Genomic DNA, 114,795 nt, shown 5'->3' with positions numbered 1-114,795 from the left:
CGCGCACCGAGGATCCGGCGGAGATCCGCGCCGAGGTGCTCGCCGGGGCGTACCGGGCCGGCACGGCCGCCCGGATCATCGAGGTGGCCGGTCGCCGGGCCGCGATCGACGAGGCCGTCCGGCTGGCCGCGCCGGGCGACGTGATCGCGCTGCTCGGCAAGGGTCACGAGCGAGGCCAGGAGGTGGCGGGCGAGGTGCTCCCGTTCGACGACAGCATCGAGTTGGCCGACGCGCTGCGGGCCCGCTTCGGGGACCTGGCGGGTCAGCGGTGATCGCACTGAGCCTGGCCGAGGTGGCCGCGGCGGTCGAGGGGCGGCTGGTCGCCGCCGACCCGGCCGCCACCGTCACCGGGCCGGTCGAGTTCGACTCGCGCAAGGTGGGGCCCGGGGCGCTCTTCGTGGCCTTCCCGGGTGAGAAGGTCGACGGGCACGACTACGCGGCCGGGGCGATCTCGGCCGGCGCGGTGGCCGTGCTCGGCACCCGCGAGGTGCCCGGTGTGCCGATGGTGCTGGTCGCCGACGCGTTGACCGCGATGGGCCGGCTGGCCCGCGCGGTGGTGGACCGGCTGCCCGGGCTGACCGTGATCGGCCTGACCGGCTCCTCCGGCAAGACCACCACCAAGGACCTGATCGGCCAGCTCACCGCCCGGCTCGGGGCCACGGTGGCGCCGCCCGGCTCGTTCAACAACGAGCTGGGGCACCCGCACACCGCGTTGCGCGCCGGGCCGGACACCCGCTACCTGGTGCTGGAGAAGGGCTCGCGCGGGGTGGGGCACGTGCGCTACCTGTGCGAGATCGTCCCGCCGCGGATCTCCGTGGTGCTCAACGTCGGGACGTCGCACATCGGTGAGTTCGGCTCGCAGGAGACCATCGCCGTGGCCAAGGGGGAGCTGGTCGAGGCGCTGCCGCCGGAAGGGCTGGCGGTGCTCAACGCCGACGACCCGCGGGTGGACGCGATGGCCAGCCGCACCCGGGCCCGGGTGGTCCGCTACGGGGAGGCCCCGGACGCCGACGTGCGGGCCGAGGACGTCACGCTGGACGACCGGGGGCGCGCGTCGTACACCCTGGTCGTCCCGGAGGGGAGCGCGCCGGTGCGCCTCGGGCTGACCGGCCGCCACCAGGTCTCCAACACCCTCGCCGCCGCGGCGGTCGCCCGGGAGCTGGGCATGCCGCTGGCCGAGCTGGCCACGGCGCTCGGCGAGTTGGGGTTGGTCTCCACCCGGCGGATGGACGTCTTCGACCGCCCCGACGGGGTGACCGTGATCGACGACTCGTACAACGCCAACCCGGCCTCGATGTCGGCGGCGCTGAAGGCGCTCGCCACGCTCGGCCGGGATCGGCGTACGGTCGCGGTGCTCGGCTACATGGCCGAGCTGGGGCCGTTCGAGCGGGACGGCCACGCCGAGCTCGGCCAACTCGCGGCCGAGCTGGGTGTCGACCGGCTGCTCGTGGTGGGCGAGCCGGCTGCGCCGATCCATGAGGGCGCGACAGCGGTAGGGAACTGGGGAGGAGAGTCGGTGCTGCTCACCGATCAGGCGGCGGCCGTCGAGGTGCTGCGGGGCGAGCTACGGCCGGGCGATGTCGTCCTGGTCAAGGGCTCCCGGTACCGGACGTGGGAGGTGGCCGACGCACTGCGCGCCGACGGCACCCCCGGAAACGGAGCTACCGCGTGAGGGCGGTCATCGTCGCCGTCGGGGTGGCCTTCATCGTCTCGCTCTTCTGCACCCCGATCGCGATCAAGGTGTTCGCCCGGCTCAAGGCCGGCCAGCCGATCCGGGCCGAGGGCCCGGCCATGCACCAGACCAAGAAGGGCACGCCGACGATGGGCGGCGTGGTCTTCATCCTGGCCACGGTGATCGCGTACGTGGCCGGGCACCTGGCCCTGACCACCCTGCCGGACGCGCAGATCGCCCAGGTCGAGCCGACCATCACCGCGCTGGTGCTGCTGGGACTGATGGTGTTCTCCGGCGCGGTGGGCTTCCTCGACGACTTCCTCAAGGTGCGCAAGCGCAACAGCGCCGGGCTGAACAAGCGTGGCAAACTGCTCGGCCAGATCCTGGTCGGCGCGGTCTTCGGCGTGGTGGCGCTTTACTTCCCGAGCACGATGACCGACGCGTCGGGCGCGGTGACGAACACCGAGACGGTGGGCAGCACCACGCTGAGCTTCATCCGGGACATCGACGCCCTGGAGGTCAGCAAGATCGGCGCGGTGATCATCTTCATCTTCGTGGTGATGGGCGCGACGAACGGGGTGAACCTCACCGACGGCCTGGACGGTCTGGCCACCGGCGCCTCGGTGATGGTGCTCGCCGCGTACGCGTTGATCGCGTTCTGGCAGTACCGGCACTGGTGCGCCGACCCGAGCTACACCCAGTCGTACTGCTACGCGGTCCGCGACCCGTTGGAGATCGCGCTGATAGCCGGCGCCGCCGCGGGGGCCTGTGTCGGCTTCCTCTGGTGGAACACGTCCCCGGCGCGGATCTTCATGGGTGACACCGGTGCACTGGGGCTGGGCGGCCTGATCGCCGGCATGGCGATGTCCACCCGGACGATCCTGCTGCTGCCGATCATCGGTGGGCTCTTCGTGATCATCACGATGTCCTTGGTGATCCAGATCATCTCCTTCCGGACCACCGGTAAGCGCGTCTTCCGGATGTCGCCGTTGCACCACCACTTCGAGCTGGCCGGCTGGAGCGAGGTCAACATCGTGGTCCGGTTCTGGATCATCGCCGGCATCGGGGTGGCCATCGCGCTGGGCCTGTTCTACAGCGAGTTCCTCGCCAACATGACCTGACCGGCGCGCGCCGGCCACCCCACCTCGGCCCCCGGTTCCGCCCACGGCGGACCGCCGGGGGCCGAGGCGTGTCCGCCCGACACGCCGGGGGCGCCGGTGTGGGCGTGCCCGGCGCACGAAGCGGTGATGATGTCCCGGTGGGGGAGGAACCAGGCACCGAGGACAGGACAGCCGGCCGGCCGCGGCGGTCACCGGGTGCGTCGCGTACCGCGGCGCCACGTGGCCCGGACGACAAGCGCGGCCCGGACGACAAGCGCGGCGCCGAGCCGGGCGGGGGGCCGCGCGCGCCGGACCCGGTCGCTGCCGCGCCGCTGCGCGGGCTGGACGCGGCCGATGGGCTCGCGGCGCTGCGAGGCCTGCTGGACCGGCCGCTGGCCTCCTACTACCTGCTGCTGTCCAGCGCCGGCCTGCTGCTGCTGATCGGGCTGACCATGGTCTTCTCGGCGACCAGCGTGAAGGACTACGCCGAGGACGGCAACGCCTCGGCCTCGGTGACCAAGCAGGCCATCTTCGCGGTGATCGGCATCGGGGTGTTCTGGGCCTGCCAACGGTTGCCCGCCAGCACCTACCGATCCCTGGGTCGGCCATTGCTGATCACCTCGGTCGCACTGCTGCTGGTGCTGAACCTGCTGGTCGCCTACGCCCGGCTCACCGGTCAGCGGTCGGCCGGGTTCGGGCCGGTCGAGGCGCGACTGAACTGGCTGTTCGTCGGCGGGATCCAGCTCCAGCCGTCCGAGCTGGCCAAGTTCGCGATGGTGCTCTGGGGTGCGTACCTGGTCGCCCGCAAGGGTGCCGCGCTGGGTTGGTGGCGCGAGCTGGCCACCCCGCTCTTCCCGGTGGTCGGCCTGCTCTTCGTCCTGGTCGGTTACAACGACACGGGCACCATGCTCTGTCTGCTGGCCCTGGTGGTGGGTCTGCTCTGGGCCGCCGGCGTCCGGATGCGGGTCTTCGGCGTGCTGACGGTGGTCGGTCTGCTCGGCGTCGGCCTGCTCATCGCGGTGGCATCGCTGGGCGCCGGCTCCGGCGAGCAGGGCGAGGAGAACTACCGCTTCGCCCGGCTGGCCATGTTCTTCAACCCGCCGGACCCGGAGAAGTGCAAGCTCGACGGCTGCCTCCAGTTCTACCAGGGTCGACTGGCCATCGAGCACGGCGGCTGGTTCGGCGTCGGGCTGGGCAAGAGCAGCCTCAAGTGGGACTGGCTGCCCGAGGCGCACAACGACTTCATCTTCGCGATCATCGCCGAGGAGTTGGGCGTGATCGGCTGCGTGGTGGTGCTCAGCCTGTTCGCGGTGCTCGCGTACACCGGGCTGCGGATCGCCCGGCGGGTCGACGACCCGTTCCGCCGGCTCGCCGCCGCCGCGGTGACCACCTGGCTGGTGAGCCAGGCCGTGATCAATATCGGTGGGGTGGTCGGGCTGCTGCCGATCACCGGCCTGCCGCTGCCGTTCATCTCCGACGGCGGAAGTGCCCTGGTCGTGACGTTGGCGGCGATCGGCATGCTGGCGTCCTTCGCGCGCGCCGAACCCGATGCGGCCAGAGCACTGCATGCCCGTCCGCCGGCCCGGTGGGTCCGACTACTCTGGGCCCCGTTGCCGCCGCTTCCCGGTCGGCGTCGCCGGCCGGCGACGCCGTCGGCTGGCCGAGGGTCCGTGCCCCGGTCCCGCGAACGGCGACAGGACGACCAGGCCGCACCGCGCGGGGTCCGGCAGGACCGGCGCCGCGGGGGTACGGCGAGCGAGAGGAGACGCTGATGGGTCCGCTGCGTTCGGTGGTGCTCGCGGGAGGTGGCACCGGGGGGCACGTCTACCCGCTGCTCGCCTTCGCCGACTGCCTGCGCCGACACGACCCGGGCGTCCGGATCACCTGCCTCGGCACACCACGCGGCATGGAGAACGAGCTGATCCCGCCGCACGGCTACGACCTGCGGCAGATCCCGGCGTACCAGCTGCCCCGGTCGGTCAACATGAACCTGGTCCGCACCCCGGGCCGGATGTGGACCGCGGCGCGCGCCGCGGGCAAGGTGATCGACGAGGTGCGCGCCGACGTGGTGGTCGGCTTCGGCGGGTACGTCTCGGTGCCGGCCTACCTCGCCGCCTGGCGCCGGGAGCTGCCCATGGTGATCCACGAGGTGAACGTGCCGGCGGGTGTGGCCAACCGGCTGGGCATGAAGTTCACCAAGAACGTCGCGGTCGGGTTCCCGCACCAACCGGTCCAGGCCGAGGCGCTGCGCGACGCCACCGTGGTCGGCGTGCCACTGCGCCGCAACATCGCCACACTGGACCGGTACGCGCTGCGCAACGCCGCCCGCGCGCACTTCGGGCTCCGCCCCGACCTGCCGGTGCTCTTCGTCGCCGGCGGTTCGTCGGGCGCCCGCTCGATCAACCTGGCGGTCTCCGGGGCGGCCAAGGAACTGGCCCGCAACGGCGTGCAGGTGCTGCACGTGATGGGCGCCCGCAACGAGCCGGTGCCGATCCCCACCGACCTGCCGGTGCCGTACGTGACGCTGCCGTACCTGTCGGAGATGGAGCTGGGCTACGCCGCCGCCGACCTGATGCTGGGCCGGGGCGGGGCGATGACCTGCGCCGAGGTGGCCGCGATCGGGTTGCCCACGATCTACGTGCCGTACCCGCACAGCAACCAGGAGCAGAAGCGCAACGCGCTGCCCGTGGTGGAGGCCGGCGGTGGGCTGCTGGTCGACGACACGGAGCTGACCCCGGCCTGGCTGGAGCGCACCGTCATCCCGCTGATCCGTGACCCGCAGCGGCTGTACGCGATGGGCGCCGCGGCGGCCGCCTACGGGCGGCGCGACGGTGACGAGGCGCTGCGTTCGTTCGTCATCCAGGCGGTGGCCCGATGACCGCGCAGTTCACCCCGGCCGGCACGCTGACCGCCGAGGACCTGGGCGCGGTTCACCTGATCGGAGTGGGTGGGGTGGGCATGCTCGGCGTGGCCCGGCTGCTGCTCACCCGGGGCATCCGGGTGTCCGGCAGCGACCTGCGTGAGTGGCCCTCGCTGGCGGGGCTGCGGGCGCTCGGCGGCACCATCTACCTCAGCCACGAGGCGACCAACCTCGATGGCGTGGACACCGTCGTCTACTCCTCGGCCATCTCGCAGGACCACCTGGAGCTGGTCGAGGCCCGCCGTCGCGGTCTGCGGGTGCTGCACCGCTCGGAGGCCCTCGCGGCGGCCATGACGGGCCGCCGCGCGATCGCGGTGGCCGGCACCCACGGCAAGACCACCACCACCTCGATGGTGACCATGGTGCTCCAGCAGGCCGGGGTGGACCCGTCGTTCGTGATCGGCGGGGAGATCTCCGAGGTCGGCTCGGGCGCCCACCACGGCACCGGTGAGCACTTCGTGGTCGAGGCCGACGAGAGCGACCGCTCGTTCCTCATCTACCGCCCGTACGTCTCGATCATCACCAACGTCGAGGCGGACCACCTGAACACCTACGGCGACTACGCGACGCTGGAGGCGGCGTTCGTCGAGTTCGCCCGGCTCACCGACCCGGACGGGTTCATCATCACCTGCGCCGACGACCCGGGCGGGCGGCGGCTGGCGGAGACCCTGCGCGCCGAGGGGCGGCGGGTGCACACGTACGGCGAGGCGGCCGACGCCGACCTGCGACTGACCGAGATCGTCTCGTCCGCGCGCGGGGTGCGCTACCTGGCCGCGATCGACGGCCGGTCGCTGGGCGAGTTCCGGTTGCCGGTGCCGGGGCGGCACATGGGGCTGAACAGCGCCTCCGCGGTGCTGGCCGCGTACCTGCTGGATCTGCCGCTGCCGGCGGCGGAGGCGGCGCTGGCGGTCTTCCCCGGCGTGCGGCGGCGCTTCGAGCGCAAGGGTGTCGCGGACGGCGTGCTGGTCTACGACGAGTACGCCTACCACCCGACCTCGATGACGCTGGCGTTGCAGACGCTGCGTGAGGTGGCCGGGGAGGGGCGGCTGATCGTGGTCTTCCAGCCGTACCGGCTGTACCGCACCCGCGACTCCCAGGCGGAGATCGCCGAGGCGCTGGCCATCGCCGACGAGGTGGTGCTGCTGGAGGTCTTCGGGCCGGGCGAGCTGCGCCAGCCCGGTGAGGGCTCGGCGGCGCTGATCGAGGCGGTGGCGCTGCCCGCCGACCGGAAGGTCTTCGTCGACTCCTGGGAGGAGGCGCCGGTCGAGGTGATCCGCCGGGCCCGCGAGGGCGACGTGGTGGTGACCATGGGCGCCCCGCCGATTTCGCTGATGGGTGACGAGCTGCTGGCCGGCCTGCTCGCGCGCGCCGGCTCCGCGCCGACCGCGACCGTCGACCCGGTGGCCCCCGCCCCCGCCCCCGCGGTCGGTGGTCCGGTGCCCGGCGGGGCGACCGCCGGTGGCGACGGAGCGGCCCTCGGTGGCACCGCCGCACCGGACGGCGCGGCGCCCACGGCCGGATGAGCCCCGGCCCGGCCCGAGGGCGGACAAGCGCCGCCGACGGCGGCGCTGCGCGACGCGGTCCGGTCCGGCGCTGGCAGCTGGTCCGGGCCGGCCGTGACGCGGTCCCACCGTCGACCCGCCGGTTCATGGCCCGGGCCCGCCAGCGCCGGATGCGCGCGGCGCTGCCGTGGGCGGTGGCCGCCGGGGTGCTCGCGCTGGCCGGGCTGGTCGCCTGGACGGTGCTCGGCACCGGGCTGTTCGGGGTCCGCGAGGTGAAGGTGGAGGGTGCCGGCCTGGTCACCCCGGTGCAGGTGCGCGATGCGGTCGGGGTGCCGGACGGGGTGCCGCTGGCCCGGGTGGACCTGGCCGCCGCCGCCCGGCGGGTCGGTGCGTTGGCGCCGGTGGAGCGGGCCACGGTGTCGCGGGACTGGCCGGGCGCGCTGGTGGTCCGGGTGACCGAGCGGACTCCGGTGGCGGCGGTGCCGCAGGGGGAGGCGTTCGCCCTGGTCGACGGGGCCGGGGTGGCGTTCCGGACGGTCGCCCGACGCCCCGCCGAGCTGCCGTTGGTGAAGGTGGCTCGACCGGCCGCCGACGATCCGGGCACCCGGGCCGCGCTCGAGGTGCTCGTCGCGCTGACCCCGCAGCTGCGTGGCGAGCTGGTGGACGTGACCGTGGAGGGGTTGGCTCGAATCAGCCTGCGGTTGCGCGGTGACCGGACGGTGGTGTGGGGCGACGCGACCCGGAGCACGGACAAGGCCCGGGTGGCCACCGCGCTGCTCGGCGAGGACACCGACCGGATCGACGTGAGCGCACCGGATGTGGTGACCTTCCGCTGACCGAGGGGCTTGCCGCGAGGTGCGGAAAGGTGACTCGTTGCGCTCCGGGCGGCGACACGCCGGTCGGGTCCTTGGCTCATCGCGCGGCGGCGCTTACGTTGCCCCGAAGAGGATCAGTGGTTGACATAACTGTAAGCCTCTAGTAGAGGGTGATGGTTCAGCTCTGATCCTCGCTGGTGACAGCTGTCGTCGGCCGCTGGTCTGGCCACGCCGTACCCGGTCGGCCGAAGCCAATCTCGAAGGAAAGGACCGGAGATGACACCTCCGCACAACTACCTGGCGGTCATCAAGGTCGTCGGCATCGGGGGCGGCGGCGTCAACGCCGTCAACCGGATGATCGAGGTTGGGCTCAAGGGCGTCGAGTTCATCGCGATCAACACGGATGCCCAGGCGCTGCTGATGAGTGACGCGGACGTCAAGCTGGACGTCGGCCGGGAGCTGACCCGGGGGCTGGGCGCCGGCGCCAACCCGGACGTCGGCAAGAACGCCGCCGAGGACCACCGGGACGAGATCGAGGAGGTGCTCAAGGGCGCCGACATGGTCTTCGTGACCTGCGGTGAGGGCGGCGGCACCGGCACCGGTGGCGCGCCCGTGGTGGCGAACATCGCCCGCAAGCTCGGCGCGCTGACCATCGGTGTGGTGACCCGGCCGTTCTCCTTCGAGGGTAAGCGCCGTCAGGTGCAGGCCGAGTCCGGAATAGACGAACTCCGCAACCAGTGCGACACCCTGATCGTCATCCCCAACGACCGCCTGCTGGCGCTGGGCGACCGCGGCATCAGCATGATGGACGCGTTCCGCACCGCCGACCAGGTGCTGCTTTCCGGTGTGCAGGGCATCACCGACCTGATCACCACCCCGGGTCTGATCAACCTGGACTTCGCCGACGTCAAGAGCGTGATGAGCGGTGCCGGCAGCGCGTTGATGGGCATCGGCAGCGCCCGCGGCGAGAACCGCGCGGTCGAGGCGGCCGAGGCGGCCATCTCCAGCCCGCTGCTCGAGCAGAGCATGGACGGCGCCCGCGGCGTGCTGCTCTCCATCGCCGGCGGCTCCGACCTGGGCCTGTTCGAGATCAACGACGCGGCCCAGCTGGTCACCGACGCGGCCCACCCGGACGCCAACATCATCTTCGGCGCCGTGATCGACGACGCGCTCGGTGACGAGGTGCGGGTGACGGTCATCGCGGCGGGCTTCGACGGGGGAGCGCCGGCGTACAAGGCGGCCGAGCCGGCCCGCAAGACCAACACCAACCAGCCGGCGGCGCAGAGCGCCCCGGTCCCGGCACCGGCCACCATGCCGGCGCCGACCCAGTCGCCGCGCCGGGTGCTCTTCGACGACGTGGACGTGCCCGACTTCCTCAAGAACGGGTCCTGAGCACCGCCGATGACCGACAGCTCAGCCACGGTACGACCGGACCGGCGCGCCGAACTCGCGGCCGGCCTGGCCCAGGTCCGGGCCCGCATCGCCGACGCCTGCGCCAGCGCCGGCCGGGATCGTGCCGACGTCACGATGATCGCGGTCACCAAGACCTACCCGGCCAGCGACGTGCTGGCGCTGGCCGGGCTCGGGGTGACCGACGTGGGAGAGAACCGCGACCAGGAGGCGGCCGGCAAGGCCGCCGAGGTCGCCGCGGCCGGGGTGAGCCCGCGCTGGCACTTCATCGGCCAGTTGCAGCGCAACAAGGCCCGCTCGGTGGTCCGGTACGCCGACGTGGTGCACTCCGTCGACAGTGTCCGGCTGGCCCGGGCGCTGGCCACCGCGGCGGCCGGGCGGGAGCGACCGCTGGCCGCCCTGATCCAGGTGAGCATCGACGGCGACCCGGCCCGGGGCGGCGCGTTGCCGGGCTCGGCCGACCCGGGCGTCGGGTTGGAGCCGGTGGCCGAGGCGGTCGTCGACTCGCCGACGATGCGGTTGGCCGGCCTGATGGCGGTGGCGCCACTGGGTTGGGCGCCGGAGCGGGCCTTCGCCCGGCTGGCCGAGGTGGCCGAGGCGTTTCGCTTGGTCCATCCGGGAGCGGTCGCGTTGTCCGCCGGAATGAGCGGCGACCTGGAAATCGCGATCCAATACGGCGCGACACATGTCCGCGTCGGTAGCGCGTTGCTCGGAATGCGCCCCACGCTGCGGTAGCCTGACCGCGAGAGAAGCAAATTACATCAGTGTTGTTTCAGGAACGGCGTCTCCCAGTCGGGGGTCGTGGCGCGCGACGCGAATCGCGCGCCAGGGGGATTGCCGTTCCGGTCCGATGGGCATGTTTGTCCACTCGCGACGGGCGACATGGCACGGGGGCGCGTGCCGCACGGCGGACGGAAGGGCGCGGGATGGGTGCACTGCGCAAGGCGGGGGTCTGGCTCGGTCTGGTCGAAGAGGACGATGAGCGGGCCTACGACGACGGTGGCTACGACAAGGGTGGCTACCGCGACTCGCGTTACCGGCAGAGCCGGTACGCCGAGGAGTTCGCCGACGAGGACGACGAGGACACCGAGGAGCCGCCGGCTCCCCGGCCGCGGGCCGGCGAGCGGAGTCGGCTCTCCGAGCGTTCGAACGGGCGGGTCGGTGACTCCGACCGGGGCGACGGCGAGCGTCCGGAGCGGGTCGAGCGGTCCAGCGTCCGGTCGATCACCAGGTCCTCGGCTGGCGAGACCTCCGGCGCGCTGACGTACCACACCCGGGACAACCTTGCCCTCGCGCCGCAGGTCACGGCACGGGAGCGGGCGCCCGAGGAGGAGCAGCGTTACCAGATCACCACGCTGCACCCGACCACGTACCGGGAGGCGCGCACCATCGGTGAGCACTTCCGCGACGGGGTTCCGGTGATCATCAACCTCACCGAGATGGATGAGGCCGATGCCCGCCGTCTGGTTGACTTCGCCGCCGGGCTGGCGTTCGGGCTGCGCGGTACGATCGAGCGCGTGACCAATCGGGTGTTCCTGCTCTCACCGGCCAATGTCCAGGTCACCGCGGAGGACAAGGCCAAGATCGCTGAGGGCGGCTTTTTCAGTCTGAGTTGATCGCCCGACCCGAGGGACGTCGCTGACCGTGTTGTCGATCTTGCTGCAAGTGTTGTACCTGATCCTTTATGTCTTCCTGCTCCTTCTTCTGTCCCGGTTTGTGCTGAGCGCCGTCCTGCAGTACGGCCGCCGGTGGCAGCCGGGGCGCAGAGCATCGGCGGGACTGGAATCCGTGTGGAGCGTCACTGATCCCCCTCTCAACGCGTTGAGGCGTGTGATCCCTCCGCTGCGAATTGGTACCGTGAGCATTGACCTGGCCTCCCTTGTGCTCCTGGTTATCCTGTTCGTGCTGATGGAGTTCGTGTTAGGGCCGTCGATCAGGGCATCTGCCTGATGACCGACGCGCTTTCGCGGCCGCAACTGACCCGAGGAGTTTCGATGCCGCTGACCCCGGCCGACGTACACAACGTCGCCTTCAAAAAGCCGCCGATCGGCAAGCGGGGGTATGACGAGGAGGAGGTCGACGCTTTCCTGGACGAGGTTGAGCGCGAGCTCGCCCGTCTCATCGAGGAGAACAACGAGCTGCGCGCCCAGGTGGAGCGCGGCGGCCGTGGCGGTGCCCCCGCCGGCCCCGGCGGCGACGCCCGACTCGCGGCGGAGCTCAACGACGTCAAGGCACAGCTGGACCGGGTGCAGCGCGACAAGGCAGCGGCCGAGCAGGCCGCCCGCGCCATGCAGTCCGAGCTGGAGCAGGTCCGCGCGACCGGCGGCCCGGGTGCGGTCACCGGTGACGGTGAGCAGCAGGCCCTGCGGGTGCTGATGATGGCCCAGCGCACCGCCGACGACCACGTGTCCGACGCGCGTCGCGAGGCCGACCAGCTCCTGTCCGAGGCCCGCGGCAAGGCCGAGGAGGTGACCCGCGAGGCTCGCGCGAAGGCCGACGCCCTGGAGCGGGACGCCCGCCAGCGGCACCAGGAGGCCATGGGCGGCCTGGACGCCAAGCGCACGGCGCTGCAGAAGCACATCGAGGAGCTCAAGCAGTTCGAGCGCGAGTACCGCACCCGGCTCAAGGCGTACCTGGAGAGCCAGCTGCGTGACCTCGACGGTCGCGGCCAGGGCCTCGAAGCCGAGATGACCCGCTCCGAGGCAGGCCGGGTCGCCGGCGGCAACGGGCTGGCCGCCGCGGGTCTCGCCGGTTCGTACGGCGGCGGGCGCTCCGGCGCCCTCGAAGCCGGACGCTGAGCACCGGCCGGCGATCGCTGTCCGCAGATGGTGACGGTCGCCGGCCCCGCCTGGACGGTACGACGCGGCGGGGGTGAGCCGTGATAGTCGCGAGTCTCCTGCTCATCCTCGTCGCGGTGGTGCTACTGGTGCTCGGCCTGGCCGGTGGTTCCAGCATTATGTTGATCATCTCCATCGCGGCCAGTCTGCTGGCCGCCGTGGCGTTGGTGGTGGGCGCCCGCCAGGCAGCCGCCAACCGCGTCATGGCGGAGCCCGGCCGGACCGGCCGGCGGAGCCCCGGAGCACCCCGCACGGCCAACCAGGCCGGGCCGGGAGTCGCGTACGGGCCGCCGCTGGTCGAGCCGGAAGTGCCAATCCAGCACATGCCCACGACGGTCGGTACCGGCGGCACCGGGTGGCGGCAACCACCCGAGCCGCCGGCCGACCAGGGGCCACCGTTCGCGACCGCCGACCACGCTTCCAACGCCTCGTCCGCCAGTCAGGCGTCGCCCTTCCCGGCGCCGGCCGACGAGGCGTCCGGCGTCGATGCGCCAACGGCCGATGGCATGAGGGACGAGGAGCCGGCCGCGCAGCCGGTCACCCCCGCCGAGGCGGCCCGGGTGGCCCGGCTGCCCGACCCCGTCCAGGTGGTGGACGGTCGCCCCCGCTACCACCTCGCCAGTTGCCCGCACCTCGTCGGCCGGGCGTCGGAGACGCTCCCGGTCGCCGAGGCCGTCGAGCTCGGCTTCACCCCGTGCGCGCAGTGTGCGCCGGCCACCGCCCTGCTCGCCGACGCCCGACCGATCTGAAGCGGCACCGGTGCCCGCGCAGGACACGCTCACCGTGGCGGTGCGGGTGAAGCCCGGCTCCTCCCGGGACCGGGTCGGGGGCCGGTTCGACGGCCCGCACGGCCCGGCCCTGGTGATCGCGGTGCACGCCCCGGCCGTGGACGGTCGGGCCACCGAGGCCGCCCGCCGGGCGTTGGCCGGCGCGTTGGGCGTCCGGCCGGCTTCGGTGTCACTGCGTACCGGCGCGGCCAGCCGGGACAAGCTGTTCCTCGTCGACCGTCCCGGCCCGGAGCTGTCCGGGGTGCTGCGCCGGCTGCGCGACGGATCCGTGGGGTGAGGAACGTCCGGGCCAGGCAACCGTGACGCCCGGGCTGGATATCGCGCTGCTGCTCGGCGCGGGGGTGCTGCTCGTGGCGGTCGGCGCGGTCCGGCTCTCCACCCGGCTCGGGGTGCCCAGCCTCCTGGTCTACCTGGCGCTGGGCGTGGCGATCGGCGAGGCCGGGCTGGGCATCCGCTTCGACGACGTCGAGCTGACCCGGACCCTCGGCTTCTGCGCGCTGATCGTGATCATCGCGGAGGGTGGCCTGACCGCCCGGTGGAGCACGTTGCGGCCGGTCCTCGGGCTGTCCGCAGCACTGTCCACGGTGGGTGTGGTGGTCAGCATCGTGCTGGTCGGCGTCGCCCTGCACCTGCTGCTCGGGCTGGACTGGCGGCTGGCGCTGCTCTACGGCGCGGTGCTCTCCTCCACCGACGCGGCCGCCGTCTTCGCGACCCTGCGCCGGCTGCGCCTGCCGCCCCGGCTGGTGGCGACGCTGGAGGCCGAGTCGGGCATGAACGACGCCCCGGTGGTGCTGCTGGTGGTGCTGCTGTCCCACCGGGGCTTGTCGCACCCGTGGTGGTACGAGGCCGCCCTGGTCACCTACGAGCTGGGTGTCGGGGCCGCGGTGGGGGTCTGCGCCGGTGTCGCCGGCACCTGGGCGCTGCGCCGGGCGGCGCTGCCCTCGGCCGGGCTGTATCCGATCGCCGCGGTGGGGATCACGGTGTTGGCGTACGCCGCGGGAGCGGTGCTGCACGCCTCGGGGTTCCTCGCCGTCTACGTAGCCGGGGTGCTGCTGGGCAACGCCCGGCTGCCGCACCGGCAGGCGATCCTCGGCTTCGCCGATGGGCTGGCCTGGCTCGCCCAGATCGGTCTGTTCGTGCTGCTCGGGCTGCTGGCCTCGCCGGGCCGGCTGGACGCGGCGGTGCTGCCGGCGGTGGTCGCCGGGCTGGCGCTGGTGCTGCTGGCCCGGCCGCTGTCGGTGGTCGTGTCGGCGCTGCCGTTCCGGGTCGGCCTGCGCGAGCAGGCGTTCCTGTCCTGGGCGGGGCTGCGCGGGGCGGTGCCGATCGTGCTGGCCACCATTCCGCTCTCCGAGCGGGTGCCCGGCGCGGAGCGCCTCTTCGACGCGGTCTTCGTGCTGGTGGTGATCTTCACGCTGGTGCAGACCGGGACGCTCGGGCCGCTCTCCCGCCGGCTGCGGATCACCGCGCCGGCCGAGGCCACCGAGATCCACGTGGAGACCGCCCCGCTGGAGCGGATGCGGGCCGATCTGCTCCAGTTGGAGGTGCCGACGGGCTCGCGGTTGGCCGGCGTGCACGTCGACGAGTTGCGGCTGCCGCTGGGTGCCTCGGTCACCCTGGTGCTGCGGGACGGGGTGGGTTTCGTGCCCGGTCCGGACACCCGGCTGAAGACCGGCGACAGCCTGTTGATCGTCGCCACCGGCGGGGTACGCGACGCCGCCGAGCGCCGGTTGCGGGCCGTCAGCAGGCGGGGTCGGCTGGCCCGGTGGTTTGGTGAGTACGGCGATGAGGCGGACCTTTGATCTGCTAGCGTTCCTTTTGCCCCAGTTAGGCAGGGCTCGGGGCTCTTAAGCGGTGCGACGGTGCGGCACGTTGTCGGACGCCTGTACGTTCCGTATTCTTGCCAACCTCCGGAGTGCGCGGCCATCGTCGCCGCGCGCCCCTTTTCGTACATAGGGGACGCCCTGGTCGGCGCCCCCTGACCAGGTGCCGCGGTCCACGCGGTTCCGCGGCCGAGGGAGCGACCCATGGCGAAGCCAGCCGACACCAGGACCGCCGGCCGCAAGCCGGTGGCCAAGGCCACCCGCAGCGCGGCGGAGACCGAGAAGATCCGGGCGGCGTTGGCGGCGCGGCGGGACGAGCTTCGCGCCGAGTACGATCAGACGCTGAGTGAGATCACCGAGCTGCAGCGCGATCGGCTGACCGACTTGGCCGGGGACGACCAGGCCGACACCGGCACCAAGACGCTCGAGCGGGAGCAGGAGATCTCTCTCGCCAACAGCATCCTGGAAAGGATCACGCAGGTTGAGCGCGCCCTGGAGCGCCTCGACGAGGGTGGTTACGGCTGGTGCGAGCGGTGCGGCAACCCGATTCCGGTCGAGCGCCTCGCCGCTTTCCCGTCGGCCACCCTGTGTGTGACGTGCAAGCAGCTGGAGGAGCGGCGCTGAGGTCCGCTCCCCGGCGGCGATGAGACGGTGAGCGATCACCGCCGAGACTGTCGATGGGGAGCGCATGACCGCAGTACCGTCCGCCGAACCCGGCCGTACCGACCCGGGCGGCGACAAACCCCGGCCGAGGGCCGTCGCGATCCTCGCCGGGGTCGCCCTGGTGGCCCTGCTGGCCGACCTGGTCACCAAGCACCTCGCGCTGGCCACGCTGACCGACCGGGAGCCGGTCCGGCTGCTCGGCGGGGTGGTCTATTTCAGTCTGACCCGCAACAGCGGTGCGGCGTGGAGCATCGGCGCGGACCACACCTGGGTCTTCCCGCTGATCACCATCGGGGTGGTCGGTTGGATCGTCTGGATGGCGCTGCGGCTGCGGTCGCTGCCCTGGGCGATCTCCCTCGGGCTGGTGCTCGGCGGCGCGCTGGGCAACCTCGTCGACCGGATCTTCCGGGCGCCCTCCCCGTTCCACGGGCACGTGGTCGACATGGTCAGCCTCTTCGACCCGTACGGCCAGGTCTGGCCGGTGTTCAACCTTGCCGACAGCTCGCTGGTCTGCGGTGTGCTGCTGGCCGTGCTGCTGGAGTTGACCGGCCGCCAGCGTGACGGCCGACGGGTCGGCCGCGACGGCGACCCCGCCGACGCGAGCGCCACCCAGGACGCCGACCAGCGGGAGCGGGCGTGACCTCCGCGTTCGCCGCCGGCGGCGACCACCGTTCACTGCCCGTGCCGGACGGGCTCGACGGGATGCGCCTGGACCAGGCGGTGTCCCGGCTGTTCGGGCTCTCCCGTACCGCCGCCGCGGCCCTGGTCGATGCCGGGGACGCGCTGGTCGACGGCACCGCCCGGGCCAACTCGCACAAGGTCAAGGCCGGCTCCTGGCTGGACGTCACGCTTCCCGCGCCGGTCGCCCCGCCGATCGTGGTGCCGCAGGCGGTGCCGGGCCTGCGGGTCGTGTACGCCGACGACGACATCGTGGTGGTGGACAAACCGGTCGGCGTGGCCGCGCACCCGAGCCCGGGCTGGACCGGCCCGACGGTGATCGGCGCCCTCGCCGCGATCGGGCACCGCATCTCCACCAGCGGCGCCGCCGAACGGCAGGGCGTCGTGCACCGGCTGGACGTGGGCACCACCGGGATCATGGTGGTGGCCAAGAGCGAGCAGGCGTACACCGCGTTGAAGCGGGCCTTCAAGTACCGCGAGGTGGACAAGGGCTACCACGCGGTGGTGCAGGGGCACCTGGACCCGCTGCGCGGCACCGTCGACGCGCCGATCGACCGGCACCCCACCCACGACTACCGCTGGGCCGTGGTCTCCGGCGGCAAGCCGAGCATCACCCACTACGACACGCTGGAGGCGTTCCCGGCGGCCAGCCTGGTCGACGTCCGCCTGGAGACTGGCCGCACCCACCAGATCCGGGTGCACTTCTCAACCCTGCGGCACCCCTGTGTGGGCGACCTCACCTACGGCGCCGATCCCACCCTGTCGGCCCGGCTTGGGCTGGCCCGACAGTGGCTGCACGCCCGCGAGTTGAGCTTTCTGCACCCCCGAACGGGGGACGAGGTCCGGTTCGTCAGCGACTACCCTGACGACCTGGACCGCGCGCTTCAGATCCTGCGTGACTGAGCGGCGACCGCCCGACACCGATCCGACGAGGGGATCCCGCCCGTGCGCGCCGGCGACCTGCTGCGGCAGCTGGACCAACGGCTGCTGCCGCCGCTGACCCGGGCCGTGGCCCGGCTGGGCGACCGGTCGGCGCGGTCCGGGGTGCTCACCTGGGCCGCGCTGCTCTCCTCGGCGGCGGTGTTGGGCACCGCGGTCTGGGCCGTCGACGACGCTCCGGTCGGCGACCGGACCGTGGGCGAGGTGACCCGGGTCGGGGTGGTCGACGGCGACTCCGTCCCCGGCTACCTGCGGTCCGCCGCGGCCGACCTGGCCGCGCTGCCCACGGCGGCCCCGGCCACCGGGGAGGGGACCTACGCCCTGGTCACGCTGGATGCGTACCTGCCGCCGCAGCGACTGGCGGCGGTGCTCGGCGACGTGTCGGTCTCGACGGTGTTCGGGCGGGTCCCGCTGCCCGGCCGGCAGACCGAGATCGTCAAGATTCCCGCGCTGCGGGTGCCGGACGACGTGGTCGCCGGAATGGCGCAGGTGGCCGCCCGCAAGGACGCCGAAGCCGCGGACTACCGGGCGAAGGCCGCCGCGGTGAGCGGCGACGGCGCGGACGTGCGGGAGCTGCGCGAGCGGTACGCCAGCGGTGCGGCCGTGGCGGCGGCCGAGGCGGCCGGGTACCGGACCGGCTGCGCCTGCGTGTACGCGGCGGTGGTGCGGGCGGCGCCGGTGGCGCTGCGCGGTGTGGCGACCCGGCCGGACGTGCGGGCGGTCGACCCCGCCCCCGAGGTGTACCGGCTGGACCGCACGGTCTTCACGCCGCCACTGCCCGAGCAGCAGGACGTGGTCCGCCCGCCGGCCGACACCGGGCCGAGCGCGGAGCCGACCCCGGAGGTGCCGGTTGAGTCGCCGCCGGTCGCGCCGGTGCCCTCGGCAACGATGGGCGAATCGTCGGAACCCGCACCGGTCGTGACGATCCCATCACCCGAACCGTCGACGACCGGTCCCACCGAGTCGGCCCCGCCGAGCGTCACCACCTCGCCGGACGCCACCGGCACCGGGCCACCGACGCCCTCCCCGTCGTGATCTGCGCCGGGTGGTGTGCGTGCCGTGGTGTGGTCCGAATAGGGTTTCCTTCGTAGCCTGTCAGACGGAGATCGATGGCGCTGGGAGGGCGGGCCGTGGAGGGCAGTGAGACCGGCTGGGGCCGGCCGGCCGAACCAGCGCCGAGGTGGCGGGCGCTGCTGGACCGCGCCCGGCACGGCGCCCGCGCCCCCGAGCAGACCGAACCGGAGCGGCGAGCCGACGAACCGCCGCCGGATCCGTTGCCGCGGCGCGCGGCCCCCGACGGCTACGCCGGGCGGGCGTCGGCCATCGGGCATCCGGCCGAGCTGTCGTACGGCGCGGACCCGGGTTACCGGGCCGAGGCGACCTACCGGGTCGACCCCGCCTATCGGGCCGAGCCGGCGTACCGGCCGGAGCCGGACCACCGGGGCGAGCCGGGTTACCGGGCCGAGCCGGCGTATCGGGCCGAGCCGGCCTACCGCGCCGAGCCCGCGTACCGCGCTGAGCCGGCGTACCGTCCGGAGCCGGGCTATCGGGCGGAGCCGGCGTACCGGCCCGAGCCCGAGCCGCCGTCCCGCCAGGCCGAGCCGGTCGAGTCGCGTTACGCGATGCTGGACAACGGTTACCGGCACGGCAACCCGCCGGTGGAGTCCCGGTACGCGCTGCTGGAGACCGGTTACCAGCCGGAGACCGGCTACCCCGTGCCCCCGCCGTCCCCGTCCGCCCCGCCGGTCACGCCGCCGCCGGCCCCGCCGGTCGTCCCACCGCCCGCTCCGCCGATCAGCTCGGCCATCGCCGAGCGCGGCTACCCGCCGCGTATCGAATGGCGTCCGCAGGGCGTCGACCAGGAGTTGGAGCGGGCCACCGGGGTGCTCCGCCGCGACCTCGGCACTCCGCGGGTGTTCGCGTTCGCCAACCCCAAGGGCGGGGTGCACAAGACCACCGCGACGGTGCTCGCCGCGGCCACGGTCGGCAGCGTGCGGGGGCGGGGCGTGCTGGCCTGGGACGACAACGAGCTGCGCGGCACCCTCGGGCTGCGCGCCGGCAGCGCCCGGCACGCCCGGACCATCCGCCACCTGATCACTGAGCTGGCCCAGATCGAGATCCTGGAGGGCTCGACCCTGCTGGAGCGGCTGGACGACTTCCTGCGGCACGCCTCCGACGGCTCGTACGACGTGCTCGCCGGCGAGGAGAGCCCGCGCTTCGCCCAACGGCTGGACCAGTTCACCGTTCGGCGGGTGCTGGAGCTGCTGCGGCGTACCCACGACGTGGTCTGCGTGGACACCGGCAACAACGTGGAGAGCGCCAACTGGCGCACCGTGATGCAGGCCGCCGACCAGTTGGTGGTGACCACCGTGCCGCGTGAGGACGCGGCGTTCAGCGCCGACTGGATGCTCGACCTGCTGCACGAGGAGGGCATGGGAGAGCTGGCCGACAACGCGATCACGCTCATCTCCTGCCCCACGCCGGGCCGCTCCGCCCTGCAGGACGACCTGGAACGGCACTTCGCCACCCGTACCCGCGCGGTGGCCGTGGTGCCCTACGACCCGGCGCTCGAGACCGGGTCGTCGATCGAGTATCACCAGCTCCAGTCGGAGACCAGGCAGGCGTGGCTGCGCGCCGCCTCGGTCATGGTGGAGCCGTTCGCCCGCTGACCGGAGGCGGTGCGGTCACGTCATCGGGCGGGAGCGCGGATGACCGTGCACGGCCCGGGCGGCGAGCTGAGAGGATCATCGGGTGAACCCCGACAGCCCCGAATCCGACCGGCCCACGCCGCCCGGCGTCGAGTCGTCCGCGCCATCGACACCGGCCGACCCGGTAACGGACCAGCGTGCCGGCGGGGGGCCACCGGACGTGGACGCGGATTTCGGCGCCGTCCCGGCCGATCCGCCGCGCAGGCCGGCGCGGACCGGGGTGACGGTGGCCGGTGTCGTGCTCGCGCTGGCCGTGCTGGGTGCGCCGCTCGGGCTGCTCTGGGCCGCGCTCGCGCCCGACACCCCGGTGCTCAAGACCGCTGAGGGCGCGATCTACGCCGAGCCGCAGCCGGAGCAGCCGATCGCCGCGGACGGCTGGTTCAGCCTGCTCGGGCTCGCCTTCGGGGTGCTCGCGGCGCTCGGCCTGTGGTTCGTGCTGCGCCGCCGGCGCGGCCCCGTCGGGCTGATCGCCGCCGTGCTGGGCGCGCTGGCCGCCGCGCCGGTGGCCTGGCAGGTGGGTCGGCGGATCGGCCTGGCGACCTTCGACCGGCTGCTGGACACCGCCCCGGCCGGCCAGGCCTTCACCAAACCCGCCGACCTGCGGGCCGGCGGCGTCGACTGGTTGCTCGGCGTGCTGCCGGTGCCGCACGGCAACCTGCTGCTGCCGGCGTTCGGTGCCGCGATCACGTACACCCTGCTGGCCGGCTGGTCGCGCTGGCCGTCGCTGCGCCCGGAGCCGGAGCCCGACCCGACCGCGTTCAGTTGGGTGTCGGCGGGGACGCCAGCTCCGCCAGCGGCACCGGAACCGCCCGCACCTGACGCAGCAGAGCCGCCTCGCGGTTGAGCAGCCGCAGCTCGGCGCGGAGCCGGGCGGCGGTGTCGTCGATCGCCAGGAGCCGCTGCCGGTCGTCCACGGTCAGCGCCGCGGTCGCCGCCACGAGGTGGGAGAGCACGGTCGGGTCCTCGGGGAGCTGCTCGGAGATCTCCTCCGGGTCGGACCGGACCAGGCCCAGGTATTGCCGGAACACGGCGATCACCCGGGCGGCCAGCAGGTCGGCCACCTCGTCCGGCCCGGCCGGCTCGGGCAGCCACTCGACCTCGGCGGTCAGGTACGGCGCGGAGCTCTCGTCGACCTCGGCGATCCGGAACCGGCGCCGCCCGACCGTGACGATGTCGAAGCCCCCGTCGGCCAGCTCGGTCACCTGGCGCAGCTCGGCGGTGCAGCCGACCTCGTGCAGGGTGACCTCGCCGCCGGCGGGTGTGGGCCGGGCGCCGGGACCGGCCGGCGCCACCTCCCAGCCGGCCTGGATGGCGACCACCCCGAACTCGCGCGAGGCGCCCTCGGGCAGGCCGACCAGGTGCCGGACCAGGGCTCGGTAACGCTCCTCGAAGATGTGCAGTGGCAGCACCAACCCGGGAAAGAGCACCGTTGCGAGCGGGAACACCGGCAGCCGTGCGGTCACAGGTGGAGCCTAGCCAATCTCGCCCACGTCGGCGTGGCCCGGCTCACCGTCCCGGCGGACGGGCGGCCCGGGTGCGCTCCGGTCCGGCCGCCTAGACTCGCAAGGGTGCTGAATCGGATCGACCTGCGCAATGGTCTCGGTGACCCGCGCCGCCTGCTGCCCCGTGCCCAGCTCGACGTGTCGGTTGCCGTCGAGCGGATCCGGCCGCTCGTGGAGGCGGTCCGGGAGCATGGGTACCCGGCGATCCGGGAGGCCAGTGAGCGGTTCGACGGCGTCTCCCCGGAGGTGCTGCGGGTGCCGGTCGAGGCGATCGCCGAGGCCGAGGGGGTGCTCGACCCGGACGTGCGCGCCGCGCTGCTGGAGTCGATCAGCCGCGCCCGCCGGGTGCACGCCGACCAGCGGCGTACCGAGCACACCACCCAGGTGGTGCCCGGCGGCACGGTCACCGAGCGGTGGCTGCCGGTCGACCGGGTCGGGCTCTACGTCCCCGGTGGGCTGGCCATGTACCCGTCGACCGTCGTGATGAACGTGGTGCCGGCCCAGGCGGCCGGGGTGCGCTCGCTGGTGGTGGTCAGCCCACCGCAGAAGGACAACGGCGGCCTGCCCGACCCCCGGGTGCTCGCCGCGTGCGCGCTGCTCGGCGTCGACGAGGTCTACGCCGTGGGCGGCGCCCAGGCGGTGGCGATGCTGGCGTACGGGGCGGCGGTGGATCCGGCGGGCGACGCGCGCTGCGAGCCGGTCGATCTGGTCACCGGCCCGGGCAACATCTGGGTGACCGCCGCCAAGCGGCTGCTGCGGGGCGTCGTCGGCATCGACGCCGAGGCCGGTCCGACCGAGATCGCCATCCTGGCCGACGACACCGCCGACCCGGCGCACGTGGCCGCCGACCTGATCAGCCAGGCCGAGCACGACCCGCTCGCCGCGAGCGTGCTGGTCACGCCGTCGGTGGCGCTGGTCGAGGCGGTCGAGCGGGAGCTGGCCCGGCAGGTGCCGGCGACCAAGCACACCGAGCGGGTCACCACGGCGCTGACCGGCGAGCAGAGCGGCGTGGTCCTGGTCGACGACCTCGAGGCCGGGCTGCGGGTGGTCGACGCGTACGCGGCCGAGCACCTGGAGATCCAGACGGTCGACGCCCGCGAGTGGGCGCTGCGGGTACGCAACGCCGGAGCGATCTTCGTGGGTGCCTGGTCGCCGGTGTCGCTCGGCGACTACTGCGCCGGCTCCAACCACGTGCTGCCCACCGGCGGCTGCGCCCGGCACTCGTCGGGGCTGTCCGTGCAGTCCTTCCTGCGCGGCGTGCACCTGATCGAGTACACCCAGGCCGCGCTGCGCGAGGTGGCCCCGCACGTGGTCACCCTGGCCACCGTGGAGGACCTGCCCGCGCACGGCCAGGCCGTCCGGGCCCGCTTCCCCGGGGGGTCGGCGTGAGCTCACTCGACGACCTGCCGATCCGCGACGACCTGCGCGGGCTGTCGCCGTACGGCGCGCCGCAGCTGGACGTGCCGGTGCGGTTGAACACGAACGAGAACTCCTACCCGGTGCCGGAGCCGGTGGCCGACGCGATCGGCAAGGCGCTCGCGGCCGAGCTGCGCGACCTGAACCGCTACCCGGACCGGGACGCGGTGGCGCTCCGCGCCGACCTGGCCGGGTACCTCGGGCACGGGCTCACCGTCGAGCAGGTGTGGGCGGCCAACGGCTCCAACGAGATCCAGCAGCAGCTGCTCCAGGCGTTCGGCGGTCCGGGCCGCAGCGCGCTCGGCTTCGTGCCGGCGTACTCGATGCACCCGCTGCTGGCCCTCGGCACCGGCACCCGGTGGGTGCCGGCCCGGCGCGGCGTCGACTTCGGGTTGACCGCCGACGAGGCGGTGGCCCAGGTCCGTGAGCACCGGCCCGACGTGGTCTTCCTCTGCTCGCCGAACAACCCCACCGGCACCGCGCTGGCCCCGGCGGTCATCGCCGCCGTGCTGGACGTCGCGCCCGGCATGGTGGTGGTCGACGAGGCGTACGCCGAGTTCGCCCGGCCCGGCACGGTCAGCGCGTTGGCCGTGCTGCCGGGGCACCCGCGGCTGGTGGTGACCCGGACGATGAGCAAGGCGTTCGGCTTCGCCGGCGGACGACTGGGCTACCTGGCGGCCGACGCGGCGGTGGTGCAGGCGGTGCAACTGGTCCGGCTGCCGTACCACCTCTCCGTGCTGACCCAGGCCGCCGCCCGCGCGGCACTGGCCCACCGGGACGCCCTGCTCGGTACGGTGAGCGCGATCATGGCGCAGCGGGACCGGATCGTGGCGACGCTGCGTGGTCGGGGGCTGCGGGTGGCCGACAGCGACGCCAACTTCGTGCTCTTCGAGGTGGGCGGCGACCAGGGCGCCGCCTGGCGCGCACTGCTGGCGCAGGGGGTGCTCGTCCGCGACGTCGGCCTGCCCGGCTGGCTGCGGGTCACCGCCGGCACCCCCGCCGAGACCGACGCCTTCCTTTCTGCGATGGAGACATTCTGATGAGCCGGACCGCCCGGGTGGAGCGGATCACCAAGGAGACCAAGGTCCTCGTCGAGATCGACCTCGACGGCACCGGCACGGCCGAGATCAGCACCGGGGTCGGTTTCTACGACCACATGCTGCACCAGATCGCCCGGCACGGCGGCTACGACCTGACCGTGCGCACCGTCGGCGACCTGGAGATCGACGCGCACCACACCATGGAGGACACCGCGCTCGCCCTGGGCGCCGCGTTCGACCAGGCGCTGGGCGACAAGGCCGGCATCCGGCGGTACGGCTCGGCGACCGTCCCGATGGACGAGGTGCTGGTCCGGGCCGCCGTGGACCTGTCCGGCCGGCCGTACGTGGTGCACGACGAGCCGGCGCTGGCGCCGTACATCGGCCCGGTGTACCCGACCAGCATGACCCGGCACATCTGGGAGTCCTTCGGCCAGGCGGCCCGGATCACCCTGCACGTCGACGTGCTGCGGGCGTCCCTGCCGGGCGGCAACCCGGACGCGCACCACGTGGTGGAGGCGCAGTTCAAGGCGGTCTCCCGGGCGCTGCGCGAGGCCACCGCGATCGACCCGCGGGCGGCGGGCGCGATCCCGAGCACGAAGGGCGCTCTCTGATGCGCGTGTTGCCGACGCTGTTGCTGATCCTGGCCGGGGTGCTGGTGGGCGGGGTGTGGTCGCTGTACCGGCAGGGCGCGCCGCAGGCCGCGGTGGTGGTCACCGCGCTCCTGGCCGTGTTGGCCACCGCTGGCGGGGTGCTCTGGCTGCTCCCGGACTCGGGCTCATGACCGGCGTCGTGGTGCTCGACTACGGCTCGGGCAACCTGCGTTCCGCGGAGCGGGCGCTGGCCGCCGCCGGCGCGGACGTGCGGGTGACCGACGACCTCGCGGCCGCGGCCGCGGCCGACGGTCTGGTGGTGCCGGGGGTGGGCGCCTTCGCGGCGTGCATGGCCGGGATCGAGGCGCTCGGCGCCGGCCCGGTGATCGCCGAGCGGGTGGCCGCCGACCGACCGGTGCTCGGCATCTGCGTGGGCATGCAGGTGCTCTTCGAGCACGGGGACGAACACGGTGTGGTGACCAAGGGGCTCGGTCTGCTGCCGGGCGGGGTGACCCGGCTGGCCGCGACCCGGCTGCCACACATGGGCTGGAACACGGTCCGGGCGCCCCGGGACTCGGTGCTCTTCGCGGGCATGCCGGCGCAGAGCAGGTTCTACTTCGTCCACTCGTACGCGATGGGTGACCCGGCGGCGCTGGCCGCGACCGGCGCCACGGTGACCACGGCCCACCACGACACCGATTTCGTCGCCGCGGTGGAGCGTGGTCCGCTCTCGGCGGCACAGTTCCATCCGGAGAAGTCCGCCGACACCGGTGCCGCGCTGCTGCGTAACTGGCTCGCCACGCTGCCCAGTGGTGGCTGAGCGTCGTCGCCGCCCGGCGCTCGCCCGGCGGGGGTCGCGGTGAGCCGGGAACGGGCGCGCCGCCGGGCGGAACGCGAGGCCGAGCAGGCCCGGGAGCGGGCGGTCCGGCAGCGCCGGGTGGCCCGCCGGCAGCGTCGCCGGGCGGTGGTTCGCCGGTTGACGCCGCAGCTGCGGCGGGGCCGGTCCGGTCGGTTGGCCCGGCACACCCGGGGCGAGCGTGCCGCTATCGTGCTGCTCACCGGGGCGGCGCTGATCCTGATCTGGACGTTCGTCGACGATCTGGCGCTGCGCATCGCGCTGATCGTGCTGTTGCTGCTCGTACTGCCGGCGGTCGTGGTGATCGCCCTGGACCGCCGTACCTGATCGAGGAGAAGACGTGAGCCTCACCCTGTTACCCGCCGTGGATGTCGCCGACGGCCGGGCCGTCCGGCTCGTGCAGGGCGCCGTCGGTAGCGAGAGCATCTACGGCGACCCGCTCGACGCCGCACTGGCCTGGCAGCGCGACGGCGCAGAGTGGATCCACCTGGTGGATCTGGACGCGGCGTTCGGACGGGGCACCAACGCGCACCTGCTCGCCGAGGTGGTGCGCCAGCTCGACGTGCAGGTGGAGCTCTCCGGCGGCATCCGGGACGATGAGTCGCTACGTGCGGCGTTGGGCACCGGGGCGGCCCGGGTGAACATTGGCACCGCGGCCCTGGAGGACCCGGTCTGGTGCGACCGGGTGGTCGGGGAGTACGGCGACCGGGTCGCCATCGGGCTGGACGTGCGTGGTCGTACCCTCTCGGCGCGTGGCTGGACCCGTGACGGCGGTGACCTGTACGAGGTGCTGGAGCGGCTGGACAAGGCGGGCGCCAGCCGGTACGTGGTCACCGACATCACCAAGGACGGCACCATGCGCGGGCCGAACCTGGACCTGCTGCGCGAGGTGTGCGGCCACACCGACGCTCCGGTGATCGCGTCCGGCGGTGTGTCCACACTGGACGATCTGCGGGCGCTGGCGACCCTGGAGCCGCTCGGGGTGGAGGGTGTGATCGCGGGCAAGGCGCTCTACGCGGGCGCCTTCACGGTGGCCGAGGCGCTGCGGACGCTGGCCGAGGTGTAACAGCCACCCGGCTCGGACCGTGGTCACGACCGCACCGCGACCAGATCGGTTGTGCACAACTTAATTGTGGGCTACGGTTCAGCGGTGACCGATGACCTGGTGCTGCGCCGGCAGGTGTGCTTCGCGCTCTACGCCGCGTCGCGCGCCCTGACCGACGTCTACCGGCCGATCCTCGACCGGTTCGGCCTGACCTACCCGCAGTACCTGGTGCTGCTGGTGCTCTGGGAGCGCCCCGACGACGCCCCCACGGTCTCCGAGCTGGGCGCCGAGCTGCGGCTGGACTCCGGCACGCTCTCGCCGCTGCTCAAGCGGCTGGAGGGGGCGGGCCTGGTGGTGCGGCGGCGGTCGGCGCGCGACGAGCGACGGGTCGAGGTGGGCCTCACCGAGCAGGGCCGGGCGCTGCGGCAGCAGGTGGACGAAATCCCGCTGCAGATCGCCCGGGCCACCGGGCTCGACATCGCCGAGCTGGTCGCGCTGCGCGACACCCTCACCCGGGTCACCGACACCATCCAACGACAGAAGGAGCAGTGACCATCATGCAGGTGCTCTACACCGCATCCGCCACGGCCAGCGGCGACGGCCGGGACGGCCACGTCGAGACCTCCGACGGCACGTTCACGCTCGACCTGGCCGTGCCGAAGGAGATGGGTGGCGCCGGTGGCGCAGCGAACCCCGAGCAGCTCTTCGCCGCCGGCTACGCGGCCTGCTTCCACGGCGCGCTGCGGCTGGTCGCCCGCCGGGCCAAGGCCGACGTGACCGGCTCGGTCGTCGCCGCCGAGGTGGGCATCGGCCCGAACGGCAGCGGCGGGTTCGGGCTCACCGTGCAGCTCGTCGTCGACCTGCCCGCCGTGCCCCGCGACGCCGCCGAGCAGTTGGTCGAGCAGGCACACCAGGTCTGCCCGTACTCCAACGCCACCCGCGGCAACATCGACGTCGCGCTGACCGTCCGCGAGTCCCTGACCGCGTGACGTCGCGGACCCAGGCCCCGACCGCGACGAGAGGACGACCACCCCGTGACCAGCAACCGTGAGATCCACCTGGCCAGCCGCCCCCAGGGCTGGCCCGTTGAGGAGAACTTCCGGCTCGTCGAGACCGACGTCCCGACGCCCGGCCCGGGCCAGATCGTGGTCCGCAACCAGTACCTGTCGGTCGACCCGTACATGCGTGGCCGGATGAACGACGTCAAGTCGTACGTGCCGCCGTTCGCGCTCGACGCGCCGCTCGACGGCGGTGCGATCGGCGAGGTGGTGGCCAGCGAGGCAGCGGACGTCAGCATCGGCGACACCGTGCTGCACGGGCTGGGCTGGCGGGAGTACGCGGTGCTCGACGCCACCGCCGCCCGCCGGGTCGACCCGAGCCTGGCACCGGTCAGCGCGTACCTCAGCGTGCTGGGTATGACGGGCCTGACCGCGTACGCCGGGCTGCTGGAGGTGGCCGCGATGAAGCCCGGCGAGACGGTCTTCGTCTCCGCCGCGGCCGGCGCGGTCGGCAGCCTGGTCGGCCAGATCGCCAAGCTCAAGGGCGCCGGCCGGGTGATCGGCAGCGCCGGCTCGCCGGCCAAGGTAGAGCGACTGCGGGCGCTGGGCTTCGATGCCGCCTTCGACTACCACGACGGGTCGGTCCGCGACTCGCTGAAGGCGGCCGCCCCGGACGGCGTCGACGTCTACTTCGACAACGTCGGCGGCGATCACCTGGAGGCGGCGATCTCGGTGCTGAACCTGCACGGTCGGGCCGCCATCTGCGGCATGATCGCGCAGTACAACGACACCGAGCCACCGGCCGCACCACGCAACCTGGCGCTGGTCATCGGCAAGCGGCTCACCCTGCGCGGCTTCCTGGTCCGCGACCACGAGGACGTGCGCGAGGCGTTCGTCCGTGACGTCGCCGGCTGGCTGCGCGAGGGCCGGCTCTTCTACGACGAGACGATCGTGGACGGCATCGAGAACGCCCCGGCGGCGTTCCTCGGCCTGCTCCGCGGCGACAACCTGGGCAAGATGCTCGTCCGGGTGTAAGGAAGGGCCCCCTGTTAACGCCTGCGGTATAGGAAGGGCCCCTTCCTAACACGCACAGCACCAAACGGCACCCGCGGTGGCCGGCCACACAGGCCGGCCACCGTCGTGTCGCAGGGGGATAGGCTGGCGGGCATGACGGTGGCGGTGCGGGTGATCCCCTGTCTGGACGTGGACGCCGGGCGGGTGGTCAAGGGGGTCAACTTCCTCGACCTGCGTGATGCCGGTGACCCGGTGGAGCTGGCCGCCGCCTACGACCGGGCCGGCGCGGACGAGCTGACCTTCCTCGACGTCACCGCGTCCTCCAGCGACCGTGGCACGATGCTCGACGTGGTGCGCCGCACCGCCGAGTCGGTGTTCATCCCGCTGACCGTCGGCGGCGGCGTCCGGCAGGTCGCCGACGTCGACACGCTGCTCCGCGCCGGCGCGGACAAGGTCGGCGTGAACACCGCCGCCATCGCCCGGCCGGAGCTGATCGCCGAGATCGCCGACCGGTTCGGCCGGCAGGTGCTGGTGCTCTCCCTCGACGTGCGCCGGGCCCCGGCCGGCACCACGCCCAGCGGCTTCGAGGTCACCACGCACGGCGGCCGGCGCGGCACCGGGATCGACGCGGTGCACTGGGCGCAGCGGGGGGCCGAGCTGGGCGCGGGGGAGATCCTGCTCAACTCGATGGACGCCGACGGCACCAAGGCGGGCTTCGACCTGGCACTGATCGGCGCGGTACGGGCGGTGGTGGACGTGCCGGTCGTGGCCAGCGGTGGCGCCGGCGAGGTGGCCCACTTCGCGCCCGCCATCGGTGCCGGGGCGGACGCGGTGCTCGCCGCCAGCGTCTTCCACTTCGGCGAGCTGACCGTGGCCGAGGTCAAGGACGCACTGCGCCGCAGCGGCCACCCGGTGCGCTGAGCCCCCATCAGTGCCCTCCGGAGTGACCCTCCGGTGAACGCCGGGGTGTGGGAATCGAGCGGACCGCGTACTCCTGGACAGCCGCCGCGTGGTCGGCCTCGTCCAGGTTCCACTCGGCGCTGCCCGGCGCGTGCCGGCGGCTCAGCACGCCCTGGACGGTGTCCACCATGGTCGCCACACCGGCGCGTGGCCGGGAGCGCCAGAGCTGCTCGCCCTCGGCGGTGATCCGGAACCAGCCGTCGGCGACGCTGACCAGACCAGCGCCGACCAGCCGTCGGACGGCGGCCTCCACCTCGTGCCGCTGCGGGATCGCCTGGTTGAGGTGATCGGCGGTGGAGAGCACGTCGGCCAGGCGGACGCCCTCCGGACGGCGGCTGGTGGCGGACCGACGGTGCCGCCCGGCCCCGCTCGCGATCACCAGCGACACGAAGATCCAGGCGTCGGTCCAGCGCCAACCGTTCTCCCCCATGCAGAGATGATGACGGCGAGCGTCGCGGAAGGGAACACCAACCCACCAACCGACCGCCTCCACCACCGGCGCGTGCCGGTGCGCGGACCGTCGGTGAACGCTCAGCCCGCCGGGGCCACCGGCGTGACGGCTCCCGGCGCGGTGGCCGAGGGGTCGGGCACGCCGGGCAGTGGGTCGGGTGCCGCGGGGTGCTGTTCGGGCACCGCGAACAGCGGGATGAAGAGCTGCGCCAGCGGGCCGATGGCCAGCGCGTACGCCACGGTGCCCACACCGACCGTGCCGCCCAGCAGCCAGCCCAGCGCCAGCACGGTGACCTCGATGACCGTGCGCACCAGGCGGATCGAACGGCCGGGTCGGCGGGCCACGAAACCGGTCATCAGCCCGTCGCGTGGGCCGGGGCCGAGCCGGGCGCCGAGATAGAGACCGGTGGCGGCGCCGTTGGCGACGATCCCGGTGATCAGCAGCGCGATCCGGACGCCGAGCGGGCCGCCGGCCGGCAGCAGGGCCAGCGTGGCGTCCACCACCAGGCCGATCACCACCACGTTGCTGACCGTGCCGAGGCCGGGGCGTTGCCGCAGCGGAATCCAGAGCAGCAGCACCAGCGCGCCGACCCCGATGGTGACCGTGCCGAAGGAGAGCCGGGTCAGCTCGGCCAACCCCTGGTGGAACACGTCCCACGGGTCGAGGCCCAGGTCGGAGCGGATCATCAGAGCCATGCTGATCCCGTACAGGGTCAGCCCGGCGTACAGCTGGGCCAGCCGTCGCGCAGGCCGGTGCCGCAGATTGCCAATCAGTGCCATGCATGCCACCCTAGGTGCCAATCCTCCCGGAGGAAGAAGCCAATATCGGAGGAGTGGCCATGACAGCTCAGGTGCGCGGCGGCCAATTGGCCCGTCTGCTCGGGCAGTGGCACGCCCTACCGGGTCGTCGCCGCAGCCCCGACTACGCCGCCCTGGCCGGCGCGGTGCGCGGGCTGCTCGCCGACGGCCGGCTGCCGCTCGGCGTCCGCCTGCCGGCGGAACGGGAACTGGCCGAGGCGCTGCGGATCAGCCGGACCACGGTCACCGCCGCGTACCGGCAGCTGCGCGAGACCGGGCACCTGGCCAGCCGCCGGGGAGCCGGCAGCTGGACCATGCTGCCCGGTAACCACCGGGTGGCCAGCACCGGACTGTGGACCCCGCTGGACGACCGGGAGATGATCGACCTCGGCGTCGCCGCGCTGGCCGCCCCGCCGCAACTGCTGGCGGCCGCCCGCGCCGCCGCCGAGGACCTGCCCCGCTACCTGGGCGGGGCCGGCTACCACCCCACCGGGATCATCGAGCTGCGCGAGGCGGTGGCCGACGGGTACGCCGCCCGGGGCCTGCCCACCTCGGCCGACCAGATCATGATCACTAGTGGCACCCAGCACGCGCTGGACCTGGTGCTGCGACTCGCCCTGGCCCCCGGCGGCAGCGTGCTGGTCGAGTCACCGACCTACCCCAACGCGCTCGCCGCGCTGGCCGGCCGGCGCGCTCGCATCGCCACCCACGGCCTGGCCGCCGACGCCGGTTGGGAGTCCGACCTGCTACTGGGCAGCCTCCGGCAGACCCGACCCAAGCTGGCCTACCTGATCCCGGAGTTCCAGAACCCGACCGGGCACCTGATGCCGGCGTCGCTGCGCGAGCGGGTGGTGGCCGCCGCCCACGCCGTCGGCACCGACCTGGTCATCGACGAGTCCTTCGTGGACCTGCCGCTGGACGGCACCGAGCTGCCCCCGCCGACGGCCACCTTCGACCGGCACAGCCGGGTGGTCAGCATCGGCGGGATGAGCAAGCCGTACTGGGGTGGCCTGCGGATCGGTTGGGTACGCGCCTCCGCCCCACAGGTGCAGCGGCTGGCCGCCGTCCGGGTCGGCGTGGACATGGCCAGCCCGGTGCTGGACCAACTCGTCGCCGTGCACCTGCTCGCCGACGCGAAGGCCATCGTCGCGGACCGCCGCGCCCAGCTCGCCGCCCAGCGCGACGCGCTGCTCGGCGCGCTGGCGCACCGGCTGCCGGACTGGCGGATCACCGTGCCACGCGGCGGCGTGACGCTCTGGGCCGAACTGGACGGCCCGGTCTCCAGCGCGTTGGCCCGGGCCGCCGAGGACGTCGGCGTCCGGCTGGCGCCCGGCCCCCGGTTCGGCCTGGACGGCACCCTGGAGCGCTTCCTGCGGCTGCCGTTCACCCTGCCCGCCGCGGACCTCGTCGAGGCCGTCGGGCGGATCGCCGCAGTCCGCTACGACCTGGACCGCACCGGCCGGCAGCGATGGAGCGAGCCCGCCGTCATCGCCTGAGACCGTCGCCCCGAGCGCAAGCCCCGGCTGGGATCGCCGTCACGTCGTCGCGGGGGCCTCGCCGGTCCGCCTGGACTGCGAGACTGTGCGCCGTGACGATTGGCGGTACGACGCGGCGGACGCCGCGGATGCGGGCGATGACCGAGGGCTCCACGGTGACCCCGCTGGAACTCTTCTTCGACCTGGTCTTCGTCTACGCGCTCACCCAGGTAACCGCGCTGATGGCGGACGACCTCACCGGTGCCGGCCTGCTGCGGGGCCTGCTGCTGCTGGCCCTGCTCTGGTGGTGCTGGTGCTGCTACGCCTGGCTGGGCAACACGGTGCGGGCCGACGAGGGCCTGGTGCGGGTGGTGCTGTTCGCCGTCATGGCCACCATGTTCGTGGTCGCGGTGACCATCCCGGAAGCCTTCGACGACCTTCCCGGCGGGCTCTCCGGCCCGGTGGTCTTCGCCGCCTGCTACCTGGTCGTCCGGGTGCTGCACCTGGTGCTCTACTACTTCGCGGCACGTGGTGACGCCGGGCTGCGCCGTCAACTGCTCCGCGCCGCCCTGCCGATGCTCGCCGGGGCGCTGCTGCTCTTCTCCGCCGCGGTGGTGCCGCAGCGGCTGACCGACTCACCACAGCAGGTCGACACGATCCGCACGGCTCTCTGGGTGCTCGCACTCGCTGTCGACTACGGCGGGATCATGGCGATCGGGGCGCGGGGCTGGCAGATCTTCTCCGCCGCCCACTGGACCGAACGGCACGGCCTGATCATCATCATCGCGCTCGGCGAGTCGCTGGTGGCCATCGGCGTGGGGGTCACCGCGCTGCCCATCTCCTGGCCGATCATCGTCGCCTCGGTGCTGGCCATCATGGTCACCGCCGCGCTCTGGTGGGCGTACTTCGACGTGGTGTCGATCGCCGCCGAGCGGGTGCTCCACCGGGCCGAGGGCGCCGCCCGCGCCGCGCTGGGCCGCGACTCCTACACCTACCTGCACCTGCCCATGGTGGCCGGCATCATCCTGCTCGCCCTCGGCTTCAAGAAGGTGCTGTCGTACGTGGGGGACGGCACCGAGCACGAGCTGAGCGACCCGCTGCACGGGCTGGGACTGCTGGCCCTCTACGGCGGCGTGATCCTCTACCTGCTGGGCCACCTCGGCTTCCGGCTGCGCAACATGGCCTCGGTCAACTGGCCTCGGGTGGCGACGATGCTGCTGCTGGTGGCGCTGCTGCCGGTGGCCGACCACCTGCCGGCGCTGGCCGCGCTGGGCCTGCTGGCCGCCGTCTGCGTCGGAATGGTGGTCGCCGAGGTGCGGCTGTTCGGCGCTGCCCGCCGCGAGCTGCGGGACTCCTTCCTCGCGGAGCACGGCGCGGGCGCGGCTCCGGGCGACTGACCGGAGCAGGCGGCGCGGGTGGGTGGCGGAACACAGCGGTGCACGGCACCGGTCGCGGCGGCCGGCCAGACGCACCGGCGGGCTGCGCACCCGTGAACGCCGGCAGCCCCGAGACCTGATCGGTGCGGGGCCGCCGGCGGTCGAGCTCAGGGCTCGTCTCAGAGTTCGGCGAGGGTGCCGGCGTACATCTTGTCGATCTCGGCGGCGAAGTTGCTCTCCACACCGCGCCGCTTGATCTTCAACGACGGGGTGATCTCGCCGTCCTCGATGGTCAGGTCGCGCGGCAGGATCGCCACCTTCTTGATCGTCTCCCAGCGGTTGAGCTTGGCGTTGAGCTGGGCGACGTACTCCTCGACCATCGCCTTGGCCTCGGGCGAGGTGACGATGGCCGAGTAGTCGCGGCCCTCCAGCGGGCCGCCGGCCACCCACCCCCGGATCGCGTCCGGGTCCAGCGTGACCAGCATCGTGCAGAAGTTGCGGGCCTGCCCGACGACGACCGCCTGCGAGGTGTACGGGCAGATCGCCTTGAACATCCCCTCGATGTGCGAGGGCGCGATGTACTTGCCGCCCGAGGTCTTGACCAGGTCCTTCTTCCGGTCGGTGATCCGCAGGTAGCCCTGCTCGTCGAGGCTGCCGATGTCGCCGGTGCGGAAGAACCCGTCCTCGGTGAACGCGGCGGCGGTCTCCTCCGGCAGGTTGTGGTAGCCGCGCATCACCGGCCGGCCGCGGACCAGGATCTCCCCGTCGGTGTCGATCCGGCACTCCAGGTCGCCCATCGCCCGGCCCACCGTGCCGATCCGCAGCCCGGAGGGCGGGTTGACGAAGTTGCCGGCGCTCGTCTCGGTCAGGCCGTAGCCCTCGGAGATCGGCAGGTTGGCGGCGGCGAAGAAGGTGGCGATCTCCGGGCTGAGCGGAGCCGCGCCGGAGACCAGGACCCGCATCCGGCCGCCCAGGCGGGCCTGGAGCTTGCTGAACACCAGCTTCTCGGCCAACCCGTAGCGCAGCTTCAGCCCGGCGGGCACCGGCTTGCCGGCCTGCTCCAGGGTCACCTTCTCCTTGCCGACCCGGACGCCCCAGGCGAAGATCTTCGCCTTCGCGCCGCCGGCGCCCTGCGCGGTGGTCACCGCCTTGTTGTAGACCTTCTCGAACACCCGGGGAGCGCCGCACATCAGCGTCGGCCGGATCACCGAGAGCAGGTCGACCAGCTTGTCCACCCGCCCGTCGACGTAGGTGGGCAGGCCCACGTGGATGGCGCCGCAGAGCAGCGTCTTGCCGAACGAGTGGGCCAGCGGCAGCCACAGGTACTGCAGGTCGTCGTCGCGGAGCAGCCCGACCTCGGCCTGCGCCACGGCCTCCCAGCACCAGCCGCCGTGCAGCAGTTCGACGCCCTTGGGCCGGCCGGTGGTGCCGGAGGTGTAGATCAGGGTGGCCAGGTGCTCCGGACCGATGCCGGCCACGAGCATGTCGATCAGATCCGGCTCGGCGGCCAGCGCGCGGGCGCCCCGCTCCTCCAAATCGGCGAGGGTGAGCTGGGGGACTGCGGCGGTCTCGTCGGCGGCGCCGTCGAGGAGCACCACGTGGGTCAGCGCGGGCAGGTCGGCACCGGCGATCTTGGCGGCCTGGGCCGGGTTCTCCGCGAAGAGCACCTTCGAGCCGGAGTCGGCGATGATGTAGGTCGCGTCCGCCGGCTCGGTGGTCGGGTAGACGGTGGTGGTCGACCCGCCGGCGCACATGATGCCGAGGTCGGCGATCACCCAGTCCAGGCGGGTGTTGGCGAGGATCGCGACGGGATCCTCCTGGCCGACGCCCAGGCCGTGCAGGCCGGCGGCGACCGCCTTGGCGCGCTGGCCGACCTGCTCCCAGGTCAGCCAGACCGGGCCCGACTCGTCGGGGGCCGGGTAAGCGAACGCGTGCCGGTCGGGGGTGGCCGCCACGCGCTTGAGGAACATGTCCGGGATGGAGCGGTACGGGACATCGAGAGCCATCGCTGTAGCCGCCTTCGGGGGTGGTGGCGTGACGATCGTCACGTCATAGTGGTTACCGAAGGGTATTGCCTGTCGCCGGGCATCGGCTAGCCCCGGTGATCGTCCGGGCCCCCCGTCCCGCCATCCGGTACGCCGGATCAGGCGTAACGGGCGGCCACCAGTGACCAGTCGTAGGTTGCCCGGATCCAGTTGCGCCGGGCGGCGAGCGCCGGGCGCAACCCCTCGTCCCCGCTGGCGAGCAGCGTGTCCTCCGCGGTCAGGTACGCCGTCAGCCCCTGGTTGAACCGGTCGGCCGCGGCCCGCAGCGCGCCCGGTTCGTCCGTGCCGGTCTCCTGGGCGATCACGGTCACCAGGTTGTGCGCGTCCGGGTCGGCCCGGCTCTCCTTGCCGTAGGAGAAGAGGTCGTTGCACCAGCAGACCAGGTCCACCGCCAGCAGGTCCAGGGCGGCCAGCGCCGGGTCGGCGTGCCGGCTCGGCTCGGGCGGCTCCTCCGACGCCAGGTCGGTCAAGGTGAGGCAGGGGTGCACGCCGCCGATGTGTCGGCGCAGTTGGACGTACTCCGCGACCTCGGGAACCCGTCGGCGCTCCCGGTTGGTCGCCTCCCAGAGCAGCGCCAACAGGTACTCCCGTACCTGGCTGACGAACCGCAGCAGCAGTGTCGGGCGGTCGTGCAGCCGGGTCCGGCGGCACAGGTCGTGCAGCGCGTCACCCAGCGGCCCCGCGGTCGGCGGCACGACGTCGGGGTCACCGCACCGGTCCAGCACGTCGAGAAGGGTGCCGATCGCCGGCGCCAGCCGGCCCGGGTCGGCGCCGAGGCCGTCCTCGTCGCAGGCGTCGTCCATCACGAAGAGCCAGGAGATCAGGTCGGTGAGCAGCCGCAGCCCGTCCGCCGACCCGTCGGGGGAGGCTCGCCCGGCCAGGCCGGCGGCGTCCGCCCGCTGCAGCCGATGGACCCGATGGCTGGAATCGATCAGCCCGAACGCGCGCGCCCACTCGACGCTCTCGTCCGCCACTCGATCCGTGGCCTCGTGGCGCCCTACGGGAAACGGGGGCTCCCGCAGCGCCGAGATCGCGAAAGTCCGCACAATGTGCCCCCACTCGTGCCGCCCCGGCGCGGAACGGCGCGGTGAAGCGTACGGGAGCAGGGATCGTTATGCGTCGCTGGGCGCGATGCTTTCCACGAGCGAGGTCGTGACCGTTTAGGTGCAGAGAGTTACAATCCCAGGCTGGCGTTGCGGAGCAGTCGCGCGGACGCCGCCGAGCCGTCCAACTGGACGCGGGCCACCCGCTGCCGGCCGGAAAGGAACAGGGTCAACTCGGCCGGGGCGCCGACCACCCGCAGCCGCTCGCCGCCGCGGCCGACGGAGATCTCGCCGTACCCCGGCGCCTGTACGTAGAGGTCCGCCGGAAAGCGGCGCAGAGCCAGTCGGGCCAGCGGGGCGGCCCGCCTCCACAGCGCGGCCTGCAGGCCGGGCGGCAGCTCGCGCGGCAGCCACCCCGACCCGGCCCGCCGCACGTCCTCGTGGTGGATGAAGAACTCCAGCATGTTGGCCAGTTCGTCGGTCACCGGGTTGCTGACCGGGCTCCACACCGGTGGTCGGCGCACCTGCGCCACCAGGTCGGCGTAGGGCCGGGCGGCAAGACGGCGCCGGACCCGTTCGGCGTACCCGCGCAGCGGGGCCAGCAAAATCCCGCCGGCCGCGTCCGGGCGGCGCTCCCGCAGCACCAGGTGCGCGGCGAGATCGCGGGTCGCCCAGCCCTCGTTGATCGTCGGCGCGTCCGGCCCGAGGGCCAGCAGAAGATCCGCCAGCGCCTCGCGCTCGGCTCGGGCGTACCGCATTGCCCGATCGTAGGCCCACGGGCCCGTCGGCGCCCGCCGGCGGACGCCCGGTCGGCAGAACCGATCTCGTCGCCCTCGGATACGTGATGGTCGACATATGCGGTCCGAGTCGGCAGGGGTGGTCCTGACCGGTAAGGATGAGGGAGATAATGATGGCTTACGGCGGGGGAGAGCGTGGCGAGCAAGACAAGTCGGGATGTGCTCGGCCGGGGGCTGGGGGTTCTCCGGCAGGCGATCCGGGAGCAGCCACGGATCTTCACGGTGGCGGTGGTCGGCAGCGTGCTGTTCGGCTCGATGGTCATCGTCAGCGCGTACGTGGTCGGCGGGGTCGTCGGCGACGTGGTGGTGCCGGCCATCGCGCGGGGCGAGGTGGCCACCGGCAGCCTGGCACTGGCCGCGATCGCCCTGTTCGGCATCAGCGTGCTGCGGGTGGTGGGCATCTTCGGCCGCCGGCTCGGCGCCGGTTACATGCAGTACCGCCTCCAGGCCGCGTACCGCCGCCGGGTCACCCGTCGCTACCTGGACCTGCCGCTGTCCTGGCACCACCGCAACGCCACCGGCACCCTGCTCTCCAACGCCAACTCGGACGTCGAGGCGGCCTGGTATCCGATCGCGCCGCTGCCCTTCGCGGTCGGCACCCTGGTGATGCTGGTCGGCGCGATCGTCTCGCTGTTCGCCACCGACTGGGCGCTGGCCCTGGTCGGCCTCGCGGTCTTCCCCGCGCTGTTCGCGCTCAACGTGGTCTACTCCCGCCGGATGGCGCCCAGGCAGGCCCGGGCGCAGCGGCTGCGCGCCGAGGTCAGCGGCATCGCTCACGAGAGCTTCGACGGCGCCCTGGTGGTCAAGACGATGGGCCGGGAGGCGCAGGAGACCGCCCGATTCGCCGGCCGGGCCGGTGAGCTGCGCGACGCGCTGATCTCGGTCGGCCGGCTGCGCGGCGTCTTCGATCCGCTGCTGGAGACGCTGCCCAGCCTCGGCACCCTGGCCGTGCTGGTGGTCGGGGCGTTCCGGCTGCGCCAGGGCGCGATCAGCGTCACCGAGCTGGTCAGCGTGGCCTTCCTCTTCACCGTGCTGGCCTTTCCGGTGCGGGCCATCGGCTGGGTGCTGGCCGAGCTGCCGCGCAGCGTCGCCGGCTGGGACCGGGTCCGCCGGGTGCTCGACGCCACCGGCGAGATGCCGTACGGGCGGCGGGTGCTCGACCCGGCCACCTCGGGCCCGGCCACCCTCAGCTTCACCGACGTGCACTTCTCCTACCCGCCGGCCGAGGCGCACCAGCCCGGCGTGCAGGTGCTCGGCGAGGTGGGCTTCACGGTGCCCGCCGGACGGACGGTGGCCCTGGTGGGGCCGACCGGCGCCGGGAAGTCCACCATCGCCTCGCTGGCGGTGCGCCTGGTCGACCCGGACGCCGGCATCGTCACGCTGGACGGCGTGGACATGCGCGAGCTGACCGCCGCGTCGCTGGCCGGCACGGTCGCCCTGGTCGCCCAGGTGCCGTTCGTCTTCGACGACACGGTCCGCGCCAACATCGCCCTCGACCGGCCGGGCATCGACGACGAGGACGTCTGGGCGGCACTGCGGCTGGCCGAGGCGGACGGGTTCGTCGCGGCGCTGCCGGAGGGTCTGGACACGATGGTCGGTGAGCGGGGCACCTCGCTCTCCGGCGGGCAGCGGCAGCGGCTCACCCTGGCCCGCGCGCTGGCCGGCCGGCCGCGCCTGCTGGTGCTCGACGACGCGACGAGCGCGGTGGACCCCCGGGTGGAGGCGGCCATCCTGGCCGGGCTGCGCTCGTCGGCGGGTGAGCCCGGCGTGCCGGCGGCGTCGATCCTGGTGGTGGCGTACCGCCGGGCCACCATCGCACTGGCCGACGAGGTCATCTACGTGGAGCAGGGGCGGGTGATCGCGCGGGGCACGCACAGCGAGCTGTTGGCCACCGTGCCCGGCTACGCCGACCTGGTCACCGCCTACGAGCAGGCGGAGGTCGACCGCGCGCAGGAGCGTCCGTACGAGGACGAGGTCGCGCCGCTGCCCTCGGGCCTGGAAATCGAGGTGGACCGGTGACGACAACGGCGAGTACTGATGAGCGGGACGAGCGGGTCGAGACGACCTGGCAGACCCTGCGGCGAGGGTTGTCGCTCTCGCCGGAGCTGCGGACCGGGCTGGCGGGCACCCTGGCCCTGGCGCTGGTCTACATGGTGGGCCGGGTGGCCGTGCCGGTCGCCGTGCAGCAGGGCATCGACCGCGGCATCGTCGGCGGTCTGAACCTGAACTTGGTCTGGTCGGTGGTGGTGATCACCGCCGCGATCCTCACGGTGACCACGCTCTGCGGCTACCTGATGATGCGCCGGTTGTTCACGGTCAGTGAGACGGCGCTGGCCAACGTGCGGACGAGGGCGTTCCGGCACGTGCACGACCTGTCGATGCTGCACCAGCAGTCGGAGCGGCGCGGCTCGCTGGTCTCGCGGGTGACCAGCGACGTCGACCAGATCACCCAGTTCCTCCAGTGGGGTGGGGTGATCCTGCTGGTCAACCTCGGCCAGCTGGTGGTCACCACGATCGTCATGCTGGCGTACTCCTGGCAGTTGACCCTGGTGGTGCTGGTGGCGTTCCTGCCGGCGGTGTTCATCATCCGGCAGTTGCAGCGTCGCCTCGGCGCGGCGTACGCGACGGTGCGTCAGCGCACCGGCACGCTGCTCGGCGCGATCGGCGAGAGCGTGGTGGGCGCGCCGGTGATCCGGGCGTACGGCATCGCGGGGCGCACCGCGCGGCGGCTGGACGACGCGATCGACAGCCAGCGCCTGGCGCAGCAGCGGGCGATCCGGATCAGCATCGTGGGCAGCTCGGTCGGCGAGCTCGCCGCCGGGGTGGCGCTGGCTGGCGTGGTGGTGCTCGGGGTGACGCTGGGGGTGGACGGCACGCTGTCGATCGGCCAGCTGACCGCGTTCCTCTTCCTGGTGACGCTCTTCATCCAGCCGGTGCAGATCGCCACCGAGGTGCTCAACGAGGCGCAGAACGCGATCGCGGGCTGGCGCCGGGTGCTCGACGTGCTGGACGTCGCCCCGGACGTGGCTGACCCGGGGGAGCAGGGGCGGGAGCTGCCGGGCGGGCCGCTGGACATCAGGTTCGCCGGGGTGCGGTTCGCCTATCCGGGCGGTCCTCCGGTGCTGCACGACATCGACCTGGACATCCCGGCGAAGAGCCGGGTGGCGGTGGTCGGCGAGACCGGCAGCGGCAAGACCACCTTCGCCAAGCTGCTGACCCGGTTGATGGATCCGTCGGCGGGCGCCGTGCTGCTGTCCGGGGTGCCGCTGGCGGAGGTCCGGTTCGACTCGCTGCGCTCGCGTGTGGTGATGGTCCCGCAGGACGGGTTCCTCTTCGACGCGACGGTGGGGAACAACGTCCGGTTCGCCCGGCCGGAGTTGACCGACGAGCAGCTCAGCGTCGCCTTCACGGAGCTGGGCCTGGCGGACTGGTTGGACGGCCTGCCGGCCGGCCTGGACACGCCGGTCGGCGAGCGCGGTGAGGCGCTCAGCGTCGGGGAACGGCAGCTGGTCGCGCTGGCGCGGGCGTACGTGGCCGACCCGGACCTGCTGGTGCTGGACGAGGCGACCAGCGCGGTGGACCCGGCGACCGAGGTGCGCCTGCAACGCACTCTGGACGCGGTCACCCGAGGTCGGACCACCCTGGCCATCGCGCACCGGCTCTCCACGGCGCAGGCCGCCGACGAGGTGATCGTGGTGGATCGGGGGCGGGTCGTGCAGCGCGGCCCGCACGACGAGCTGGTCCGCGACGCCGACTCGGTCTACGGCCTGCTCTACGCCTCCTGGCTGGAGCAGACCCGGTAACGGAGCGGTACCCACCTGCGGCTTGATGGCTGGACGCCGCCGGCCGGGTGCTCTACGCTCCGGGTTAGGTAAGCCTAACCTCTGAAGGAGGTCGCGCCATGCGGCCCAGCCCCGCCGAGATCGTTCGTACCCTCGTCGCCGGCCGGCTGCCCGGTCTCGTCCACCTGGCCCACCGGCCGGGCCCGCACCACGCCCGGCACGTGACCGACGCGGACGGTCGGGTGCTGCTGCTGGTCCCGGTGGCCAGCCACCTGGCCGCCGCGCTGCGGCCGGCCGCCGGGGGCAGCGACGTCGCGGTGGTGCTCGACGTGCTCGACCTGCCGCCCGCCGCCGGCGCACCGGGGCTGGGACGGGCCTGGGTCTCCGGCTGGGCAGCCGAGCTGCATGGCGCCGAGGCCCGCCGCGCGGCGGTCGACTTCGCCGCGGTGGAGCCGACCGGCGACCTGCTCGACCTGGGGCGTCCGGTTCCGGCTGTTCCGCTTCGAGGTGGTCGAGGTCCGCTGGGAACGCGCCGGCGTCGTGCAGCGGATCGACCCGGGGGAGTACGCCGAGGCCGAGCCGGACCCGGTGCATCCGGTCGAGGCGCGGCTGCTGGCCGACCTCACGGAGCGCGACGCCGGCCAGGTGGCCGCGTACCTGCGCCGGCAGCTCGGGTTGACCGAGCAGACCCCGGACGGGCCGCCCCGGGTGGTGCGCATCGACCGCTACGGGCTGGTGGTCGCTCTCGGCCGCCCCGGCGCCCGGCGGCGGGTCCGGCTCGCCTTCCCGTGCCCGGTGGCCGACCCGGACGATCTGGTCCGGCTGCTGCCGCCGCTGCGCCACCGTGCCGAGGTCCGCCCGCCGGGCTGACCACTCGCCGGAAGCGCTGACGGTCTAGCTCGGCAGCGGCCCGGTCAGGTAGCGCTGCACGGTCGGGCCGATGGCCGCGACCAGCGTCTCCGGGTCGGCGGAGGCGACCGGCTCCAGCCGGATCACGTGCCGCATCATGCCCAGCCCGATCAGCTGGGTGGCGACCAGCGAGCCGCGTAGCGGCAGCTCGGTCGGCTCGACGTCGAGCTGGTCGATCACCCGGCGCAGCACCTGCGTCGTGATGAACTCACGCAGCAGTCGGGCCGTCCACTCGTTGCTCACCGCGGAGCGCAGCAGGGCCACCCCGGCGCTGCCGGCCGGCGAGTCCCAGACGCCGAGGAAGGTGCGGACCAGCCGTACGCCGATGCCGTCCTGGCCGCCCGCGAGCACCTTCGGCACCACCTCTCCCGGGTCGACCGGGAAGTTCATCGCGGCCAGGAAGAGCTGGTCCTTGCTGCCGAAGTAGTGGTGCACCAGCGCCGGGTCCACCCCGGCGGTGCCGGCGATGGCGCGGATCGAGGCGGCGTCGAAGCCGCGCTCGGCGAACGCCGCCCGCGCCGCGTCGAGGATCGCCTCGCGGGTGCCCTGATTGCCGGGTCGCCGGCCGGTCCGCCGCGCCATCGCCGCCCTTCGTTCGCCCGCCGGTCAGCCGCTGCGCCGGCGCAGGGTGGCCGCCGCGAGCACCAGCGCCAGCACCACCGCGCCGAGCACCACCACCACGTCCCGCCACATCGTCCCGGTCGGCTCGGCGTTGGCGCCGACCTCCTGCAACGCCTCGACGGCGTACGACAGGGGGAAGGCGTCGCTGAGCGCCTGGAGCCAGCCGGCCATCTCGTCGCGGGCCACGAACAGCCCGCAGAGCAGCAGCTGGGGGATCACCACGACCGGCAGGAACTGTACTGCCTGGAACTCGGTGCGGGCGAAGGCGCTGCAGAACAGCCCGAGGGCGACGCCGAGCACGGCGTCGATCACGGCGATCCCGATCACCAGCCCGCTGCTGCCGGCGGTGTCCAGGTCGAAGATCCAGTACGCCACCCCGGCGGCGACGGCGGCCTGCGCGGCGGCGGCCAACCCGAACGCGATGCCGTAGCCGAAGAGCAGGTCGAGCTTGCCCAGCGGGGTGGTGAGCAGTCGCTCCAGGGTGCCGGAGGTGCGCTCGCGGAGCATGGCGATGCTGGTCACCAGGAACATGATCACGAACGGGAAGATGCCGAGCATCACCAGCGCGACCCGGTCGAACGTCGACGGCTGCCCGGGCGGGGTCGGCTGGTCGGCGTACATGAAGTAGACCAGGGTGAGCAGGGCGGACGGCACCGCCACGAGCAGCGCGATGGTGCGCCGGTCGTGCCGGAGCTGGCGCAGGATGCGGCCTGTGGTGGCCGCCAGGATCCGCGGGTTCATGACATGCCTCCAGTTCGCGGCCGCGGGACCCGCGGGCCGGGTGCTCTCCTCGCGTTCACGACGCGTCCCGTCCGGCCGTGGCGTCGGCGGGGCCCGCCGCCTCCGCGGGACCCGGCTCGCCGGCCCGGATCAGCCGCAGGAACGCCTCGTCGAGGTCGTCCACGCCAGCGGCGGCGCGGATCGCGGCCGGGCTGTCGTCGGCGATCAGCCGGCCCTCCCGGATCAGCAGCAGCCGGTCGCAGCGGGCCGCTTCGTCCATCACGTGGCTGGACACCAGCAGGGTGGTGCCCGTGGCGGCCATCGCGTGGAACCGGGCCCACAGGTCGGCCCGCAGCACCGGGTCCTGACCGACGGTGGGCTCGTCGAGGATGACCAGCTCGGGCTCGCCGACGAGGGCGCAGGCCAGGGACGCCCGGCTGCGCTGGCCGCCGGACAGGGTGCCGACCAACTGGCCGGCCGCCCGGGCCAGCCCGACGTCGCTGATCGCCTGGTCCGCCTCGGCGCGACCCCGCCCGTGCAGGGCCGCGAAGTATCGGGCGTTCTCCCGCACGGTCAGGTCGGCGTAGATGCTCGGCGCCTGGGTCAGGTAGCCCACCTGGTGCCGCAGCGCGGGCGAGCCGGCCGGCTGGCCCAGCACGGTGACCGTCCCCCCGGTGACCACCTGCACCCCGACGACCGCGCGCATGAGCGTCGTCTTGCCGCTGCCACTGGGGCCGAGCAGCCCGGTCACGGCACCGCGCGGGACGGTGCAGCTGATGCCGTCCAGCACCCGCCGCCCGCCCCGGTCGACCTTCAGGTCGCGGACCGCTATCGCGTCGTCCATCACGTACCTCCGGGGAAACTCATCATCTGTTGAACTCAACGCTAGATGAGATACCGGCGCCGGCGCAACGATCGACTCCCGCGTATCGCCGCGCCGAGTGTGAGAACGGGCAGTAGCCCCCGGACCGGACATCAGGTCCGGCAACGGGCATTGCGCACCGATGGGGCGTACGGCACGATGACGCCGTGGATCACGCTCCGTTACCGGACAGCGGGTTTCTCGAGGACTGGGCCGCGCGGTTGCGGCAGGCGGCCGAGCGACCTGTCGTCGGCATCCTCCTGCGCGGAAGTCACGCCCGGCGGGCCGCCACCGCGCACAGCGACGTCGACCTCGACGTGCTGGTCGGCGGCGCCCCGTACGAGGCCCGCAGGGCGTACCTGGCCGAGTCCGCGGGCCGGCTCACCCACGTCTCGGTGGCCGCGCGGGACGTCCGCTCCTGGGTGCACCGGCTGGGTGAGCCGGCCGACTGGGCATTCGGGCTGCCGGTCACCGCACCGGCGCGACTGCTCTGGGCCGACCCGTACTGGCGGCGCCGAATCGACCTTCCGGTGCTCTGCCAGCCCGCCGAACCGCCCCGGCTGGAGGAGCTGATCGCCACGCTGGGTAAGGCTGCCGCCGCCCGGGCCGCCGACGACCGCCTCGGGGTCCGGCTCGCCGTGGCCGACCTGGCCCGGCTCTGCCCCTCCGTGCTGCGCCCGGCCAACCCGTCGGTACGGGTGTTCTCCCGCCGGGCGGCCTTCGCGGCGGCCCTGGAGCTGCCGGTCGCCCCGCCCCGCTACCGGGACGACATGCTGCTCTGCCTCGGGCTGCGTCCGGGCTCCACCGGGCAGCTCTGGGCGGCCGCCGTGCGACTGGTCGCCGGAACGCTGCCGCTGATCCGCCCGTACGCCGAGCAGATCGCCGAAGCGGCCGGCAGCGACCTGGCCGACGCCCTGGTCGACGGCCGGCTGGACCGTTACGTCGCTCAGCTGGCCCGGCCCTCCAGCCACCCGCCGCAGCCTCGGCGGGAGCCGTCGCTGGTACCCGCGCCGCGTGCGGGACAATGGGTCACTGTGCCCGTACCTGACGCGCCGGTGACCGGCGTCCCCAGCGATCCGACCGGCCCGACGGCGCCCGTGCCGGCCTGCCCGTCCCAGCTCGACCCGGCCATCGCGGCCCGCCTGCGCCGCACCGCCGACGGCCTGGTCGCGGCCGTGGTCCGCGCGCACGACACCGGCGAGGTGCTGATGGTCGCCTGGATGGACGACGAGGCGCTGCACCGCACCCTCACCACCGGCCGGGCCACGTACTGGTCGCGCAGCCGGCGCGAGTACTGGGTCAAGGGCGCCACCTCCGGGCACCACCAGTACGTCCGCTCGGTGGCGCTGGACTGCGACGGGGACGCGCTGCTGGTCAGCGTGGACCAGGTCGGCGCCGCCTGCCACACCGGACACCGGACGTGCTTCTTCACCGAGCTGCCCGTCACCGGTTCCGAGGCACGCGCATGACCGACGGCGCGGTGAGCCCCGACCTGGCCACCTTCACCGAGCTGGCCGCCCACTGGCGGGTCGTGCCGGTCACCCGGCGGCTGCTGGCCGACGCGGAGACCCCGGTCGGGGTCTACCGCAAGCTGGCCGGCGGGCCCGGCACCTTCCTGCTCGAATCCGCCGAGCAGGGCGTCGGCTCCGCCGGCATGGCCTGGTCGCGGTACTCGTTCATCGGGGTACGCAGCAGCGCCACGCTGGTCGCGCGGGACGGCGTGGCGAGCTGGCTCGGCCAACCGCCGGCCGGGCTGCCCACCGATGGTGATCCGGTGCGGGTGCTGCGGGAGACCGTCGCGGCTCTGGCCGGCCCTTCCGGCGACCCGTCCAGCGGCCTGCCGCCGCTGACCGGCGGCATGGTCGGCTACCTCGGCTACGACCTCGTCCGCCGCTTCGAGCGGCTGCCCGAGCTGACCGAGGACGACCTGGGCGTGCCGGAGCTGGGCATGATGCTCGCCACCGACCTGGTGGTGCTCGACCACTACGACGGTTCGGCCCTCCTGGTCGCGAACGCGGTGCTGCCGCCGATGGACGCTCCGGGCCGCGCCGCGGAGGTCACCGCCGCGTACCACCACGCGGTGGGCCGGCTGGACGCGATGACGACCGCGCTGTCCCGGCCCATCCCGCCGATGATCTCCACCGTCGAGCGCCCGCCGGCCGGTGAGGTGCTCTGCCGCACCCCGGACGGGGGCTACCCGAAGGCGGTGGAGGCGGCCAAGGAGGCGATCCGGGCCGGCGAGTGCTTCCAGATCGTGCTTTCCCAGCGCTTCGAGCGGTCGACGCACGCCGATCCGCTGGACGTGTACCGGGTGCTGCGCACCAGCAACCCCAGCCCGTACATGTACCTGCTGCGCTTCGACGGTTTCGACATCGTCGGTTCGTCGCCGGAGGCGCACCTGAAGGTCACCGGCGGTGCGGACGGGCGGCGCCGGGCGCTCCTGCACCCGATCGCCGGCACCCGGCCGCGCGGCGGCACGCCGGCCGCCGACGCCGGGCTCGCCGCCGAACTCCTCGCCGACCCGAAGGAGCGCGCCGAGCACGTGATGCTGGTCGACCTCGGCCGCAACGACCTGGGCCGGGTCTGCCAGCCGGGCAGCGTGGAGGTGCCCGAGTTCGCCACCATCGAGCGGTACAGCCACGTGATGCACATCGTCTCCACCGTGACCGGCACGCTGCGTGACGATCGCATCGCGTTCGACGCGCTCGCCGCGACGTTCCCGGCCGGCACGCTCTCCGGTGCGCCGAAGGTGCGGGCCATGGAGATCATCGAGGAGCTGGAGCCGGTCCGCCGCGGCCTCTACGGGGGCACGGTCGGCTACTTCGGCTTCGGCGGCGACCTGGACATGGCGATCGCCATCCGGACCGCGTTGATCCGTGACGGCCGGGCCTACGTGCAGGCCGGCGCGGGGGTGGTCGCCGACTCGGACCCGGCCGCGGAGGACCAGGAGACCCGCAACAAGGCCGCCGCCGTGCTGGCCGCGATCGCGGCCGCCGAGACGTTGCGGCCGGCCCGGTGAGCGCGAGGAGTGCAGCGCAGCGGAGCCCCGCAGTCGCGAACGAAAGGTGGGCCCGGTGAGCGCGAGGAGTGCAGCGCAGCGGAGCCCCGCAGTCGCGAACGAAAGGTGGGCCCGATGACCGGCCCGACGCAACCGCCGGACCGGGCCGTGGCGGGTCGGCGTCAGCTGACGTACGCCGTGCTGCTCTGCCTGGCCGGCGCCGGCCTGGCGCTGTGGGCGTCGACCCGGAGCTGGTCGGTTGAGCTGACCGCCCGCCCGGCGCCGCTGCCGCCGGTCCGCGACGCCCGTAGCGGCGCTGCTCTGCTGCCGTGGCTGCCGGCGCTGGCCCTGGTCACGCTGGCCGGCGCGGGCGCGGTGCTGGCCACTCGCGGCCGGGCGCGGCGGCTGCTGGGCGTTCTGCTCGGCGCGCTCGGTCTGGCCGTGGCGGCCGGCGGCGGGTACGGGCTGGTCACCGGCCTCGACGGCGTGGTTAGCCGGCAGTGGCCGGCGCTCTGTCTGCTCGGCGGCCTGCTGGCCGTGGCGGGTGGCGGGTGGACCGCGCTGCGGGGCGGCGGCTGGCCGGCGATGGGCGCCCGGTACGAGCGGCCGGCGCGGACCAGCACGCAGGGCCCGCCTCCGGAGGCCGGACCGGCCGGACCGATGGCCGGGCGGCGAACCACCGAGGCGTGGGACGCGCTGGACCGGGGCGAGGACCCCACGGCCGGCTGACCTGACGGCCGGTGTGGCCGGGCGTCAGCCGACCGGCTGACGCTCCCGCTGCTGGCGGCGGGCGGCGGCGCGGGCGGCGGTCAGCTCGGCCACCAGCCGGTCCAGTTCGGCGCGCTGGTCGGCGCGGGCCCGGTCGGCGCAGACCGCCTCCCAGGCGTTGCCGCGCGCGGTCCGCATCCGCCCCTCGCCGACCACGGCCCGTTCAAGTGTGTGCACCACCCCCACGGCGAGCGATGCCACCGTCCGAGAGAGGGTGGTCAGCCCGATGCTCGGGGTCGGCTCGGAAATGCTCATGGTCACCTCGCACGAGGAGTTGGCGACGGTCGGGCAGGCGCGGCATCGAGTCTGCCTGAGGACGATGCTGGCCGGCTGACGTTTCGCCGGAGTGACCGCCCGGTCAACTGTCCCGCCTCGGCCGTGACCAGGCACCGGCCGTTCGGCCTTGAGCTTGCTCACAGCATCGACAATTATCATTGTTGTCGCTGGTCGGGTGGCATGATCGATGGATTGACGCCGGAGGTGGCGCTGAGTGACATCCCCTTCACGGCAAGTCGGCCATTATGCCGCAGGCCTTTTCGTGAGCAGCGCCATACCCCCGGCTCCCGGCTCAGGTCGGCTGCCCCTAGCATCGGCCCATGACACCCGGAGAGGGGAGTCCGATGGTGACTGATGAGCATGCGCACGCGGAGGGGGACGACGCCGGTCAGGCAGCGTCCGTAAGCGTGCTCGACGAGATCCTGGCTGGCGTACGCGAGGACGTCGCCCGGCGCCAGGAACAGGTTCCGCTGGAGCGGATCCGTGAACTGGCTGCGGCGGCGCCGCCGCCGCTGGACGCGTACGCTGCGCTGCGCAAGCCCGGCGTCGCGGTGATCGCCGAGGTGAAGCGCTCCTCGCCGTCCAGGGGCCGCCTGGCCGAGATCGCCGATCCGGCCGACCTCGCCGTCGACTACGCCTCCGGCGGAGCGCGGGCGATCAGCGTGCTCACCGAGGGCCGCTGGTTCGGCGGCTCGCTGGACGACCTGGCGGCCGTCCGGGCCGCGGTCTCCGTGCCGGTGCTGCGCAAGGACTTCGTGGTCTCCAGCTACCAGGTGCACGAGGCGCGCGCGCACGGCGCCGACCTGGTCCTGCTGATCGTCGCCGCGCTAGAGCAGAACGTGCTGATGGGCCTGCTGGAGCGGATCGAGTCGCTGGGCATGACGGCGCTGGTCGAGGTGCACGACGAGGAGGAGGCCGACCGGGCCCTGGAGGCCGGCGCGCAGGTGATCGGGGTCAACGCCCGTGACCTGCGTACCCTGGAGGTCGACCGGTCGGTGTTCGAGCGGATCGCGCCCGGCCTGCCCAGCAGCGTCGTCAAGATCGCCGAATCTGGCGTCCGCGGCCCGCACGACCTGATCCGGTACGCCTCCGCCGGCGCCGACGCGGTCCTGGTCGGTGAGGGCCTGGTCACGCAGAAGAGCCCCCGGGAGGCGGTGGCCGAGCTGGTCAACGCCGGCAATCACCCGGCAACGCCCCGGCCGGTGCGCTGACCTCGCACCGGTCTGACGCCCCACCGAGAGGATGTCCGATGAGCAGCGACGCGCTGGCCCCGGCGGCCGGTACGCAGCCCGACTCCGCCGGCCACTTCGGCCGCTTCGGCGGTCGATTCGTGCCTGAGGCCCTGGTGGCCGCGCTGGACGAGCTCAACGAGGCGTGGCGCACGGCGATGGCGGACGAGTCCTTCCGGGCCGAGTTCGGCGCGCTGCTGCGCGACTACGCCGGTACCCCGTCGCTGCTCTACGAGGCCCGGCGGTTCTCCGCGAAGGTCGGCGCGCGGGTGCTGCTCAAGCGCGAGGACCTCAACCACACCGGGGCGCACAAGGTGCGCAACGTGCTCGGCCAGGCGCTGCTCACCAAGCGGATGGGCAAGACCCGGGTGATCGCGGAGACCGGCGCGGGCCAGCACGGCGTGGCCACCGCGACGGCCGCCGCCCTGTTCGACCTGGAGTGCGTGGTCTACATGGGCCAGGTCGACACCGAGCGGCAGGCGCTCAACGTGGCCCGGATGCGGATGCTGGGCGCCACCGTCATCCCGGTCACCACCGGCTCGCGCACCCTGAAGGACGCGATGAACGAGGCGATGCGCGACTGGGTGGCCAACGTCGACGAGACGCACTACCTGATCGGCACGGCCGCCGGGCCGCACCCGTTCCCGGCGATGGTCCGCGACTTCGTCCGCGGCATCGGCGACGAGGCCCGCCAGCAGTGCCTGGACCTCACCGGCGCCCTGCCGGACGCGGTCACCGCCTGCGTCGGTGGCGGTTCCAACGCCCTGGGCATCTTCCACGCCTTCGTGGGCGATGAGGACGTGCGGCTGTACGGCTTCGAGGCCGGCGGCGACGGGGTGGCCACCGGCCGCCACGCGGCCAGCATCACCGGCGGCTCTGCGGGTGTGCTGCACGGCACCCGCACCTACGTGCTGCAGGACGCCGACGGGCAGACGCAGGAGTCGCATTCGATCTCCGCCGGGCTGGACTACCCGGGCGTCGGGCCCGAGCACGCCTGGCTGCACGACACCGGCCGGGCCAGCTACCAGCCGGTCACGGACGACGAGGCGATGGCCGCGTTCGAGCTGCTCTGCCGCACCGAGGGGATCATCCCGGCGATCGAGAGCGCACACGCGCTCGCCGGCACCGTCACCCTGGCCCCGAAGCTCGCCGCCGAGCTGGGCCGGGCGCCCACCATCGTGGTCAACCTCTCCGGGCGGGGCGACAAGGACGTGCACACCGCCGGTGACTACTTCGGCATCCTCGACAAGGAGCGGTGAATGAGCCGGATCGGGGTGGCCTTCGACAAGGCACGAGCCGACGGGCGGGCCCTGCTGGTCGGCTGCATGCCGGCCGGGTTTCCGACCGTCGAGGGCAGCATCGCGGCGATGACCGCGATGGTCGAGGCCGGCGTCGACGTCATCGAGGTGGAGATTCCATACTCCGACCCGGTGATGGACGGGCCGGTCATCCAGAAGGCCAGTGACATCGCGCTGGCCGGTGGGGTACGCACCGCGGACACGCTGCGGATCGTCGAGGCGGTCGCGGCCACCGGCGCCCCGGTGGTCACGATGACCTACTGGAACCCGGTCGAGCGCTACGGCGTGGACGCGTTCGCCCGCGATCTCGCCGCCGCCGGCGGGACGGGCCTGATCACCCCGGACCTCATCCCCGACGAGGCGGACGAGTGGCTGGCCGCCTCGGACGCACACGGGTTGGACCGCACCTTCCTGGTCTCGCCGTCGTCCACCGACGCCCGCCTGGAGATGACCGTGCGGCACTGCCGGGGCTTCGTCTACGCCACCGCTGTGATGGGTGTGACCGGGGCTCGGGCGCAGACCTCCGACGCCGCCCCGACGCTCGTCTCCCGGGTACGCGCGGTCACCGACCTGCCGGTCGGTGTCGGTCTGGGCGTGGGCACCGGTGCGCAGGCCGGCACCGTCGCCGGGTACGCCGACGGAGTGATCGTCGGCAGCGCGCTGGTCCGCTGCGTGCTCGATGCGCCCTCCGAGGCCGACGGACTGACCGCCCTGCGCACCCTGAGCGCCGAGCTCGCCGAGGGCGTCCGCACACCCACCCGTTGACCGCTGGGCGGCCTCACATGAGTGACGCCTCCCGGGCAGGTGACCACGGGTTACCTCGCGCTCCGGAGCGGTCAGGGCCGAAGTGACGGGTCCGTCGCCGCCTCGCCACGTTGCTCCGGTGGCTGCCCCACGACCGGCCGTCCGTCGTGGCCGGGCACTGGCTGGCCGTCGTGGCCGCGCAGCACGCCGGAGAGGCCGGCGGCCGCGTCGGTGACGGCGGCCCGGGTGAGTGGGGTGACCGACTCGGGCAGCGCGGCGGGGGCGTGCCAGGACAGCCGGCAACCCGGCGGCGGGTCGGCGACCGGTCGGACCTCGGCCGCGCGGGCCCGGAACACGTGCACCAGGACGTCCGGCAGCGGCCCGGCGCGCCCGGCCGGCTTGCTCGCCGCGGGACTGGTCAGGTGGTAGACGCCGACGAGGTCGAGCAGCTCGATCTCCCAGCCGGTCTCCGCGCGAATGTCCCGCAGCGCCGCCTGGACCGGGCTCTCCGCCGGGCGCAACCGCCCACCGGGCAGCGCGTACCGGCGATCGCCCCGGCCCTGCCGGCAAAGCAGCACCCGGCCGGCGTCGTCGGTGACGACTGCGGCGACCGCCCAGGTGAGCGTGCTCATGGACAAAGAGCGTACGGCGGTGCAAACCAGAAGTCACCGAGATGCGGGCGCAGCCGGCCCGGGGTGCCGCTTCGGGGGTGCGCAGCGGTAGCGTGTGCACCCGTGACCCTCGCCTCGCTGTCCCCCCAGGCGGCCCTGCCCAGTCCCAGCACCGCGGTCTGGCAGCTCGGGCCGGTGCCGATCCGGGCGTACGCACTGTGCATCATCCTCGGCATCGTGCTGGCCTGCTGGGTGACCGAGCGTCGCCTGCGTCAGCGCGGCGTCGCGCCGGGAGCGGTGCTCGACATCGCCGTCTGGGCGGTGCCCACGGGCATCATCGGCGCCCGGATCTACCACGTGATCACCTCCCCCGAGAAGTACTTCGGGGCCGGCGGTGACCCGATGAAGGCGTTCGCCATCTGGGAGGGCGGTCTCGGCATCTGGGGCGCGGTCGCCGGTGGCGCCATCGGCGCCTGGATCGCGGCCCGGCAGCTCGGGATCCCGTTCGGCGTGGTGGCCGACGCGCTGGCCCCCGGGCTGCCACTGGCCCAGGCGGTCGGCCGGTTCGGCAACTGGTTCAACAACGAGCTGTTCGGCGCCCGGACCACCCTGCCGTGGGGCCTGAAGATCCACCGGATGGACCCGGACAACCCGGGGCACGCGCTGCGCGACGACGCCGGCCAACCGATCCTCGAACCGGGCCTGTACCAGCCGACCTTCCTCTACGAGGCGCTGTGGAACCTCGGCGTGGTCGCTCTGGTCCTCGTCCTCGACCGGCGGCTGAAGCTCGGCCGGGGCCGGGCGTTCGCGCTCTACGTGATGGGTTACACCGCGGGCCGGTTCTGGATCGAGCTGATGCGCACCGACGAGGCGAACCAGATCCTCGGCGTACGGCTCAACGTGTGGACGGCCGCCCTGGTCTTCCTCGGCGCGTTGATCTACTTCGTGCGGGTCCGCGGCCCCCGGGAGTACCTGATCCCGCTCGGTGCGGCGGCGACGCCGACCCCGCCCACCACGTCCGACCTGTCCCAGGTCGACCTCTCCGAGCGGGAGACGGCGGCCCGCGCCGCCGCGCCGGAGGGTTACCGCGTGGTCAGCGAGGAGCAGTACCAGGCCTGGCGGGACAGCGGCGTCGTGCCGCCCGAGCCGGCCGCCGAGGGCGACGACCGGCCCGACGACGGCGAGCCGCTCGGCGGGGCGGTGCCCGGCGACGAGCCGCCGGTCGACGACCAGACGGCGGACGGTACGCCGGAACCCCGCGACGACCGGGCCGACGCCGCGGGCGCGCGCCCCGCCGACCGGGACAGCTGAGCGGGGGCGGCACCGATGCGAAGCGCGGTGGTCGTCGGCGCCGGGGTCGGTGGCCTCGCGGTCTCCGGCGCGCTGGCCCGCTCCGGCTGGCAGGTCACCCTGCTGGAACGCGCCGAGCGCGTCCGCCCCGAGCCGACCGCCGTGGTGCTCTGGCCCAACGGTGTCCGCGCCCTGCAGGCCCTCGGTCTCGGCGCTGGCCTGGCCGCGATCGCCACGCCGTTGCCCGACGGCGGGGTCCGGCGCCCGGACGGGCACTGGCTGGTGCAGCCCCGGCCCATCCCGGCCGACCGGATGCCGGTTGTGGTGCACCGCGAAGACCTGCACGACGCGTTGATCGCCGGGCTCGGCGACCGGGTCGAACTCCGCACCGGCGTGACCGTGCGCCACGTCCGGGCCGAGCCGGGCGAGCGCCCGGCCGTCGGCGACGGACGGCACACCATCGAGGCGGACCTGGTCATCGCCGCCGACGGCACGGACAGCGGCATCCGCCGCCAACTCGCCCCCGAATCCCGGGTCGTCAGCTCCGGCTGCGCCGCCTGGCGGGCCGTCATTCCCTGGTACCGGGCACCCCGCCTGCCCGCCGACCAGCCGCTCGCCGGCGAGGTTCTCGGCGCGGGCTACCGGTTCGTGGCCACCTCGCTCGGTGAGCGCGGCTCCTCGGGCGGATCCACCCGGGGCGGCATCTACTGGGTGGCCACCGCCGCCGGCGCGCCCCGCCCCGAGCCGCCGGAGACCCAGCTCGCCCTGCTGCGCCGCTGGTACGCCGGCTGGCCGGAGCCGATCGGCGCGTTGCTCGACGCCACCGACCCGGCGGACCTGGTCCAGCAGGAGGTCCGCGAGCTGCGCCCGCTGCCCCGCGCGTACGGCTTCCCGGCCGGGCCGGGCGGGGTGGTGCTGCTCGGCGACGCGGCGCACGCCATGCCGCCGCACCTCGGCCAGGGCGCCTGCCTCGCCTTCGAGGACGCCGCCACGCTCGCCTCCCTGCTGCGCGAGGCACGGCTGCCCGACGCCGTTCAGGCGTACGACCGGGTGCGCCGCCCCCGGACGGCGACCGTGGTCCGGCAGACCCGGCGGATGTCGGCGGTGCTCCAGACCCGGGGCCGGCTGGCGCTGCGCGCCCGGGACGCCGCCCTCGGCACGATCAACTCGCGGTTGCTCTCCAGCGCCGCGGCCTCCGCCGCCCAGTGGCGGCCACCCGCCTGATCCGTCAGGGGATGAGCGCGGTGGGCTCGGCGATGCAGGCGGTGCCGATTCGACGGAAGCCGACCCGCAGGTAGACCCGGGCGATCTCCTCGCTGCCGGCGGAGAGGAAGACCAGGTCGGTGCCCGCCGCGAGCAGCTCCCGGGCGATGGTGGCGGTCAGCGCGGCGCCCAGCCCGCGCCGCCGGGCGGCCGGCAGGGTGGCCACCCCGGCGATCTCGGCGACGTCGTCCACCCGCATCGCCATGCCGCCGGCCAGAGCGCCCTCGGTCGGCGTGCCGGCCAGCGCGGAGATCCGCCGGCCGTCGGCGACCCTGGTCCGTTCCTCGTCCAGCGCGGCCAGCTCCAGCTCACTGATCGCGGCGTCCCGCTCGGCCGGGCCGGCGTCGCCCGACGCGGTGCCTGCGGCGGCGAACGACACCGCGGCGACCGCCCGCCGGGCGGCCACGTCGGCGGCGAAGCCGGGTGAGTCCGCCGCCAGCACCCGCACCGGTACGTCGGAGAGCGTCGCCGGGTCGGGCAGCGCGGCCGGGTCGAGCACCATCAACGGCGCCTCCAGCACGCTCAGCCCCGCCGAGCGGGCCACCGCCAGCAGCTCCGGGGTCGTCTCGTGCACCCACTCGAACGCTTCCGGCAGGCCCAGCTCCCGCTGCCGTTCACGGACCGAGGTGATGTCGGCCAGCGACGGCGGCTCGGTCGCGTCGAGCCGGGGCCGGGCGTAGAACGGCCAACCGGCGCCGTCGCGGACGAACAACGCCAGACCGCCATGCTCCTGCACAGCCGCGACGTCGCGGGGCACCGCGTCGTAGAAGCGTTCCAACCGGCCGAAGATGTCCTTGTGCAGCGGATCCACCGCGCGAGACTACACGTCCCAGACTCTGGACGGTGTGATCAATCTTGAGTGGCCTTGCGGCCCCCGCCCTAACGTAGACTCAATAGACCCACGGGCCGACGTCGTCCCCACCATGCTCCAACCTGAGTGACGACAGGAGGCCCGGTGGCTCAGCCGTACCCGCGCAAGTCACAGCCGTACCCGCACAGCCCGCAGGCGTCCCCGACGCCCGGCCCCCGCCCGTCCGCCCAGGGCCTCTACGACCCGGCGCAGGAACACGACGCCTGCGGAGTGGCCTTCGTAGCGGACCTGCACGGCCGGCGTTCACACGCGGTCGTCGCGAACGGGCTCGGCGCGCTCTGCCGGCTGGACCATCGGGGCGCCCGCGGCGCGGAGCCCAACACCGGCGACGGCGCGGGCATCATGATCCAGGTCCCGGACGCGTTCCTGCGCGCCGTGGCGGACGTCGCGCTGCCACCGGCCGGCGAGTACGCCACCGGCCTGGTCTTCCTCCCCGACGATGACGCGGCGGAGGCCCGCGCCCGCCGGGTGGTCGAGAAGTACGCGCTCGTCGAGGGCGCCGACGTGCTCGGCTGGCGGGACGTGCCGACCGACCCGACCGGGCTCGGCGAGACCGCCCTGGCGGCGATGCCCCGGGTCCGGCAGCTCTTCCTGGCCGCGCGCCGGCTCACCGGCTCGCCTGCCGGGCCGGCCGGTTCCGCGCTGCGCGACGTCGAGCTGGACCGGGTGGCGTTCTGCCTGCGCAAGCAGGCCGAGCGGGAGACCGCCGAGCGGGGCGTGCCGGCGTACTTCCCGTCGCTGTCCAGCCGGACCATGATCTACAAGGGGATGCTCACCCCCGACCAGTTGCCGGCGTTCTACCCGGACCTGCGGGACGATCGGGTGCACAGCGCGATCGCGCTGGTGCACTCCCGGTTCTCCACCAACACGTTCCCGTCCTGGCCGCTGGCGCACCCGTACCGGTTCATCGCGCACAACGGCGAGATCAACACGATCCGCGGCAATCGCAACTGGATGCAGGCCCGCGAGGCGCTGCTGCGTTCGCCGAACGTGCCCGGCAACATCCGACGGGTCTTCCCGGTCTGCACCCCCGGCGCCTCCGACTCGGCGAACTTCGACGAGGTCCTGGAACTGCTGCACCTGGCCGGGCGGAGCCTGCCGCACGCGGTGCTCATGATGATCCCCGAGGCCTGGGAGAACGACCCCGGCATGCAGCCGGACAAGCGCGCCTTCTACCGCTTCCACGCGAGCCTGATGGAGCCGTGGGACGGCCCGGCGTCGGTGGCCTTCACCGACGGCGAGATCGTCGGCGCGGTGCTGGACCGCAACGGGCTGCGCCCGGGGCGCTGGTGGCGTACGGACGACGGGCTGGTGGTGCTCGGCTCCGAGGCGGGCGTGCTCGACCTCGACCCGGCCCGGGTGATCGCCAAGGGGCGGCTCCAGCCCGGGAAGATGTTCCTGGTCGACACCGTCGCCGGTCGGATCGTGCACGACGAGGAGATCAAGTCCGAGTTGGCCGCCGCGCAGCCGTACGGCGAGTGGCTGCACGCCGGGCTGATCGAGCTTGACGACCTGCCGGCCCGCGAGCACACCGTCTACACCCACGACTCGGTCCGTCGCCGCCAGCAGACGTTCGGCTACACGCAGGAGGAGCTGAAGATCCTCCTCGCGCCGATGGCCCGCACCGGCGCCGAGCCGCTCGGCTCGATGGGCACGGACACCCCGATCTCGCCGCTGTCCACCCGGCCGCGGCTGCTCTACGACTACTTCCACCAGCTCTTCGCCCAGGTCACCAACCCTCCGCTGGACGCCATCCGGGAGGAGTTGGTGACCAGCCTGGCGTCGACGATCGGGCCGGAGGGCAACCTGCTCGACCCGGGCGCGGCGAGCTGCCGGCAGATCGTGCTGCCGCACCCGATCATCGACAACGACGAGCTGGCGAAGATCCTCTCCATCGACGACGACGGCGACCTGCCCGGCTTCAAGGCGGTCCGGGTCTCCGGGCTGTACCGCATCCGGGAGGGCGCCGCCGGGATCAAGGCGCGACTGACCGAGATCTGCCGGCACGTCTCCGAGGCGATCGAGGACGGCGTCCGCATCCTGGTGCTCTCCGACCGGGACTCCAACGCCGACCTGGCGCCCATCCCGTCGCTGCTGCTCACCGCCGCCGTGCACCAGCACCTGGTCCGCGAGCAGACCCGCACCCAGGCGGCGCTGATCGTGGAGTCCGGCGACTGCCGGGAGGTGCACCACGCGGCGGTGCTGATCGGCTACGGCGCGGCGGCGGTCAACCCGTACCTGGCCTTCGAGTCGGTGGAGGACATGATCGCCACCGGCGCGCTGGTCAACGTGGAACCGGCCGCCGCCGTACGCAACTACGCAAAGGCGCTCGGCAAGGGCGTACTGAAGATCATGTCGAAGATGGGCATCTCGACGGTCTCCTCGTACTGCGGGGCGCAGGTCTTCGAGGCGGTCGGCCTGGACACCCGGCTGATCCAGCGCTACTTCCGGGGAACCCCCAGCCGGATCGGCGGGGTGGGGCTGGCCGGCGTCCACGCCGAGGTCGCCGCCCGGCACGCGCTGGCCTGGCCGCCGGCGGGCACTCCGGCCTCCGACCGGCTCGAGGTCGGCGGCGAGTACCAGTGGCGCCGCGAGGGTGAGCTGCACCTGTTCAACCCGGAGACGGTCTTCCTGCTCCAGCACGCCACCCGCAGCCGGCAGTACGACATCTTCCGGCAGTACACCGCGAAGGTCGACGAACTCGCCGCGCGGGCGGGTTCGCTGCGCGGGCTGTTCACCCTACGTACCGGCGTTCGACCGGCGGTGCCGATCGAGGAGGTCGAGCCGGCGACCGAGATCGTCAAGCGGTTCGCCACCGGCGCCATGTCGTACGGGTCGATCTCCGCCGAGGCGCACGAGACGCTCGCCATCGCGATGAACCGGCTGGGCGGCAAGTCCAACACCGGCGAGGGCGGCGAGGACGTCGAGCGGCTGCACGACCCGGCCCGCCGCTCCGCGGTGAAGCAGATCGCGAGCGGCCGTTTCGGCGTCACCAGCGAGTACCTGGTCAACGCCGACGACCTCCAGATCAAGATGGCCCAGGGCGCCAAGCCCGGCGAGGGCGGGCAGCTGCCCGGCAACAAGGTCTGGCCGTGGATCGCCCGGACCCGGCACGCCACCCCGGGCGTCGGTCTGATCTCCCCGCCGCCGCACCACGACATCTACTCCATCGAGGACCTCGCCCAGCTGGTGCACGACCTGAAGTGCGTCAACCCGGCCGCCCGGGTGCACGTCAAGCTGGTCAGCGAGGTCGGCGTCGGCACCGTCGCCGCCGGGGTGGCCAAGCTCAAGGCGGACGTCATCCTGATCTCCGGCCACGACGGGGGCACCGGGGCGTCCCCGATGAACTCGCTCAAGCACGCCGGCACCCCCTGGGAGCTGGGGTTGGCCGAGGCGCAGCAGACGCTGCTGCTCAACAAGCTGCGCGACCGGGTCACCGTGCAGGTCGACGGCCAGCTCAAGACCGGCCGGGACGTCCTGGTCGCGGCGCTGCTCGGCGCGGAGGAGTTCGGCTTCGCCACCGCGCCGCTGATCGTCGCCGGCTGCGTGATGATGCGGGTCTGCCACCTGGACACCTGCCCGGTCGGCATCGCCACCCAGAACCCGGTGCTGCGGGAGCGGTTCACCGGCACCCCGGAGTTCGTGGAGAACTTCTTCCTGTTCCTCGCCGAGGAGGTCCGCGGCTACCTCGCCGAGCTGGGTTTCCGCTCGATCGAGGAGGCGATCGGCCAGACCGAGCTGCTCGACGTGGCCCCGGCGGTGACGCACTGGAAGGCGCACGGGCTGAACCTGGCACCCGTACTGCACCTGCCGGAGCTGCCCGCCGGCGCCGCCCGGCGGGGGGTGCGCGCCCAGGACCACGGCCTGGAGCACGCCCTCGACAACGAGCTCATCGCGCTGGCCCGTCCGGCGCTGTCCGAAGGCGCGCCGGTGCGGGTCGAGGTGGCGGTGCGCAACGAGCACCGCAGCGTCGGCGCCATGCTCGGCGGCGAGGTGACCCGCCGCTTCGGCGGTGCCGGCCTGCCCGACGACACCATCGAGTTCGTGCTGCACGGCACCGCCGGGCAGTCGTTCGGCGCCTTCCTGCCGCGTGGGGTGACCCTGCGGCTGCACGGCGACGCCAACGACTACGTGGCCAAGGGCCTCTCCGGCGGACGGATCATCGTCCGTCCGGACGCCGCCGCGCCGTTCCTCGACGCCGACGCCGAACCGGGGGCGCGGGCCGAGGACCAGATCATCGCGGGCAACACCATCCTGTACGGGGCCACCGCGGGTGAGGTCTTCCTGCGCGGCCGGGTGGGGGAGCGCTTCGCGGTGCGCAACTCCGGCGCGGTCGCCGTGGTCGAGGGCGTCGGCGACCACGGCTGCGAGTACATGACCGGTGGGACGGTGGTGGTGCTCGGAGCGACCGGCCGCAACTTCGCCGCCGGGATGTCCGGCGGCACGGCGTTCGTGCACCAGTTGGACCGGGCCCGGGTCAACGTGGAGCTGGTCGACCTGGCGCCGCTGGGCGAGCAGGAGCAGGCGCTGCTGCACGAGTTGATCCAGCGGCACGTGGCCGAGACCGGCTCCGCGGTCGCCGAGGAACTGCTCAAGCGCTGGCCGGAGGCGGTGGCGGAGTTCACCGCGGTGGTGCCCCGCGACTACCGCCGGGTACTGGAGATCATGAGGGCCGCCGAAGCCGCCGGCCGCGACGTCGACGACGCGGTGATGAGCGCACTCAGCGCGCCGTCATCCGCACCGGTACCGCCCTCTCCCCGGGTGGCGGCCCAGGAGGTGGCTCGTGCCTGACCCGAACGGTTTCCTGCGCTACGACCGGCGACTGCCGGCCCGCCGCCCGGTGCCGGTGCGGATCGGCGACTGGCGCGAGGTGTACCCGCCGGCCGGCGAGGACCTCGTACGCGAGCAGGCCACCCGCTGCATGGACTGCGGCATCCCGTTCTGCCACAGCGACACTGCCGGCTGCCCGCTGGGCAACCGGATCCCGGACTGGAACGACCTGGTCCGCACCGGCAACTGGGACGCCGCGGTGGAGTCGCTGCACGCCACCAACAACTTCCCGGAGTTCACCGGCCGGCTCTGCCCGGCACCCTGCGAGGCGGCCTGCGTGCTCGGCATCGCCGGCGGCCAGCCGGTGACCATCAAGCAGGTCGAGGTGGAGATCGCCGACGCCGCGGCGGCGCGCGGGTTCGCGCCTCGCCCTGTGCCGGCGCCGTCCGGCCGGTCGGTCGCCGTGGTCGGTTCCGGGCCCGCCGGCCTGGCCGCCGCCCAGCAGCTGGCCCGCGCCGGTCACGCGGTGACGGTGTACGAGCGCGACGACGCGATCGGCGGCCTGCTCCGGTACGGCATCCCCGACTTCAAGCTGGAGAAGCGGCACATCGACGCCCGGCTGGCCCAGCTCGCCGCCGAGGGGGTGCGCTTCCGCACCGGGGTGAACGTCGGGGTGGACGTCACCGCCGAGCAGTTGCGCGCCGAGCACGACGCGGTGCTGCTGGCCTGCGGCGCCTTGCAGGGCCGGGACACTCCGGAGACCCCGGGCCGGGCGCTGCGTGGCGTACACCAGGCGATGGCGCACCTGGTCGCCGCGAACCGTGTGGTCGCCGCCGCGGCCGCGGCCGGTGCGGACCGCCCGTCCGTCGCGGTGCTGCCGGACGGCACCCCGATCGACGCGGCCGGCAAGCACGTCGTGATCATCGGCGGTGGTGACACCGCGGCCGACTGCCTCGGCGTCGCGCACCGGCAGGGCGCGGCCGGCGTGCACCAGCTCGACCTGTACCCGCAGCCGCCGCGAGAGCGCGACGAGGCGCGGGACCCGTGGCCGACCTGGCCGTGGATCCTGCGCAGCTACCCGGCGCACGAGGAGGGCGGCGAGCGGGTCTTCGCCGTGGCGGTGCAGGAGTTCGTCGACGACGGCACCGGTCAGGTGCGGGCGGTGCGGATCGCCGAGGTGACCGTGGAGAAGCGCGACGGCCGGCGGGTGGTCACCGTGGTGCCCGGCTCGGAGCGGGAGCTGCCGGCGGACCTGGTGCTGCTGGCGATCGGCTTCGAGGGCACCGAGCAGCAGCCACTGCTGGCCCAGTTCGGGGTCACCCGTAATCCCCGGGGCGCCGTCGACGCAGGGGACGACTGGCAGACGGGAGCCGACGGAGTGTTCGTCGCCGGTGACATGCACCGCGGCGCTTCGCTGATCGTCTGGGCCATCGCCGAGGGGCGTGCCGCCGCCGCCGCCATCCACGGCTACCTCGGCGGTCCCGGCCCGCTGCCGGCCCCGGTCGCCCCGGCCGCGCAGCCGCTCGCCGCGCGCTGACCCAGGGCGTAACCGGAATATCTGGCCGGCGCGGGTGTCTACCGCGCCGGCCGGTCGGGGTGGGTCGGTGAGGCCGGTCACGAATATGGGCAGATCGGTTCAACTGCCGCAAGAATTGTCGGCTGCCGGGCCGCGCCGCGATCGGGCGTGATCATCATGCTCGATCGCACGGGAGGGTTCGTCGTGGCCAAAGGTGCCACCTTCGCCGCGCTGCGCCACCGGAACTACCGGATCTGGGCGCTCGCCGGGTTCGTCTCCGTCATCGGCACGTGGATGCAGGTCCTCGGAGTCAACTGGTACGTGCTGAAGGAGACCGGCTCGGCGACATCCATGGGTTTCGCCGTGCTGCTCCAGGCCGCGCCCACGCTGCTGCTCAGCCTCTGGGGCGGTGTGCTGGCCGATCGGGTCCCCGCCCGCCCTCTGCTGATCACCGCCCAGGTGGCCCACGCGACGCTCGCCGCGGGGTTGGCGGCGGTCGCCCTGACCGGTGTCGGCGGCCTGCCGCTGATCTTCACCATCTCCCTGCTCACCGGCGCCGTCTCGGCGATCGAGGGCCCGGTGATGGGACGTTGGTCCTCCACGCTGGTGGACCGGGAGACACTCGGCAACGCGCTGGCGCTCGGCTCGCTCACCAACTCCGCCGGCCGCATCCTCGGCATGAGTCTCGGCGCCGTCGTGGTGGCCGCCGTCGGCCCCGCGCTGCTCTTCGGCATCAACGCGGTGAGCTTCCTCGCCGTGGTGGTGGCGCTCTTCGGCGTACGCCAGGGGGCGTTGCACGGCCACCAGGTGGCGGCGCCGGACGGCGGCCGGAGCCACGGCGGCGTCCGCGCCGGGTTCGCCTACCTGCGCGGGCAGCCGGTGCTGCTGCTCGCCCTCGCCCTGGCGTTCGTGCTCGGCAGCCTGGGACGCAACTACCAGGTGACGATGGCGGCGATGAGCGAAGGCCCCCTCGACGCCGGGGCGTCCGGCTACGGCCTCCTGTCGACCGTCTTCGCGGTCGGGACGGTCCTGGGTGCGCTCGCCGCGGCCCGCCGGCGTGACCTGGGCTACCGGACCCTGGTCGCCGCGGGCCTGCTGGCCAGCACGCTGCAGATCGTCGCCGGTCTCGCTCCGGGCACCTGGAGCTTCGCGGCGGTGATCCTGCCGATCGCCGCCGCCGCGGTGGTCATCGACACTACCGTCGGCACCCGCGCCCAACTCGACACCGACGGCGCGATGCGGGGTCGGGTACTCGCCGCGCTAGCGGTCACCGGCTCGGTCTCCGCCGCGGTCGGCGCGCCGCTGCTCGGCTGGCTCTCCGAACACGCCGGGCCCCGGCAGACGCTCGTCCTGGCCGGATCGGTCGCGGCGATCGCCACCGTGGCGGCGGCGGTCGCGCTGGATCAGCAGCGCGGTCGCCGGCTGCGGCCGGGGCTCACCCTCGCGCTGGTCGTGCCGCCGCTGGGGCGGCCGGTACGGCGGGTGGTGCGGACGGCGGCCCGCATCGCCCGGCCCGCCGTAGCGGTCGGCGGCGGCCCGTTGACGCCGCGGCCGGTCCCGACACCGGCCGGCGACAATCGGCAAGCCGTCGGGGTGTGCTCGGCCGATCTGACCGATCCGGCTCTCGCGCCCACCTGCCGCTGAGACAGCGGCCCGATCCGGGTGCCGCCGAGGCTGTCCGGGCGGCACTGGTGCGTGCCTGTCGAGCTGCCCCAGATCTGGACCGGCGTCGTCCGTCCGGGTGCCGGACCCGGCACAGGCGGTTCAGCCCCGCGTGACCGTGCCGGCGCTCGTGCCGGTTTCAGCCGCGCCCCGTTTGTGGGGCAGCTCGACAGGCGCCGTGCAGGCTGGTCGGGGGCCGGGGCTGTCGCGCCCCATGACCCGGCCGGCCGGGAGGCTCGCCCGCTCGGGCGGCGGGCCTCCCGGCCGACGTCGGGGCTCAGTGCGCCAGCAGTCGGTGCGCCTCCTGGATCTTGGTCCAGGACTTCGGCTCGGCCGGTGGGGCGGCGGCCTTGCGCGCGGCCGAGGCCACGTCGGGCCGGCCGGCGGTGAACAGCCAGGTGGTGAAGAGCTCGTCCAGGTCGAGCCCGGAGATCCGCTCGGCCAGGGCCTGGAACTGCGCGACGGTGCCGTTGCCGTACCGGCGTTCGGCGGTCCAGGCCGGCAGGATCTCGAAGAACGCGTCGTCGCCGACGGCCAGCCGCAGCTGGTGCAGCGTCATCGCGCCCCGGTCGTAGACGGCGTCGTCGAAGACCCGGTCGGCACCCGGGTCACCCGGTAGCACCTGCCAGAACTCCGAGTCCGCCGGGTAGCTGGCGTAGGTGAAGTCGAAGAGCTCCTGGGCGGTGCCCTCGCCCTGCTCCTCCGACCAGAGCCACTCGGCGTACGAGGCGAAGCCCTCGTTGAGCCAGATGTGGCGCCACTCGGCCACCGAGACCGAGTCGCCGAACCACTGGTGGGCGTTCTCGTGTGCCACCACGTACGTGTTGGCGCCGCGCCGCCAGAAGCCCGGGCCGTACACCGGTCGGGTCTGCGTCTCCAGTGCGAAGCCGATGCCGTCCACCGGCCCGGCCACGCCGCCCTGCGCCTCGAACGGGTACGGCCCGAAGATCCCGCTCTCCCAGTCGACGATCTCGGCGGTCCGCTCGATGCTGGCCCGGGCGGCCGGGCCGAGCGCGCCCAGCGAGGTGCTGTACGCGTTCACCACCGGCTGGCCGCTCGGCGTGGTGTCGGTGACGATGTCGTACTGGCCGATGGCCATGAAGGCCAGGTAGGTGGCGGTGGGGGAGGTGGTCCGCCAGCTCCACCGGGTGCGGTTGCCGGCTTCGGCCAGCGGCGGTCGCGGCTGCACGCCGTTGCTGATCACCTCGACGCCGGTGGGCACCGACACGGAGATGTCGAAGGTCGCCTTGTCCAGTGGGTGGTCGTTGCTCGGGAACCACCACCACGCGGACTCCGGCTCGTTGACGGCGAGGGCCCCGTCGTCGGTACGCGTCCAGCCGGTGTAGCCGCCGACCAGTGTCTCGGACGGGATGCCGGCGTAGCGCACCACGATGGTGAGCTGCTGGCCCCGGGTCACCGTGCGGGACGGCGTGACCACCAGCTCGTGCGCGCCCGCGGTGCTGGTGGTCGCCACCCAGCCGTTGACCCGTACCGACTCGACGTCGAGCAGGAAGTCCAGGTTGAACCGGGAGAGATCCTCGGTCGCGGTGGCGAGGATCGTGGTGGTGCCGGTGAGCAGGTCGGTGGCCGGGTCGTAGCGCAGCCGGACGTCGTAGTGGGAGACGTCGTAGCCGCCGTTGCCGTAGTCGGGGAAGTAGCTGTCGCCCAGCCCGGGGGCGCCGGGTTGCGGCGCGAGCGTGACGGTGGGCCGGCCCCAGGCCGTCGGGGCGGCCTGGCCGGGAGCGCCGGCGAGCATGGTGCCGGCGGTGGTGAGGGTCAGGGCGGCGGTGGCCGCCGTGAGGACTCGTCGCACGAGGTGGACTCCCTCCATCGGGGTGGTTCGCCCCGCCAACCTAATCGACAACTGTGAACGCCGTGGGCCCGGCGCGCGGGTCGACCGGCTATTCCATCGATCTACGTATTTCGATAGCATTACCGCCTGGTAACAACCGTTCCACCCCTGGCCACGCGCGCGGTCGCAGGATCCCACCACCCCTGTCCTGTGGAGGTCCGTCATGCTCCACCGCCCGCTGGCCCGCGCCCTGGCCGCGCTGGTCGCCGCGTTCACCGCCGCCCTCGGCGCCGTGCTCGTCCCCGGCACCGCACAGGCCGCCGCCGTCAACTACGTCGCGCTCGGCGACTCGTACTCCTCCGGCGTCGGCGCCGGCCCGTACGACTCGTCCAGCTGCCTGCGCAGCCAGAAGTCGTACGCCCCGCTCTGGGCCGCCGCCCACGGCGTGACCAGCTTCAGCTTCCCGGCCTGCGGCGGCGCGGTCACCGCCGACGTGCTCAACAGCCAGGTCAACGCGCTCAGCAGCGCCACCACCCTGGTCACCATCACCATCGGTGGCAACGACGCCGGCTTCGTCAACGTCATCACCAGCTGCCGGTTCGGCAGCACCTCGTCCTGCACCAACGCCGTCAACACCGCGAAGTCCTTCGCCACCTCGACGCTTCCCGGCCGGCTGGACGCCACCTACACCGCCATCCGCAACCGGGCACCGAACGCCCGGCTGATCGTCCTCGGCTACCCGAGGCTGTTCGAGACCGGCTCCTGCGGTTGGTTCGCGATGAGCACCTACAAGCGCACGATCCTCAACGAGGCCGCCGACGTGCTCGCCTCGGTCATCTCCGGTCGGGCCAACGCCGCCGGCGCCACCTTCGCCGACACCCGGCCCTACTTCGCCGGGCACGGTGTCTGCGCCGGCGACCCGTGGATCAACGACATCTCCGGGATCATCGAGGCGTACCACCCGGACACCGACGGCTACCGCTACGGCTACCTGCCCGCACTGAACGCGGTCACCGGCTGACCCGTACACCCCTCGCGTGGCGGCCGACGGTCCACCCCGGACCGTCGGCCGCCACGCGTCGCGCCGCGTCGGTACTGTCCCGGTGTCACCGCCGTCCGTTAGGGTTTCGGCGAACCGGACAGCCGTGGCGTGGGAGGCAGAGCGTGGGCAGGCTCGCGTCGGCGTACGGGCAGGCGGTCACCGCCCACCGAGCGGCCCGGGCGCACCTGGACGCCGCACGAGGCGCGCTCGGCACGGCAGGGGCTTCCGCCGCGCCGGTCGGCGCCGGCGAGCTGGTGGCCCGACTGGCCCGGGTCGGCGGCGCGTTGGCCACCCCCACCCCCGGCGCGACCCCGCTGACCGACGCGCCGGCCCCGGGCCGGATCGGCGAGACGTCCACTCCGGACGGCGGTTTCCCGGTGCTGCTGCCGCTCGGCGGCGGCCACCACCTAGCGCTGGACACCGACGCCCGGGACCCCCGGGTCGCCGGGCTACTGCGGGCGCTGGTGCTGCGGCTGGTCGCCACCGCCCCGGCCGGTCAGGTCCGGGTGGTCGGCATCGACACCGCCGCGCTGGGCGCCACCTTCGGCCCGTTGCGCCCGCTGCTCGACGCCGGGGTGCTCGACCCGCCGGCCACCGGGGAGGCCGAGGTGGCCGCCCTGCTGGACGCCGCCGAACAGCACGCCCGCGCCGCGCAGCACGCCGACCCCGATGCCCGGCAACTGCTGGTGGTGGTCGCCACCGCCGCGCCGCCGCCGCGCGAGCTGGCCCGGCTCGCCGCGCTCACCCACGCCGGCCCGGCCGCCGCCGTCTGCGTGCTGCTCGCCGGCCACCCGTCCCGGCTGCCGGGCGAGACCTCGCCGCCGCTGGGCGGCACCACGGCGGTCCGGCTCAGCGAGCGGTACGCGCAGGTCGGCGACCCGCCGAACGCCCCGTTCAGCGCCGACGGCGGCGGTCTCGCCGCGCCGGTGCTGCTCGACGGCGACCCCCCGCCGGCCTCGGTGCGCGCGCTCGCCGAGCACCTCGGCGCCGCCGCCCGCCGCACCGACGCGCTGCACTTCGCCGAGCTGCTGCCCGAGCGGCGCTGGGCCGAGTCCGCCGCCAACGGTCTGCGGACCGTGATCGGCCGGGCCGCCCGCGCCCCGCTGACCGTCGCGTTCGACACTCCACTGACGGTCGCCTTCGACGACGCAACACCGCACTGGCTGGTCGGCGGGCGTACCGGCGCCGGCAAGACCGTCTTCCTGCTGGACGTCCTCTACGGGCTGGCGGCCCGCTACTCCCCGGCCGAGCTCCAGCTCTACCTGCTCGACTTCAAGGAGGGCGTGAGCTTCACCGAGTTCGTGCCCACCGGGCGTGACCCGTCCTGGCTGCCGCACGCCCGTGCCGTCGGCATCGAATCCGACCGGGAGTACGGCCTCGCCGTGCTGCGTGAGCTGCGTCGGGAGGCCCAGCGCCGGGCCACCGCACTGAAGCGGCACGGCGTCACCAAGCTCGCCGACCTGCCCCGGGACAATGCGCTGCCGCGCATCGTGGCGGTCGTCGACGAGTTCCACGTGCTGCTCGCCGGCAACGACGCGCTGGCCCGGGAGTCCGTCGACCTGCTGGAGGAGCTGGCGCGCAAGGGTCGCTCCTACGGCGTACACCTGGTGCTGGCCAGCCAGAGCATGACCGGCATCGAGGCGCTCTACGGGCGGGCCGAGGCGATCTTCGGACAGTTCGCGCTGCGGGTGGCGCTGCCCGGTGGTGGCGGGGTGCTCGACCCGCTCAACGACGCCGCCTCGGCCCTGCCGATCGGATCGGCCGTGGTCAACACCGCCGCCGGCGCGGTCGGCGCCGACACCGTGCTGCGCTTCCCCGACGCGCACGCCGCCGCGGCCGACCTCGCCGCGCTGCGCCACGAGCTGTGGGAGGCCCGCCCGCCGGGCGCGCGGGCGCCCGCGGTCTTCAAGGGGTACGAGGCTGCGCGGGTCGAGGACGACCCCACCTTCGCCGGGCTGCGCCCCGGTGGCCGGCGCCCGATGGCCCTGGTCGGCCGGACGGTCGACGTGCACGGCACCACCGCGCTGTTCCTGATGGACGCCACCCCCGGCCGGCACCTCGCCGTGGTGGGCACCGCACCGGCCGGCGCGGACGTGCTGCGCGCCGCGACACTGAGCCTGGCCCGCCAACACGCCGCCGACGACGCCCGGTTCCTGCTGGCCTCCCTGGTCACCGCCGCCGACCCGGTCGCCGACGAGACCGAAACCGCGCTGCGCACGGCGGGCCACCCGGTGCAGCGCGTCGACGCGGCCGGGCTGCGCGACCGGATCGCCGCGCTGGCCGACGCGCCCGCCGCGCGCAAATACCTGGTGGTGTTCGGCATGGACGCCGCCGCACCGGTGCTGGGCGCGGCCGACCCGGTCACCTTCCGCTCCGGCCTGGACGACCTGCGCACCGTACTGCGACAGGGCCCCGCCCAAGGGGTGCATCTGCTGGGCTGGTGGCGCGGCCTGCGCCGGCTCGCCGACGACCTCGGCGGCACGCAGAACCGCGACGACATCGCGTGCCTGGTCGCGCTCAACGTGCCCGGCACCGACCTGGCCCTGCACATCGGGGTACACGACCTCGCCTACACGCCCCGCGCCGACCGCGCGTTGCTGGTCGACCGGCACGACCACCGGACGAGGCTGATCGTGCCGTTCGCCCGCGATGGGCACGAGCCGGACGGGGAGCAGTGACGGTGTCCTTCGAGGAGTACGCGGCGCTGGCCCGCCAGCTCGCCGAGCAGCGCCGCGCCGGCGAGCGGGACGCCGCGGTCGAGTCCGAGCGCCGCCGCGACCTGCACGCCGCCGCCGACTACCTGCACCAAAGGCTGACCGCCCAGGGGCACCGCCTCGACCAGCTCGGCCGGGCGATCGGCGTCGACGAGCCGGCCGCCGCCCCACCGCCCGCGCCGAGGCACCCGGATCCCACACCCGGATCGGGGGACGGGGGACCCGCCGGCGCAGCCGACGCGCCGGGGCGGGCGGATGTCGGGGCGTACCCCGAGGTGCCGGCGGTGCCGGCGCGGCTGGCGCTGCCGACGGCGGTGAGCCCGGCGGGCGCCGGGGTGCCGGCGCAGCGCGCGGCGGCGGTCGACCCGGCAGTTGAGTTGGAGCTGGCCCGGCGGATGGCCGACGAGGCCGACCGGCACGGGCAGCAGGCGGAGCTGCTGGCCCAGCGGCCGGAGCTGCTGCCCACCTGGTCGCCGCTGGCCCGCGCGGTCGCCGTCTACGCCGGGTGCGGTGCCGCCGCCGGGGTGCTCATGCTGGCCCTGGTGCTCGCCTCCGGGGTCGGCCTGGTCGACGGGTTCACCCTCGGCGCGTGGATCTGTGCCGGGCTGCCCGCGCTGGCGTTCTTCGGGGGTTACCTGGTGCTCGGCCGATGGGGCCGGCCCGCCATGGTCGCCGGCACCCCGCCGCGCTACCTGCCGCTCGGGTTCCTGATCTGCTTCCTGCTGGTGCCGATGGCCTACTGCGGCTACCTGCTGGTGTTCCGCACCCTGCGCTGAGCCGTCGGCGGGTCCAGCCCAGTCCAGCCCGGGCGTGATCCACTCAATATCGCCGACATCGGGGTATCCGAGCCGTTGGGATACCCCGACATCGCCGCCTCGCAGAGGGGACAGGACGCTGTACCTCCCCGGCCATCCACTGTGTTCGCCCGGGTGCCGTAGTCTCGCGCCCCGAGCGCTATCGGTACGCAATCCGCGTGGCAGACCGAGGCTCTGGCTCGTCACGCCTCGACGTCTCGCACATGGCAGGTCGAAAGGTTGGTCAGGGAATTGCAAGGACAGACGTCCACCAACGTTGAGCCGGATTCGGCACGGGACAGGGCGCTCACGACGCCGGTGGAAGCCGACGCCGCCGTGGGGACCGATCGGGAGGCGGAGCTGACGGTTGTCGCGGCGTCGCAGCAGGCCGGCCCCGGCGCGGTCGTCGCGGGTTTCGGGCTGATCGCCGTCGGCTCTGTCGCCGGCTGGATGATCTGGCGTAGCGGCGCCGCCGCGGCGAAGATCCAGCCCAAGGACACCACCGCCGTCTTCCTCACCCTGTTGGTCTTCGCCGCGGCGGTCGAGCGGATCCTGGAACCGTTCTCGCGATGGCTGCCGGGACGTGCCGCCGAGGCCGCGTTGACGCGGACGGTGGCCGAGGTGAACGGCCGCGTCGACAGCCCGACGGAGGCCGACCGGGAGGCGGTCGCCGTGGCCACGGCCGCGGTGGCGCGGGCGAAGGCGAACCGCACGATCGTCGCGTGGGGTCTCGCGAGCGGGTTGGCCACCGTGGCGTCCAGCGCCGGCGGGTTCTACGTTCTGCACGCGGTCGCGGGGTCCGACTGGAACGGGGTGGCGGTCTGGGTCGATGCGATCGTGACCGGTGTGATGGTCGGCAGCGGCACCAAACCACTCCACGATCTGATCAACCGGGCGCAGAACGGGACGCCGTCTCCCTAAAGCGCCGCCCGGCGTCCTGTCGCCTGTTCGGGCAACGGCCCTCGCACCCAACCGCCAGCGCGGCCAGGCCGGCGTAAACGGGGCTCAACGCTCGCCAGCACTCCGTGACCGCGTCCTGCCAGGGCAGCCGCCGGCCGGGTGGTCCTGCCCCGTGCAACTGGGCTCCGGCCCGGTCGGCGGCGGCAATCGTCGCCAGCCACGCGTCGCGCAGGTCGTCCACAGTTTCAGGGTTCATTCGCCCGCCTCGGCATTGGACTTGACCAGGAGGGCGAAGCGCACGTCGGGGCAGGGGTAGTCCGCGCCGCATCCGCAGAGCCAACGTCGCACCACGCGGGGTGGGTGGGCGAAGAGGATGTCGTCCGCGTCCTCGACGTCCTGATCGGACACGAGGCGGTGGCGTTGTTCGGGCCGGGTCGGAGGGGCGCTCGGGTGTTCGTCGGGTTGGTCGGGCATTCCGGGGCCTCCCGCCGGGTCGGTCTCTTTGCTGCTCATGGCACTTGCGTCGGGGTGGCGTGTGGGCACGCCCCGGCACGCCCGGCCGGACGGGGGGACCGACCGGCCGGGCGCTCTCTGCGGTGGGAAAGAACCAACTCCGGGGTTGCAGACCTGGGAGTCGGTCGATGGGAAGCGTATATAACAGGTCATGTACGCGCAAGCACCGGCCGCACATTGCTTGCTATACAAAGTTGCTCGTGATCGAATGGCGGGGCAGACCTGGGAGACACCAATGCCCGCCAAAGCCAAGTGGGCGCTGATCGCCGATGGCATCCGCGCTCAGATAAAGTCCGGCGAACTCGCGCCGGGCGACAAGCTGCCCTCGACCTCCGAGTTGTGTCGTCAGCATGACGTCTCGGCCATCGTCGTTCGCCAGGCCATCAACGCGCTCAAGATCGAGGGCTTGGTGGAGGGTGTCGGTGGCGTCGGAGTGTTCGTCGCTGAGCGCTGAGTGCACCCGATCCCCGCGCACCGCGTGAGATCTTGGAAGGAAATGGCCCTTTGAGGGGCGGGTTTCCGTCCAAGATTCACTACTCCTGCCGGCGCGAGTGAGCGATCACCCGGTCGCGCTGGGTGCGGGGATCTCGTACGCTCCCTTGTGGTCTTCACCGGTGCGGGTGGTGGAGGCGATGGTCGACCAGGGGGAGGATGCGCGTGAGCGCAGCACAGATCATCGCGAGGTTGGCGGCGGCGTCGCAGAAGCTGGACGAGGCGAAGGCAAAGACGGCAGCGGCAGCGCAGGACGCGGCCGAGGCGCGGGCGCTCGTCGCCGGAGCGCTGGAGGGTGTTGCCGCCGGCCCGCTGATCGGCATGATCGACACGTACCGCCAGGCCCTCGCGCAGGCGTCTCAGGGCGGCGACCCCGCCAAGCAGCACGTTCAGGAGACGATCGCCAAGGTCCGGGCGCTGGGAAACTGACCACGGGTGGCGGCGCCGAATGCGCTACCCGCCTGGTCGGTCAATCACGGCGCAGGATCCTTCGCGGCACTCGAAGCGCGTTCGACGACGACGACGGGGATCTCGCGGTCGGTGTCCTTCTGGTAGCGGGCGTACGTCGGAAAGACCGCCGTCATGACCGGCCACAGCCGGGCCCGTTCCTCGGCCGTCGCGGTGTGCGCCCGCCCGGCGAACCGGTCCGCGCCGACCTGGATCTCCACCGTCGGGTCGGCACTCAGGTTCAGGTACCAGGCGGGATGCGTTGTCGCGCCGCCGTTCGACGCCACCAGCAGGTAGCTGTCGCCGTCCCGGCCGTAGATCAGCGCGGTACGCCGTAGCTTGCCCGACCGGCGGCCCCGCGTGGTGAGCAGCAGCGCGGGGTAGCCGTGGTACCTGCCACCGTCGGCGCCGTCGCTCTCCACGTATCGCCGGATGTGGCTGGCGACCCAGCCGACCGGACTGTCCTCGATGGTCTCGTGCTGCTCCGCCGCGGTCACCGGACGAGCCTAGCCGTGCAGGGGCTGCGCGGGTGGCCCCACGAGCGCGATCAGCCGCGTGAGCGCGGCAGGCAGCACTTCTTGTACTTGCCACCCGAGCCGCACCAGCACGCTTCGTTGCGGCCGGGCGGCCAGGTGACCGGACCCACCTCGTCGAGGCTGTCCGCGTACTCGTCGAGGGTCTCCTCGTCGGTGGGGTCGCTGCCCTCCTGCTCGGCGAAGGAGGCCAGCCCCGCGATGGAGCCGGCGACCACGCCCAGGTCGCTCGCACCCAGCTCGGCGGCGTTGGCCAGCGCGCGTTCGACCTGGGCGCGGTGCTCGTCCCAGGTGGCGGGGTAGCTGTCGGCCAGCGCGGGCCAGTGCACCAGCAGCGCGTCGAACTCCGCCCGCGGCCAGAACAGCAGCGTCGCCGGGCCGTCGTCCAACGCGTCGAGCGCGTGGTCGCTCGCGGCGCGCAGCCGGTCGGCGAGGTTGTCGTACTCGTCGTGGGGGAGGCCCATCTCCTCGCGCAGGTCGTGCCGCCGCTGGGTCAGCCCGTAGATCATGGCGGCGGCCTCGTCTTGCGCATCCTCGGACTCATGCTGCTGGGTCCGGGTTCGCTCCATGATCGCGTCCAGCGCGCCGGTGAGCCACTCCAACGCCGTCTCGGCGTGGCCGGCCTCCGCCAAGTCGTCGACCAGGTACGTGGCGTCGGGATCGGTTTCCAGCAGTGGACGCAGGGCGGTCAGCTCGGCCAGGCCCTCGTCCTCGCGGCCGAGGCGCAGCAGCAGGCCACCGCGCATCGATCGCGCGTACGCGTCGTCCTCCGGCTGCTCGGCGATGGCGCGGGTGGTCAGCGCCAAAGCGTCGGCCAGGTCACCCGCCTGCACCAGGATGTCCGCGGCGACCAGCAGCGCGTACCCGGTGTCGTCGGGGTCGGCGACCCGCCCCTCGTCGACGGCGCCGACCAACTCGGCGACCAGTGCGGCCGGGTCCGGGCTCTTCGCTCCCAGGGCACCGATCTCGTCGATGCGGTCGGCGGTCAGCAACTCGGACGTGGGCATGGGCTCATCCTGAGGACGGGGAACGGGCGGGAAGCGGCCAGCGTACTCCCGCATTCGACGGAAACACCGGAGCCCGGGACGGCGGACCGCCCCGGGCTCCGGTGGTGTGTCAGCGGGTCGCCGGCATGGTGGCGAACTCGCCGGCTAGCTCCGACTCGACGATCGTCGCGGTGGACGGCCGGCGACCGGACGACGCGCGCCGGGCGGACGGGACGGCCAGGGCCGCGAGCGCGGCGGCGAGGGCGATCGCGGTGAGGACGAGAAACCCCGTCGTGAAGCCGGCCTCCCGGGGCAGTCCGTTGGCCTGCGGGTGGGCGGTGATCACGCCGCTGACCACGGCGGCGCCGATCGCGCCGCCGATGGTGCGGATGTTGGCGTTCATGCCGGTGGCCACGCCGGTCTGGCTGGCGGGCACGCTGCCCACGATCAGGTTCGCCATCGAGGCGAAGGCCAGGCCGATGCCGAGGCCGACCAGGCCGCCGGCGATCGCGACCTCCCAGCGGGTGTCGTGCGCGGCGGCCAGCATCGCGGAGGCGGCCACGTTGAACGTGGCGCCGGTGGCGAGCTGCGCCTTGGCGCTGAAGACGGACTGGAGCCGGCCGGCGACCAGGCCCGCGACGAACATCGCGACCAGCATCGGCAGCATGAGCAGGCCCGCCTGGCTGATGCTGGCGCCGAAGCCGTAGCCGGCGGCGGTGGGGGTCTGCACGAACTGCGGGAGGAACGCGTACACGGAGAACATCGACGCGCCGTAGAGCAGGGCGACCAGGTTGGTGGTCCAGACGCCGGGCAGCCGCATCATCCGCATGTCGATCAGCGGGTTGGCGGAGCGCACCTCGGCGACCAGCCAGCCGACCAGGAGCACCACGGCGAGCGCCAGCAGGCCGAGCACCCGGGGAGAGGTCCAGCCCCAGGCCGCGCCCTGGCTGATCGGCAGCAGCAGCGCGACCAGCCAGCCGGAGAGCAGCAGGGTGGCCCGCCAGTCGATCCGTCCGGGGGTACGCACCGGCGACTCGGGCACGAACAGGTACGCGGCGAGGGCGGTCAGCCCGACCACGACCATCGGGATCCAGAACAGCCATCGGTAGTCGAGGGTGCTGACGATCGGGCCGGCCAGCACGACGCCGAGGCCACCGCCGGCGGCGACGATCGCCGAGATGGCGGCGACGGCGCCGGAGACCCGCGCGGCGGGGAACTCGTCGCGGATGATGCCGAACGACAGCGGGAAGACCGCGCCGCCGATGCCCTGCACGATCCGGGCGATGATGAGGACGCCGATGCTCGGCGCGATGGCCGCCAGCAGGCAGCCGAGGGCGAGTGCGGCGAGCGAGACGACCAGCATCCGCTCCTTGCCGACGATGTCCCCGACCCGGCCGAGGATCGGCGTGAAGATCGAGGCGGAGAGCAGGTACGCGGTCAGTACCCAGGTCACGGTGTTCTGCGAGGTGTGCAGGTCCTGCTGGATGGTCGGCAGCACCGGGGTGATCAGCGACTGGAGCATCGCGAAGAACCCGGCACCGGCCGCGAGCACGGTGAAGGTGAGCCGACGCGAGCTGCGTCGGGATGTCACTGCCACGAGAGAGAACTCCCTGATTGCGGTACGGAAGGAGGTTTGTCACCCGCCGTGCGGAGGCGGGCGGGCTGTCGGGCCCGGGCGATCGGGTGGCCAGGCGGATCGGGCGGTCCCGAGGTAAGCTAACCGGAGGCAGGCCTCCGGGATTCCGGAGGGGTGCCTCCACAAAGCTAGCGGAGGCTTGCCTCCGGATGCAACCAAGGTGAGGTGACGCACGTCATGACCAGCCCGGGGCAGGCGCCCGAGGTTTTCGCCCGGCGGCCGAAGCGGGCCGACGCGCGACGCAACTACGACGCGCTCATCGCCGCCGCCCGCGACGCGTTCGCCGAGCACGGCGCCGCCGCCTCGCTGGAGGACGTGGCCCGGCGAGCCGGGGTGGGCATCGGCACGCTCTACCGCAACTTCCCCAGTCGGCGGCACCTGTTCGAGGCCGTCTACGTCGAGGAGGTCCGGGCGCTGAGCCGGTCCGCCGCGGACCTGGCCGAGCTGCCCCCGTGGGACGCCCTGGTCGCCTGGCTGCACCGCTTCGTCGCGTACGTCGCCACCAAGCGGGCGCTCGCCGAGCAGTTGCTGCACGACTCCGAGATCTTCCGAACCTGCCGGACGGAGATCTACGCCGCGGGTGAGCCGCTGATGAGCCGCGCCCAGGCGGCCGGCGTGGTCCGCGACGACGTCGGCTTCGACGACGTGGTGCGGCTGATCAGCGGGCTCACGATGGCCCAGTTCCCGTCACCCGAGCAGCGCGACCGGGTGCTCGGCGTCGCCCTGGACGGGCTGCGCCCGCCAGCCTCGCTGCGCTGACCCCCGCCCCCGCCGGTTACCGGTCGACCAGCAGCAGCCACTCGTCGTCGAGTCGCCGCACGGTGGTGCCGGCGGGCCAGGCATGCCCGCCGTCGACCGCCGCCCGGGCCTGGTCGACCTGCGGTGGCTGGCTCAGCCACGCGCCGTCGAAGCTGGCCGGGCCGTGGAACCGGGCCCGCCCGAAGTTCGCCGGCCCCTCGAACCGGGCCTGCTCGAACAGCGCGTCCCGGCCGAACACCGTCCAGCGGAACAGCGCCATGTCCGCGAACCGGGTCGAGCGGAAACCGGCGTGCCCGGCGAACTCGGTGTGCTCCATCGACAGGCCGCCGAGGAACGTGGCCTCGCGGAAGGTGGCCCCGTCGCCGAAGCGGGTCGCGTCGAAGCTGGCCGGTTGGCCGAAGCTCGCCCGGCGGAAGGAGACCGGGCCGTCGAAGGCCGCCCGCCGGCAGGACAGCCCGCCGCCGAACTCGGCCCCCTCGAAGCTCGCCTCCCCGCCGACGCGGGCGTCGTCCAGCACGACCTCCGCGTCGCCGGCCGCGAGATCGTCGAGGACCATGTCCCCGAAGGCCGCCCCGAGAGCGAGCCGCCCCCGGGCGATCACCCCGGCGAAGCTGGTGGCGCCGGTGAACACCGCCCCGGTGAAGTCCGCGTCGATGAGAGTGCACCCGGTGGCGTCGAAGTCGAGCAGCCGGGCCCCGGTCAGGTCCAGCCGGACCTCCGGCCAGTAGGCCGGGTCGGCCGCGCGCAGGTGCCGGGTGAGCACCCGTTGCGCGCTGCGCCGGACCTCCGTCTCGCGCGGCTCGTCGTCCGGCGCCGGCATCCGCAGGTACGCGCAGAGCACCGCCACGATCGTCGGGCGCTGCGCCGGATGGTCCTGACCGAGACGCTCCAACGCGTGCAGCCCACCGAGGCGTACCGCCGCGCTGTCGTTGCCGAGCAGCTCGACCGCCCGGGTGTAGAGCTCGGTCAGGCGGCGCTCGGCCGCGTCGTGCTCGGCCGCCCCGGCCTGCCGGTCCTGGTGCCGTTGCGCGGTTTCGGTCACCGACTCGGCGTGGGCCTGCACCCGGTCGCGGTGCGCCTGGTCCCGGGCGGCGACGCTCTCCTGGTGCCGCTGCGCGCGTTCGGTGATCCACTGCCGGCGGGCGGCGAGCAGGAGCGCCAGCGCGCCGCCGGTGCCGGCGACCACGGTCAGGCCGGTGCGGATCGCGTCGATGCGCAGCGTGGCGCGGGTGTCCGGTTGGCTGGCCCGGTCGGCCTCGGTGAGCAGCAGGTCCAGCACCAGCCAACCGAGGGCGGCGGCGACCAGCAGGCCGACCAGGACCAACCACCACGGCATCACCCGCAGCTGACGCTCGGTGGGTTCGTCGGCGGCCACGGCCACAGCATGCCATCCGCCGTGCCGCTGCGGGGTGCGCGCGGTCGGGTGGGCGTCCGATGTGGAGAGACGCCGATATGCCGGTTTGCGCCTCCGTCGGAACAACGGGTTACCGGCGCGTAACAAGTCATTGACGTTTCCAAATTGTTGCGCGCATCATCGTCGCACGGTCGACCGGACACCCCCACCCACCTGCCCGGCTCGCCGGGTGCCTCCCCCCGGAGGTTCCGCCATGCTGCTCCGAAAGACCGTCCTCGTCCTGTCCCTCGCCACCGCCGCCCTGGTCGCGTCCACCGCCACGGCGACCGCCGCCCCCGCCGCACCCGTGGCCGCGCCGGTGAACGCCGCCGCGGCGGCCAACCCGGTCATCGTGGTCGGCGGGCTCAGCGGCATCGCCGTCGCGTACGAGCCGATCGCCGCCCGACTGCGCGGCGACGGCTACCGGACCTTCATCTACCAGCTGCCCGGGCTGGGCCTCGGGGACATCCCCACCTCGGCCCGCGCCTTCGCCGGGTACGTCAACCAGGTGCGCGCCAGCACCGGAGCAGCGACCGTGGACGTGGTCGCCCACTCCGAGGGTGGCCTCGTCGCCCGCTACTACCTCAAGCGGCTCGGCGGCACCGCCACCGTCGGCCGGTACGTCAGCCTCGGCTCGCCGCAGTACGGCACCTACGTGGCGAACATCCTGGCGTTCCTGGGCCTGGGCAGCTGCGCCGGCATCGTGGCCTGCCAGCAGATGACCATCGGCTCCGCCTTCCTCGCCGACCTCAACGCCGGCGACGACACCCCGGGCGCGGTGCGCTACACCACCGTCCGCACCCTGCAGGACGAGCTGGTCCGGCCGACCGGGAACGCCGCCGTCAACGACGGTGCGACCAACGTGCTGATCCAGGCGTACTGCCCCCTGCGGGTGGTCGGGCACCTCGGCCTGGTGCTCGACGGCACCGCGTACACCATCGTGCGGGGCGCCCTCGTCGACGGCCCGGTGCGACCCAACTGCCTCGCCCTCTGACCGGCCGCGCGGGTGGTCCGGGCCCGGACCACCCGCGCGGCGCGCCGTCGACGGGGTCAGGTCGCCTTGGCCAGCGCCTCGAACTCGTCGTCGGTGAGCTGCACCTCCGCGGCGGCCACGTTCTCCTCCAGGTGCGCCACCGAGGACGTACCGGGGATCGGCAGCATCACCGGCGACCGGCGCAGCAGCCAGGCCAGCGCGAGCTGCGCGGGCGACGCGCTGTGCGCGGCGGCGATCGTGTCCAGCGGCCCGCCCGGGCGCGCCAGCTCACCGGTGGCGATCGGGAACCACGGGATGAACGCGAGGTCGTTGCGTTCGCAGTACTCCAGCACGTCCTCGGCGCTGCGGTTGGCGAGGTTGTACAGGTTCTGCACCGAGACGATCGAGGTGATCGCGCGGGACTCCTCGATCTGCGAGACGGTCACCTCGGACAGCCCGATGTGCCGGATCTTTCCCTCCTGCTGCAACAGCGCCAGCTCGCCCAGCTGGTCGGCGAGCGGCACCTGCGGGTCGATCCGGTGCAGCTGGTAGAGCGGAATCGTGTCCAGGCCGAGGTGGCGCAGGCTCAGCTCACACTGCTGGCGCAGGTACTCCGGGCGGCCCACCACACGCCAGTCGCCCGGCCCGGCCCGGGTGAACCCACCCTTCGTCGCGACGACCAGGTCGTCGGCGTACGGGTGCAGGGCCTCGCGGATCAGCAGCTCGGAGACGAACGGGCCGTACGAGTCGGCGGTGTCGATGAACGTCACGCCCAGCTCGACCGCCCGGCGCAGCACCCGGACCGCCTCGGCGGGGTCCTTCGGGTCACCCCAGACGCCCGGCCCGGTGAGCTGCATCGCCCCGTAGCCGAGACGGTCGACGGCGAGGTCGCCGCCGATCCGGTAGCTGCCGGAAGCCTTCGCGGGTTGCTTGCTGACGTCGGTCGCCATACGCGGTTCCCCAATCATGTCGTCGTGGCGGGCAGGAGATCAGCTCGCCACCCCGCTGATGATGCCCCAATCCGGTCGTCGTATCCCCGGCGTGCCGACTGTGGGGGTCGACACGGTCGCACAGGCCGCGCCGGGATTCGGGTCGCGTTTCCGGTGGCGCCCGCGCTGTCCGGTCTGCTACGCCTGATCGCAGCCGGTCCGGCCGGTCGGGGGAGGCGCGATGTGGCGGCGGTTCAGGTCCGATCCGGTGCGCCGGCTGCGGGAGCGGCTGGACGGTTTCGCCGCCACCACGGACCCTCGCGCGGTGCTCGACTCGGGCGCGATCCGCGACGCCGAGGCGGTCGTCGAGTTCGTGACCGCCACGCCCACGGACGGGCCACTGCCGGAGCCGGTCGCCGAGGGCTTCTTCCTCCTCGCCTGCCTGCACTGGTACCGCTACCAGCTGCTGCCCCCGGGCGAGGACGCCGACGACCTCGGTCAGGCGGTCAGGCTCACCGAGTTCCTGCTGCGCTTCGCCCCGGAACGGGTGCCACCGTCGCTGCTGGCCGTGCTGCACGCGCACCGGCCGCCACCGGAGTCCGGTCGGGTCCCCGGTCAACGGGGTCCCGGTGGTCCGGCGTCCGCGCCCACCGGCTCCGGTTCGGCTCGCCACGGTCGTACGGCGGGCCTGCCCGACGGCGAGGCCGGCGCGCTGTTCCTCGAGGCCGTCATGCTGATGGCCGCCGCGGAGAACAACCGTGACTACCGGGGCGCCGACCGGGCGGCGGCGCTGCTGCGACAGGCGGTGGACGGCACACCCGCGGGTGAGCCGGAGCGGTTGCACTACCTGTCCGCCCTCGGCAGGGTGCACCGTGCCCAGTTCCAGTACCTCGGGCGGCGCCGCGCCCTGCCGTCGGCGATCGAGGCGCACCGGGAGAGCCTGGAGTCCACCCCGGCCGGCGACCCGGAACGCCCGGCCCGGCTGTTCAACCTCGGCAACGTGCTCGGCGACCGGTACGAGGTAGACGGCGCCCCGGCGGACCTGGACGAGTCGATCACGCTGCTGCGCGACGCCGCCCGAGCCACCGGCGCCAGCGCCTCGGTGCGCGCCATGGCCCGGGCCAACCTCGGGCAGCGGCTGCGTGACCGGTGGCGTCTGCGGGGCCGGCCGGCCGATCTCGACGAGGCGATCGGCTCCTTCGTCGCCGCCCGAGCCGGCGGTGACCCCCGGGTCGCCGCCCTGCACGGCACGGCGCTCGCCGAACGGTTCCTGCGCGACCGGGCGACCGCCGACCGGGATGCCGCGATCGACGCGTACCGGTCGGCGCTGACCGGGTTCGGCGGTCTCGACCCGGAGCTGGCCGGCATCGCACAGGCCGGTCTGGCGACCCTGCTCGCCGAGCGGCACCAGGCCGACGCCGCCCCGGCCGACCTCGACGCGGCGATCGAGGCGTACCGGGCGGCGGCCGGGTCCGGATCGGCGCACGATGGGCTGGACCCGGACGAGATACGACACGTGGTCGGCGGCCTGCTGGTGACCCGGTACGAGCGGCGGCGGCGGATCGACGACATCACCGAGGCGGTGCGGCTGCTGCGCGAGGGCGCCGACGCCGCTGGCGAACCGGTCCACCGGGCCCGCTGGCTCGCCGAGCTCGGCTACGCGCTGGGCCGGGGGCACGCCGACCTGGGCGGGGTGCGCGCCCTGCGGGCCGCCCGGGACGCGCTGACCGAGGCGGAGTCGCTGCTTCCCCGCGCCGACCCGCTGCGCCATCAGGTGCTCAACAACCTGGGTAACATCCTGCGCGAACTGTCCGACCAGGCGGGGGAGCCGGAGCTGCTGGAGCCGGCCGCCGTGGCGCTGCGGGCCGCGATTGCCGCCGCACCGGATGCCGCCGCGCTGCCCGCGTACCGCTCGAACCTGGGCCTGGTGTTGCAGGCCCTGTTCGCCTCGACCCAGGACCTGGCCACCCTGACCGAGGCGATTCAGGTGCTGGCCCAGGTGACCGAGACCACGCCGCCCGGGCACCCGGACCGACAGTCGGCGCTCACCAACTACGGCTCCGCGCTGAACCGTCGCGTGGAGCTCGCCCTGGACGGCGCGCTGCCCGCCGGCGGCCAGCCCGCCGAGCACGTCAGGGCCGGCGCCGCCCGGGACGCCGACGCCGCGGTGACCGCGCTGCGCGAGGCGGTCGAACTGGCCGAACGGGAGGCCGAGCCCACCGAGTACGTGCAGACGCACGGCACCCTCGCCCTGGCTCACCTGCTGCGACACCGTCTGCACGACGACCCGGCGGGGCTGGACGAGGCGGTCCGGCTCCTCCAGCGGCTGAGCGAGCGCCAGCCGTTGGCCGGCGCAGAGCGGCACCGGATCCACACCAACCTCGGCAACGCGCTGCTGCTGCGCTACCGGGCCGGCCGCGACGAGGCGGACGCCACCGCCATGCTGGCGGCCAACCGGGCCGCGGTCGACGCGCTGCCCGCCGAGCATCCCGCCCGCACCATGTGCCTGAGCAACCTGGCCACCGCCCTGGAAGCGGTCGCCACCCCCGCCGCGCTGGCCGAGGCGACCGCCGCGCTGCGCGCCGCCGCCGCGGTCGAGTCCGCGCCATCGCTGCTCCGGGCGTCGGCGGCGAACCGGTACGCGGACCACGCCGCCGCGGCCGGCGACCTGCCGGCCGCGCTCGACGGGTACGCCACCGCGATCGAGCTGATCGACCTGGTGGCCTGGCACGGCATGGACCCCGACGACCAGGCGCGCCTGCTCGGGCTGTTCCCCGGGCTGGCCAGCGCCGCGGCCGCGGTCGCCATCGCCCTCGACCGCCCGGAACGCGCCGTCGAGCTGCTCGAGTACGGCCGCGGCGTCCTGCTGACCCGGGCCCACGACGCGGGCGCCGACCTGGCCGCACTACGCGCGGGGTCCCCTCGGCTGGCAGCCCGGCTCACCGACCTCCAGGCCGCTCTCGACGGCTTCACCGCGCTGTCGCCCGCCGGCTCGGACGATCCGAGCGGCCGTGTCGAGCAGCGGTACGACCTCGCCGTCCGGCGCCGCGACCTGCTCGCGGAGATCCGCGCCCGGCCCGGGTTCGCCGACTTCCTCCGCCCGCCACCGTTCGCCACCCTGGCCCGGGCGGCTGCCGGTGGCCCGGTGGTGCTGGTCAACGTGGCCGCGCGGCGCTGCGACGCGCTGGTCGTCGCCGACAACCAGGTCACCGTGGTCCCGCTGCCCGGGCTTACCCTGGCCGAGCTGGTCACCCGGACGGCGAGCTTCCTGACCGCGATCGCGGTGCTCACCGGGGCGGCGGCGCCGGACGGCCCGGATCCGGCGGCGCAGCGCCGCCGGCTGACGGCCCGGACCGAGGTCGGTCAGACGCTGGACTGGTTGTGGCGGGTCGTCGCCGCACCGGTGCTCGACGCGGCCGCGCCCGCCCCGGCGCCGTCGGGTGCCGTACCCGCCGCCGGGGCGGACTGGCCACGGCTGTGGTGGTGCCCGACCGGGCTGCTCACCCTGCTGCCGTTGCACGCGGCCGGCCCGCTCGACGGCGGCGACGGGGTGCTGGACCGGGTCGTGCCGTCGTACACCGCCTCGCTGCGGGCGCTGGCGCACGCCCGACGCGGCGTGCCGGCCCGGCCCGAGCCGGTCGACGCGGCGCTCGTCGTCGGCATGCCCCAGACCCCCGGCCTGGCCGACCTGCCCGGTGTCGCGCGGGAGGAGGAGATCGTCCGTCGGCACCTGCCACGGGTCCGTGCGCTCCTCGGCCCGGCGGCCACCCCGGCGGCCGTGCTCGCCGCGCTGCCCGCCCAGCCGGTCGCCCACCTGTCCTGCCACGGCACCCAGGACCTGCGCGCCCCGGCCTGGGGGCGCCTCACCCTGGCCGGCGGCTCGCTGCACGTCCGGGACCTGTGGCGGCCCGCCGGCAGCCCGGCCGCGCTGGCCGTTCTGTCCGCCTGCGAGACGGTGCGCGGCGGGGCCGCCCTGCCCGACGAGGCGCTCACCCTCGGCACCGCGTTCCAGCTCGCCGGGTTTCGGCACGTCATCGGCGCGCTCTGGTCCATCTCGGATGCGCTGACCGTACGGCTCTGCGCCGACCTGTACGCCGGCCTGGCGGTGCCCGGGGGGATCGCACCGGACCGGGCGGCGGTCGCCCTGCACCAGTCGGTCCGCCAGCTCCGCTCCGCCCTGCCCGACCGCCCCGACACCTGGGCCGGCTACGCCCACCTCGGCCCCTGAACCTGTTAGGAAGGGCCCCTTGTACAACATCAGGCGTTAACAAGGGGCCCTTCCTTACCGCTCAGCGGCGGAGACGGCGGCTGGCGGGTCGGGTCGGGCCGGTGCGTACCAGGTCACCCCGACCGCGGCGACCAGCAGCGCGGTGCAGAGCAGCACCAGCCGTACCCCGGTCCGCAGCGACCGGACCGCCGCCATCGCCTCCAGGTGGTCGCCGAGCGGGGCCGGTGGGAGCGCCTCCACCGGGGTCACCGCCAACCTGCCGTGCGCCGCGCGCAGCAGCGCCAGCGCCCCACCCACCCCCGCGGTCAGCGCGGCGAGCAGCAGGACGCCGACCAGCGCCCCCCAGCGCGGCGCCAGCGTGCTGACGTCGGTGCGGCCCCGGATCAGGCTGAACCCGACCAGTGCCACCAGCAGACCGCCGAGGCCGTTGCGCCACGCGACCGCCGCCGCGCGGACCCGCTCCAGCTCACCGCGCAGCAGCCCGGCCAACTGCTGCGCCCGGTGCAGGTCGGCGACGGTCGCGGGCGGCCCGGGGCGCAGCCGGATCACGCCTCGACCGCCAGCTGCAGCGTCCAGTACGCGCCGCAGCCGCGCAGCCCGGCGGGGCGCGACGGGTGGTCGGCCGCGCACTCACAGAGCACCGTCCGGTAGCCCGGGTCCGGGGCGGCCGGCGCGGCCTCCCGCCGGTACAGATCGTCGACCACCGTGCTGGTGGTCGAGTGGTCGCACCGCGGGCATCGTCCGCTGAGCAGCACCGCGAACTCGAACTCCCGCACCGTGAAGCCCGCCGCGGTCTGCGCCGCGTACGCCTCGTCGGTCACCTCGACGTACGGCAGCGGGCCGGCCGCCGGTTCGTCGTCGCGCATCCCGACCTCCCGCCGCCCACCCGGACCGTCCACCGTAGCCGGTCGCGGCGCCCGGCCGGTCGACGTGTCGGATGACCACCAGCACCGCCGCCGGTACGGCGATCGTGACGGGCCGGACCGGGGCCAGTTGGCCGGAGCGAGCGGTACGACCGCCGTCGGCGTGCGACGCTGGGCGCGTGCCGCGACACCGGCTCGGGCAGCCGGACCGGTCCGTACCCGGGCGCGACGGCGGAGGGAGCACCCATGGCGGGAGTGCCGCAGGTCGACTTCGCGCTCGACACGTACGAGTGCATCGTGATCTATCCCGGCGCGGCCGGACGGGCCCTGCCCAACGAGACCGTGCAGCGGTTGCAGGCCGAGCACACCGAGCACATGCAGGCGTTGCAGCAACGCGGCATCATCCTGGTCGCCGGCTCGGTGGACGGGCCGGCCCGCAACCCGGAGCCGCCGATCGGCTTCGGGCTGGCCCGCACCGGCAGCGTCGACGACGTGCGCAGCGTGCTGGAGGCCGACCCGGCGGTGCAGGCCGGGCTCTACCGGGTGGACGTGCTGACGTTCCTCTGCCCGGCCGGGTCGTTGGAGTTTCCGCTGGCCAAGACCGAGAGCTGACCGGATCGACGGCTGTCGTGATGCTGACGGCGGTCGGCCGCCCCCCGGTGCTACGGTCGCGCCCAGCGAGGACCGCCTTCGGGGCGCACCCGGCGCCGGCGGCCGGCCCCGGTCGAGGAGTCGCCGTGAGCTCCGCCGCCACCCCCGATGTCGCGTCCGCCATCACCCGGCTGCGCGCCCTGCTCGGTGACCGCCTCCACGAGCCCGGCGATCCTGCTTTCGTCACCGCCACCCGCCTGTGGAACGCCGCCGTGGACCGCGCGCCCGCGCTGGTCGCCCGATGCCTGGACGCCGACGAGGTGGCCGGCGTGGTCCGCATCGCCGCACGGTGCCACCTGCCGCTCTCGGTCCGTTCCGGCGGGCACGACTGGGCCGGTCGGGCGCTGCGCGACGGCGGCCTGGTGCTCGACCTGACCGGCTTGCGCGCGGTCCGCGTCGACCCGGACGCGGCCACGGTGACCGTGGCCGGCGGCGCCACCGCCGCTGACCTGCTCGCCGCCGCCCGCCCGTACGACCTGGTGGTGCCCACCGGCGTGGTCCGGGACGTGGGCATGGCCGGGCTCACCCTCGCGGGCGGGTACGGTCCGCTCTGCGGCCGGTTCGGCCTGGCCCTGGACAACCTGCTCGGCGCGGAGGTGGTGCTGGCCGACGGTCGCCGGGTCACCGCCGACCCCCGGCACGACGCCGAGCTGTACTGGGCGCTGCGTGGTGGCGGCGGCAATTTCGGCGTGGTCACCGAGCTGCGGTACCGCGCGCACCGGCTGCCCGCCGTGCTCGCCGGCATGATCATGTTCGCGCTGGCCGAGGCGCCGGCCGTGCTGCGCGGCTACGCGGCGGTGCTCGCCGAGGCCCCGGACGAGCTCACCGTGATGGCCGGCTTCCTGCCCGGTCCCGCCGGCGAGCCGGTGATCTTCGTCTGCCCGTTCTACAGCGGCCCGGACCTGGACGCCGGGTGGCCGTGGGTGGACCGGCTGCGGGCGCTGGGCGTCCCGCTGGTCGACCAGGTCGGCCCGCTGCCGTACGCGGACGCGTTGCGGATGTTCGACGGCGGGATGGTCGACGGCAACCACTACCTGCTGCGGACCCGCTGGCTGCCCGCGCTCACCGGTGCCGCGGTGGACGCGCTGGTCGACGCCGCCCGGCAGGTCAGCTCGCCGTTCTCCGCGCTGGCCCTGCACCACTTCCACGGCGCGGCCAGCCGGGTGCGGCGCGACGACACGGCGTTCGGCCTGCGGGCCGATCACCTGTTGACCGAGGTGATCGCCGTCTGGGCGCCGGGCGGGGTGTCCGAGCCGCACCGGGAGTGGGCCGAGCGCACCTCGGCGGCGCTCGCGCACGCCCTGCCCGGTGGCTACCCGAACCTGCTCGCCCCGAGGAGACCGACCGCCTCCGGCTGGCCTACGGCGCGAACTGGGCGCGGCTGCTCCGGGCCAAGCGGCGCTACGACCCCCGTGACCTGCTCACCGCCGTGCCCACCCTGCCGCCGCCGGAGCACTCCGGGTGAGCCGCCGCCGGGAGCACCCGGACGGCGCCTGCCAGCGGAGGCGTACGATTCCCGGCGCGCGGTCGCCGTTGCCCGTCGCCACAACGTTCCCGGTGCCCGCCGGCCCGACGCGCACCGCGCGTCGTTGGACAATTGTTCCGCTGCCTGCAAGGGGTCGGCCCCGAGTCCGACCTGAAGGAGAGACTAGCCTGATGGGCGTGACACGCCGCGCGAAGATCGTCTGCACTCTTGGACCCGCCACCTCGTCCCCGGAGCGCATCCGGGGTCTCGTCGAGGCCGGCATGAACGTGGCGAGGCTCAACTTCAGCCACGGCAGCCACGCCGACCATGAGGCGGTCTATCGACTGGTCCGGGAGGCGTCCGAGGCGGCTGGCAAGCCGGTGGCCGTCCTCGCCGACCTGCAGGGCCCCAAGATCCGGCTCGGCCGGTTCGCCGACGGCCCGCACGAGTGGCGCACCGGCGACTCGGTCGTGATCACCGGCGACGACATCATCGGCACCAAGGACCGGGTCTCCTGCACCTACCGCAAGCTGCCGCAGGAGGTGAAGCCCGGTGACCGGCTGCTGATCGACGACGGTCGCGTCGCCGTCGAGGTCACCGACGTCACCGGCAACGACATCCGCTGCCTGGTCACCGAGGGCGGGCCGGTCTCCAACAACAAGGGCGTCTCGCTGCCCAACGTGGCGGTCAGCGTGCCCGCCATGTCGGACAAGGACGCCGAGGACCTGCGCTTCTCCCTGGGGCTTGGGGTCGACCTGGTCGCACTCTCGTTCGTCCGCTCGGCGGAGGACATCAAGCTCGTCCACGGCATCATGGCCGAGGAGGGCGTGTTCCGCCCGGTGCTGGCCAAGGTCGAGAAGCCGGAGGCGGTGGACCACCTGGAGGCCATCGTGCTGGCCTTCGACGGTGTCATGGTGGCCCGCGGCGACCTCGGCGTGGAGATGCCGCTGGATGAGGTCCCGCTGGTGCAGAAGCGGGCCGTGCAGCTGTGCCGGGAGAACGCCAAGCCGGTCATCGTGGCCACCCAGATGCTCGACTCCATGATCGAGAATTCCCGCCCCACCCGGGCGGAGGCCTCCGACGTGGCCAACGCGGTGCTCGACGGCGCGGACGCGGTGATGCTCTCCGGCGAGACCAGCGTCGGCAAGTACCCGGTGCTGACCGTCAGCACCATGGCCAAGATCGTGACGACCACCGAGGCCGGCTCGATCGGGGTGCCCCGGTTGCAGCACGACCCCCGTACGCACGGCGGCGCGCTCACCGTGGCCGCCTCGTCGATCGCCCGGGCCATCAACGCCAAGGCGCTCGTCGCCTTCTCGCAGACCGGCGACACCGTCCGGCGGCTCTCCCGGCTGCACTGCGACCTCCCGCTGCTGGCCTTCACGCCGGTCCCTGAGGTGCGCAGCCAGCTCGCCCTGAGCTGGGGCGTGGAGACCTTCCTGATGCCGTTCGTGCAGCACACCGACGACATGTTCCGCCAGGTCGACGAGGCGCTGCTCGGCCTCAACCGGGCCAACCCGGGCGACTACGTGGTGATCGTGGCGGGCAGCCCGCCCGGCACCCCCGGCTCGACCAACACCCTTCGCGTCCACCAGCTCGGGTCGCTCGTCGACGCGGCGTCGGCGCGGGCGCTGCAGTGAGCGACGGCCGGGCCGCGGTCGGCCAGGCCGCGGTGGACCAGCTGCTGGAGGTCCTGGACCTCGAACCGGCCGGGGAGATGACCTTCCGGGGGATGAGCCCCCCGGTCGGCCCGCAGCGGGTGTACGGCGGCCAGGTCGCCGGCCAGGCGCTGGTCGCGGCCGGCCGCACGGTCGACCCGGAGCGGTTCGTGCACTCCCTGCACGGCTACTTCGTGCGCCCGGGCGACCCGGTCGAGCCGATCGAGTACCAGGTGGAGAACATCCGCGACGGCCGGTCCTTTTCGGTCCGCCGGGCGGTGGCTCTGCAGCACGACAAGCCGATCTTCTTCATGTCGGCGTCCTTCCAGCGGGCCGAGGAGGGGCTGGACCACCAGGCGCCGGCCCCGCCGGACGTGCCCGCCCCGCAGGACGTGCCGACGATGACGGACCGGCTCTCCCGCTACCCGGAGCGGCTGGGCATCTGGGGTCAGATCCCGCGCCCGATCGACGTGCGCTACGTCGGCGAGCCCGGCTGGGTTCGTCCCGGCGACCGGCCCGCCGACCCGCACCAGCGGGTCTGGATGCGCATCGACGGCAAGCTGCCGGACGATCCGCTGCTGCACGCCTGCGCGCTCACCTACGCCTCGGACCTCACCCTGCTGGATTCGGTGCTCTCGGTGCACGGCGAGGTGTGGGGGCCGGGCGGGGTGGTCGGCGCGAGCCTCGATCACGCGCTCTGGTTCCACCGGCCGTTCCGGGCCGACGAGTGGTTCCTCTACGACTGCTGGAGCCCGTCGGCGTCCGGCGCTCGCGGGCTGGCCACCGGCCGGATGTTCACCACCGACGGCCGGCAGATCGCCAGCGCCGTGCAGGAGGGCCTGCTGCGCCGCGTCGGCGCCTGAGGCTGCCGTCATCCCCGCCAGGCACGCACCTGTTCACAGGTCGCGTCCGGGCGGGGACGACTGTCTCTGGCCGAGCGCCGTCACCACTGACGCGCGCGGCGCGGGTCAGGGCTGGTGGATGCCCTCGCCGGCGATCTCGATCTGCACGGTCTTGCCGACCAGAACTCCGCCACTTTCGAGCGCGACATTCCAGAGCAGGCCGTAGTCCTCGCGGTTGATTTCCGCCGTCGCGCTGAATCCGAAGATGTTCTGCCCATAGGGATCGCGCCGGGCGCCGCCGAAATTCACCTGCAGGTCGACCACCCGGGTGATCCCCTTCACCGTCAACTCACCGGTCAGCACGAATCGTCCGGGTGCCGGGTCCGACTGCGGTGGGAGATTGTGACTTCTGCCTCGTCCACCGAGTCGATTCCTTCGCAGACGCGCCCAGTAGAAGATGGGATCCTCGTTGCCCTGCCAACTGATACCCGTGCTTCGATATTCAAGAGTGGGATAACGATCCACGTCGAGGAAATCGGCACTCTTCAAATGTGTGTCCCGGTCGACGCTCCCGGTGGTGATGCTCGCCGTCTCGATGGTGGCGGTGACCGAGGAGAGCAGCGGGTCCTCCGCCACGAAGATCTGCGCGGTCGCCTCGGCGAATTCACCCCGCACCGGGCTGACCATCATGTGCCGGGACAGGAAACCGATCCGCTTGTGCGCCTGATCGAGACGATAGGTGCCGGCGACCGGGATGGTCATGCCATCCCAGGTGCGTGTCGCGATATCGGTCATCGTGTGCCTTCCCCCCGAGGTGGACCCCGGGTGTTTATCAATGTGCTGATGGAGCCCAGGCAAACGGTCAGACAGTCGTACTCCCCGCCCAGCATAAGGACGCTTCCGAGCAGCTTTTCGGGGCCCACCGCACGGTGAATCATGACGCACTTCACGCGTCCTCGAATGCCTCGGGTCAGCGACCCGAGCGGGCCGGCTTTTCGTCGATGCGTGGCCGATCGGCCGAGGGTCGCCCGTCCGGCCGGCTGACCCGAGGGCTAACCTTGCCGACATGCGCCTCTCCGCCCGGGTCGACTACGCCCTCCGCGCGGCCGCCGAGCTCGCCGCGACGGCCAGCGGCCCCGGGCGGGGCCGACCGGTCACGGCCGACCAGATCGCCCGGGCCCAGGAGATTCCGCCGAAGTTTCTGGAGAGCATCCTGCTCCAGCTGCGCAGGGGCGGCATCGTGCACGCCCAGCGTGGCCCGGAGGGCGGCTACTGGCTGGCCCGTCCGGCCGAGGAGATCTCCCTCGCGGAGGTGATCCGGGTGATCGACGGGCCGCTCGCACACGTACGCGGACAGCGCCCGGAAACGCTCGGCTATCACGGCCCGGCCAGCGCGCTCCAGGAGGTCTGGATCGCGCTGCGGGCCAGTGAGCGGGAGATCCTGGAGCTGGTCAGCGTCGGCGACGTGGCCGCGAACACGCTGCCCGCCCGGGTCACCGAGCTGGCCGCCGACCCGCGCGCCTGGATCTGACCGCCGGCGTCTCATCCACCGATCGGGCACTTGACCCGGGTCGCCCCGTGCCGCATTGTCGACTAAGTCGATAGGAGATGCCGAAAAGTCAGGGGGCGCTCGTGCGCAAGCTGCTGGTCCTCGCTCTGGTCGGGCTCGCCGCGCAGCTGATCGACGGCTCGCTCGGCATGGCGTACGGGCTGACGTCGTCCACCCTGCTGCTGGTCGCCGGGGTCGCCCCGGCCGCCGCGTCGGCGTCGGTGCACCTGGCCGAGATCGGCACCACGCTCGCCGCCGGGGTGGCGCACTGGCGGTTCGGCAACGTGGACTGGCGGGTGGTGACCCGCATCGCGCTGCCCGGCGCGATCGGCGCGTTCGCCGGCGCCACCCTGCTCAGCTCGATCTCCACCGAGTCGGCCGCGCCGTGGATGGCCGGCATCCTCTTCACGCTCGGCGCGTACCTGCTGGTCCGCTTCGCCCGGCCGCTGCGTACCGACCGGGTCGGCGGGCGGCTGCGCGGTCGCTTCCTCGGTCCGCTCGGCCTGGTCGCCGGCTTCGTCGACGCCACCGGCGGCGGTGGCTGGGGTCCGGTGGCCACTCCGGCGCTGCTGGTCTCCGGCCGGATGGAGCCGCGCAAGGTGATCGGCTCGGTGGACACCGCCGAGCTCGTGGTGGCGGGCGCGGCCAGCGTCGGCTTCCTGATCGCGCTGGGCAGCGAGGGGTTCCTGCTGCCCACGGTCGCCGCGCTGCTCATCGGTGGGCTCGTCGCGGCCCCGCTGGCCGCGTGGCTGGTGCGCATCGTGCCGGCCCAACTGCTTGGCGCCGCGGTCGGTGGCGTGATCGTGCTGACCAACGCCCGCACGCTGCTCCGGTCCGCCGAGCTGGACGGTCCGGTCCGCCCCGCGGTCTACGCCCTCCTGGCGGCGGGCTGGCTGGCCGCGCTGGTGCTGGCCGTGCGGACCCTGCGCCGCACCCGCCGAGCCCGCGCAATGGCCGCCGCGCCCGCCACCGCCGTGAGCGCCGCCACCGCTCCTCCCGTCCCGGCGGCCACCGGCGCCGTGCCGACCGAGCTTGCCGGCACGGGTACGCCAGCCGCCCGCTGACCGCGGCAAGCGGTTAGGAAGGGACCCTTCCTCTACACGAGGCGTTAAGAAGGGGCCCTTCCTTTCACGGGCGGAGCAGGTCGTCGGCGGTGGCGGTCAGCAAGCCCCATGCCTCGTCGACGTGCCGTTCGGTGGTCTGCGGCGAGCCGACCGCCAGCCGCAGCGTGTACCGGCCGGCGACCCGGGTGTGCGTCAGGTGCACCCGCCCGGTGGCGTTCAGCCGGGCCAGCAACTCGGCGTTGGTGTCGTCGTCGGCGTGCAGCCGGAAGCAGACCAGCGAGAACGGGTGCGCCGCGGCCAGCTCGAAGCGGTCGTCGGCGCGTACCCGGTCGGCGAACCGGGCGGCCAGCGCCACCCCGGAGCGGATGTGCGCCCGCAGCCCCTCGACGCCGTACCAGCGCAGCACGAACCACAGCTTCAGGGCCCGGAACCGGCGGCCCAACGGCACCTGCCAGTCCCGATAGTCGATCACCGCACCGGATTCGCTGGCCGCGTTGCGCAGGAACTCCGGCAGCACGGTCAGCGCCTCGACCAGCTCGCCGCGGTCGGCCACCCAGAACGCGTCGCAGTCGAAGCCGGTGAGCAGCCACTTGTGCGGGTCGAAGCAGTACGAGTCGGCGTACTCCAGGCCGGCGTGCGACCAGCGCAGCTCCGGGCAGACGGCAGCGGCCCCCGCGTACGCGGCGTCCACGTGCAACCAGATCCCGTACTCGGCGCAGATCGCCCCGATCTCCGGCAGCGGGTCGATGGCGGTGGTGGAGGTGGTGCCGATGGTGGCGACCACGATGGCGGGGATGTCCCCGGCGGCCAGGTCGGCCTCGATCGCGGCGCGCAGCGCGGCCGGCCGTAGCGCCAGGGCCTCCGGGTCCGCCTCGATCGGGCGGACCCCGTCGCTGCCCAGCCCGGCGATCCGCGCCGCCTTCTCGATGGAGGAGTGCCCGTGGACGGAGGTGTACGCCCGGTAGCGCCGGTCGATGCCGGCGTCGCGCCAGCGGCCGCCGCTGGCGCGGTGCAACGCGGCGAGGGTGGCCACCAGGGTCGCCGAGGAGGCCGAGTCCTGGATCACCCCGCCGCCGCTGCCGGTCGAGCGGAACCGCTGCGGCAGGTCCAGCAACTGGGCCAGCCAGTCCATCATCACGGTCTCCAGCTCGGTGCAGGCCGGGCTGCTGGCCCAGAGCATGCCCTGCACGCCGAGCCCGGAGCTGACCAGGTCGCCGAGCAGGCTCGGGCCGGAGGTGTTGGCCGGGAAGTAGCCGAAGAAGCTTGGGTGCTGCCAGTGGGTCAGCCCCGGTACGACGATCGCGTCCAGGTCGGCGAGGACCGCCCCGACCGGCTCGCTGGCGGTGGGCGGGGTGGCCGGCAGGGCGGCCGCGACGGTGCCCGGCGGGTCGGCCGGAGCGACCGGACGCTGCTCCAGCGTGGCCCAGTAGTCGGCGATCCAGTCGATGACGGCGTGGCCGGCGCGGCGGAACTCGTCGGGGTCCATGTGTGGGGCGCTCACCCGGACGAGTTGATCAGGCATCGTTCGCCGGGGCAAGGGCCGGGCGTGGTCGCCGGATGGTCGATTCAGCGAGAGGCATCGATATTGCGGTTCGGAACGCGCTTGCCTTACGATGCGTCTTGAGCCGGATCCGTGCGTACCCAGGGCGTTCACCCCCCGATCAGATCGCTGTCCGCCGCCGTCGTGGCGAACCGTCCACCGCGCCTTTCGGGCAGGCCCGTGGACCGCAGCGGTCATCACCGGATCCCCGGAGGCAGTTCATGCACCCGTCCAGACATCGGCTGATCCTGCTCGCCGGCGCGACCGTCGCCGTCGTCGCGGCCGGCACCCTCGGCACGGTCGTCGCCTCGGCCACCGCCGCCGGCTGTCGGGTCGACTACCAGGTCACCAACCAGTGGCAGGGTGGCTTCGGCGCCAACGTCACCGTCACCAACCTCGGCGACCCCGTCACCGGGTGGACCCTCACCTGGTCGTACGCCGCCGGCCAGCAGGTCACCCAGGCGTGGAACGCGGCCGTCACGCAGGCCGGCGCCCAGGTCACCGCGCGCAACGTCGACCACAACGCCGCCATCGCCACCAACGGCACCGTCGCCTTCGGCTTCAACGGCTCGTGGACGAGCGCCAATCCGGCGCCGGCCAGCTTCGCGCTCAACGGCGCCACCTGCACCGGCGCCGTACCCACCGCCGGCCCGACCACCACACCGCCGAGCACCCCACCCCCCACCACCGCGCCGCCGCCATCGGCCGGGGCGGTGCAGATGGAGGACCTGAACCGGGGGTTGGTCAGCGTCCGCTCCGGCAGCGGCAACCTGGTCTCCTGGCGGTTGCTCGGCACCGAGACCTCCGGCGTGGCGTTCAACCTCTACCGAGGCTCCACCAGGGTCAACGCCAGCCCGATCACCGGCGCCACCACCTACCTCGACGGCGGTGCGGCGGCCGGCTCGGCGTACACCGTGCGCGCGGTCGTGGGCGGCGCCGAGCAGGCGGCCTCGGCGCCAGCGCTGCAGTTCCGCGACGGCTACCTGGACGTGCCGTTGCAGGTCCCGGCCGGTGGCAGCACCCCCACCGGCGAGACCTACACCTACAGCGCCAGCGACGCCTCCGTCGGCGACCTCGACGGTGACGGCAGCTACGAGATCGTCCTCAAGTGGGAGCCGTCGAACGCCAAGGACAACTCCCAGTCCGGCTACACCGGCAGCGTGTACGTCGACGCGTACACCCTGGCCGGCGTCCGGTTGTGGCGCGTCGACCTGGGCCGCAACATCCGCGCCGGCGCCCACTACACCCAGTTCCAGGTGTACGACTACGACGGCGACGGGCGCGCCGAGGTGGCCATGAAGACCGCCGACGGCACCCGCTCCGGCACCGGCCAGGTGATCGGCTCCGGGTCGGCCGACCACCGCAACTCCAGCGGCTACGTGCTGGCCGGCCCGGAGTACCTGACCATGTTCGACGGACAGACCGGCGCGGTCCTCTCCACCGTCACCTACGACCCGCCGCGCGGCACCGTGTCGTCCTGGGGCGACTCGTACGGCAATCGGGTGGACCGGTTCCTCGCCGGCACCGCCTACCTGGACGGGCAGCGCCCCTCGCTGATCATGGCTCGGGGCTACTACACCCGCGCGGTGATCGCCGCCTGGGACTTCCGCGACGGCACGCTGCGCAGGCGCTGGACGTTCGACTCCAACGCCTCGGGCAACGGCGCCGCCGCCGGTCAGGGCAACCACCAGCTCTCGGTCGCCGACGTCGACGGCGACGGCCGCCAGGAGATCGTCTACGGCGCCGCCACCATCGACGACAACGGTCGCCTGCTCTACTCGACGGGCAACGGCCACGGCGACGCCCTGCACGTCGGCGACCTCGATCCGAGCCGCTCCGGGCTGGAGGTGTTCAAGGTCGACGAGGACGGCAGCAAGCCCAGCTCCTGGTTCGCCGACGCCCGTACCGGCCAGGTCCTCTGGTCCACGCCGGCCTCCGGCGACAACGGCCGGGGCGTCTCCGCGGACATCTGGGCGGGCAGCCCCGGCGCGGAGTCGTGGTCGTCTGCGGTCGCCGGGCTGGCCGACACCAGGGGGCGCAACGTCGGCCGCAAGCCGTCGTCGGCGAACTTCCTCGCCTGGTGGGACGGCGACCCGGTGCGGGAGCTGCTCGACGGGACGAAGATCGACAAGTACGGCACCGGCGGTGACACCCGGCTGCTCACCGGCAGCGGGGTGGCGGCCAACAACGGCACGAAGTCCACACCGGCGCTCTCCGGCGACATCCTCGGCGACTGGCGCGAGGAGGTGATCTGGCGGACCACCGACAGCCGGGCGCTGCGCCTCTACAGCACGCCCACCCCGACCGGCACCCGGATCCACACCCTGATGCACGACCCGCAGTACCGGGTGGCGATCCACCGCCTACAACCAGCCCCCGCACCCGGGGTTCTTCATCGGCGACGGGATGGCGAACCCGCCCACCCCGAACATCTACCTACGCTGACCCCTGACGGCCCCGAGCGGGGTCGCCGGGGCGGCAGGCACCGGGCCGCAGCCGCGGAATCCGCTCAGCTACGGCCCGGTGCGCCACACCGCGGCATTCCCGACCCGTCCCGACCGGGGATGCCGTACCACCACCGGCACCTACGTTAGGCACCGTCCTGGTCGCGCGGGTGACGCCGACGTGAAGATCGTGTTTCACGTCCGGTGCAGGCCGCCCACCACCTGCTCGGCGATCAGCTCGTACGAGCGCACCCGGTCCCGCACGTCGTAGACCAGCGTGGTCAGCATCAGCTCGTCCGCGCCGGTGCGCTCCACCAGCTCGGTCAACTGCCGACGCACCGTCTCCGGCGAACCCATCGCCTGACCGTCGCGGCGCTGCTCCACGAACTCCCGCTCGATCTCGGTGTACGGGTACGCCGCCGCCTCCTCGGGCGTGGAGAGGGGCTCCGGCCGGCCGGAGCGCAGCTTCAGGAACGACAGCCCGCTCGGTCCGGCCAGCCACTCGGCCCGCTCATCGGTCTCCGCGCAGACCGCGTTGACCGCGACCATCGCGTACGGCTTGTCCAGCCACTGCGACGGCCGGAAGTTCTGCCGGTACAGCGCCAGCGCGGGCAGGGTGTTCGCCGAGCTGAAGTGGTGCGCGAAGGAGAACGGCAGACCGAGCAGACCGGCCAGCTGGGCGCTGAAGCCGCTGGAGCCGAGCAGCCACACGGCCGGCTGCTCACCCCGCCCCGGGCTGGCGATGATCTGCCCGGGCCGCTCGCCGCTGAAGTAGTTCATCAGGTCGGCCAGCTCGTTCGGGAAGCCCTCGGCCGAGAGCCCCTCCATCGTGCGGCGCAACGCCAGCGCGGTCATCTGGTCGGTGCCCGGCGCGCGGCCGATGCCCAGGTCGATCCGGCCGGGGTGCAACGCCTCCAGGGTGCCGAACTGCTCAGCCACCACCAGCGGCGCGTGGTTGGGCAGCATCACCCCACCCGACCCGAGCCGGATCGTCGAGGTGTTCGCGGCCAGGTGGGCGAGCAGCACGGCGGGAGCGGAGCTGGCGATCGCCGGCATGTTGTGGTGCTCGGCCACCCAGAAACGGTGATAGCCCAGCTCCTCGGTGCGCCGGGCCAGCTCGGTGGTGGCCCGCAGTGCCGCGCCGGCGGTGGTGCCCTTGGCGACCGGAGCAAGATCAAGAACAGACAACGGTACGGTGATCACACGGTTGGCCAACCCGCTCCCGGACGCTTTTGTTCCGCTTGGCCGGCATTCGATCGGACCGCCCGCCCACCCCGTCGTCGCTCAGCCCATCCCGCGGGCCTGTTCGAAGATCAGGCTGGTCTGGGTGTGCTGCACCACCGGATCGACGGCGAGGTGGTCCAGCACGAAGTCGCGAAGCGCGTCCCCGGACGCCGCCCGTACGTGCAGCACGTAGTCCTCCGCGCCGGCGACGTGGAACACCGACACCACCCCGGGCAGCCGCACCGAGCGGGCCCGGAACGCGTCCACCGCCGCCCGCTCGTGCGCCGTGAGCCGCACCGACACCAACGCCTGCAACGGCAGGCCGAGCGCGGCCGGGTCGACCTCGGCGTGGAACCCGCGGATCGCGCCCCGCTCGCGCAGCGCCCGGGTGCGGGTCAGGCAGGTCGAGGGCGCCACCCCCACCCGCTCGGCGAGCGCGTTGTTCGGTAACCGGCCGTCCGCGGCCAGCTCGGTCAGGATCGCGCGGTCCACCTCGTCCAGGGCCGGGTACGGCCGCACATCGTTCGGCTCAGGGGGCATCCCGCCATCCTCGTCCGAATGCCTCAACGAAGCTAGGTCAAATGACAGAATTATCTTCCAAGGCATTGCCCCGTTGGTGGAGGATGTTCGACGCTACCGCCATGACGATGGTGGACACGACAGCCGTACACGCCGGCCGCGACGACCTGCGGGCGCTCGGCGTCCACGTACCGCCGATCGACCTGTCCACCACCAACCCGCTGCCCTCCGTGGACGGCGGCGGGGACGCCTACGAGCAGCTCGCCACCGGCGGCCTCCTTCCCGCCGACGGCAGCGCCGTCTACCAACGGCTGTGGAACCCGACCGTCGCCCGCTTCGAGACCGCCCTCGCCGAACTGGAAGGCACCGCCCAGGCCGTCGCCTTCGCCAGCGGCATGGCCGCGCTCACCGCCACCCTGCTCGCCGCCACCCGGGACGGCCACCGGCACATCGTCGCCGTCCGTCCGCTCTACGGCGGCACCGACCACGTGCTCGCCACCGGGCTGCTCGGCACCACCGTCAGCTGGGCCCGCCCCGACGAGGTCGCCGCCGCCATCCGCCCGGACACCGCGCTGGTCATCATCGAGACGCCGGCCAACCCCACCCTCGACCTGGTCGACATCGCCGCCCTCGCCACCGCCGCCGGCGACGTCCCACTACTGGTCGACAACACCGTCGCCACCCCCGTGCTGCAACAGCCGGCCCGGCACGGCGCCGCACTCGTCCTGCACAGCGCCACCAAGAGCATCGGCGGGCACGGCGACGTCCTCGCCGGCGTCGTCGCCTGCGACGCCGACTGGGCCGCCCGGTTGCGCCAGGTCCGCGCGGTCACCGGCGCGATCCTGCACCCGCTCGGCGGCTACCTGCTGCACCGTGGCCTGCAGACCCTCCCGCTGCGCGTCCGCGCCCAACAGGCCACCGCCGAGAAGCTCGCCGGCTGGCTCGCCGACCACCCGGCCGTACACCGCGTGCACCACCCGTCGGTGCACGACCCGGCGGCGCTGGTCGGTCGGCAGATGGCCGGGCCCGGCAGCCTGCTGGCCTTCGAGGTACGCGGCGGCGCACCCGCCGCGGCCGCCGTCGCCGGCGCCTGCCAGCTGATCACCCACGCGGTGTCCCTCGGGGGCGTCGACACCCTCATCCAGCACCCCGCCTCGCTCACCCACCGGCCGGTCGAGGGCGACGCGAAGCCCGCCGCCGCGCTGCTGCGCCTCTCGGTCGGGCTGGAGGACCCCGAGGACCTGCGCGTCGACCTCGCCCAGGCGCTCGCCATCCTCGGCTGACCGCCCCGGCCGCCTCAGCTCAGATCGCGGTTCCCCAGCACCCGGCGGGGGGAGCCCTGCCGGGCCACCCGCAGCATCGCCCGGCCCAGCCCGTCGGTGGTGGTGACCTGGTTCGGCAGCAGCCGGCGCAACACCGGAAAGAGTGGGCGGGTGACCGCGTACCCGATCCGGTACGCCCGGGTCTTCGACACCGCCCCGTGAGTCGGCTGGATGAAGCCAGGCCGGGCCGCGTAGCCGTTGGGCAGCAGGTCGAGGACCGCGTTCTCGGTACGACCCTTGACCCGTGCCCACATCACCCGCCCCCGCCCGGTGGAGTCGGTGCCCACGCCGGAGACGTAGATGAACGTCACGCTCGGGTTCACTTCGGCCAGCAGCCGCGCCGCCGCGAGGGGGTAGTCGTAGCTGATCCGGGTGTAGGCAGCCTCGTCGAGGCCCAGCGAGGAGACACCAAGGCAGTAGAAGCAGGCGTCGACGCCGGCCAGCTCGGCGCGCACCTCCTCCAGCTCACCGACATCCCCGACGGTGACCTCGCGCAGCTTCGGATGCCGCTGCCCGGTCGGCCTCCGGCCGACGGTCAACACCTCCCGCACGTCCTCGGCGAGCAGGCACTCGCGCAGCACGCCCTGGCCGACCATGCCGGTCGCGCCGAAAATGACCACCCGCATCAGTTCCCACCCCTGTCGTCGATCCCGTCATCCGGCCGTCCGCTCCGGGCCGCGGCGGGTCAGCCTCGCCACCGTGTCGGTCGCCGTGCGTCGGCGGCTGGTCAGCGCCTCGTGCCCGGAGCGGGTGTCAGCGCGGCCGAATCGGCCGCCAGTAACAGCAGCTCGTCGGCAGGGTAACCGGTCGCTGACCCGGCCGGCGCGCTCAGCGACGGCGATGGTGGGCCACCTTGCCCGGGACGACCGGGCGCCGGCCGTTGCCTGGGCTGAGGGAGGTCAGGACTTCGGGCCGACGTGCCGGTCCAGCGCGGCGACCGCCTCCCGCCGGGCCACCGACAGCGAGTTGCGCCGATTCATCCGCCAGGCGATGCCGAGCAGATCGAGCGCCCACTGGCAGAGGCCGATGATGTCGGTCGACTCGTTGGTGAACATGTACCGCGGGTAGACGTACTCCTTGCCGCGGACGGTGACTCGGTTGGCGAACCGGCAGCCGTCGGAGTGGAACAGACCGCGCACGAAGTCGCCGGGATGGCGTTCAATGATTGCCCGCTGCCAGTCGGCGAGGACGATCGGGCGTTCGTGTTTCTTGCCGGGACCGTGCTGGGGCAGCAAGCACGGCCAGTGGCTGCCATAACTCTGTACGCCGACGCAGCCCTGCTTCTGCACCAGTTGCACCGAACTGGCAAGCACGTCGCGCATCGCCTGGTCGCACAGCTTGATGAGATTCGGCCAGGCGTTTGAGCAGTAGATCCGGAGCACCGGCACCCGAGCCGACGTCACCAGATGGCCGTCGCCCAGGTAGAGGCCGAGAAGGTAGGCGTAGGCCCCGGGGTCCGTCGGACTGTCGACACCCTCGCGGCAACGAAAACACCGCAGTTGCGTGCCCTGCTGCTTCGCCTCGGGGCGGTCGTTGCACCAGTGCCAGACAGTCCGATAGGGCAGGCCCATTTCGCGAGCGGTGTCTGCAACGGTGCTGCCGGCAAGGAAGAGCCGGCGTGCACGGGAGCGGATCTGAGGTGGATGCACGAAAACAGCTTCGAACATCCGTACGACGATTTTGGTGCCCTCGGTGGGATTCGAACCCACACTGTATGCAGTTTGAGTGCATTGCCTACTGCCAGTTGGGCTACGAGGGCGCTTCCCTGATTCGGCCCTGACAGGATACCCACTACGCTGAGGGCGGTGACACCCGGCTGGGCGGGTGTCGGGTTCTGACTGGTGGGGGTAGGGCTGGTGGCCGAGACGCCGACGGATGCCGAGCGCAGGCGGGTGCTGATCGCCGAGGACGAGGCGCTGATCCGGCTGGACCTGGCCGAGATGCTGGTCGAAGAGGGCTACGAGGTGGTGGGGGAGGCCGGTGACGGCGAGACCGCCGTCCGCCTCGCCGAGGAGTTGAAGCCTGACCTGGTCATCCTCGACATCAAGATGCCGATCATGGATGGGTTGGCCGCCGCCGAGCGCATCGCCGGCGCCCGGATCGCCCCGGTGATCATCCTGACCGCGTTCAGCCAGCGTGACCTGGTGGAACGGGCCCGGGCGGCCGGCGCCATGGCGTACCTGGTGAAGCCCTTCCAGAAGAGCGACCTGGTCCCGGCGGTGGAGATCGCGCTGTCGCGCTACTCCGAGGTCGCCGCGCTGGAGGCGGAGGTCGCCGGCCTGACCGACCGCCTGGAGATCCGTAAGACGGTGGAGCGCGCCAAGGGCGCGCTGATGACCACGTACGGGATGACCGAGCCGCAGGCGTTCAAGTGGATACAGCGCACGGCGATGGACCACCGGATGACCATGAAGGAGGTCGCCGAGCGGATCCTCGCCGAGACCGCCGGCGGCGAAGTGGCGCAGCCAACCGTCTGATCGCCGCCTGCCTCCTGGTCGCGGCGGACGCCTCGGTGTCCGCGATCGGGGACCACCGCGCGGGGCCGGCAGGGCATAGCATCGACCCGTGACCGTCCGACGGGTGATCGCGGTGCTCGGCCTCTTCGCGCTGCTGGTCTCCGGCTGCGACGGTCCGGTCGAGCCGTCCGGCGGCGCCTCGACCGGCACTGGGCCGACGACCGCCGCCGCGCCGGCGCTCCGGCCGGGGTGGCAGCCGCTGACGTTGCCGGCGCCGCCCGGTGGTGCGGGCCGTCTGTTGCTCCGCGACGCGGCGGCCTGCGCGGGTCGCTGGTTCGTGGTCGGTGGTGTCGCCGACGCCGGTGGCGGCACCCGTCCGGCGGCCTGGACCAGCGTGGACGGTACGGCCTGGACGGTCGTGTCGGTGCGTGCGGATTCCTTCTACGGCAGGCAGAACGTGCTCTCGTCGGTGGCCTGCCGCGACGGGAAGGCGGCGGTGATCGGCGCCAAGACCGGTGGGGCGCACGGCTATCCGCGGATCAGCACCTGGCGGCAGCTGCCGGACGGCGCGCTGGGCGAGGTGCAGGCGTCGTTCGAGACGTACGGCGGGCCGACGGCGGTGAACGTGTCCCGGTTGGCGGCCGACGCGTCGGGCTGGCTGATCGTCGGCAACCGCTCGGCGGGCGCGGCCTCCTGGGTGTCGTCGCCGGCGGCGGCGGAGTTCGAGCTGGTGGAGGGCGCGCCGGAGCTGGCCAGCGATGCGGTCGGGGTGACCTGGGCGTTCGATGCGGTGGCGGCGCCGCCGGGCTGGCTGGCGGTGGGTGGCCTGCTGCCGGCCGGCCGGATCGACCGGGACCCGGCGGTGTGGTCGTCGCCGGACGGGCGGTCGTGGCGGCGCACCGTGCTGCCGGGCGGCCCGGAGTACGAGGAGTTGCAGCGCGTGGCAATCGTCGGTGGGGTGCCGGTGGCGGTCGGGTTGCGCGGGTCGACGTTCGGCGCGTGGCGGCAGGAGGGGACGGGCTGGGTGGCCGCCGGGGCGTTCGGTCGGCGGGCCGGGGCCGGGGTGCCGGCGGTGGCTTCGCTGGTCGTCGCCGGGGACCGGCTGGTCGCCGCGGTCGCCGACGGTGAGCGGTACTCGGTGTGGGCCTCGGCGGATCGGGGTGGGTCGTGGCGGGAGGTCGCGATGCCGCTCGATGTGCCCGCGGGGGTCGACCGGGACGTGGCACTTGTGGCGGTGGGTGACCGGTGGTGGTTGGCGGCGGACGACGGTTCGCGGTCCGCGCTGTGGTGGGCGGGCGGCCTGGGTGCCTGAGTGCCGGGGGTTGCGCAGCGCCTCGGCCTCGGGTTGCGGCGTGCCGAGCTGTTTTCGCAGGTCAAGGGGCCTTTCGTCCAGGTGCGGATGGTCCGGGTCGATGCGGGTGAGCTCCGACCGGCCGCGCGGTTAAGGACCGACCGACGGATTCACCTGTTACGGACATCGACAGGATTGCCCACGTCTTCGTAACGGTTTCGCAGACCCCCCGTTCAGGCCTTCCGGGAGGGTGTGCGGTGTCGGTACGCTCCGCCATCACGAGCCGTAACGCAGGGGGAGTCCCTGCGGGGTGGGTGGAATTGCGGGTTTGCTGCTGTCGCCGTCGCTTCGGGTCAGCCGCGTCCGCATCTGGAGGAGGTCAGGAAGCCGTGAGGCGAAGCTATGTACGGGCGCTGGGCACCGTTGCGCTCGCCGCGACCCTGGTGGTCGCGGCTGGTTGCCAGGATTCCGGTGGCGGCGATGGTGGGACCGCGTCCGGTGACTGCGGTGGCAAGATTGCGATCTTCGGCGCGTTCACGGGTGACAACGCGGGTCTGGTGATCCCGTCGCTGAACGGCGCGAAGCTCGCGGTGAAGCAGTTCAACGCGGCGAACCCGGACTGCAAGGTCACCATGCAGGAGTTCGACACCCAGGGTGACCCCGCGGTGGCGACCCCGTTCGCGAACCAGATCGCCGGGGACAACTCGTTCCTCGGTGTCATCGGTGGTCACTTCTCTGGTGAGTCGGACGCCACGATGCCGATCTACCAGGCCGCGGGCCTGGCGATGGTCAGCCCGTCGGCGACCCGGACGGACCTGACCCAGAAGGGCAACACGTCCTTCTACCGGGTGGTCGGCAACGACGGCACGCAGGCCGGCGCGGTGGCGAGCTACCTGAAGACCCAGAACGCGAAGAAGGTCTTCCTGGTCGATGACGCCAGCGCGTACGGCGCGGGCATCACCGAGGAGCTGGGCAAGCAGCTCGGCCCGCTGATCGTGAACAAGGACAAGATCCAGGAGCGGCAGGCGCAGTTCGACGCCACCATCTCCAAGATCAAGTCCGCGCAGGCGGACTTCGTCTTCTACGGCGGTTACACCCGTGAGGCCGCTCCGCTGGTGAAGCAGATGCGTGCCGCCGGTGTCCAGGCCAAGTTCGTCGGCCCGGACGGTCTCTACGACCCGGCGTTCCCGGCGGGTGCCTCCGGCGGTGCCGAGGGCGCGATCATCACCTGCCCCTGCCTCCCGGCTGACAAGGCCGGCGGCACCTTCTCCGCCGACTACCAGAAGGAGTACGGCATCCCGCCGGGCTCCTACGGTGCTGAGGGCTTCGACGGCGCCAAGATCTACCTGGACGCCTTCAAGGACGGCAAGAAGAGCCGGGCGGACATCCTGGCGTACGTGAAGGCGTACGACAAGCAGGGCGTGTCGAAGTACATCAAGTTCGATGCCAAGGGTGACGTCGACCCGTCGAAGGTCGTCATCTGGGCCTACCAGATCAAGGGCACGGCTATCGAGGCGCTGCAGGAGCTCAAGCTCAGCTGACGCCGCAGGCATTGGAGTGCGGCCGGGGTGTTTCACCCCGGCCGCACTCGATTCAAGGAGACCCCCGGTGCATTTCGATGAACTGATCGGCCATCTCGGCCAGCACACGGTCGACGGCCTGTCCAAGGGCGCCATCTACGCCCTGATCGCCCTCGGCTACACCCTCGTCTACGGCGTCCTTCGCCTGATCAACTTTGCGCACTCCGAGGTGTTCATGGTCGGTACCTTCGCGGTGCTGATCCTCTGGAACCAGCTCGGGGTGGAAAATAACCCGCCGGTCGGCCAGGCGATCCTGTTCCTGGTGCTCGGTCTGCTCGTCGCGGCGGCCGCCTCGGGCGGTACGGCTCTGGCTCTTGAGCGGATCGCGTACCGGCCGTTGCGGCGTAAGAACGCGCCGCCGCTGATCTTCCTGATCACCGCGATCGGTCTGTCGCTGGTCTTCGTGGAGCTCTTCGGGCAGGTGCTGCCCAAGCTGCTCGGTGGCGTGCTGCCGGCGGCGTTCGGCCGGCCCCGGCAGATCGTCGGTATGCCGACGATCATCCAGCAGGAGACCCTGTTCACCATCGGCAACACCGCGATCACGAACATCCAGCTGATCGTCTTCGTCGCGGCCGTGGTGATGATGGCGATGCTGGACTGGTTCATCAACCGCACCCGGTACGGCCGGGGTGTGCGGGCGGTGGCCCAGAACCCGGAGACCGCCGCGCTGATGGGCGTCAACCAGGAGCGCGTGATCATGCTGATCTTCGTGCTCGGTGGGATCATGGCCGGCGCCGCCGCTCTGTTGTGGAGCATGCGGTTCGGCTTCACCCAGAACAGCATCGGCTTCGTGCTCGGCCTCAAGGCGTTCACCGCCGCGGTCCTGGGCGGCATCGGTAACCTGCGCGGCGCGCTGCTGGGTGGCCTCTTCCTCGGCATCGTCGAGGTCTACGGCGCCACGCTCTTCGCGTCCAACTGGGAGGACGTCATCGCCTTCGTGGTGCTGATCGTGGTGCTGATGTTCCGGCCTACCGGTCTGTTGGGCGAGTCGCTCGGGAGGGCCCGCGCATGATCGACAAAATCCGCTCCGCTGACCGCCGCCGGGTGAACATGCTGACCACGGTCGGCGACCGCTGGCGGGCGCTGACGAAGTGGCAGCAGGCCCTCGGGCTGGCCGCCTTCGTGGCGATCCTCTACTACCTGCCGTTGCTCGGCATTCCGGGCCTGACCTGGTTGCGTACCGACTCGATCGAGGGCGGCAACAACTGGGCGGGTGTGCTCTTCATCTGCGCCATCTACGTGCTGGTCGCGATCGGCCTGAACGTGGTGGTCGGTCTCGCCGGCCTGCTCGACCTGGGCTACATCGGCTTCTTCGCCATCGGGGCGTACAGCGTGGCGCTGTTCGGTTCGGTGAACTCGCCGGTGGTGAAGTGGATCCAGCAGGAGTTCAACCTGCCGGCGACCTGGGCGGTGACCTGGGCGATCTGCCTGTTCATCGCGATCGTGCTGACGATGATCTCCGGGGTTTTGCTGGGCTGGCCGACGCTGCGGCTGCGCGGTGACTACCTGGCCATCGTGACGCTGGGCTTCGGCGAGATCATCCGGATCGTGGCCCGCAACGCCACCGGGCTGACCAACGGCCCGGTGGGCATCTCGGCCATCCCCGGTCCGGAGGGTGCGCCGTCGGCGGACAACAAGTACTTCGGTCTGATCGACGCGAAGCCCTGGTACTGGCTGGCGATCACCTTCGTGCTGGTCATGGTGTTCCTGGTCCGCCGGTTGGAGCGCAGCCGGGTCGGCCGGGCGTGGCTCGCCGTTCGGGAGGACGAGGACGCCGCCGCGGTGATGGGCGTGTACCCGTTCAAGTTCAAGCTCTGGGCGTTCGCCATCGGTGCGGCGCTCGGCGGCCTGTCGGGCTTCCTCTTCGGCAGCCGGAACGCGTTCATCGACCCGACCCAGTTCAACGCGAACCTGTCCATCCTCTTCGTGGCGATGGTCGTGGTCGGCGGTTCCGGCAACATGATCGGCGTCTCGCTCGGCGCGGTGCTGCTCGCGTATCTGCCGGAGCGGTTCCGCGACTTCGCCGACTACCGGTGGCTGGTGTTCGGTCTGGCCATGGTGCTGGTGATGATCCTGCGTCCGCAGGGCCTGATCCCCAGCCGGCGACGGGCCCGCGAGTTGAAGGACCGCGCGGCGGAGGCAGAGGAGGTGCCCGCTCATGTCTGACCAGACCACCAGCACGGCGACGCCGAAGATCCCGACCCAGCCGGGCCCGCGCTCGGTGCTGCTCGAGGTCGACGACGTCACGCTCCGCTTCGGCGGCGTGGTCGCCCTCGACAAGATCAATTTCCAGATCTACGAGGGCGAGATCCTCGGTCTGATCGGCCCGAACGGTGCCGGCAAGACCACCAGCTTCAACGTGATGACCGGCGTCTACAAGCCGACCTCCGGGGCGGTCCGGTTCCGCGGCCAGAAGGTGACCGGCCGCAAGCCGCACCAGATCAGCCAGCTCGGCATCTCGCGGACGTTCCAGAACATCCGTCTCTTCCCGGAGATGACGGCGATGGAGAACGTCATGGTCGGTACGGACTCCCGGCACAAGACGAGCGTGCCGGGTGCGCTGTTCCGAGTGCCCCGGTTGAAGGCCAAGCCGCACGAGTTGCCGCAGGTCACGGCCACGTCCGGGTTCGCCCGGACGTGGCAGGAGATCCGCCGGACCTGTGCCCGGACGTTCGGGCTGTCCCGGTACGTCCTGGAGGAGCGGGCCGCCGAGGCCAAGGCACTCGAGCTGCTGCGGTTCGTCGGGATCGCCGACCGGGCCAACGACGAGGCGCGCAACCTGCCGTACGGCTACCAGCGCCGATTGGAGATCGCCCGGGCGCTGGCCACCGAGCCGAAGCTGATCTGCCTGGACGAGCCGGCCGCCGGCTTCAACCCGGCGGAGAAGGAGGAACTCCTCACCCTGATTCGCAAGATCCGTGACATGGGCCTGACCGTCCTGCTCATCGAGCACGACATGCGGCTGGTCATGGGGGTCACCGACCGGATCGTGGTGCTGGAGTTCGGCCGCAAGATCGCCGAGGGTGCGCCCGCGGAGGTCAGCCGCGATCCGAAGGTGATCGCCGCGTACCTGGGGGAGCCCGCCGATGACGCTGCTTGAGCTCGAGAACGTCGCCGTCGCCTACGGCCGGATCGAGGCGCTGCACGGCATCAGCCTCACCGTGAACGAGGGTGAGGTGGTGGCCCTGATCGGCGCGAACGGCGCCGGTAAGACCACCACCATGCGGGCCATCTCCGGGACCCGGTCGCTCGCCAGCGGAAAGATCACGTTCAACGGCGAGGACATCAGCAAGCTCCGGGCCGACCTGCGGGTGGTCCGGGGGCTGTGTCAGTCGCCGGAGGGGCGGCAGATCTTCCCGGGTATGACGGTCATGGAGAACCTGGACATGGGGGCGTACACCCGGCGGGACTCCGCCGGCATCGCCTCCGACCTGGACCGGGTGCTGACCCTGTTCCCGCGGCTGGCCGAGCGGCGCAAGCAGGCCGGTGGCACGCTCTCCGGCGGCGAGCAGCAGATGCTCGCGGTCGGCCGGGCGCTGATGAGCCGGCCGAAGCTGCTGCTGCTCGACGAGCCGTCGATGGGTCTTGCCCCGTTGGTGATCCGGCAGATCTTCAACATCATCACGGAGATCAACCAGCAGGGCACCACGATCCTGCTGGTGGAGCAGAACGCCCAGCAGGCGCTGTCGCGGGCGCACCGCGGCTACGTGCTGGAGACCGGTCAGATCGTGAAGGAGGGGTCCGGTCAGGACCTGCTGCACGATCCGTCGGTCAAGGAGGCGTACCTCGGCGTTGCCTGAGCCATCCGACTGGCGGCCGGCCATCCCTCGCGGGGTGGTCGGCCGTCGGCTTTCGGGCCGGCGGTCGGTCCCGCCGTCGGACGCGCGGTGCCGCCACCCGGCGATGTCGGTGCGACGGGCTAGAGTCGCTGCCGTGACAGCTACGACGCCGCGCCTGCTTCTCGTCGACGGACACTCCCTGGCATACCGGGCCTTCTTCGCCCTGCCGGTGGAAAACTTCTCCACCACGACGGGTCAGCCGACCAACGCGGTCTACGGCTTCACCTCGATGCTGATCAACGTGCTGCGTGACGAGCAGCCGACGCACATCGTCGTCGCCTTCGACGTCTCCCGCCGCTCCTTCCGCACCGACAAGTACGCGGAGTACAAGGCCGGCCGCAGCGAGACCCCGACTGACTTTAAGGGCCAGGTCAGCCTGGTCAAGGAGGTCCTGGCCGCGCTGCAGATCCCGGTGGTCGAGATGGAGGGCTTCGAGGCCGACGACGTCATCGCCACGCTCGCCTGCCAGGCCCGCGACCAGGGCATGACGGTGCTGATCAGCAGCGGTGACCGGGACGCGTTCCAGCTGGTCGACGACCAGGTCACCGTGCTCTACCCGCGCAAGGGCGTCTCCGACCTGGCCCGGATGGACCCGGCGGCGATCGAGGCGAAGTACGGCGTCGGGCCGCAGCAGTACCGGGACCTGGCCGCGCTGGTCGGCGAGACCAGTGACAACCTGCCCGGCGTCCCGGGCGTCGGCCCGAAGACCGCCGCCAAGTGGATCACCACGTATGGCGGGGTGGAGGGCGTGGTCGCCCGCGCCGACGAGATCAAGGGCAAGGCCGGCGACAGCCTGCGGGAGCGGCTCGCCGACGTGATCCGCAACTACGAGATCAACCGCCTCGTCTCCGATCTGGAGCTGCCGCTGCGCCCGGAGGACACCCGCTGGGCCGGCTGGGACCGGGAGGCGGTGCACCAGGTCTTCGACACCCTGGAGTTCCGCATCCTGCGTGACCGGCTCTACCAGTACCTGGAGGCCGTCGAGCCGGAGGCTGAGTCCGGCTTCGACCTGACCGGCGAGGTGCTCACCGCGCCCGGCGCGCTGTCCGGCTGGCTGGCCGCGCACGTCCCGACCGGCACTCCGGTCGGGATGGCGGTCAAGCTTGACACCGGCCCCAACCGCCGGCACACCGCCTCCATCGTCGGTTTGGCGCTGGCCACCGCCGGCGGCGCGGCGGCCTGGGTCGACCCGGCGGGCCTCGACCCGGCCGACGAGGGCGCCGTGGCCGGCTGGCTGGCCGACGCGCAGCGGCCCAAGGTGCTGCACGACAGCAAGCCGGCCGTGCTGGCCTGCGCCGCGCACGGCTGGGAGCTGGCCGGCGTCGTCCGGGACACCCAGATCGCCGCATACCTGGCCCGCCCTGACCAGCGGTCGTACGACCTGAGCGACCTGGCGCTGCGTTACCTGCACCGCGAGCTGCGGGTGGACGCGCCGGAGACCGGCCAGCTCACCCTCGACGGGCTGGGCGACGAGGGCGTGGCCGAGCAGAACCTCATGCTCCAGGCCCGGGCCACCCTCGACCTGGCCGACGCGATCGACGCCGAGCTGTCCCGCGACGGTGAGCAGTCCGCCCGGCTGATGGCCGGGGTGGAGCTGCCGCTGATGCGGGTGCTGGCCGACATGGAGAGCACCGGCATCGCCGCCGACACGCACTACCTGTCCGAGCTGGAGGCGCATTTCGCCGCCGAGGTGAAGGCCGCCGCGCAGGGCGCGTACGAGGCGGTGGGCCGGGAGTTCAACCTCGGCTCGCCCAAGCAGTTGCAGGAGATCCTCTTCACCGAGCTGGGCCTGCCCAAGACCAAGAAGATCAAGACCGGATACACCACCGACGCGGACGCCCTGCAGTGGCTCTACGCGCAGAATCCGCACCCGGTGCTGGCCCACCTGCTGCGCCACCGGGACGTGGCCAAGCTCAAGTCCACCGTCGACGGTCTGCTCAAGTCGGTCTCCGACGACGGCCGGATCCACACCACCTTCAACCAGACGGTGGCGGCCACCGGTCGGCTCTCCTCCACCGAGCCCAACCTGCAGAACATCCCGATCCGCACCGAGGAGGGCCGGCGGATCCGCCGGGCGTTCGTGGTGGGCGAGGGCTACGACTGCCTGCTGACCGCCGACTACAGCCAGATCGAGATGCGCATCATGGCGCACCTGTCGTCGGACGACGCGCTGATCGAGGCGTTCAACTCCGGCGCCGACTTCCACGCGGCCACCGCTTCGTCTGTCTTCGGAACGCCCGTTGACGAGGTCACCCCGGACCAGCGCCGCAAGATCAAGGCGATGAACTACGGCCTGGCGTACGGGCTGAGCGCGTTCGGGCTGTCCCAGCAGCTCAACATCGGCACCGAAGAGGCGCGCGGGCTGATGGAGAACTACTTCGCCGGTTTCGGCGGGGTGCGTGACTACCTGTACCAGGTGGTCGCCCGGGCCCGGCAGGACGGCTACACCTCGACCATTCTGGGTCGCCGCCGCTACCTGCCGGACCTGGGCAGTGACAACCGGCAGCGCCGCGACATCGCCGAGCGGATGGCGCTCAACGCCCCGATCCAGGGCTCGGCGGCCGACATCATCAAGCTGGCGATGTTGCACGTCGACACCGCGCTGAGCGAGGCCGGGCTGCGCTCCCGGATGCTGTTGCAGGTGCACGACGAGTTGGTTTTCGAGGTCGCGCCGGGTGAGCGCGAGGTGTTGGAGGCGCTGGTCCGGCGGGAGATGGGCGAGGCGTACCCGCTGTCGGTGCCGCTGGAGGTGTCGGTCGGCGAAGGCCGGGACTGGAACAGCGCTGACCACTGATCTCTGTCGTTGCGGTGGTGGGGGTTCCGGTGGTCGGTGCTGTTCTGCGTTGTGAATCAAAGTGGTGCGTCGGAGTGGTGGCGTCGGAGTGGTGGGTCAGCGGCCGGGGCCTCGGCGCTCCTTCGGGGGTGTGCCGTGCCGATCGAGGGCCCGCCGGGACGGGCCGCCCGGGGGAGGAAGAGGACCCTTGAGGGGGTCGTGACCCCAGTTCATGAGCGACCAACGCCACTTGGTGTCGCGGACATTGCCGGAGGGGCGCTGGGCCATGTGCCGGCGGACGTAGCCGACCACCTTGCGCATGTGCTTGTAGTCGCCCTCCGACAGGTCGCCGCGCTTGCGCCGCAACAGGTCGATGATCTTCCGACCGGACTCGTGCCCCACCGACTCACCGCCGCCGGAGCGGCCGCCCTTGTGCCAGCCGACCTGCTTCGACTCGTCGCTGTCCAGCCACTTCGACAGCTCGCCCGGCTTCATGTTCACCGCGTCGGTGAACTCGCGGTAGGTGTCCCCGGCGTCGTCACTCCCGCTCACGGCGCAGCACCTCCGGTCGGTGGGCGACGTCGCGGCCCGAGTCGTCGTTGCGGATCCGGTACTGCGGCTCGTCCTCGGTCGCGTTCACGGCGTGGCCGCGTACGTGCGTCCGGTCGGTCAGCTTCTCCTTGACCACGCCGTGCGCCCGGCCGCTGTGACTGGCCCAGGAGACGTGGTCGCCCTCGCGGAATTCGCTCTGCTCGGCCATACGCTCCGGCTACCCGGCACCGACGGGGCGAAACGGCCAGCCGAAGCGGCGGACTACGGCGTGATCTCGGCGATCGGCAGCTTGATGTCGAACGGCTCGGTCAGCTCGATCACGTCGGCGCCGTCGGCGACCAGCTCGTACTGCCGCTCACCGCCGGGCCCCACCCGGTCGCCGATCCGGTACGCGTAGACGTGCACCGGGTTCTGCTCGATCCGCCAGTAGAAGGGGATGCCGGCGGCGGCGTACTCACCCGGCTTGGCGAACAGGTCGATCCGCCGGGTGCCCGGCGAGACGATCTCCACGGGGTGGGGGTCGCACCGCGCGTGCGACGCGGTCATGCGGTGGGCTTCTCGGTGACGAAGATGGCGGTGCCGGGGAAGAGCCGCCCGCGCAGCGGGCTCCACTGCCCCCAGATCCCCTCGTGCCCCGCCGGCCACTCCGGCTCCACCAGGTCCAGCAGCCGGAACCCGGCCCCGACCAGCTCCCGGATCCGGTCGCCGAGGGTCCGGTGCTGCTCGACGTAGGTGGCCACACCGGATTCGTCCTGCTCCACATAGGGGGAGCGGTCGAAGTACGAGTGCACGGCGGTCAGCCCACCCTCACCCGGGTCGTCGAGGAAGATCCAGCGCATCGGGTGGGTGACCGAGAAGACCCACCGGCCGCCGGGGCGCAGCACCCGGTGCACCTCGGCGAGCAGGGTCGCCGAGTCGTCCACGAACGGGATCGCGCCGAACGCGGTGCAGGCGACGTCGAACGACCGGTCGGCGAACGGCAGGGCGAGCGCGTCGGCCTGCACCAGCGGTACGCGTACCCCGGTGCGGTCGGCGGCTTCCGCGGCGTGCCGCAACATGCCGGCGGACAGGTCGAAGGCGACCGGCCGGGCGCCCTGGGTGGCCAGCCAGCGGGCGGCGGCCGCGGCGCCGCAGCCCACCTCCAGCACCCGGCGCCCGGGCAGGTCACCGAGCAGCCGGGCGTCGGCCTCGCGCAGCCCCTCGGGGCACCAGACGAAGTCCACGTCGCCGAGGAACGCGCCGTGCTCGGCCTGGTAGTCGTCGGCGTCGGTGTCCCACCAGCCGCGGTTGGCCCGCCGGGCCTCGGCGTCACCCACCCGGCGCCGGGTCACCCGGCTGTCGTCATCCACCCGCTCACGCTAGGCCCCGTCGCGGCTGTGGAGGGCGATGGGCCGGCCGACCCGCCGACGCGGCGGCGTCGCCGGCCGGACGCCCGTTCGGTGGTGCTGTCGGGTCAAGTGTGACGGACGAGACAGCAGGGGCGGTTTCCGGGCGATTGTTCGGCTTTCGCAGGTCATCGCAGGGCGAGAAGCCGGGAGGGCTTGCACGCTGTGGTAATGCGCACGGTAGGCTAGACGATGCGCTCGCGGATCGCGTTGCCTCGGCAGGGAGCAGGTGCGCGGTCGACGGAGCCACATCATGATCTCACTAGGCGATCGTTCGGTGTGCCCGGCGACGGATCCGCTGGCGCGAACAGGTCACCGCGACACCAGCCTGCTGTGACAACCCATCCGACCGGAGCAACCGCCCACATGACGAGCAGCATCGAGGCCCCCTCGAGCGCCACCCGGGTCACCCACGACGATCTCGGTTCCGAGGAGGCTTTCCTCGCCGCGATCGACGAGACCATCAAGTACTTCAACGACGGCGACATTGTCGAAGGCACCGTCGTCAAGGTCGATCGGGACGAGGTCCTGCTCGACATCGGCTACAAGACCGAGGGTGTCATCCCCTCTCGGGAGTTGTCGATCAAGCACGACGTGGACCCCGCCGAGGTTGTGACGGTTGGTGACCACATCGAGGCCCTGGTCCTCCAGAAGGAGGACAAGGAGGGTCGTCTGATCCTCTCCAAGAAGCGGGCGCAGTACGAGCGGGCCTGGGGCACGATCGAGAAGATCAAGGACGAGGACGGCGTCGTCCGCGGTTCGGTCATCGAGGTGGTCAAGGGTGGCCTCATCCTCGACATCGGGCTGCGCGGCTTCCTGCCCGCGTCCCTGGTCGAGATGCGGCGCGTGCGCGACCTGCAGCCGTACGTCGGGCGGGAGCTCGAGGCCAAGATCATCGAGCTGGACAAGAACCGCAACAACGTGGTTCTGTCCCGCCGGGCCTGGCTGGAGCAGACGCAGTCCGAGGTGCGCACCGAGTTCCTCAACAAGCTGCAGAAGGGCCAGGTCCGCAAGGGCGTCGTGTCCTCGATCGTCAACTTCGGCGCGTTCGTGGACCTTGGCGGCGTCGACGGTCTGGTGCACGTCTCCGAGCTGTCCTGGAAGCACATCGACCACCCGTCCGAGGTCGTCGAGGTGGGCCAGGAGGTCGAGGTCGAGGTCCTGGACGTCGACCTGGACCGCGAGCGGGTCTCGCTGTCGCTGAAGGCGACGCAGGAGGACCCGTGGCGGCAGTTCGCCCGCACCCACGCGATCCAGCAGATCGTGCCGGGTAAGGTCACCAAGCTGGTGCCGTTCGGTGCGTTCGTCCGGGTGGACGACGGCATCGAGGGCCTGGTCCACATCTCCGAGCTGGCCGAGCGCCACGTGGAGATCCCGGAGCAGGTCGTCCAGGTCGGCTCCGAGGTCATGGTCAAGGTCATCGACATCGACCTGGAGCGCCGCCGGATCTCGCTGTCGCTCAAGCAGGCCAACGAGGGCTTCGTCGAGGGCGAGGAGCACTTCGACCCGACCCTCTACGGCATGGCCGCGACGTACGACGCCGAGGGCAACTACATCTACCCGGAGGGCTTCGACCCGGAGACGGGCGAGTGGCTCGAGGGGTACGACAAGCAGCGCGAGACCTGGGAGAGCCAGTACGCCGAGGCCCGTCTGCGCTGGGAGGCCCACACCAAGCAGGTGCAGACCTCCCGGGCCGCCGACGCCGAGGCCGCTGCCAACCCGACTCCGGCCGTCCCGGCCGCTGGCGGCACCACCTCCTCGTCCAGCCCGGCTCCGAGCCGGCAGGCCGAGGAGCCGGCCGGCACGCTGGCCACCGACGAGGCGCTCGCCGCTCTGCGGGAGAAGCTCGCCGGCGGTAAGTGACCCGCTGAACGACGACGGGCCCCGTCCCCGCGATCTTCGGATCGTCGGGGGCGGGGCCTTCGCCGTATCCCGCCCGCCGGTCCGGTACACGATCGGGTCGCGCTGAGCGAAGGGCACCCCGGCCGGGCCACCGTGCCGCTGGTCCCGCGCCCGGGCCGCAAGATCGTGCTCGATCCTGGAAAGAGGGGCCTCCCGGTGGCCAGGTGACCACTACATCCAGGATCGAGCACGATCTCGCCGCCGCCCGCCGCCCGCCGCCCGCCGCCCGCCGCCCCATCGTGAGATCACAACACTCAACAACCTACACACAATAAACTATAGCGTATTGCGGATTTTG

Annotated in this window: 103 protein-coding genes, 1 tRNA gene and 3 pseudogenes (1 of these 107 only partly in view); 75 read left to right on the top strand and 32 right to left on the bottom strand. The window is 73.1% G+C overall.

Annotated features, from left to right (window positions below; all coding sequences use genetic code 11):
- The 21 genes from ACWD6N_RS17480 to ACWD6N_RS17380 all read left to right on the top strand — a co-directional run.
- Positions 1-272: the end of a UDP-N-acetylmuramoyl-L-alanyl-D-glutamate--2,6-diaminopimelate ligase gene (locus ACWD6N_RS17480; protein ID WP_354965002.1), read on the top strand. 1,291 nt of this gene lie to the left of the window's left edge; the window shows 272 of its 1,563 coding nt (coding positions 1,292-1,563); its start codon lies off the left edge, out of view; its stop codon occupies positions 270-272.
- Positions 269-1,672: a UDP-N-acetylmuramoyl-tripeptide--D-alanyl-D-alanine ligase gene (locus ACWD6N_RS17475; RefSeq protein WP_354965001.1), complete on the top strand. Its 1,404-nt coding sequence runs from the start codon at positions 269-271 to the stop codon at positions 1,670-1,672. The genes ACWD6N_RS17480 and ACWD6N_RS17475 overlap by 4 nt, the downstream gene beginning before the upstream one ends.
- Positions 1,669-2,793 carry a phospho-N-acetylmuramoyl-pentapeptide-transferase gene (mraY, locus tag ACWD6N_RS17470; protein ID WP_354965000.1) on the top strand — a complete coding sequence of 375 codons (1,125 nt, stop codon included), beginning with the start codon at positions 1,669-1,671 and terminating at the stop codon, positions 2,791-2,793. The genes ACWD6N_RS17475 and mraY overlap by 4 nt, the downstream gene beginning before the upstream one ends.
- Before the next feature lie 320 nt (positions 2,794-3,113).
- Positions 3,114-4,544: an FtsW/RodA/SpoVE family cell cycle protein gene (locus ACWD6N_RS17465; RefSeq protein ID WP_387323993.1), complete on the top strand. Its 1,431-nt coding sequence runs from the start codon at positions 3,114-3,116 to the stop codon at positions 4,542-4,544.
- Positions 4,544-5,650 (top strand): undecaprenyldiphospho-muramoylpentapeptide beta-N-acetylglucosaminyltransferase, encoded by a 1,107-nt coding sequence (murG, locus tag ACWD6N_RS17460; protein ID WP_354964999.1) that lies wholly within the window; start codon positions 4,544-4,546, stop codon positions 5,648-5,650. Before ACWD6N_RS17465 ends, murG begins: the two co-directional genes overlap by 1 nt.
- Positions 5,647-7,215 carry a UDP-N-acetylmuramate--L-alanine ligase gene (murC, locus tag ACWD6N_RS17455; protein WP_354964998.1) on the top strand — a complete coding sequence of 523 codons (1,569 nt, stop codon included), beginning with the start codon at positions 5,647-5,649 and terminating at the stop codon, positions 7,213-7,215. Before murG ends, murC begins: the two co-directional genes overlap by 4 nt.
- The gene (locus ACWD6N_RS17450; RefSeq protein WP_354964997.1) at positions 7,212-8,030 is read left to right on the top strand and encodes a cell division protein FtsQ/DivIB; all 819 of its coding nucleotides are present in this window, start codon (positions 7,212-7,214) and stop codon (positions 8,028-8,030) included. The genes murC and ACWD6N_RS17450 overlap by 4 nt, the downstream gene beginning before the upstream one ends.
- A 255-nt stretch (positions 8,031-8,285) precedes the next feature.
- Entirely contained in the window at positions 8,286-9,401 is a 1,116-nt protein-coding gene (gene ftsZ, locus ACWD6N_RS17445) for a cell division protein FtsZ (RefSeq protein WP_089019751.1), read from the top strand.
- A 9-nt stretch (positions 9,402-9,410) separates the two neighbouring features.
- Positions 9,411-10,154 carry a YggS family pyridoxal phosphate-dependent enzyme gene (locus tag ACWD6N_RS17440; RefSeq protein ID WP_354964996.1) on the top strand — a complete coding sequence of 248 codons (744 nt, stop codon included), beginning with the start codon at positions 9,411-9,413 and terminating at the stop codon, positions 10,152-10,154.
- Between the two features lie 191 nt (positions 10,155-10,345).
- Positions 10,346-11,035: a cell division protein SepF gene (locus ACWD6N_RS17435; protein ID WP_354964995.1), complete on the top strand. Its 690-nt coding sequence runs from the start codon at positions 10,346-10,348 to the stop codon at positions 11,033-11,035.
- Between the two features lie 28 nt (positions 11,036-11,063).
- On the top strand, positions 11,064-11,369 hold the full coding sequence (locus tag ACWD6N_RS17430) for a YggT family protein (protein WP_354964994.1): 306 nt from the start codon (positions 11,064-11,066) through the stop codon (positions 11,367-11,369).
- 44 nt (positions 11,370-11,413) lie between these two features.
- Complete coding sequence (locus tag ACWD6N_RS17425) at positions 11,414-12,217, top strand: DivIVA domain-containing protein (RefSeq protein WP_210911619.1); 804 nt, start codon at positions 11,414-11,416, stop codon at positions 12,215-12,217.
- An 80-nt stretch (positions 12,218-12,297) separates the two neighbouring features.
- Positions 12,298-13,005, top strand: a complete 708-nt coding sequence (locus ACWD6N_RS17420) for a hypothetical protein (RefSeq protein WP_354964993.1) — start codon at positions 12,298-12,300, stop codon at positions 13,003-13,005.
- Between the two features lie 10 nt (positions 13,006-13,015).
- Positions 13,016-13,321, top strand: coding sequence for a DUF167 domain-containing protein (locus ACWD6N_RS17415; protein ID WP_354964992.1), 306 nt, complete (start codon positions 13,016-13,018; stop codon positions 13,319-13,321).
- 22 nt (positions 13,322-13,343) lie between these two features.
- Positions 13,344-14,843: a potassium/proton antiporter gene (locus tag ACWD6N_RS17410; RefSeq protein ID WP_354964991.1), complete on the top strand. Its 1,500-nt coding sequence runs from the start codon at positions 13,344-13,346 to the stop codon at positions 14,841-14,843.
- A gap of 225 nt (positions 14,844-15,068) precedes the next feature.
- Complete coding sequence (locus tag ACWD6N_RS17405) at positions 15,069-15,488, top strand: TraR/DksA family transcriptional regulator (RefSeq protein ID WP_354964990.1); 420 nt, start codon at positions 15,069-15,071, stop codon at positions 15,486-15,488.
- 64 nt (positions 15,489-15,552) lie between these two features.
- Positions 15,553-16,167, top strand: a complete 615-nt coding sequence (lspA, locus tag ACWD6N_RS17400; RefSeq protein ID WP_354964989.1) for a signal peptidase II — start codon at positions 15,553-15,555, stop codon at positions 16,165-16,167.
- A complete protein-coding gene (locus tag ACWD6N_RS17395) occupies positions 16,164-17,108 on the top strand; it encodes an RluA family pseudouridine synthase (RefSeq protein WP_354964988.1) in 945 nt (314 codons plus the stop codon). The genes lspA and ACWD6N_RS17395 overlap by 4 nt, the downstream gene beginning before the upstream one ends.
- Positions 17,109-17,150: 42 nt before the next feature.
- Positions 17,151-18,179 carry a hypothetical protein gene (locus tag ACWD6N_RS17390; protein ID WP_354964987.1) on the top strand — a complete coding sequence of 343 codons (1,029 nt, stop codon included), beginning with the start codon at positions 17,151-17,153 and terminating at the stop codon, positions 18,177-18,179.
- 74 nt (positions 18,180-18,253) lie between these two features.
- Positions 18,254-19,813: a MinD/ParA family ATP-binding protein gene (locus ACWD6N_RS17385; RefSeq protein ID WP_354964986.1), complete on the top strand. Its 1,560-nt coding sequence runs from the start codon at positions 18,254-18,256 to the stop codon at positions 19,811-19,813.
- An 82-nt stretch (positions 19,814-19,895) separates the two neighbouring features.
- Entirely contained in the window at positions 19,896-20,696 is an 801-nt protein-coding gene (locus tag ACWD6N_RS17380; protein ID WP_354964985.1) for a DUF2567 domain-containing protein, read from the top strand.
- On the opposite strand, the gene ACWD6N_RS17375 is transcribed toward ACWD6N_RS17380, so the two are convergent.
- Complete coding sequence (locus ACWD6N_RS17375) at positions 20,611-21,315, bottom strand: LON peptidase substrate-binding domain-containing protein (protein ID WP_354964984.1); 705 nt, start codon at positions 21,313-21,315, stop codon at positions 20,611-20,613. The genes ACWD6N_RS17380 and ACWD6N_RS17375 overlap by 86 nt on opposite strands.
- A gap of 105 nt (positions 21,316-21,420) precedes the next feature.
- Between ACWD6N_RS17375 and hisD the strand changes: the two genes are divergently transcribed.
- From hisD to hisF, 11 genes are all read left to right on the top strand, one after another.
- Positions 21,421-22,743, top strand: coding sequence for a histidinol dehydrogenase (hisD, locus tag ACWD6N_RS17370; RefSeq protein WP_354964983.1), 1,323 nt, complete (start codon positions 21,421-21,423; stop codon positions 22,741-22,743).
- Positions 22,740-23,810, top strand: coding sequence for a histidinol-phosphate transaminase (locus tag ACWD6N_RS17365; protein ID WP_354964982.1), 1,071 nt, complete (start codon positions 22,740-22,742; stop codon positions 23,808-23,810). The genes hisD and ACWD6N_RS17365 overlap by 4 nt, the downstream gene beginning before the upstream one ends.
- Positions 23,810-24,421: an imidazoleglycerol-phosphate dehydratase HisB gene (gene hisB, locus ACWD6N_RS17360; RefSeq protein ID WP_354964981.1), complete on the top strand. Its 612-nt coding sequence runs from the start codon at positions 23,810-23,812 to the stop codon at positions 24,419-24,421. The genes ACWD6N_RS17365 and hisB overlap by 1 nt, the downstream gene beginning before the upstream one ends.
- On the top strand, positions 24,421-24,591 hold the full coding sequence (locus ACWD6N_RS17355; protein ID WP_354964980.1) for a hypothetical protein: 171 nt from the start codon (positions 24,421-24,423) through the stop codon (positions 24,589-24,591). Before hisB ends, ACWD6N_RS17355 begins: the two co-directional genes overlap by 1 nt.
- A complete protein-coding gene (gene hisH, locus ACWD6N_RS17350; protein WP_354964979.1) occupies positions 24,588-25,220 on the top strand; it encodes an imidazole glycerol phosphate synthase subunit HisH in 633 nt (210 codons plus the stop codon). Before ACWD6N_RS17355 ends, hisH begins: the two co-directional genes overlap by 4 nt.
- Before the next feature lie 39 nt (positions 25,221-25,259).
- Positions 25,260-25,583, top strand: coding sequence for a hypothetical protein (locus ACWD6N_RS17345; protein ID WP_089019766.1), 324 nt, complete (start codon positions 25,260-25,262; stop codon positions 25,581-25,583).
- A 13-nt stretch (positions 25,584-25,596) separates the two neighbouring features.
- Positions 25,597-26,322, top strand: a complete 726-nt coding sequence (gene priA, locus ACWD6N_RS17340) for a bifunctional 1-(5-phosphoribosyl)-5-((5-phosphoribosylamino)methylideneamino)imidazole-4-carboxamide isomerase/phosphoribosylanthranilate isomerase PriA (protein WP_354964978.1) — start codon at positions 25,597-25,599, stop codon at positions 26,320-26,322.
- Positions 26,323-26,406: 84 nt separating this feature from the next.
- A complete protein-coding gene (locus ACWD6N_RS17335) occupies positions 26,407-26,853 on the top strand; it encodes a MarR family winged helix-turn-helix transcriptional regulator (RefSeq protein WP_354964977.1) in 447 nt (148 codons plus the stop codon).
- Between the two features lie 5 nt (positions 26,854-26,858).
- The gene (locus ACWD6N_RS17330) at positions 26,859-27,290 is read left to right on the top strand and encodes an organic hydroperoxide resistance protein (protein WP_354965122.1); all 432 of its coding nucleotides are present in this window, start codon (positions 26,859-26,861) and stop codon (positions 27,288-27,290) included.
- A 45-nt stretch (positions 27,291-27,335) separates the two neighbouring features.
- Entirely contained in the window at positions 27,336-28,334 is a 999-nt protein-coding gene (locus tag ACWD6N_RS17325) for an NADP-dependent oxidoreductase (RefSeq protein ID WP_354964976.1), read from the top strand.
- A gap of 132 nt (positions 28,335-28,466) precedes the next feature.
- A complete protein-coding gene (gene hisF, locus ACWD6N_RS17320; protein WP_354964975.1) occupies positions 28,467-29,234 on the top strand; it encodes an imidazole glycerol phosphate synthase subunit HisF in 768 nt (255 codons plus the stop codon).
- Between the two features lie 7 nt (positions 29,235-29,241).
- On the opposite strand, the gene ACWD6N_RS17315 is transcribed toward hisF, so the two are convergent.
- Both ACWD6N_RS17315 and yczE read right to left on the bottom strand, forming a co-directional pair.
- The gene (locus ACWD6N_RS17315) at positions 29,242-29,703 is read right to left on the bottom strand and encodes a hypothetical protein (RefSeq protein ID WP_089019770.1); all 462 of its coding nucleotides are present in this window, start codon (positions 29,701-29,703) and stop codon (positions 29,242-29,244) included.
- A gap of 101 nt (positions 29,704-29,804) precedes the next feature.
- Entirely contained in the window at positions 29,805-30,503 is a 699-nt protein-coding gene (gene yczE, locus ACWD6N_RS17310) for a membrane protein YczE (RefSeq protein WP_354964974.1), read from the bottom strand.
- A gap of 59 nt (positions 30,504-30,562) precedes the next feature.
- Here yczE and yczR point away from each other — a divergent pair, with 59 nt between their 5' ends.
- Together yczR and ACWD6N_RS17300 are read left to right on the top strand one after the other, a co-directional pair.
- Positions 30,563-32,017, top strand: a complete 1,455-nt coding sequence (yczR, locus tag ACWD6N_RS17305) for a MocR-like transcription factor YczR (RefSeq protein WP_354964973.1) — start codon at positions 30,563-30,565, stop codon at positions 32,015-32,017.
- Positions 32,018-32,154: 137 nt separating this feature from the next.
- Positions 32,155-33,393 carry a low temperature requirement protein A gene (locus ACWD6N_RS17300; protein ID WP_354964972.1) on the top strand — a complete coding sequence of 413 codons (1,239 nt, stop codon included), beginning with the start codon at positions 32,155-32,157 and terminating at the stop codon, positions 33,391-33,393.
- 158 nt (positions 33,394-33,551) lie between these two features.
- Here the strand turns inward: ACWD6N_RS17300 and ACWD6N_RS17295 are convergent, their stop codons facing one another.
- From ACWD6N_RS17295 to ACWD6N_RS17285, 3 genes are all read right to left on the bottom strand, one after another.
- The gene (locus ACWD6N_RS17295; protein WP_354964971.1) at positions 33,552-35,378 is read right to left on the bottom strand and encodes an AMP-dependent synthetase/ligase; all 1,827 of its coding nucleotides are present in this window, start codon (positions 35,376-35,378) and stop codon (positions 33,552-33,554) included.
- Positions 35,379-35,515: 137 nt separating this feature from the next.
- Positions 35,516-36,391, bottom strand: coding sequence for a terpene synthase family protein (locus ACWD6N_RS17290; protein ID WP_354964970.1), 876 nt, complete (start codon positions 36,389-36,391; stop codon positions 35,516-35,518).
- Between the two features lie 200 nt (positions 36,392-36,591).
- Positions 36,592-37,218: a TIGR03085 family metal-binding protein gene (locus ACWD6N_RS17285; protein ID WP_354964969.1), complete on the bottom strand. Its 627-nt coding sequence runs from the start codon at positions 37,216-37,218 to the stop codon at positions 36,592-36,594.
- 174 nt (positions 37,219-37,392) lie between these two features.
- On the opposite strand from ACWD6N_RS17285, the gene ACWD6N_RS17280 reads away from it, so the two are divergent.
- The 3 genes and pseudogenes from ACWD6N_RS17280 to ACWD6N_RS17270 all read left to right on the top strand — a co-directional run bounded on the left by ACWD6N_RS17280 (position 37,393) and on the right by ACWD6N_RS17270 (position 41,909).
- Entirely contained in the window at positions 37,393-39,276 is a 1,884-nt protein-coding gene (locus ACWD6N_RS17280; protein WP_354964968.1) for an ABC transporter ATP-binding protein, read from the top strand.
- A complete protein-coding gene (locus tag ACWD6N_RS17275) occupies positions 39,273-41,060 on the top strand; it encodes an ABC transporter ATP-binding protein (RefSeq protein ID WP_354964967.1) in 1,788 nt (595 codons plus the stop codon). The genes ACWD6N_RS17280 and ACWD6N_RS17275 overlap by 4 nt, the downstream gene beginning before the upstream one ends.
- Positions 41,061-41,158: 98 nt before the next feature.
- Positions 41,159-41,909, top strand: a pseudogene (locus tag ACWD6N_RS17270) (DUF2470 domain-containing protein).
- A gap of 24 nt (positions 41,910-41,933) precedes the next feature.
- On the opposite strand, the gene ACWD6N_RS17265 reads toward ACWD6N_RS17270, so the two are convergent.
- The 3 genes from ACWD6N_RS17265 to ACWD6N_RS17255 are packed head-to-tail and all read right to left on the bottom strand — an operon-like array spanning position 41,934 to position 44,133.
- Positions 41,934-42,530 carry a TetR/AcrR family transcriptional regulator gene (locus ACWD6N_RS17265; RefSeq protein ID WP_354964966.1) on the bottom strand — a complete coding sequence of 199 codons (597 nt, stop codon included), beginning with the start codon at positions 42,528-42,530 and terminating at the stop codon, positions 41,934-41,936.
- Positions 42,531-42,554: 24 nt separating this feature from the next.
- Positions 42,555-43,310, bottom strand: a complete 756-nt coding sequence (locus ACWD6N_RS17260; RefSeq protein ID WP_354964965.1) for an ABC transporter permease — start codon at positions 43,308-43,310, stop codon at positions 42,555-42,557.
- Between the two features lie 55 nt (positions 43,311-43,365).
- Positions 43,366-44,133, bottom strand: a complete 768-nt coding sequence (locus tag ACWD6N_RS17255; RefSeq protein WP_354964964.1) for an ABC transporter ATP-binding protein — start codon at positions 44,131-44,133, stop codon at positions 43,366-43,368.
- Between the two features lie 185 nt (positions 44,134-44,318).
- Between ACWD6N_RS17255 and ACWD6N_RS17250 the strand changes: the two are divergent.
- From ACWD6N_RS17250 to ACWD6N_RS17235, 4 genes and pseudogenes are all read left to right on the top strand, one after another.
- Positions 44,319-45,005: pseudogene (locus ACWD6N_RS17250) on the top strand (phosphoribosyl-AMP cyclohydrolase); the annotation flags it as partial.
- 180 nt (positions 45,006-45,185) lie between these two features.
- Positions 45,186-45,620, top strand: coding sequence for a phosphoribosyl-AMP cyclohydrolase (gene hisI, locus ACWD6N_RS17245; RefSeq protein WP_354965121.1), 435 nt, complete (start codon positions 45,186-45,188; stop codon positions 45,618-45,620).
- Positions 45,617-47,170 (top strand): anthranilate synthase component I, encoded by a 1,554-nt coding sequence (locus ACWD6N_RS17240; protein WP_450004981.1) that lies wholly within the window; start codon positions 45,617-45,619, stop codon positions 47,168-47,170. The genes hisI and ACWD6N_RS17240 overlap by 4 nt, the downstream gene beginning before the upstream one ends.
- A 114-nt stretch (positions 47,171-47,284) precedes the next feature.
- Positions 47,285-47,878 carry a Trp biosynthesis-associated membrane protein gene (locus tag ACWD6N_RS17235; RefSeq protein WP_354964962.1) on the top strand — a complete coding sequence of 198 codons (594 nt, stop codon included), beginning with the start codon at positions 47,285-47,287 and terminating at the stop codon, positions 47,876-47,878.
- 24 nt (positions 47,879-47,902) lie between these two features.
- On the opposite strand, the gene ACWD6N_RS17230 is transcribed toward ACWD6N_RS17235, so the two are convergent.
- On the bottom strand, positions 47,903-48,172 hold the full coding sequence (locus tag ACWD6N_RS17230) for a hypothetical protein (protein ID WP_210911902.1): 270 nt from the start codon (positions 48,170-48,172) through the stop codon (positions 47,903-47,905).
- A 428-nt stretch (positions 48,173-48,600) separates the two neighbouring features.
- On the opposite strand from ACWD6N_RS17230, the gene trpC reads away from it, so the two are divergent.
- The 3 genes from trpC to trpA are packed head-to-tail and all read left to right on the top strand — an operon-like array spanning position 48,601 to position 51,485.
- On the top strand, positions 48,601-49,404 hold the full coding sequence (trpC, locus tag ACWD6N_RS17225; RefSeq protein WP_354965120.1) for an indole-3-glycerol phosphate synthase TrpC: 804 nt from the start codon (positions 48,601-48,603) through the stop codon (positions 49,402-49,404).
- A gap of 38 nt (positions 49,405-49,442) precedes the next feature.
- Complete coding sequence (trpB, locus tag ACWD6N_RS17220; RefSeq protein ID WP_354964961.1) at positions 49,443-50,681, top strand: tryptophan synthase subunit beta; 1,239 nt, start codon at positions 49,443-49,445, stop codon at positions 50,679-50,681.
- Positions 50,682-51,485 (top strand): tryptophan synthase subunit alpha, encoded by an 804-nt coding sequence (gene trpA, locus ACWD6N_RS17215; RefSeq protein ID WP_354964960.1) that lies wholly within the window; start codon positions 50,682-50,684, stop codon positions 51,483-51,485.
- 71 nt (positions 51,486-51,556) lie between these two features.
- On the opposite strand, the gene ACWD6N_RS17210 is transcribed toward trpA, so the two are convergent.
- Entirely contained in the window at positions 51,557-52,096 is a 540-nt protein-coding gene (locus ACWD6N_RS17210) for an NUDIX hydrolase (protein ID WP_354964959.1), read from the bottom strand.
- A gap of 102 nt (positions 52,097-52,198) precedes the next feature.
- On the opposite strand from ACWD6N_RS17210, the gene lgt reads away from it, so the two are divergent.
- Both lgt and ACWD6N_RS17200 read left to right on the top strand, forming a co-directional pair.
- Positions 52,199-53,386, top strand: a complete 1,188-nt coding sequence (gene lgt / locus ACWD6N_RS17205; protein ID WP_354964958.1) for a prolipoprotein diacylglyceryl transferase — start codon at positions 52,199-52,201, stop codon at positions 53,384-53,386.
- Positions 53,387-53,401: 15 nt separating this feature from the next.
- Positions 53,402-54,589: an FAD-dependent oxidoreductase gene (locus ACWD6N_RS17200; protein ID WP_354964957.1), complete on the top strand. Its 1,188-nt coding sequence runs from the start codon at positions 53,402-53,404 to the stop codon at positions 54,587-54,589.
- Positions 54,590-54,593: 4 nt separating this feature from the next.
- On the opposite strand, the gene ACWD6N_RS17195 is transcribed toward ACWD6N_RS17200, so the two are convergent.
- Positions 54,594-55,430, bottom strand: a complete 837-nt coding sequence (locus ACWD6N_RS17195; protein WP_354965119.1) for a GNAT family N-acetyltransferase — start codon at positions 55,428-55,430, stop codon at positions 54,594-54,596.
- A 153-nt stretch (positions 55,431-55,583) separates the two neighbouring features.
- On the opposite strand from ACWD6N_RS17195, the gene gltB reads away from it, so the two are divergent.
- The 3 genes from gltB to ACWD6N_RS17180 all read left to right on the top strand — a co-directional run bounded on the left by gltB (position 55,584) and on the right by ACWD6N_RS17180 (position 63,429).
- Complete coding sequence (gltB, locus tag ACWD6N_RS17190) at positions 55,584-60,290, top strand: glutamate synthase large subunit (protein WP_354964956.1); 4,707 nt, start codon at positions 55,584-55,586, stop codon at positions 60,288-60,290.
- A complete protein-coding gene (locus ACWD6N_RS17185; RefSeq protein ID WP_354964955.1) occupies positions 60,283-61,806 on the top strand; it encodes a glutamate synthase subunit beta in 1,524 nt (507 codons plus the stop codon). The genes gltB and ACWD6N_RS17185 overlap by 8 nt, the downstream gene beginning before the upstream one ends.
- A gap of 183 nt (positions 61,807-61,989) precedes the next feature.
- Positions 61,990-63,429 carry an MFS transporter gene (locus tag ACWD6N_RS17180; RefSeq protein ID WP_354964954.1) on the top strand — a complete coding sequence of 480 codons (1,440 nt, stop codon included), beginning with the start codon at positions 61,990-61,992 and terminating at the stop codon, positions 63,427-63,429.
- A 295-nt stretch (positions 63,430-63,724) separates the two neighbouring features.
- Here ACWD6N_RS17180 and ACWD6N_RS17175 read toward each other — a convergent pair whose 3' ends face one another.
- Positions 63,725-65,260 carry a M1 family metallopeptidase gene (locus tag ACWD6N_RS17175; protein ID WP_354964953.1) on the bottom strand — a complete coding sequence of 512 codons (1,536 nt, stop codon included), beginning with the start codon at positions 65,258-65,260 and terminating at the stop codon, positions 63,725-63,727.
- A gap of 202 nt (positions 65,261-65,462) precedes the next feature.
- Between ACWD6N_RS17175 and ACWD6N_RS17170 the strand changes: the two genes are divergently transcribed.
- The 4 genes from ACWD6N_RS17170 to ACWD6N_RS17155 all read left to right on the top strand — a co-directional run bounded on the left by ACWD6N_RS17170 (position 65,463) and on the right by ACWD6N_RS17155 (position 70,710).
- On the top strand, positions 65,463-66,260 hold the full coding sequence (locus tag ACWD6N_RS17170) for an SGNH/GDSL hydrolase family protein (protein ID WP_354964952.1): 798 nt from the start codon (positions 65,463-65,465) through the stop codon (positions 66,258-66,260).
- Between the two features lie 143 nt (positions 66,261-66,403).
- Entirely contained in the window at positions 66,404-68,959 is a 2,556-nt protein-coding gene (locus ACWD6N_RS17165) for an FtsK/SpoIIIE domain-containing protein (protein ID WP_450004980.1), read from the top strand.
- A gap of 2 nt (positions 68,960-68,961) precedes the next feature.
- A complete protein-coding gene (locus ACWD6N_RS17160; RefSeq protein WP_354964950.1) occupies positions 68,962-69,771 on the top strand; it encodes a hypothetical protein in 810 nt (269 codons plus the stop codon).
- Between the two features lie 354 nt (positions 69,772-70,125).
- Positions 70,126-70,710 (top strand): hypothetical protein, encoded by a 585-nt coding sequence (locus tag ACWD6N_RS17155; RefSeq protein WP_354964949.1) that lies wholly within the window; start codon positions 70,126-70,128, stop codon positions 70,708-70,710.
- A 231-nt stretch (positions 70,711-70,941) separates the two neighbouring features.
- Here the strand turns inward: ACWD6N_RS17155 and ACWD6N_RS17150 are convergent, their stop codons facing one another.
- Positions 70,942-71,202, bottom strand: a complete 261-nt coding sequence (locus tag ACWD6N_RS17150) for a hypothetical protein (protein ID WP_354964948.1) — start codon at positions 71,200-71,202, stop codon at positions 70,942-70,944.
- A 208-nt stretch (positions 71,203-71,410) separates the two neighbouring features.
- Between ACWD6N_RS17150 and ACWD6N_RS17145 the strand changes: the two genes are divergently transcribed.
- Both ACWD6N_RS17145 and ACWD6N_RS17140 read left to right on the top strand, forming a co-directional pair.
- Complete coding sequence (locus tag ACWD6N_RS17145; protein WP_088949319.1) at positions 71,411-71,656, top strand: winged helix-turn-helix domain-containing protein; 246 nt, start codon at positions 71,411-71,413, stop codon at positions 71,654-71,656.
- 203 nt (positions 71,657-71,859) lie between these two features.
- Entirely contained in the window at positions 71,860-72,123 is a 264-nt protein-coding gene (locus ACWD6N_RS17140; protein ID WP_354964947.1) for a DUF6244 family protein, read from the top strand.
- 44 nt (positions 72,124-72,167) lie between these two features.
- Here the strand turns inward: ACWD6N_RS17140 and ACWD6N_RS17135 are convergent, their stop codons facing one another.
- The 3 genes from ACWD6N_RS17135 to ACWD6N_RS17125 all read right to left on the bottom strand — a co-directional run bounded on the left by ACWD6N_RS17135 (position 72,168) and on the right by ACWD6N_RS17125 (position 75,257).
- A complete protein-coding gene (locus tag ACWD6N_RS17135; RefSeq protein WP_354964946.1) occupies positions 72,168-72,638 on the bottom strand; it encodes a nitroreductase family deazaflavin-dependent oxidoreductase in 471 nt (156 codons plus the stop codon).
- 50 nt (positions 72,639-72,688) lie between these two features.
- The gene (locus ACWD6N_RS17130) at positions 72,689-73,681 is read right to left on the bottom strand and encodes an SEC-C domain-containing protein (protein ID WP_354964945.1); all 993 of its coding nucleotides are present in this window, start codon (positions 73,679-73,681) and stop codon (positions 72,689-72,691) included.
- A gap of 109 nt (positions 73,682-73,790) precedes the next feature.
- Positions 73,791-75,257 (bottom strand): MFS transporter, encoded by a 1,467-nt coding sequence (locus ACWD6N_RS17125; protein ID WP_354964944.1) that lies wholly within the window; start codon positions 75,255-75,257, stop codon positions 73,791-73,793.
- A 216-nt stretch (positions 75,258-75,473) separates the two neighbouring features.
- Between ACWD6N_RS17125 and ACWD6N_RS17120 the strand changes: the two genes are divergently transcribed.
- Positions 75,474-76,055, top strand: a complete 582-nt coding sequence (locus tag ACWD6N_RS17120; RefSeq protein WP_354964943.1) for a TetR/AcrR family transcriptional regulator — start codon at positions 75,474-75,476, stop codon at positions 76,053-76,055.
- Positions 76,056-76,071: 16 nt separating this feature from the next.
- Here ACWD6N_RS17120 and ACWD6N_RS17115 read toward each other — a convergent pair whose 3' ends face one another.
- A complete protein-coding gene (locus ACWD6N_RS17115) occupies positions 76,072-77,430 on the bottom strand; it encodes a pentapeptide repeat-containing protein (protein ID WP_354964942.1) in 1,359 nt (452 codons plus the stop codon).
- A gap of 232 nt (positions 77,431-77,662) precedes the next feature.
- On the opposite strand from ACWD6N_RS17115, the gene ACWD6N_RS17110 reads away from it, so the two are divergent.
- Complete coding sequence (locus ACWD6N_RS17110; RefSeq protein WP_387323918.1) at positions 77,663-78,442, top strand: lipase family alpha/beta hydrolase; 780 nt, start codon at positions 77,663-77,665, stop codon at positions 78,440-78,442.
- Positions 78,443-78,498: 56 nt separating this feature from the next.
- Here ACWD6N_RS17110 and ACWD6N_RS17105 read toward each other — a convergent pair whose 3' ends face one another.
- Complete coding sequence (locus ACWD6N_RS17105) at positions 78,499-79,371, bottom strand: aldo/keto reductase (protein ID WP_354964940.1); 873 nt, start codon at positions 79,369-79,371, stop codon at positions 78,499-78,501.
- A 220-nt stretch (positions 79,372-79,591) separates the two neighbouring features.
- Between ACWD6N_RS17105 and ACWD6N_RS17100 the strand changes: the two genes are divergently transcribed.
- Entirely contained in the window at positions 79,592-83,578 is a 3,987-nt protein-coding gene (locus ACWD6N_RS17100; RefSeq protein WP_354964939.1) for a CHAT domain-containing protein, read from the top strand.
- A gap of 54 nt (positions 83,579-83,632) precedes the next feature.
- Here the strand turns inward: ACWD6N_RS17100 and ACWD6N_RS17095 are convergent, their stop codons facing one another.
- Together ACWD6N_RS17095 and ACWD6N_RS17090 are read right to left on the bottom strand one after the other, a co-directional pair.
- Positions 83,633-84,127, bottom strand: a complete 495-nt coding sequence (locus ACWD6N_RS17095; protein WP_354964938.1) for a hypothetical protein — start codon at positions 84,125-84,127, stop codon at positions 83,633-83,635.
- Entirely contained in the window at positions 84,124-84,444 is a 321-nt protein-coding gene (locus ACWD6N_RS17090) for a hypothetical protein (RefSeq protein ID WP_354964937.1), read from the bottom strand. Before ACWD6N_RS17090 ends, ACWD6N_RS17095 begins: the two co-directional genes overlap by 4 nt.
- A 243-nt stretch (positions 84,445-84,687) precedes the next feature.
- Between ACWD6N_RS17090 and ACWD6N_RS17085 the strand changes: the two genes are divergently transcribed.
- From ACWD6N_RS17085 to ACWD6N_RS17070, 4 genes are all read left to right on the top strand, one after another.
- Positions 84,688-85,053, top strand: coding sequence for a YciI family protein (locus ACWD6N_RS17085; RefSeq protein WP_089019800.1), 366 nt, complete (start codon positions 84,688-84,690; stop codon positions 85,051-85,053).
- 125 nt (positions 85,054-85,178) lie between these two features.
- Positions 85,179-86,732 (top strand): FAD-binding oxidoreductase, encoded by a 1,554-nt coding sequence (locus ACWD6N_RS17080; protein ID WP_387323924.1) that lies wholly within the window; start codon positions 85,179-85,181, stop codon positions 86,730-86,732.
- 16 nt (positions 86,733-86,748) lie between these two features.
- Positions 86,749-88,197, top strand: a complete 1,449-nt coding sequence (gene pyk, locus ACWD6N_RS17075) for a pyruvate kinase (RefSeq protein WP_354964936.1) — start codon at positions 86,749-86,751, stop codon at positions 88,195-88,197.
- Positions 88,194-89,078, top strand: a complete 885-nt coding sequence (locus ACWD6N_RS17070; protein WP_354964935.1) for an acyl-CoA thioesterase — start codon at positions 88,194-88,196, stop codon at positions 89,076-89,078. Before pyk ends, ACWD6N_RS17070 begins: the two co-directional genes overlap by 4 nt.
- A gap of 105 nt (positions 89,079-89,183) precedes the next feature.
- Here ACWD6N_RS17070 and ACWD6N_RS17065 read toward each other — a convergent pair whose 3' ends face one another.
- Positions 89,184-89,852 (bottom strand): YceI family protein, encoded by a 669-nt coding sequence (locus ACWD6N_RS17065; protein ID WP_354964934.1) that lies wholly within the window; start codon positions 89,850-89,852, stop codon positions 89,184-89,186.
- Between the two features lie 271 nt (positions 89,853-90,123).
- Here ACWD6N_RS17065 and ACWD6N_RS17060 point away from each other — a divergent pair, with 271 nt between their 5' ends.
- Together ACWD6N_RS17060 and ACWD6N_RS17055 are read left to right on the top strand one after the other, a co-directional pair.
- The gene (locus tag ACWD6N_RS17060) at positions 90,124-90,588 is read left to right on the top strand and encodes an RrF2 family transcriptional regulator (protein ID WP_354964933.1); all 465 of its coding nucleotides are present in this window, start codon (positions 90,124-90,126) and stop codon (positions 90,586-90,588) included.
- A 101-nt stretch (positions 90,589-90,689) separates the two neighbouring features.
- Complete coding sequence (locus tag ACWD6N_RS17055) at positions 90,690-91,670, top strand: sulfite exporter TauE/SafE family protein (protein ID WP_354964932.1); 981 nt, start codon at positions 90,690-90,692, stop codon at positions 91,668-91,670.
- A gap of 64 nt (positions 91,671-91,734) precedes the next feature.
- Here the strand turns inward: ACWD6N_RS17055 and ACWD6N_RS17050 are convergent, their stop codons facing one another.
- Complete coding sequence (locus tag ACWD6N_RS17050) at positions 91,735-93,171, bottom strand: pyridoxal-dependent decarboxylase (protein ID WP_387323929.1); 1,437 nt, start codon at positions 93,169-93,171, stop codon at positions 91,735-91,737.
- Positions 93,172-93,431: 260 nt separating this feature from the next.
- On the opposite strand from ACWD6N_RS17050, the pseudogene ACWD6N_RS17045 reads away from it, so the two are divergent.
- Positions 93,432-95,655: pseudogene (locus ACWD6N_RS17045) on the top strand (rhamnogalacturonan lyase family protein).
- Between the two features lie 194 nt (positions 95,656-95,849).
- Here the strand turns inward: ACWD6N_RS17045 and ACWD6N_RS17040 are convergent.
- The gene (locus ACWD6N_RS17040; RefSeq protein ID WP_387323999.1) at positions 95,850-96,857 is read right to left on the bottom strand and encodes an LLM class flavin-dependent oxidoreductase; all 1,008 of its coding nucleotides are present in this window, start codon (positions 96,855-96,857) and stop codon (positions 95,850-95,852) included.
- 81 nt (positions 96,858-96,938) lie between these two features.
- Positions 96,939-97,418, bottom strand: coding sequence for an Lrp/AsnC family transcriptional regulator (locus ACWD6N_RS17035; protein ID WP_030334356.1), 480 nt, complete (start codon positions 97,416-97,418; stop codon positions 96,939-96,941).
- Between the two features lie 83 nt (positions 97,419-97,501).
- Here ACWD6N_RS17035 and ACWD6N_RS17030 point away from each other — a divergent pair, with 83 nt between their 5' ends.
- The gene (locus ACWD6N_RS17030) at positions 97,502-98,680 is read left to right on the top strand and encodes a trans-sulfuration enzyme family protein (RefSeq protein WP_354964929.1); all 1,179 of its coding nucleotides are present in this window, start codon (positions 97,502-97,504) and stop codon (positions 98,678-98,680) included.
- Between the two features lie 14 nt (positions 98,681-98,694).
- Here the strand turns inward: ACWD6N_RS17030 and ACWD6N_RS17025 are convergent, their stop codons facing one another.
- From ACWD6N_RS17025 to ACWD6N_RS17015, 3 genes are all read right to left on the bottom strand, one after another.
- The gene (locus ACWD6N_RS17025; RefSeq protein WP_354964928.1) at positions 98,695-99,345 is read right to left on the bottom strand and encodes an NAD-dependent epimerase/dehydratase family protein; all 651 of its coding nucleotides are present in this window, start codon (positions 99,343-99,345) and stop codon (positions 98,695-98,697) included.
- A gap of 273 nt (positions 99,346-99,618) precedes the next feature.
- Complete coding sequence (locus ACWD6N_RS17020) at positions 99,619-100,428, bottom strand: terminase gpP N-terminus-related DNA-binding protein (RefSeq protein WP_354964927.1); 810 nt, start codon at positions 100,426-100,428, stop codon at positions 99,619-99,621.
- Positions 100,401-100,478 (bottom strand) — tRNA-Leu (locus ACWD6N_RS17015). The genes ACWD6N_RS17020 and ACWD6N_RS17015 overlap by 28 nt, the downstream gene beginning before the upstream one ends.
- Before the next feature lie 97 nt (positions 100,479-100,575).
- On the opposite strand from ACWD6N_RS17015, the gene ACWD6N_RS17010 reads away from it, so the two are divergent.
- The 8 genes from ACWD6N_RS17010 (at position 100,576) to polA (ending at position 110,679) form a co-directional block, all read left to right on the top strand.
- Complete coding sequence (locus ACWD6N_RS17010; RefSeq protein ID WP_089019813.1) at positions 100,576-101,196, top strand: ANTAR domain-containing response regulator; 621 nt, start codon at positions 100,576-100,578, stop codon at positions 101,194-101,196.
- An 88-nt stretch (positions 101,197-101,284) separates the two neighbouring features.
- Complete coding sequence (locus ACWD6N_RS17005; RefSeq protein WP_450004979.1) at positions 101,285-102,487, top strand: hypothetical protein; 1,203 nt, start codon at positions 101,285-101,287, stop codon at positions 102,485-102,487.
- Between the two features lie 368 nt (positions 102,488-102,855).
- Complete coding sequence (locus ACWD6N_RS17000) at positions 102,856-104,007, top strand: branched-chain amino acid ABC transporter substrate-binding protein (protein ID WP_354964925.1); 1,152 nt, start codon at positions 102,856-102,858, stop codon at positions 104,005-104,007.
- A 67-nt stretch (positions 104,008-104,074) separates the two neighbouring features.
- Positions 104,075-105,058, top strand: a complete 984-nt coding sequence (locus tag ACWD6N_RS16995; RefSeq protein WP_354964924.1) for a branched-chain amino acid ABC transporter permease — start codon at positions 104,075-104,077, stop codon at positions 105,056-105,058.
- Positions 105,055-106,212, top strand: coding sequence for a branched-chain amino acid ABC transporter permease (locus tag ACWD6N_RS16990; protein ID WP_354964923.1), 1,158 nt, complete (start codon positions 105,055-105,057; stop codon positions 106,210-106,212). The genes ACWD6N_RS16995 and ACWD6N_RS16990 overlap by 4 nt, the downstream gene beginning before the upstream one ends.
- Positions 106,205-107,146 (top strand): ABC transporter ATP-binding protein, encoded by a 942-nt coding sequence (locus ACWD6N_RS16985; protein ID WP_354964922.1) that lies wholly within the window; start codon positions 106,205-106,207, stop codon positions 107,144-107,146. The genes ACWD6N_RS16990 and ACWD6N_RS16985 overlap by 8 nt, the downstream gene beginning before the upstream one ends.
- Positions 107,133-107,846 (top strand): ABC transporter ATP-binding protein, encoded by a 714-nt coding sequence (locus ACWD6N_RS16980; protein WP_450004978.1) that lies wholly within the window; start codon positions 107,133-107,135, stop codon positions 107,844-107,846. Before ACWD6N_RS16985 ends, ACWD6N_RS16980 begins: the two co-directional genes overlap by 14 nt.
- 133 nt (positions 107,847-107,979) lie before the next feature.
- On the top strand, positions 107,980-110,679 hold the full coding sequence (gene polA / locus ACWD6N_RS16975) for a DNA polymerase I (RefSeq protein ID WP_450004977.1): 2,700 nt from the start codon (positions 107,980-107,982) through the stop codon (positions 110,677-110,679).
- 96 nt (positions 110,680-110,775) lie between these two features.
- On the opposite strand, the gene ACWD6N_RS16970 is transcribed toward polA, so the two are convergent.
- From ACWD6N_RS16970 to ACWD6N_RS16955, 4 genes are read right to left on the bottom strand one after another with little or no spacing between them, the layout of a single operon-like run.
- On the bottom strand, positions 110,776-111,210 hold the full coding sequence (locus tag ACWD6N_RS16970) for a DUF3140 domain-containing protein (RefSeq protein WP_450004976.1): 435 nt from the start codon (positions 111,208-111,210) through the stop codon (positions 110,776-110,778).
- Complete coding sequence (locus ACWD6N_RS16965; protein WP_450004975.1) at positions 111,197-111,418, bottom strand: DUF2945 domain-containing protein; 222 nt, start codon at positions 111,416-111,418, stop codon at positions 111,197-111,199. The genes ACWD6N_RS16970 and ACWD6N_RS16965 overlap by 14 nt, the downstream gene beginning before the upstream one ends.
- A gap of 53 nt (positions 111,419-111,471) precedes the next feature.
- Positions 111,472-111,756: a Uma2 family endonuclease gene (locus tag ACWD6N_RS16960; RefSeq protein WP_354964917.1), complete on the bottom strand. Its 285-nt coding sequence runs from the start codon at positions 111,754-111,756 to the stop codon at positions 111,472-111,474.
- Complete coding sequence (locus tag ACWD6N_RS16955; protein ID WP_354964916.1) at positions 111,753-112,559, bottom strand: class I SAM-dependent methyltransferase; 807 nt, start codon at positions 112,557-112,559, stop codon at positions 111,753-111,755. The genes ACWD6N_RS16960 and ACWD6N_RS16955 overlap by 4 nt, the downstream gene beginning before the upstream one ends.
- Before the next feature lie 402 nt (positions 112,560-112,961).
- On the opposite strand from ACWD6N_RS16955, the gene rpsA reads away from it, so the two are divergent.
- Positions 112,962-114,458 carry a 30S ribosomal protein S1 gene (gene rpsA, locus ACWD6N_RS16950; protein WP_450004974.1) on the top strand — a complete coding sequence of 499 codons (1,497 nt, stop codon included), beginning with the start codon at positions 112,962-112,964 and terminating at the stop codon, positions 114,456-114,458.
- Positions 114,459-114,795 lie beyond the last annotated feature (337 nt).

It is taken from the genome of Micromonospora sp. NPDC005163, from assembly GCF_053599835.1.
This window is presented reverse-complemented; position numbering and strand designations above follow the sequence as displayed.

Bases quoted from the DNA above. Each gene is read 5' to 3' on its own strand.
- murC (WP_354964998.1), top strand. From the start codon at position 5,647: ATGACCGCGCAGTTCACCCCGGCCGGCACGCTGACCGCCGAGGACCTG.
- ACWD6N_RS17255 (WP_354964964.1), bottom strand. From the start codon at position 44,133: ATGGACGACGCGATAGCGGTCCGCGACCTGAAGGTCGACCGGGGCGGG.
- ACWD6N_RS16965 (WP_450004975.1), bottom strand. From the start codon at position 111,418: ATGGCCGAGCAGAGCGAATTCCGCGAGGGCGACCACGTCTCCTGGGCC.
- ACWD6N_RS17285 (WP_354964969.1), bottom strand. From the start codon at position 37,218: ATGCGGTACGCCCGAGCCGAGCGCGAGGCGCTGGCGGATCTTCTGCTG.
- ACWD6N_RS17440 (WP_354964996.1), top strand. From the start codon at position 9,411: ATGACCGACAGCTCAGCCACGGTACGACCGGACCGGCGCGCCGAACTC.
- ACWD6N_RS16990 (WP_354964923.1), top strand. From the start codon at position 105,055: ATGATCGACAAAATCCGCTCCGCTGACCGCCGCCGGGTGAACATGCTG.
- ACWD6N_RS17210 (WP_354964959.1), bottom strand. From the start codon at position 52,096: ATGAGCACGCTCACCTGGGCGGTCGCCGCAGTCGTCACCGACGACGCC.
- ACWD6N_RS17240 (WP_450004981.1), top strand. From the start codon at position 45,617: ATGACCGACGGCGCGGTGAGCCCCGACCTGGCCACCTTCACCGAGCTG.
- ACWD6N_RS17150 (WP_354964948.1), bottom strand. From the start codon at position 71,202: ATGAGCAGCAAAGAGACCGACCCGGCGGGAGGCCCCGGAATGCCCGAC.
- ACWD6N_RS17065 (WP_354964934.1), bottom strand. From the start codon at position 89,852: ATGACCGATATCGCGACACGCACCTGGGATGGCATGACCATCCCGGTC.
- trpA (WP_354964960.1), top strand. From the start codon at position 50,682: ATGAGCCGGATCGGGGTGGCCTTCGACAAGGCACGAGCCGACGGGCGG.
- ACWD6N_RS17435 (WP_354964995.1), top strand. From the start codon at position 10,346: ATGGGTGCACTGCGCAAGGCGGGGGTCTGGCTCGGTCTGGTCGAAGAG.
- ACWD6N_RS17110 (WP_387323918.1), top strand. From the start codon at position 77,663: ATGCTGCTCCGAAAGACCGTCCTCGTCCTGTCCCTCGCCACCGCCGCC.
- hisH (WP_354964979.1), top strand. From the start codon at position 24,588: ATGACCGGCGTCGTGGTGCTCGACTACGGCTCGGGCAACCTGCGTTCC.
- ACWD6N_RS17085 (WP_089019800.1), top strand. From the start codon at position 84,688: ATGGCGGGAGTGCCGCAGGTCGACTTCGCGCTCGACACGTACGAGTGC.
- ACWD6N_RS16980 (WP_450004978.1), top strand. From the start codon at position 107,133: ATGACGCTGCTTGAGCTCGAGAACGTCGCCGTCGCCTACGGCCGGATC.
- yczR (WP_354964973.1), top strand. From the start codon at position 30,563: ATGACAGCTCAGGTGCGCGGCGGCCAATTGGCCCGTCTGCTCGGGCAG.
- ACWD6N_RS17200 (WP_354964957.1), top strand. From the start codon at position 53,402: ATGCGAAGCGCGGTGGTCGTCGGCGCCGGGGTCGGTGGCCTCGCGGTC.
- ACWD6N_RS17130 (WP_354964945.1), bottom strand. From the start codon at position 73,681: ATGCCCACGTCCGAGTTGCTGACCGCCGACCGCATCGACGAGATCGGT.
- ACWD6N_RS17060 (WP_354964933.1), top strand. From the start codon at position 90,124: ATGCGCCTCTCCGCCCGGGTCGACTACGCCCTCCGCGCGGCCGCCGAG.
- ACWD6N_RS17230 (WP_210911902.1), bottom strand. From the start codon at position 48,172: ATGAGCATTTCCGAGCCGACCCCGAGCATCGGGCTGACCACCCTCTCT.
- ACWD6N_RS17260 (WP_354964965.1), bottom strand. From the start codon at position 43,310: ATGAACCCGCGGATCCTGGCGGCCACCACAGGCCGCATCCTGCGCCAG.
- ACWD6N_RS17035 (WP_030334356.1), bottom strand. From the start codon at position 97,418: ATGCCCCCTGAGCCGAACGATGTGCGGCCGTACCCGGCCCTGGACGAG.
- ACWD6N_RS17235 (WP_354964962.1), top strand. From the start codon at position 47,285: ATGACCGGCCCGACGCAACCGCCGGACCGGGCCGTGGCGGGTCGGCGT.
- ACWD6N_RS17090 (WP_354964937.1), bottom strand. From the start codon at position 84,444: ATGCGCGACGACGAACCGGCGGCCGGCCCGCTGCCGTACGTCGAGGTG.
- ACWD6N_RS17265 (WP_354964966.1), bottom strand. From the start codon at position 42,530: ATGGCGCGGCGGACCGGCCGGCGACCCGGCAATCAGGGCACCCGCGAG.
- ACWD6N_RS17105 (WP_354964940.1), bottom strand. From the start codon at position 79,371: ATGGCGACCGACGTCAGCAAGCAACCCGCGAAGGCTTCCGGCAGCTAC.
- ACWD6N_RS17100 (WP_354964939.1), top strand. From the start codon at position 79,592: ATGTGGCGGCGGTTCAGGTCCGATCCGGTGCGCCGGCTGCGGGAGCGG.
- ACWD6N_RS17425 (WP_210911619.1), top strand. From the start codon at position 11,414: ATGCCGCTGACCCCGGCCGACGTACACAACGTCGCCTTCAAAAAGCCG.
- ACWD6N_RS17330 (WP_354965122.1), top strand. From the start codon at position 26,859: ATGCAGGTGCTCTACACCGCATCCGCCACGGCCAGCGGCGACGGCCGG.
- ACWD6N_RS17405 (WP_354964990.1), top strand. From the start codon at position 15,069: ATGGCGAAGCCAGCCGACACCAGGACCGCCGGCCGCAAGCCGGTGGCC.
- ACWD6N_RS17120 (WP_354964943.1), top strand. From the start codon at position 75,474: ATGACCAGCCCGGGGCAGGCGCCCGAGGTTTTCGCCCGGCGGCCGAAG.
- ACWD6N_RS17300 (WP_354964972.1), top strand. From the start codon at position 32,155: ATGACCGAGGGCTCCACGGTGACCCCGCTGGAACTCTTCTTCGACCTG.
- rpsA (WP_450004974.1), top strand. From the start codon at position 112,962: ATGACGAGCAGCATCGAGGCCCCCTCGAGCGCCACCCGGGTCACCCAC.
- ACWD6N_RS17030 (WP_354964929.1), top strand. From the start codon at position 97,502: ATGTTCGACGCTACCGCCATGACGATGGTGGACACGACAGCCGTACAC.
- hisB (WP_354964981.1), top strand. From the start codon at position 23,810: ATGAGCCGGACCGCCCGGGTGGAGCGGATCACCAAGGAGACCAAGGTC.
- ACWD6N_RS17025 (WP_354964928.1), bottom strand. From the start codon at position 99,345: ATGCGGGTGGTCATTTTCGGCGCGACCGGCATGGTCGGCCAGGGCGTG.
- ACWD6N_RS17385 (WP_354964986.1), top strand. From the start codon at position 18,254: ATGGCGCTGGGAGGGCGGGCCGTGGAGGGCAGTGAGACCGGCTGGGGC.
- pyk (WP_354964936.1), top strand. From the start codon at position 86,749: ATGGGCGTGACACGCCGCGCGAAGATCGTCTGCACTCTTGGACCCGCC.
- ftsZ (WP_089019751.1), top strand. From the start codon at position 8,286: ATGACACCTCCGCACAACTACCTGGCGGTCATCAAGGTCGTCGGCATC.
- lspA (WP_354964989.1), top strand. From the start codon at position 15,553: ATGACCGCAGTACCGTCCGCCGAACCCGGCCGTACCGACCCGGGCGGC.
- ACWD6N_RS16985 (WP_354964922.1), top strand. From the start codon at position 106,205: ATGTCTGACCAGACCACCAGCACGGCGACGCCGAAGATCCCGACCCAG.
- yczE (WP_354964974.1), bottom strand. From the start codon at position 30,503: ATGGCACTGATTGGCAATCTGCGGCACCGGCCTGCGCGACGGCTGGCC.
- hisF (WP_354964975.1), top strand. From the start codon at position 28,467: ATGACGGTGGCGGTGCGGGTGATCCCCTGTCTGGACGTGGACGCCGGG.
- murG (WP_354964999.1), top strand. From the start codon at position 4,544: ATGGGTCCGCTGCGTTCGGTGGTGCTCGCGGGAGGTGGCACCGGGGGG.
- ACWD6N_RS17355 (WP_354964980.1), top strand. From the start codon at position 24,421: ATGCGCGTGTTGCCGACGCTGTTGCTGATCCTGGCCGGGGTGCTGGTG.
- ACWD6N_RS17315 (WP_089019770.1), bottom strand. From the start codon at position 29,703: ATGGGGGAGAACGGTTGGCGCTGGACCGACGCCTGGATCTTCGTGTCG.
- ACWD6N_RS17145 (WP_088949319.1), top strand. From the start codon at position 71,411: ATGGCGGGGCAGACCTGGGAGACACCAATGCCCGCCAAAGCCAAGTGG.
- ACWD6N_RS17450 (WP_354964997.1), top strand. From the start codon at position 7,212: ATGAGCCCCGGCCCGGCCCGAGGGCGGACAAGCGCCGCCGACGGCGGC.
- ACWD6N_RS17295 (WP_354964971.1), bottom strand. From the start codon at position 35,378: ATGGCTCTCGATGTCCCGTACCGCTCCATCCCGGACATGTTCCTCAAG.
- trpB (WP_354964961.1), top strand. From the start codon at position 49,443: ATGAGCAGCGACGCGCTGGCCCCGGCGGCCGGTACGCAGCCCGACTCC.
- ACWD6N_RS16960 (WP_354964917.1), bottom strand. From the start codon at position 111,756: ATGACCGCGTCGCACGCGCGGTGCGACCCCCACCCCGTGGAGATCGTC.
- ACWD6N_RS17170 (WP_354964952.1), top strand. From the start codon at position 65,463: ATGCTCCACCGCCCGCTGGCCCGCGCCCTGGCCGCGCTGGTCGCCGCG.